Source organism: Chryseobacterium sp. KCF3-3 (assembly GCF_045865955.1).
Classification (GTDB): domain Bacteria; phylum Bacteroidota; class Bacteroidia; order Flavobacteriales; family Weeksellaceae; genus Chryseobacterium.
In genome coordinates this window covers 5,244,678-5,360,020 of sequence record NZ_AP035792.1, presented here as the reverse complement: position 1 = coordinate 5,360,020, position 115,343 = coordinate 5,244,678, and the positions used below count along the sequence as shown (strand labels likewise).

The 115,343-nt window shown below is 35.9% G+C and carries 113 protein-coding genes and 1 pseudogene (2 of these 114 cut by a window edge); 92 read left to right on the top strand and 22 right to left on the bottom strand.

The features are described 5' to 3' along the window. The 8 genes from ACKTTZ_RS23895 to ACKTTZ_RS23860 form a co-directional block, all read left to right on the top strand. On the top strand, window positions 1–312 hold the 3' portion of the coding sequence (locus tag ACKTTZ_RS23895; protein WP_253318081.1) for an SRPBCC domain-containing protein. The gene continues 114 nt to the left of window position 1, outside the view; the window shows 312 of its 426 coding nt (coding positions 115–426); its start codon lies beyond the left edge, outside the window; the stop codon is at window positions 310–312. Between the two features lie 3 nt (window positions 313–315). Further along, window positions 316–822, top strand: a complete 507-nt coding sequence (locus tag ACKTTZ_RS23890) for a GNAT family N-acetyltransferase (protein ID WP_034699641.1) — start codon at window positions 316–318, stop codon at window positions 820–822. Then, a complete protein-coding gene (locus ACKTTZ_RS23885; protein ID WP_034699642.1) occupies window positions 819–1,202 on the top strand; it encodes a VOC family protein in 384 nt (127 codons plus the stop codon). Before ACKTTZ_RS23890 ends, ACKTTZ_RS23885 begins: the two co-directional genes overlap by 4 nt. 35 nt (window positions 1,203–1,237) lie before the next feature. Next, entirely contained in the window at window positions 1,238–2,260 is a 1,023-nt protein-coding gene (locus tag ACKTTZ_RS23880; protein WP_034699643.1) for a glutaminyl-peptide cyclotransferase, read from the top strand. A gap of 102 nt (window positions 2,261–2,362) precedes the next feature. Beyond that, entirely contained in the window at window positions 2,363–3,388 is a 1,026-nt protein-coding gene (locus tag ACKTTZ_RS23875; RefSeq protein WP_407846789.1) for a glutaminyl-peptide cyclotransferase, read from the top strand. A 143-nt stretch (window positions 3,389–3,531) separates the two neighbouring features. Further along, window positions 3,532–4,494 (top strand): hypothetical protein, encoded by a 963-nt coding sequence (locus ACKTTZ_RS23870; RefSeq protein ID WP_034699644.1) that lies wholly within the window; start codon window positions 3,532–3,534, stop codon window positions 4,492–4,494. Between the two features lie 26 nt (window positions 4,495–4,520). Next, window positions 4,521–5,135, top strand: a complete 615-nt coding sequence (locus tag ACKTTZ_RS23865; RefSeq protein ID WP_002977952.1) for a deoxynucleoside kinase — start codon at window positions 4,521–4,523, stop codon at window positions 5,133–5,135. Between the two features lie 92 nt (window positions 5,136–5,227). After that, a complete protein-coding gene (locus ACKTTZ_RS23860; protein WP_034699646.1) occupies window positions 5,228–5,578 on the top strand; it encodes an ArsC/Spx/MgsR family protein in 351 nt (116 codons plus the stop codon). A 52-nt stretch (window positions 5,579–5,630) separates the two neighbouring features. On the opposite strand, the gene ACKTTZ_RS23855 is transcribed toward ACKTTZ_RS23860, so the two are convergent. The 3 genes from ACKTTZ_RS23855 to ACKTTZ_RS23845 form a co-directional block, all read right to left on the bottom strand. Continuing rightward, entirely contained in the window at window positions 5,631–6,104 is a 474-nt protein-coding gene (locus ACKTTZ_RS23855) for a hypothetical protein (RefSeq protein WP_407846788.1), read from the bottom strand. Window positions 6,105–6,167: 63 nt separating this feature from the next. Continuing rightward, window positions 6,168–6,473, bottom strand: a complete 306-nt coding sequence (locus ACKTTZ_RS23850) for a DUF493 family protein (protein WP_034699649.1) — start codon at window positions 6,471–6,473, stop codon at window positions 6,168–6,170. A gap of 40 nt (window positions 6,474–6,513) precedes the next feature. Continuing rightward, a complete protein-coding gene (locus ACKTTZ_RS23845; RefSeq protein WP_034699651.1) occupies window positions 6,514–7,185 on the bottom strand; it encodes a DUF4197 family protein in 672 nt (223 codons plus the stop codon). 365 nt (window positions 7,186–7,550) lie between these two features. Here ACKTTZ_RS23845 and ACKTTZ_RS23840 point away from each other — a divergent pair, with 365 nt between their 5' ends. From ACKTTZ_RS23840 to ACKTTZ_RS23690, 31 genes and pseudogenes are all read left to right on the top strand, one after another. Then, a complete protein-coding gene (locus tag ACKTTZ_RS23840) occupies window positions 7,551–10,373 on the top strand; it encodes a SusC/RagA family TonB-linked outer membrane protein (protein ID WP_034699654.1) in 2,823 nt (940 codons plus the stop codon). Window positions 10,374–10,384: 11 nt separating this feature from the next. Further along, on the top strand, window positions 10,385–11,809 hold the full coding sequence (locus tag ACKTTZ_RS23835) for a RagB/SusD family nutrient uptake outer membrane protein (RefSeq protein WP_034699657.1): 1,425 nt from the start codon (window positions 10,385–10,387) through the stop codon (window positions 11,807–11,809). Between the two features lie 75 nt (window positions 11,810–11,884). Further along, window positions 11,885–13,276, top strand: a complete 1,392-nt coding sequence (locus ACKTTZ_RS23830; protein ID WP_034699659.1) for a glucoamylase family protein — start codon at window positions 11,885–11,887, stop codon at window positions 13,274–13,276. Between the two features lie 87 nt (window positions 13,277–13,363). After that, a complete protein-coding gene (locus ACKTTZ_RS23825) occupies window positions 13,364–14,071 on the top strand; it encodes a prolyl oligopeptidase family serine peptidase (RefSeq protein WP_407846787.1) in 708 nt (235 codons plus the stop codon). An 82-nt stretch (window positions 14,072–14,153) separates the two neighbouring features. Beyond that, window positions 14,154–16,481 (top strand): beta-glucosidase BglX, encoded by a 2,328-nt coding sequence (gene bglX, locus ACKTTZ_RS23820; RefSeq protein ID WP_407846786.1) that lies wholly within the window; start codon window positions 14,154–14,156, stop codon window positions 16,479–16,481. Window positions 16,482–16,573: 92 nt separating this feature from the next. After that, a complete protein-coding gene (locus tag ACKTTZ_RS23815; RefSeq protein ID WP_034699664.1) occupies window positions 16,574–16,972 on the top strand; it encodes a hypothetical protein in 399 nt (132 codons plus the stop codon). A gap of 119 nt (window positions 16,973–17,091) precedes the next feature. Then, window positions 17,092–17,502 carry a hypothetical protein gene (locus tag ACKTTZ_RS23810; protein WP_253318193.1) on the top strand — a complete coding sequence of 137 codons (411 nt, stop codon included), beginning with the start codon at window positions 17,092–17,094 and terminating at the stop codon, window positions 17,500–17,502. Window positions 17,503–17,772: 270 nt separating this feature from the next. After that, window positions 17,773–19,413, top strand: coding sequence for a T9SS type A sorting domain-containing protein (locus tag ACKTTZ_RS23805; RefSeq protein ID WP_407846785.1), 1,641 nt, complete (start codon window positions 17,773–17,775; stop codon window positions 19,411–19,413). Window positions 19,414–19,424: 11 nt separating this feature from the next. Next, complete coding sequence (locus ACKTTZ_RS23800) at window positions 19,425–22,514, top strand: hypothetical protein (RefSeq protein ID WP_407846784.1); 3,090 nt, start codon at window positions 19,425–19,427, stop codon at window positions 22,512–22,514. 10 nt (window positions 22,515–22,524) lie between these two features. Further along, complete coding sequence (locus tag ACKTTZ_RS23795) at window positions 22,525–23,490, top strand: hypothetical protein (protein ID WP_407846783.1); 966 nt, start codon at window positions 22,525–22,527, stop codon at window positions 23,488–23,490. 11 nt (window positions 23,491–23,501) lie between these two features. Continuing rightward, window positions 23,502–26,972 (top strand): DUF6443 domain-containing protein, encoded by a 3,471-nt coding sequence (locus tag ACKTTZ_RS23790; protein ID WP_407846782.1) that lies wholly within the window; start codon window positions 23,502–23,504, stop codon window positions 26,970–26,972. Beyond that, a complete protein-coding gene (locus ACKTTZ_RS23785) occupies window positions 26,950–27,552 on the top strand; it encodes a hypothetical protein (RefSeq protein ID WP_407846781.1) in 603 nt (200 codons plus the stop codon). The genes ACKTTZ_RS23790 and ACKTTZ_RS23785 overlap by 23 nt, the downstream gene beginning before the upstream one ends. Before the next feature lie 57 nt (window positions 27,553–27,609). Then, window positions 27,610–27,828 carry a hypothetical protein gene (locus ACKTTZ_RS23780; protein ID WP_407846780.1) on the top strand — a complete coding sequence of 73 codons (219 nt, stop codon included), beginning with the start codon at window positions 27,610–27,612 and terminating at the stop codon, window positions 27,826–27,828. Window positions 27,829–27,831: 3 nt separating this feature from the next. Continuing rightward, complete coding sequence (locus ACKTTZ_RS23775; protein ID WP_407846779.1) at window positions 27,832–28,317, top strand: hypothetical protein; 486 nt, start codon at window positions 27,832–27,834, stop codon at window positions 28,315–28,317. Window positions 28,318–28,480: 163 nt separating this feature from the next. Further along, window positions 28,481–28,963, top strand: a pseudogene (locus tag ACKTTZ_RS23770) (RHS repeat-associated core domain-containing protein); the annotation flags it as partial. Window positions 28,964–29,675: 712 nt separating this feature from the next. Then, window positions 29,676–30,461, top strand: coding sequence for an ankyrin repeat domain-containing protein (locus ACKTTZ_RS23765; RefSeq protein WP_407846778.1), 786 nt, complete (start codon window positions 29,676–29,678; stop codon window positions 30,459–30,461). Window positions 30,462–30,733: 272 nt separating this feature from the next. Then, the gene (locus ACKTTZ_RS23760; protein ID WP_407846777.1) at window positions 30,734–31,858 is read left to right on the top strand and encodes an RHS repeat domain-containing protein; all 1,125 of its coding nucleotides are present in this window, start codon (window positions 30,734–30,736) and stop codon (window positions 31,856–31,858) included. After that, the gene (locus tag ACKTTZ_RS23755) at window positions 31,846–32,202 is read left to right on the top strand and encodes a hypothetical protein (protein WP_407846776.1); all 357 of its coding nucleotides are present in this window, start codon (window positions 31,846–31,848) and stop codon (window positions 32,200–32,202) included. The genes ACKTTZ_RS23760 and ACKTTZ_RS23755 overlap by 13 nt, the downstream gene beginning before the upstream one ends. Before the next feature lie 36 nt (window positions 32,203–32,238). Then, the gene (locus ACKTTZ_RS23750) at window positions 32,239–32,865 is read left to right on the top strand and encodes a hypothetical protein (RefSeq protein ID WP_407846775.1); all 627 of its coding nucleotides are present in this window, start codon (window positions 32,239–32,241) and stop codon (window positions 32,863–32,865) included. Between the two features lie 2 nt (window positions 32,866–32,867). Next, entirely contained in the window at window positions 32,868–33,752 is an 885-nt protein-coding gene (locus tag ACKTTZ_RS23745) for a hypothetical protein (protein ID WP_407846774.1), read from the top strand. A gap of 259 nt (window positions 33,753–34,011) precedes the next feature. Next, a complete protein-coding gene (locus ACKTTZ_RS23740; protein ID WP_407846773.1) occupies window positions 34,012–35,283 on the top strand; it encodes an RHS repeat domain-containing protein in 1,272 nt (423 codons plus the stop codon). Window positions 35,284–35,359: 76 nt separating this feature from the next. Then, window positions 35,360–35,587 (top strand): hypothetical protein, encoded by a 228-nt coding sequence (locus ACKTTZ_RS23735; RefSeq protein ID WP_156106603.1) that lies wholly within the window; start codon window positions 35,360–35,362, stop codon window positions 35,585–35,587. A gap of 345 nt (window positions 35,588–35,932) precedes the next feature. After that, window positions 35,933–36,016 carry a bacteriocin-like protein gene (locus ACKTTZ_RS23730; protein ID WP_407849204.1) on the top strand — a complete coding sequence of 28 codons (84 nt, stop codon included), beginning with the start codon at window positions 35,933–35,935 and terminating at the stop codon, window positions 36,014–36,016. Between the two features lie 422 nt (window positions 36,017–36,438). Then, window positions 36,439–37,866, top strand: coding sequence for an adenylosuccinate lyase (purB, locus tag ACKTTZ_RS23725; RefSeq protein WP_034699682.1), 1,428 nt, complete (start codon window positions 36,439–36,441; stop codon window positions 37,864–37,866). A 52-nt stretch (window positions 37,867–37,918) separates the two neighbouring features. Then, the gene (locus ACKTTZ_RS23720; RefSeq protein WP_407846772.1) at window positions 37,919–38,890 is read left to right on the top strand and encodes a WG repeat-containing protein; all 972 of its coding nucleotides are present in this window, start codon (window positions 37,919–37,921) and stop codon (window positions 38,888–38,890) included. 225 nt (window positions 38,891–39,115) lie between these two features. Then, window positions 39,116–40,117, top strand: a complete 1,002-nt coding sequence (locus tag ACKTTZ_RS23715; protein WP_253317932.1) for a YhcG family protein — start codon at window positions 39,116–39,118, stop codon at window positions 40,115–40,117. 26 nt (window positions 40,118–40,143) lie between these two features. Further along, window positions 40,144–43,839, top strand: coding sequence for a phosphoribosylformylglycinamidine synthase (locus ACKTTZ_RS23710; protein WP_407846771.1), 3,696 nt, complete (start codon window positions 40,144–40,146; stop codon window positions 43,837–43,839). Then, window positions 43,820–44,233 carry a ribonuclease inhibitor gene (locus ACKTTZ_RS23705; RefSeq protein ID WP_051934634.1) on the top strand — a complete coding sequence of 138 codons (414 nt, stop codon included), beginning with the start codon at window positions 43,820–43,822 and terminating at the stop codon, window positions 44,231–44,233. Before ACKTTZ_RS23710 ends, ACKTTZ_RS23705 begins: the two co-directional genes overlap by 20 nt. Window positions 44,234–44,908: 675 nt before the next feature. After that, entirely contained in the window at window positions 44,909–45,538 is a 630-nt protein-coding gene (locus tag ACKTTZ_RS23700) for a GDSL-type esterase/lipase family protein (RefSeq protein WP_081906527.1), read from the top strand. After that, the gene (locus tag ACKTTZ_RS23695; protein ID WP_407846770.1) at window positions 45,538–45,870 is read left to right on the top strand and encodes a gamma-glutamylcyclotransferase family protein; all 333 of its coding nucleotides are present in this window, start codon (window positions 45,538–45,540) and stop codon (window positions 45,868–45,870) included. The genes ACKTTZ_RS23700 and ACKTTZ_RS23695 overlap by 1 nt, the downstream gene beginning before the upstream one ends. Window positions 45,871–46,311: 441 nt before the next feature. After that, the gene (locus ACKTTZ_RS23690; protein WP_407846769.1) at window positions 46,312–46,770 is read left to right on the top strand and encodes a GyrI-like domain-containing protein; all 459 of its coding nucleotides are present in this window, start codon (window positions 46,312–46,314) and stop codon (window positions 46,768–46,770) included. A gap of 144 nt (window positions 46,771–46,914) precedes the next feature. On the opposite strand, the gene ACKTTZ_RS23685 is transcribed toward ACKTTZ_RS23690, so the two are convergent. Further along, window positions 46,915–47,271, bottom strand: coding sequence for a diacylglycerol kinase family protein (locus ACKTTZ_RS23685; protein WP_253318051.1), 357 nt, complete (start codon window positions 47,269–47,271; stop codon window positions 46,915–46,917). Window positions 47,272–47,455: 184 nt separating this feature from the next. Here ACKTTZ_RS23685 and dnaN point away from each other — a divergent pair, with 184 nt between their 5' ends. The 5 genes from dnaN to ACKTTZ_RS23660 all read left to right on the top strand — a co-directional run bounded on the left by dnaN (window position 47,456) and on the right by ACKTTZ_RS23660 (window position 54,227). Continuing rightward, window positions 47,456–48,586: a DNA polymerase III subunit beta gene (gene dnaN, locus ACKTTZ_RS23680; protein WP_034699704.1), complete on the top strand. Its 1,131-nt coding sequence runs from the start codon at window positions 47,456–47,458 to the stop codon at window positions 48,584–48,586. A 354-nt stretch (window positions 48,587–48,940) separates the two neighbouring features. After that, entirely contained in the window at window positions 48,941–49,771 is an 831-nt protein-coding gene (locus ACKTTZ_RS23675) for a helix-turn-helix domain-containing protein (protein ID WP_407846768.1), read from the top strand. A 63-nt stretch (window positions 49,772–49,834) separates the two neighbouring features. Further along, window positions 49,835–50,452: a DUF417 family protein gene (locus ACKTTZ_RS23670; protein ID WP_407846767.1), complete on the top strand. Its 618-nt coding sequence runs from the start codon at window positions 49,835–49,837 to the stop codon at window positions 50,450–50,452. Between the two features lie 206 nt (window positions 50,453–50,658). Continuing rightward, complete coding sequence (gene pheT, locus ACKTTZ_RS23665) at window positions 50,659–53,061, top strand: phenylalanine--tRNA ligase subunit beta (RefSeq protein WP_407846766.1); 2,403 nt, start codon at window positions 50,659–50,661, stop codon at window positions 53,059–53,061. Window positions 53,062–53,816: 755 nt separating this feature from the next. After that, on the top strand, window positions 53,817–54,227 hold the full coding sequence (locus ACKTTZ_RS23660; RefSeq protein WP_034699714.1) for an META domain-containing protein: 411 nt from the start codon (window positions 53,817–53,819) through the stop codon (window positions 54,225–54,227). Window positions 54,228–54,276: 49 nt separating this feature from the next. Here the strand turns inward: ACKTTZ_RS23660 and ACKTTZ_RS23655 are convergent, their stop codons facing one another. The 6 genes from ACKTTZ_RS23655 to ACKTTZ_RS23630 form a co-directional block, all read right to left on the bottom strand. After that, window positions 54,277–54,516, bottom strand: a complete 240-nt coding sequence (locus tag ACKTTZ_RS23655; RefSeq protein ID WP_002977986.1) for a hypothetical protein — start codon at window positions 54,514–54,516, stop codon at window positions 54,277–54,279. 51 nt (window positions 54,517–54,567) lie between these two features. Next, window positions 54,568–55,458 carry a 3-hydroxybutyryl-CoA dehydrogenase gene (locus ACKTTZ_RS23650; protein ID WP_185103758.1) on the bottom strand — a complete coding sequence of 297 codons (891 nt, stop codon included), beginning with the start codon at window positions 55,456–55,458 and terminating at the stop codon, window positions 54,568–54,570. Window positions 55,459–55,468: 10 nt separating this feature from the next. Continuing rightward, window positions 55,469–55,879, bottom strand: a complete 411-nt coding sequence (locus ACKTTZ_RS23645; RefSeq protein WP_034699720.1) for a hypothetical protein — start codon at window positions 55,877–55,879, stop codon at window positions 55,469–55,471. A gap of 31 nt (window positions 55,880–55,910) precedes the next feature. Further along, window positions 55,911–56,789 carry a CGA/CIA family class A beta-lactamase gene (gene bla-A, locus ACKTTZ_RS23640; RefSeq protein ID WP_407846765.1) on the bottom strand — a complete coding sequence of 293 codons (879 nt, stop codon included), beginning with the start codon at window positions 56,787–56,789 and terminating at the stop codon, window positions 55,911–55,913. A 66-nt stretch (window positions 56,790–56,855) separates the two neighbouring features. Beyond that, entirely contained in the window at window positions 56,856–58,586 is a 1,731-nt protein-coding gene (locus ACKTTZ_RS23635) for a cellulase family glycosylhydrolase (protein WP_407846764.1), read from the bottom strand. Between the two features lie 459 nt (window positions 58,587–59,045). Further along, window positions 59,046–60,008: a Gfo/Idh/MocA family protein gene (locus tag ACKTTZ_RS23630; RefSeq protein WP_034699728.1), complete on the bottom strand. Its 963-nt coding sequence runs from the start codon at window positions 60,006–60,008 to the stop codon at window positions 59,046–59,048. A 134-nt stretch (window positions 60,009–60,142) separates the two neighbouring features. Between ACKTTZ_RS23630 and ACKTTZ_RS23625 the strand changes: the two genes are divergently transcribed. From ACKTTZ_RS23625 to ACKTTZ_RS23610, 4 genes are all read left to right on the top strand, one after another. Beyond that, window positions 60,143–60,790 carry a hypothetical protein gene (locus tag ACKTTZ_RS23625; protein WP_407846763.1) on the top strand — a complete coding sequence of 216 codons (648 nt, stop codon included), beginning with the start codon at window positions 60,143–60,145 and terminating at the stop codon, window positions 60,788–60,790. 101 nt (window positions 60,791–60,891) lie between these two features. After that, the gene (locus ACKTTZ_RS23620; RefSeq protein WP_253318045.1) at window positions 60,892–61,542 is read left to right on the top strand and encodes a protein-L-isoaspartate(D-aspartate) O-methyltransferase; all 651 of its coding nucleotides are present in this window, start codon (window positions 60,892–60,894) and stop codon (window positions 61,540–61,542) included. 318 nt (window positions 61,543–61,860) lie between these two features. Continuing rightward, window positions 61,861–62,847, top strand: coding sequence for a D-glycerate dehydrogenase (locus ACKTTZ_RS23615; protein ID WP_253318044.1), 987 nt, complete (start codon window positions 61,861–61,863; stop codon window positions 62,845–62,847). Between the two features lie 49 nt (window positions 62,848–62,896). Beyond that, a complete protein-coding gene (locus tag ACKTTZ_RS23610; protein ID WP_034699741.1) occupies window positions 62,897–63,190 on the top strand; it encodes a hypothetical protein in 294 nt (97 codons plus the stop codon). A 114-nt stretch (window positions 63,191–63,304) separates the two neighbouring features. On the opposite strand, the gene ACKTTZ_RS23605 is transcribed toward ACKTTZ_RS23610, so the two are convergent. Beyond that, entirely contained in the window at window positions 63,305–63,742 is a 438-nt protein-coding gene (locus tag ACKTTZ_RS23605) for an endonuclease domain-containing protein (protein WP_253318043.1), read from the bottom strand. A 294-nt stretch (window positions 63,743–64,036) separates the two neighbouring features. On the opposite strand from ACKTTZ_RS23605, the gene ACKTTZ_RS23600 reads away from it, so the two are divergent. From ACKTTZ_RS23600 to ACKTTZ_RS23585, 4 genes are all read left to right on the top strand, one after another. Continuing rightward, on the top strand, window positions 64,037–66,022 hold the full coding sequence (locus ACKTTZ_RS23600; RefSeq protein ID WP_253318042.1) for a urocanate hydratase: 1,986 nt from the start codon (window positions 64,037–64,039) through the stop codon (window positions 66,020–66,022). A 14-nt stretch (window positions 66,023–66,036) separates the two neighbouring features. Continuing rightward, a complete protein-coding gene (locus tag ACKTTZ_RS23595) occupies window positions 66,037–66,579 on the top strand; it encodes a Crp/Fnr family transcriptional regulator (RefSeq protein ID WP_034699745.1) in 543 nt (180 codons plus the stop codon). A gap of 224 nt (window positions 66,580–66,803) precedes the next feature. Continuing rightward, window positions 66,804–67,565 carry an MBL fold metallo-hydrolase gene (locus ACKTTZ_RS23590; RefSeq protein WP_253318041.1) on the top strand — a complete coding sequence of 254 codons (762 nt, stop codon included), beginning with the start codon at window positions 66,804–66,806 and terminating at the stop codon, window positions 67,563–67,565. A 522-nt stretch (window positions 67,566–68,087) separates the two neighbouring features. Then, on the top strand, window positions 68,088–68,816 hold the full coding sequence (locus tag ACKTTZ_RS23585; RefSeq protein ID WP_407846762.1) for a hypothetical protein: 729 nt from the start codon (window positions 68,088–68,090) through the stop codon (window positions 68,814–68,816). A gap of 1,039 nt (window positions 68,817–69,855) precedes the next feature. Here the strand turns inward: ACKTTZ_RS23585 and tpx (ACKTTZ_RS23580) are convergent. Continuing rightward, window positions 69,856–70,425, bottom strand: coding sequence for a thiol peroxidase (gene tpx / locus ACKTTZ_RS23580; RefSeq protein WP_081906490.1), 570 nt, complete (start codon window positions 70,423–70,425; stop codon window positions 69,856–69,858). Between the two features lie 287 nt (window positions 70,426–70,712). Between tpx (ACKTTZ_RS23580) and ACKTTZ_RS23575 the strand changes: the two genes are divergently transcribed. The 6 genes from ACKTTZ_RS23575 to ACKTTZ_RS23550 all read left to right on the top strand — a co-directional run bounded on the left by ACKTTZ_RS23575 (window position 70,713) and on the right by ACKTTZ_RS23550 (window position 75,636). Continuing rightward, a complete protein-coding gene (locus ACKTTZ_RS23575) occupies window positions 70,713–72,341 on the top strand; it encodes an NADP-dependent glyceraldehyde-3-phosphate dehydrogenase (protein ID WP_034697269.1) in 1,629 nt (542 codons plus the stop codon). Window positions 72,342–72,496: 155 nt separating this feature from the next. Beyond that, window positions 72,497–73,006: an RNA polymerase sigma factor gene (locus ACKTTZ_RS23570; protein ID WP_034697271.1), complete on the top strand. Its 510-nt coding sequence runs from the start codon at window positions 72,497–72,499 to the stop codon at window positions 73,004–73,006. A gap of 10 nt (window positions 73,007–73,016) precedes the next feature. Continuing rightward, window positions 73,017–73,832, top strand: coding sequence for a hypothetical protein (locus tag ACKTTZ_RS23565; RefSeq protein WP_407846761.1), 816 nt, complete (start codon window positions 73,017–73,019; stop codon window positions 73,830–73,832). A gap of 62 nt (window positions 73,833–73,894) precedes the next feature. Beyond that, entirely contained in the window at window positions 73,895–74,254 is a 360-nt protein-coding gene (locus tag ACKTTZ_RS23560) for a hypothetical protein (RefSeq protein ID WP_253316822.1), read from the top strand. 268 nt (window positions 74,255–74,522) lie between these two features. Continuing rightward, window positions 74,523–75,032 carry a sigma-70 family RNA polymerase sigma factor gene (locus ACKTTZ_RS23555; RefSeq protein ID WP_034697325.1) on the top strand — a complete coding sequence of 170 codons (510 nt, stop codon included), beginning with the start codon at window positions 74,523–74,525 and terminating at the stop codon, window positions 75,030–75,032. Between the two features lie 13 nt (window positions 75,033–75,045). Beyond that, on the top strand, window positions 75,046–75,636 hold the full coding sequence (locus ACKTTZ_RS23550; protein WP_034697274.1) for a hypothetical protein: 591 nt from the start codon (window positions 75,046–75,048) through the stop codon (window positions 75,634–75,636). A 42-nt stretch (window positions 75,637–75,678) separates the two neighbouring features. Here ACKTTZ_RS23550 and ACKTTZ_RS23545 read toward each other — a convergent pair whose 3' ends face one another. Then, the gene (locus ACKTTZ_RS23545) at window positions 75,679–77,073 is read right to left on the bottom strand and encodes a S41 family peptidase (protein WP_407846760.1); all 1,395 of its coding nucleotides are present in this window, start codon (window positions 77,071–77,073) and stop codon (window positions 75,679–75,681) included. A 316-nt stretch (window positions 77,074–77,389) separates the two neighbouring features. Between ACKTTZ_RS23545 and ACKTTZ_RS23540 the strand changes: the two genes are divergently transcribed. Then, entirely contained in the window at window positions 77,390–78,487 is a 1,098-nt protein-coding gene (locus ACKTTZ_RS23540) for an MBL fold metallo-hydrolase (RefSeq protein WP_034697277.1), read from the top strand. On the opposite strand, the gene ACKTTZ_RS23535 is transcribed toward ACKTTZ_RS23540, so the two are convergent. Then, window positions 78,488–78,775, bottom strand: coding sequence for a GNAT family N-acetyltransferase (locus ACKTTZ_RS23535; RefSeq protein WP_034697278.1), 288 nt, complete (start codon window positions 78,773–78,775; stop codon window positions 78,488–78,490). Window positions 78,776–79,298: 523 nt separating this feature from the next. On the opposite strand from ACKTTZ_RS23535, the gene ACKTTZ_RS23530 reads away from it, so the two are divergent. The 4 genes from ACKTTZ_RS23530 (at window position 79,299) to ACKTTZ_RS23515 (ending at window position 82,944) form a co-directional block, all read left to right on the top strand. Next, window positions 79,299–79,757: a hypothetical protein gene (locus ACKTTZ_RS23530; protein ID WP_253316817.1), complete on the top strand. Its 459-nt coding sequence runs from the start codon at window positions 79,299–79,301 to the stop codon at window positions 79,755–79,757. 114 nt (window positions 79,758–79,871) lie between these two features. Next, the gene (locus ACKTTZ_RS23525) at window positions 79,872–80,777 is read left to right on the top strand and encodes an AraC family transcriptional regulator (protein ID WP_034697281.1); all 906 of its coding nucleotides are present in this window, start codon (window positions 79,872–79,874) and stop codon (window positions 80,775–80,777) included. An 86-nt stretch (window positions 80,778–80,863) separates the two neighbouring features. Further along, complete coding sequence (locus ACKTTZ_RS23520) at window positions 80,864–81,865, top strand: aldo/keto reductase (RefSeq protein ID WP_034697282.1); 1,002 nt, start codon at window positions 80,864–80,866, stop codon at window positions 81,863–81,865. 86 nt (window positions 81,866–81,951) lie between these two features. Next, complete coding sequence (locus tag ACKTTZ_RS23515; RefSeq protein ID WP_253316815.1) at window positions 81,952–82,944, top strand: MBL fold metallo-hydrolase; 993 nt, start codon at window positions 81,952–81,954, stop codon at window positions 82,942–82,944. Between the two features lie 277 nt (window positions 82,945–83,221). Here the strand turns inward: ACKTTZ_RS23515 and ACKTTZ_RS23510 are convergent, their stop codons facing one another. The 7 genes from ACKTTZ_RS23510 to ACKTTZ_RS23480 form a co-directional block, all read right to left on the bottom strand. Beyond that, on the bottom strand, window positions 83,222–83,614 hold the full coding sequence (locus ACKTTZ_RS23510) for a DoxX family protein (protein WP_407846759.1): 393 nt from the start codon (window positions 83,612–83,614) through the stop codon (window positions 83,222–83,224). Window positions 83,615–83,652: 38 nt separating this feature from the next. Beyond that, on the bottom strand, window positions 83,653–84,429 hold the full coding sequence (locus ACKTTZ_RS23505; protein ID WP_407846758.1) for a DUF1223 domain-containing protein: 777 nt from the start codon (window positions 84,427–84,429) through the stop codon (window positions 83,653–83,655). 337 nt (window positions 84,430–84,766) lie between these two features. After that, window positions 84,767–85,525 (bottom strand): LytTR family DNA-binding domain-containing protein, encoded by a 759-nt coding sequence (locus tag ACKTTZ_RS23500; protein WP_034697286.1) that lies wholly within the window; start codon window positions 85,523–85,525, stop codon window positions 84,767–84,769. Further along, a complete protein-coding gene (locus ACKTTZ_RS23495) occupies window positions 85,506–86,519 on the bottom strand; it encodes a sensor histidine kinase (RefSeq protein ID WP_253316812.1) in 1,014 nt (337 codons plus the stop codon). The genes ACKTTZ_RS23500 and ACKTTZ_RS23495 overlap by 20 nt, the downstream gene beginning before the upstream one ends. An 80-nt stretch (window positions 86,520–86,599) precedes the next feature. Further along, window positions 86,600–87,043: a hypothetical protein gene (locus ACKTTZ_RS23490; protein WP_407846757.1), complete on the bottom strand. Its 444-nt coding sequence runs from the start codon at window positions 87,041–87,043 to the stop codon at window positions 86,600–86,602. Continuing rightward, on the bottom strand, window positions 87,040–88,023 hold the full coding sequence (locus tag ACKTTZ_RS23485; protein WP_407846756.1) for a heme-binding domain-containing protein: 984 nt from the start codon (window positions 88,021–88,023) through the stop codon (window positions 87,040–87,042). Before ACKTTZ_RS23485 ends, ACKTTZ_RS23490 begins: the two co-directional genes overlap by 4 nt. A 172-nt stretch (window positions 88,024–88,195) precedes the next feature. After that, window positions 88,196–88,942, bottom strand: a complete 747-nt coding sequence (locus tag ACKTTZ_RS23480; RefSeq protein ID WP_407846755.1) for an SDR family oxidoreductase — start codon at window positions 88,940–88,942, stop codon at window positions 88,196–88,198. A 101-nt stretch (window positions 88,943–89,043) separates the two neighbouring features. On the opposite strand from ACKTTZ_RS23480, the gene ACKTTZ_RS23475 reads away from it, so the two are divergent. Next, window positions 89,044–89,379: a helix-turn-helix domain-containing protein gene (locus tag ACKTTZ_RS23475; RefSeq protein WP_034697290.1), complete on the top strand. Its 336-nt coding sequence runs from the start codon at window positions 89,044–89,046 to the stop codon at window positions 89,377–89,379. A 197-nt stretch (window positions 89,380–89,576) separates the two neighbouring features. Here the strand turns inward: ACKTTZ_RS23475 and ACKTTZ_RS23470 are convergent, their stop codons facing one another. Then, complete coding sequence (locus ACKTTZ_RS23470; protein ID WP_253316808.1) at window positions 89,577–91,796, bottom strand: NADP-dependent isocitrate dehydrogenase; 2,220 nt, start codon at window positions 91,794–91,796, stop codon at window positions 89,577–89,579. 358 nt (window positions 91,797–92,154) lie between these two features. Between ACKTTZ_RS23470 and tpx (ACKTTZ_RS23465) the strand changes: the two genes are divergently transcribed. The 28 genes from tpx (ACKTTZ_RS23465) to gcvP all read left to right on the top strand — a co-directional run. Beyond that, window positions 92,155–92,655 (top strand): thiol peroxidase, encoded by a 501-nt coding sequence (gene tpx / locus ACKTTZ_RS23465; RefSeq protein WP_034697294.1) that lies wholly within the window; start codon window positions 92,155–92,157, stop codon window positions 92,653–92,655. An 84-nt stretch (window positions 92,656–92,739) separates the two neighbouring features. Beyond that, window positions 92,740–93,315: a Crp/Fnr family transcriptional regulator gene (locus ACKTTZ_RS23460; RefSeq protein ID WP_407846754.1), complete on the top strand. Its 576-nt coding sequence runs from the start codon at window positions 92,740–92,742 to the stop codon at window positions 93,313–93,315. A 77-nt stretch (window positions 93,316–93,392) separates the two neighbouring features. Beyond that, the gene (locus ACKTTZ_RS23455) at window positions 93,393–94,082 is read left to right on the top strand and encodes an alpha/beta hydrolase (protein WP_079242162.1); all 690 of its coding nucleotides are present in this window, start codon (window positions 93,393–93,395) and stop codon (window positions 94,080–94,082) included. A gap of 85 nt (window positions 94,083–94,167) precedes the next feature. Further along, window positions 94,168–94,515: a VOC family protein gene (locus ACKTTZ_RS23450; protein ID WP_253316804.1), complete on the top strand. Its 348-nt coding sequence runs from the start codon at window positions 94,168–94,170 to the stop codon at window positions 94,513–94,515. 12 nt (window positions 94,516–94,527) lie between these two features. Beyond that, window positions 94,528–94,932 (top strand): glyoxalase superfamily protein, encoded by a 405-nt coding sequence (locus tag ACKTTZ_RS23445; protein WP_034697298.1) that lies wholly within the window; start codon window positions 94,528–94,530, stop codon window positions 94,930–94,932. Window positions 94,933–94,939: 7 nt separating this feature from the next. After that, on the top strand, window positions 94,940–95,773 hold the full coding sequence (locus ACKTTZ_RS23440; RefSeq protein WP_407846753.1) for a helix-turn-helix domain-containing protein: 834 nt from the start codon (window positions 94,940–94,942) through the stop codon (window positions 95,771–95,773). A gap of 17 nt (window positions 95,774–95,790) precedes the next feature. Beyond that, window positions 95,791–96,951 carry an FAD-dependent oxidoreductase gene (locus tag ACKTTZ_RS23435; protein WP_407849202.1) on the top strand — a complete coding sequence of 387 codons (1,161 nt, stop codon included), beginning with the start codon at window positions 95,791–95,793 and terminating at the stop codon, window positions 96,949–96,951. Window positions 96,952–97,014: 63 nt separating this feature from the next. Further along, window positions 97,015–98,226: a DUF763 domain-containing protein gene (locus ACKTTZ_RS23430; RefSeq protein WP_407846752.1), complete on the top strand. Its 1,212-nt coding sequence runs from the start codon at window positions 97,015–97,017 to the stop codon at window positions 98,224–98,226. A gap of 275 nt (window positions 98,227–98,501) precedes the next feature. After that, window positions 98,502–99,092: a Crp/Fnr family transcriptional regulator gene (locus ACKTTZ_RS23425; RefSeq protein WP_051934448.1), complete on the top strand. Its 591-nt coding sequence runs from the start codon at window positions 98,502–98,504 to the stop codon at window positions 99,090–99,092. A 77-nt stretch (window positions 99,093–99,169) separates the two neighbouring features. After that, the gene (locus ACKTTZ_RS23420) at window positions 99,170–99,577 is read left to right on the top strand and encodes a VOC family protein (protein ID WP_034697303.1); all 408 of its coding nucleotides are present in this window, start codon (window positions 99,170–99,172) and stop codon (window positions 99,575–99,577) included. Window positions 99,578–99,674: 97 nt separating this feature from the next. Continuing rightward, window positions 99,675–100,085 carry a VOC family protein gene (locus tag ACKTTZ_RS23415; protein WP_047433547.1) on the top strand — a complete coding sequence of 137 codons (411 nt, stop codon included), beginning with the start codon at window positions 99,675–99,677 and terminating at the stop codon, window positions 100,083–100,085. A 29-nt stretch (window positions 100,086–100,114) separates the two neighbouring features. Next, window positions 100,115–100,576, top strand: a complete 462-nt coding sequence (locus tag ACKTTZ_RS23410; protein ID WP_034697305.1) for a hypothetical protein — start codon at window positions 100,115–100,117, stop codon at window positions 100,574–100,576. Between the two features lie 195 nt (window positions 100,577–100,771). After that, complete coding sequence (locus ACKTTZ_RS23405; protein WP_253316801.1) at window positions 100,772–101,296, top strand: DinB family protein; 525 nt, start codon at window positions 100,772–100,774, stop codon at window positions 101,294–101,296. A gap of 2 nt (window positions 101,297–101,298) precedes the next feature. Continuing rightward, entirely contained in the window at window positions 101,299–102,075 is a 777-nt protein-coding gene (locus ACKTTZ_RS23400; protein WP_407846751.1) for an alpha/beta fold hydrolase, read from the top strand. Between the two features lie 89 nt (window positions 102,076–102,164). Continuing rightward, window positions 102,165–102,596, top strand: coding sequence for a VOC family protein (locus ACKTTZ_RS23395; RefSeq protein WP_034697309.1), 432 nt, complete (start codon window positions 102,165–102,167; stop codon window positions 102,594–102,596). 75 nt (window positions 102,597–102,671) lie between these two features. Further along, the gene (locus ACKTTZ_RS23390) at window positions 102,672–103,085 is read left to right on the top strand and encodes an SRPBCC family protein (RefSeq protein ID WP_034697311.1); all 414 of its coding nucleotides are present in this window, start codon (window positions 102,672–102,674) and stop codon (window positions 103,083–103,085) included. 35 nt (window positions 103,086–103,120) lie between these two features. Further along, window positions 103,121–103,360: a hypothetical protein gene (locus ACKTTZ_RS23385; protein ID WP_253316800.1), complete on the top strand. Its 240-nt coding sequence runs from the start codon at window positions 103,121–103,123 to the stop codon at window positions 103,358–103,360. A 141-nt stretch (window positions 103,361–103,501) separates the two neighbouring features. Continuing rightward, window positions 103,502–104,368: a VOC family protein gene (locus ACKTTZ_RS23380; RefSeq protein WP_034697312.1), complete on the top strand. Its 867-nt coding sequence runs from the start codon at window positions 103,502–103,504 to the stop codon at window positions 104,366–104,368. A gap of 45 nt (window positions 104,369–104,413) precedes the next feature. Continuing rightward, window positions 104,414–105,235 (top strand): SDR family oxidoreductase, encoded by an 822-nt coding sequence (locus tag ACKTTZ_RS23375; protein WP_407846750.1) that lies wholly within the window; start codon window positions 104,414–104,416, stop codon window positions 105,233–105,235. A 120-nt stretch (window positions 105,236–105,355) separates the two neighbouring features. Beyond that, on the top strand, window positions 105,356–105,784 hold the full coding sequence (locus ACKTTZ_RS23370) for an ATPase (RefSeq protein WP_034697315.1): 429 nt from the start codon (window positions 105,356–105,358) through the stop codon (window positions 105,782–105,784). 88 nt (window positions 105,785–105,872) lie between these two features. Beyond that, on the top strand, window positions 105,873–106,331 hold the full coding sequence (locus tag ACKTTZ_RS23365; RefSeq protein WP_407846749.1) for an SRPBCC family protein: 459 nt from the start codon (window positions 105,873–105,875) through the stop codon (window positions 106,329–106,331). A gap of 112 nt (window positions 106,332–106,443) precedes the next feature. Beyond that, window positions 106,444–106,902 carry a DoxX family protein gene (locus tag ACKTTZ_RS23360; RefSeq protein WP_407846748.1) on the top strand — a complete coding sequence of 153 codons (459 nt, stop codon included), beginning with the start codon at window positions 106,444–106,446 and terminating at the stop codon, window positions 106,900–106,902. A gap of 165 nt (window positions 106,903–107,067) precedes the next feature. Further along, window positions 107,068–109,071 carry a S9 family peptidase gene (locus ACKTTZ_RS23355; protein ID WP_407846747.1) on the top strand — a complete coding sequence of 668 codons (2,004 nt, stop codon included), beginning with the start codon at window positions 107,068–107,070 and terminating at the stop codon, window positions 109,069–109,071. A gap of 677 nt (window positions 109,072–109,748) precedes the next feature. Then, window positions 109,749–110,303, top strand: a complete 555-nt coding sequence (locus ACKTTZ_RS23350) for an RNA polymerase sigma factor (protein WP_228406519.1) — start codon at window positions 109,749–109,751, stop codon at window positions 110,301–110,303. A gap of 11 nt (window positions 110,304–110,314) precedes the next feature. Then, a complete protein-coding gene (locus ACKTTZ_RS23345; protein WP_034697054.1) occupies window positions 110,315–110,647 on the top strand; it encodes a hypothetical protein in 333 nt (110 codons plus the stop codon). Window positions 110,648–110,738: 91 nt separating this feature from the next. Further along, window positions 110,739–110,996 carry a hypothetical protein gene (locus ACKTTZ_RS23340; RefSeq protein WP_034697056.1) on the top strand — a complete coding sequence of 86 codons (258 nt, stop codon included), beginning with the start codon at window positions 110,739–110,741 and terminating at the stop codon, window positions 110,994–110,996. A 1,236-nt stretch (window positions 110,997–112,232) separates the two neighbouring features. After that, window positions 112,233–112,880, top strand: coding sequence for a J domain-containing protein (locus tag ACKTTZ_RS23335; RefSeq protein WP_034697058.1), 648 nt, complete (start codon window positions 112,233–112,235; stop codon window positions 112,878–112,880). 636 nt (window positions 112,881–113,516) lie between these two features. Continuing rightward, window positions 113,517–115,343: the 5' portion of an aminomethyl-transferring glycine dehydrogenase gene (gcvP, locus tag ACKTTZ_RS23330; protein ID WP_034697059.1), read on the top strand. 1,032 nt of this gene lie beyond the right edge of the window; 1,827 of the gene's 2,859 nt are visible here — the first part of the coding sequence; the start codon lies at window positions 113,517–113,519; its stop codon lies beyond the right edge, outside the window.

The following is a 115,343-nucleotide window of genomic DNA, read 5'->3' as shown; positions in this document are numbered from 1 at the left end:
GTATTGGAAGCAGGACAAGAATTTAATTTCTATGAACCCGGAGGAGCCAATAAATACCATCATCATGGTGAGATTTTAGAAATTATACCCAATCAAAAATTAAAACATACCTGGTCTTATCCTGATTTTTCAGCACTGAAAACCATTGTAACCTGGGAATTGTTGCCTGAAAACGGACATACTGTGGTAAAACTAACCCATGAAGACATTGAAAACTTCCAAGAGTTGGGAGAAGGCTTTTCAAGAGAAAACTTTACAGAAGGGTGGAACACGATTTTGGGACAGAGTTTAAAAGAATATTTAGAAAAATAAAAAATGATCACATTACACCTTTTTACGATAGATGACGCTCCACAACTGATTTCAAAGATAAAAGATGAAAGGATGCTTCTTCAGTTTGCCGGACCCGTATACCGTTTCCCTCTTACAGAAGAACAGCTGGAAAAAGATTTGTCTGATGAAAACAGAACTCTTTTTAAAATTACAGATCAGACCGGAAGTACCATCGGGCATGCTCAGATTTTTTTAAAAGAAAAAACATTCCTGCTGGGAAGAATTCTGATCTGGGATGAAAATAACAGAGGAAAAGGCTATGGAAAGAAGGTTATGCAGGAGCTTTTGAAATATGGGTTCAATCATTTTGATAAAGAAACAGCAGAACTGAACGTGTACGACTGGAATACCGGAGCTATAGAATGTTACAAGAAAGTAGGTTTTGCTTTTGATCCATACGTTAAAAGCGAAGCCAAGATAGATCAGGAAACATGGGTTTCTCTGAATATGAAAATCAATAAAAATACCTTTGAATTACAGGAATCATGACAGAGTTTACAGGACTTCGCCCTATTTTCTGGACAGAAAATCTTGATGAAACCATCGCATTTTATATGAATGTTCTCGGATTTACGCTGATGGGCAGAAATGACGACTGGCAATGGGCTTCTCTTCGAAAAGATGAGGTGTACATTATGCTTTCTCAGCCTAATGAACATGAAAGCAATGCTTCCATCGGGTTTTCAGGATCATTTTATTTCAATGTAAATCAGGTGGATGATCTTTGGGAAGACCTTAAAACAAAAGCCAAAGTCTGCTATGAAATTGAAACTTTTGAATGGGGAATGAGAGAATTTGCTATATATGACAACAATGGATACATATTACAATTTGGTGAACCCGTAGATAATATTGGCAATACGGAATAAAATTTGCTATTTTTGGAGAAATATTTAGAAATTCAATGAAAAAAAGTATAATAGCGGGTTTCGCAGCGATTTTATTATTGGCGTCTTGTAATAAGGATAAAGAAATTCTTAATACATTAAACACTTATAATACTTCAATGGAGGCGAAGGGATACCATTTCGGAGATAAGCTTGAGCTTCCGAAAGAGGTAACGGAAAATGCAGAAAGCGTAACGATCAGCTTTGGAGATAAAGAAACAAAAGATTTAACAATTGATCCTAAATTTTTCACATTGGGAGACAATGCTGTTACATTCAATATTAAAACAAAAGGAGGTGAAGTCCTTAATCAGGATGCTACCATCAACGTATTTGCAAAAAATCCTGAAAAAAGTATTTCTTATCAGATTGTAGCCGAATATCCTCACGATCCTAAAAACTTTGTACAGGGTTTCCAGATTGAAGGAAATACTATTTATGAAAGTGACGGACAGAACGGATCTTCACAGATTTTAAAATACACGCTGGGAACAACCACTCCGTTGGCTTCTACAAAACAGGCTCAGGAAGACTTTTCTGAAGGAAGCACCATCGTAGGAGACAAAGTATATCAATTGACATGGCAGAGTAAAAAAGGATATATCTACGATAAAAGTTCTTTGAAACTGCTTTCAGAATTTGCTTATCCTAATGTATTGGGTGAAGGCTGGGGATTAACGTATGACGGGAAAAGCCTGATTGCTTCTGATGGAAGTAAGCTTTTATATTTCCTTGATGTAAACGATCCTTCAAAACTGATTAAATATATTGCTGTTGCCGGAAGTTCTCAGGCTTATGATCAGTTGAACGAGCTGGAATACCACAACGGATTTATCTATGCCAACGTATGGCAGAAGCCGATTATTTTAAAGATCAATCCAGCCAATGGAGAAGTAGTGGGAACTTTTGATTTTACAGAAATCGCAAAACAGAATACCAAAGGAAGTGATGATGTACTGAACGGAATCGCTTTCAAAGGAGAGAATATGCTGGTAACAGGAAAGAACTGGCCAAAGATTTACGAAGTTCAGATCAAATAATTTGATTGTATTGATAAAAAACAGAAATAGCGTTCCCTTGGGAGCGTTATTTTCGTTTTGAGGATTAAATTTTAGTACTTTTGGCAAATGATTAATACCTTCATGAAGCGAAATGTCTATATTGGTTTGGTTGCGGCTTTATTCCTTGTCTCTTGCAGTAATAAGGAAAAAATGCTGGATTCTCTTGCAGATTATAATAACTCAAAAGAAGAAAAAGGCTATCATTTCGGTGATAAGCTTGATCTTCCAAAAGAAGTGACAGAAAATGCAGAAAGTATTACCATCAGCTTTGGGGATAAAGAAACAAAAGACTTAAGAATTAATCCTCAGTTTTTCACATTGGGAGATAATAAAGTAGTCTTTGTGATTAAGACCAATCGTGGTGAAGTTTTAAACCAGGATGCTACCATCAATGTATTTACAAAAACTCCTGAGCAGAACATACTCTATAAAATAGTTGCCGATTATTCTCATGATCCCAAAAACTTTATTGAAGGTTTTGTGGTAGAAGGCAATACGGTGTATGAAAGTGACGGAATGAAGGGATCTTCCCAACTTATAAAATATACTTTAGGATCTTCAGCTCCCAAAATTCTGGCTAAGCAGCCCGCAGATATTTTCTCTGAAGGTTGTACGATTGTAGGGGATAAGGTGTATCAACTAACCTACCAGAATAAAATTGGTTTTATTTACGATAAAAATACTTTGAAAAAAATCTCTGAATTTCCATTGCCTGGTGTAATTGGAGAAGGTTGGGGACTGACCTATGATGGGAAAAACCTGATCGCGACAGATGGTTCAAAGAATCTTTATTTTCTGGATGTTGAGAATCCTTCAAAAGTGGTGAAAACGATTGCCGTTGGCGGGAATTCTACCATTTATAATCAACTCAATGAACTGGAGTACCACAATGGATTTATCTATGCGAATGTCTGGCATCAACCTGTCATTCTAAAAATTAATCCTGTAAACGGAGAAGTTGTTGGAAAATTTGATTTCACACCATTGACCAAAGAAAATGATAAGGGAGACAGCGAACATGTTTTAAACGGAATTGCTTTTAAAGGGGATAATATGCTCGTGACAGGAAAAAACTGGGAGGAAATTTATGAAGTCGCTTTTCAATAAACTTATTATATCTTTTGTAGAACAGTCCTTTTCAGCAATAAGATGGTCTCAATTTTGATTCACTTCAAAGAAGATTCTATTGGATTTAATCATCTTTTGAGTAAAGTTATTTTTCAGTAAATTGACCCCATTAAAAAAACAGAGTGAAGTTTTTAAACATACTATTTTTTTTCTTTTTCTGTACGGCTTCAGCGCAGAATATTCTTCCTTTAGATACATTGAAACTAAAGGAAGCTAAAGATATGCTTGCCGATGACTACGGAAATCTGTATATCTACAAAAACAAAGATTTCAGTTTTACCAAATATGATTCTTTAGGAAAGCAGATCGGAAAAATGATGCTTACTGTTCCATACAAAGTTCAGACGGTACAAAATCCTCTGAATGTCCCTTTGTTTTCTGAAAATGCTCAGGAAATGAAATTTGTAGACCAGAATATGAATGAAATTCAAAAGCTTGATTTTAAACAGAAATTTGGTTTTATAAGAATGACCTATGCTGAAGACCTGCAACAGATGTGGCTCCTGGATGACAGTACAAAACGTCTGATACAGTACAATTTCAGAAACGATACAACCATCAACTCATATCCTTTTGATATCAGTTTTGAAGATTTAATGGATATGCTGGTCTATGAAAATAAGGTCTATATCTTAACAAGAAAACATATCAGGATTTACAGCCTGAAATTTGAAAAACTTTTCGAAGCTCCTTTGGAAAATGGAAAACGTTTTCGAAGAGAGAACGATACGATCCTGGTGGTGGCCAGTAATTTCATTTCACAATATGTCCCTGAAAAAGGGATGACAACCATTTTTGAAGATCAGGAAGCGCAAATTGTGGATAAAAACATCCTCTCTTATTTTGCAATCAAAGGGAACAAACTCTATCTTTACAGCCTTGAAAAAGTAAAGAAAGCCAAACAGCAAAAACAGCTCGAAGCTCAGCCGGAATCTCTCCAACAATCTACAGAAAAACCCGTAGAAAAAACGGAAGAGAAACCTGATGAGAATACAGCAGAGAAACCTTCAGACAATACCTTAGAGAAATTGATTGAAGACACTTCTAAAGTTCAGACTGAAGCCATCGAAAAACTTATCAACTAATCAGTAATACAAGGAAAAAGAATATTATGCATATTGCAGTTACAGGAAACATCGGAGCCGGAAAAACAACTTTGACAACGATGCTTTCCAAGCATTACGGATGGGATGCACAATTTGAAGATGTAGATCATAACCCTTATCTGGAGGATTTTTATTCCGACATGAGCAAATGGAGTTTTGCGTTGCAGGTTTATTTCCTGGGAAGCAGATTCCGCCAGGTGAAAGAGATTAGAGAAAGCGGGAAAAACATTATTCAGGATCGTACGATTTATGAAGATGCCCATATTTTTGCAGAAAACCTGAATGATATGAATCTTCTTTCAGACAGAGATTTTAATAACTATTCATCAGTTTTTGATTTGATGAAGTCTTTTGTATCAGCTCCGGACCTTTTAATCTATTTAAAATCAGATGTTCCTAACCTGGTTAAAAAAATCTACAAAAGAGGCCGTGAATATGAAGCATCCATCAGTATTGAATATCTTTCAAAACTGAATCAGAAATATGAAAAATGGATCTCCAATTATACGGAAGGAAAACTTCTGATTGTAGAAGTAGATGATCTTGATTTCGTGGAAAAACCTGAAGATTTCGGATTTATTCTGGAGAAAATTGAAGCCGAACTTCACGGATTGTTTTAACATATTTTTATCAGAACATTAAGACATACTCAGGGTAATTCTTTTTAAATTTGTTTAGATCAAGTTTAATTTTTTGAATAATTAATTATATCATGGTAGTTAAAGTTTTACATAACGGGAACTGTTCAAAGTCAAATGCTGTATTGGAGTATCTTGACGAAAACGGAGTGTCTTTTGAGATCATTAATATTGTTGATGATCCGTTAAGCCCACTTGAAATAAGAACAGTATTGAAAAAGCTGAACCAAAGTGTTTTTCATATCATTCGTAAGACAGATAAACTGTATATTGATAACTATGCAGATAAAAACTATTCAGAAGAAGAGTGGATTAAAATTCTTTCTGAAAATCCCTCTTTGATACAGAGACCGATTCTGGTAAAAGGATCAGTAGCAATGCTGGGAAGACCTATTGAAAATGTAAAGTTCTTTATTGAAAAATAGATCAACTTAATAAATAAAAAAATCCGTTCTTTTAAAGAGCGGATTTTTTATGTTATTGGGTTTCAGTTTTCTTGGGGCTGTTTATTACCTTATATAAAGCTTCCAGTTCTTTTGGAGGTCGTCCGGAATCAAAATCTGAAGAAGTATATTCCTTTCCGTTAGAGGTAATGATAATAGATGCTATCATTGCCCGGTCAGAATGCCTGCCCTCTGTAGGAGCTTTAAGATCTGATATCTTGGATAAGTCAATGGTTTGAGCCAGTCTGGAAACCGTCTGCCATTCTGCAGGAGATATTTTAGTATTAGTAATTTCTTCGTTAATATTGGATTCTTTTGAAGAAGGAGTGAAGACTATGTTTCTGCTGAATCCTCTTGTTCTTTCTATCAATTGGATCTGTTCAATCTTTTGTTGTTGAACTGCAGAGGAGATATTAGGGGTATTATTCTCGTTGTTATTTTTGTGCATACAGCTTGTAGCTGAGGTGGCCAAAATAATATTAAATAGGAGCAGTTGGATGTTCATCATGTTCTGTTTTATGTTTTAAAATAATAAAAAACCGCTTCATAATGATGAAACGGCCTTTGTTTTTTACAATAGAATAACGCCTTCTATTTTTGCTACTTCTTTATAAATATTCACTACCTGATTGGCATCCAAAACAAATGCATTGATATTGCAGGCTGTGTATTTTCCATTTTTGCTTTCGCGGTTTCCCAGTGTAAATTTAATACCATCAAAAACTCTGTAAATTTCAGTAAGTTTTGCCTGGTCTGTAGGAATAATAAATTTAAATAAATAATCCTCCGGAAAATCATGATGATCTTCCAGTTTCTCCTTCAAAGACTGATAAAAATCTTCAGGACTTGCGTGTTGATTTCCTTGTAATATATCCATCTGCAATTGTTAATATAATATAAATATAACGAAAAATTTCCTATTTTCCAAATGGTCCCAGCAGAGACTTGGAGTTCTGGTGTTCATAATCTTCTATGATATTGAATAACCCATTTACCAGCTGCTCGGAAGCCAGTTTACTCAATCCTCCGGAATTAACAGTATTGTTATTTCCCCCTAAAAGACTGCCCAGAAAATTACTTCCTGACAGGGCTGTATTGATGGTTTTTACAATTCCGTATTCATTCAGTTTTTCATCTACTTTAGGAGCAATGGCTGCAATCAGCTGTTGAGATGTTTTTTCCTTCAGAATCTGGGTTGCGGTCGTTCCCTGCATAATTCTGGTTACATCCTGAGCATTCAGGCTGTTTACTGCATCCTGCAAAATAGGCTTTGAGGTATTCACCGTATAAGCTGCTGCCTGTGCGATATAATCTCTTTCTTTGGCCACCAGCGAAGGAGCAATTTTCTCCAGCGTAGAATTGATATCTCTCAACTCTTTAGGAAGCGCTTTGTCTACCATATTATTCTGCAGAAACGCTTCTTTGTTTCCGTAGATCCCCATTCCTTTATCAATACCATTGAGCAGAATCCTTTTTATAATGGAAAGGCCCATATCAGATGTGGCCAATGATGTGCAGGATTGTACACTGGTGGTAATAACAGCACCTGTTCCGATGATAAGAGTGGCTGCAATGATATACTTTTTCATTGATCTTTTTATTATTTGCTTTATAAATGCTTTTCTCAAAAACTGCACCAAAGGTAATTACTATTCTGTATTTAACAAAATATTAAATTGAGCGTTTGATTTGGTGAATTTTTTGGACAAAAATGTTAATTTAACATTAATGAAATAGTGGTAAATTGATAATTATTTTGAATATAAAGTTGTAAAAATTTAATAGATGTTAATTATATTATAATAAAATGAGATAGTGGTTAAATTTTTAAGATAATTTAACGTTGTTCGATATTTTTTATATTTTTGAATAATGTCTTTTTTTGAGATTTTAAATAACTCCACTATTTAGAGACAGAAATGAATTTGATTTATTTGAATAAAATTGAAACTATATGAAACAAAGTAATTTAAAGTATTCATGTCTCATTGCTGTTCTGTACTTCGGTATGAACGTCGATGCTCAGACTACTCCAAAAGATACTGCTGTTAAAGAGCAGAAGATCGAGGAAGTAGTTTTGATCGGATATGGATCTCAGAAAAAAGAAAACGTTACGGGAAGTATTGGAATGGTTTCTGCAAAGGATCTTGCTGATAAACCGAATTCAAACCCTATGAGTTCAGTTCAGGGAAAAATTGCAGGTGTAAATATTACAAATGCAGGAGCTCCTGGAAGCTCACCGAGGGTTGATATTCGAGGTATTGGATCATTAACAGGACAAACGGTATTTATTGTTGACGGAACAATTACGGATGATATATCTTTCCTTAATCCTCAGGATATTGAATCAATGAGTGTTTTGAAAGATCCTTCCAGTTTAGCAATTTTTGGTGCGAGAGCATCTAATGGAGCTGTAATTATCAAGACAAAAACGGGAAGAGGTAAGAAACCTGTTTTTAGCCTTAATTCCTATTTAGGAATTAAAACAGTTACCAATGTTCCGGAAATGGCAAATGCTGACCAGTACATTGAACTATATAATGAAAAACTAAGAAATGAAGGAAATACTGATCCTACAAAATTTTTAAGCAGAGCCAATTATCCTGCAGATACAAAATGGTTCGACGAGATTTTTAGAACCAGTATCATTAATGCAAACGATTTCTCAGCTTCAGGAAGTATTGGGAAATTAAATTATTATGGAAGTATTGGAAACCTACAGGATGAAGGAAATCTAGCTGCCGGAAGAGGAATAAACTCCGGAAGTGGTTTTAACAGAATGAATACCAAGTTAAATTTATCATATAAAATAACGGATAATCTTACCATTGGTAATAATTTTACCTTCTCAAAAATTCGTAGTGATGTAGCTCAGAATCCTTTATTGGATGCTTATTCAGCTCCTCCTATCTTTTCTGTGATGAATCCTTCAACTGGTGATTATCAGTTTTTTAATGGATACTCAATACCAAACCCAAGAGCGAAACTGGATATGTTCCGTTCTCAGATAAGGGAAGAAAGACTTTTGAATAATGTTTTTGCAGAATATAAATTTTTAAAAGATTTTACTGTAAGAGTTAGTTATACAACAGACAATACCAATAGAAATAAATACGAATATACACCAAGGCTTAACTATGTTCCGGTATCAGACCAAAAAGATCCGGTTTTAGTAACAAGGGATTCCAGAAACAGAAATTATGTTTGGGATAATACCTTGACTTGGAAGAAAAATTTCGGAAATCATAATCTTGAAATTTTAGGAGGTTTCTCAAGAACGAGAAATTCTTACTCTGAAACATATGCTTCTGCTCAGAAAGTCTATTATGACGGGACAAATGAATCTTTAAATATACAGAATGGTACTGATGTGGTAATTTACACTGATGACAGACCTAAGCTGGATCTTAATCAGGACCAATATCGTATAGAATCACTTTTTGCGAGATTAAATTACGATTATAAAGGGAAATATCTTTTGAATGCTTCTGTTCGTAGAGATGGATCTTCTCAGATTTCTACTGATAGATTTAAAATATTCCCGGCAGTAAGTGCAGGTTGGGTAATTACAAAAGAGGATTTTATGAGTGGGCAGAACTTGTTTAATCTTTTAAAACTTAGAGCAAGTTATGGTAAGCTGGGAAATCCTAATGTAAAAAGAAAGTTTACCCTTAACAGAACTATCATTGATGGAGGAGCATATTATGGAAATAATGGCTATCCGGCAGCAACAATCGACCAGATTATTGATCCATCTATCGGATGGGAAACAACCTCGGGAGGAGATGTAGGATTGGAAATGGCATTATTTAACAACAAATTAAAAATTGATGCTAACTATTTCAATAAAGACTCAAAAGATGTTGTTTATGGAATATTCCAGGGTACTGTTTCCGGAGCAAGTAACTGGAGAGACTATGTAACCAATGCTTACTCTTTTAATAATAAAGGATTTGAAGTTGCTGTAAATTATAATACAAAGATTAATGACAATATTACTTTAGGAATTTATGGTAACTATACAGGGTTAAAAAATAAAATTACTTCAGTATATGGTGGATCTTATTTGGAAGCAGGAGCTAGTTTATTCGGAAATTCTGTTATCAGATTACAGGAAGGGCAGGCTGTTGGGTCTTATTATGGATACCAGGTTGTAGGAGTATTTCAGACTGCTGATGAAGTGGCAGCTTCAGCTACACAGAATGGAGCAAAACCAGGAGCATTTAAATTTGCCGATTTAGATGGAAATGGTATCATTGATACGAGAGATAAAACATTTCTGGGAAGTCCTATTCCAAAAGGATCTTACGGGTTTGGAGTTAATATGAATATTTATGATTTTGATTTTGCTATTGATTTCCAGGGAGTATTCGGTAATAAGATTTATAACTATAACCGTGAACAGCGTTATGGAAATGAAAACTGGGATTTAGATTTCTACAATAACAGATGGCATGGTGCAGGTACATCAAATTCTTACTCTATGGTTACAAATGACCAGGCGGTTATTTTGCCAAGCAGTTTTTATGTAGAGGATGGAAGCTATATCAGAATTAGAAATATCCAGGTTGGATATAATTTACCAAAAACATTTGCAAAATCTTTGTCTATTACTAAATTAAGATTATACGTAAGTGCTCAGAATCCATGGACAAGCTTTAAATATAATGGCTTCTCTCCTGAGATCTTAAATTCGGATAGAGTACAAATGGGAGTAGATCAGAACATTTACCCTATTTCTGCAATCTACACATTTGGTATGAATTTAACGTTTTAATTAGAAAAGTAATGAAAAAAATATTTTTATCAATTGCAATGGTTTCTCTTTTTACCAGTTGCAATAATTATCTAGATATTAAAGAGGAAGGAGAAGTAGAAGCTACATCATTTTTCCAGACTCAGGATGATGCCATGCAGGCAACTAATGCTGTTTATAACTTTTTAAGAAGCTGGGAAAATTCAGCATTTCCTTACCAGTTTATTTATGGTGTTCCGGCAGATGATGTTGTAAAAGGATCCAACCCGGGAGATGCATCTTTTATCAATGTGTATGATAACTTTACATTTACGATAAGTGATGATGGAGTAAGAAGTTATTGGATTGGCCAGTGGCAGGCTATAAACAGAGCGAATCAGGTTATTACTAACGTTCCAAAGATCAATATGGACTCCACGCTGAAAAACAGACTTGTTGCAGAAGCAAAAATGTTGAGAGCCTATTTTTATTTTAATTTAGTAAGAATTTATGGAGGTGTCCCAATATTTGATGGAGTACAGACCAATTACAATATCCCAAGGAATTCTGTAAACGAGGTTTACAATTTTATTATATCTGATCTTACCAGTGCCGCAGAAATTTTACCTCAAACTTATCCTGCTACAGATTTGGGAAGAGTTACTAAAGGTGCTGCGTTAGGATTATTGTCTAAAGTTTATCTTTACAAGAAAGACTGGCAAAAGGCTTATGATACTTCAAACCAACTAATAGGAATGGGGTATGATTTAGAGTCAGACTTCAATCGTGTATTCAGAATCGCTGGAGAATTTGGAAAAGAATCCGTATTTGAAGTGAATTGTGATTGTGCGCCTCAGCTTAATCCGAATGCAGGGAGTCAGTATGCAGAAGTTCAGGGGGTAAGAAACCAATTCGGATGGGGATTCTTCACACCTTCTCAGGCATTGGAAAATGCATTTGAACCAGGAGACATCAGAAAAGAGCTTACTATTCTTAGAAATGGCGAGACTACTCCGGAAGGGGATCTGATTGCAATGGGAGATCCAAATTCTGTTACAACATATAACCAAAAAGTATATCTTCCAAAAGCTTTAAACAATAGCGCTTGTGCTTACGGATCAAAACAGAATATCAGAATTTTAAGATTTGCTGAAATTCTTTTAATCAATGCAGAAGCAGCTAACGAACTAGGCAATACAGCTACAGCGACTACAAACCTTAATAAAGTAAGAACCAGGGCTCAATTGGCAGGAACTACAGCTACAACGCAGACTGGATTGAGAGCAGCAATCTGGCATGAAAGAAGAGTAGAGCTTGCTTTGGAAGGAGATCGTTTCGTAGATCTTGTAAGAACTGGGGAGGCTGCTACCGTACTGGCTCCTTACGGATTCAAAGCCGGGAAGAATGAATTATTCCCGATTCCTTTGGATGCAATGAACCAAAGTAATGGTGCCTTTGTTCAAAACCCAGGCTATTAAAATAAACCATAAACATTAGAGGAGAATGAAAGTTCTCCTCTTCTTTTAGTAATAAACCCTATAAAAAGAGATCTCATGAAAAGGAACGTATTATCAATGGCTATCACCTCTTTATTCTTTGTGTATTCCTGTAAAAATGCTCCCGTTGCCAAATTGGAAGCTGGAAAAACTGAAGCGGTAAAAAATAATATCACAGATGAACAACTGATGGACAGAGTACAGAAAGATGCTTTAAAGTACTTCTGGGATTACGCAGAACCCAACTCCATGCTGGGAAGAGAACGTTACCATGAAGATAATATCTATCCGGATAACGATAAACACGTGATCACTACAGGAGGCTCAGGATTTGGGTTGGCAACTATTCTGGTAGGCGTAGAAAGAGGATTTGTTCCAAGGAAAGAAGCAGTGAAAAGACTTACTCATATCATGGATTTTCTGGCAAAAGCAGACCGTCACAAAGGAGCATGGTCACATTGGATCAACGGGGAAACCGGAAAAACGGTTCCTTTTGGAAAAAAAGATAATGGCGGAGATCTTGTAGAAACAGCATTCCTTACTTCAGGAATATTGATGATCCGGGAGTATTTTAAAAACGGAAATGCAGAAGAAAAAGCCCTTGCAGCAAAATGTGATGAGCTATGGAAAGGAATCCAATGGAACTGGTATACAAAAGGAGGTCAGAAAGTACTTTACTGGCACTGGTCACCAGATTATCAATGGGAAATGAATTTTCCTCTGGAAGGATATAACGAATGTCTGATCACTTATATTTTAGCCGCATCTTCACCTACTTATTCCATTGATGCCGAAACCTATTATAAAGGCTGGACCAGAAATGGAACTTACCTTACAGACAAAACAAAATACGGATTACCTCTGTATGTAAAACACAACTATGCCGAAGAATATGGCGGACCGCTATTCTGGGCACAATATTCATATATCGGGCTTGATCCGACAGGATTATCCGATAAACTTGTCAAAAATTATTTTGACATTAATAAAAATCAAACCCTCATCGATTACAAATACTGTGTTGAAAATCCAAAACAATGGAAAGGTTACGGGCCAAACTATTGGGGACTTACAGCAGGTTATACCAGAAATGAGGATGGAAGCACAGGCTATACCGCTCATATGCCAGGCAACGATAATGGAGTCATCACTCCTACAGCTGCATTGAGTAGCTTCCCATACACCCCTAAAGAATCAATGGCTTTTCTGAGATTCATGTATACTCAAAAACCTGAATTTATAGGATCTGCGGGGCCTTACGATGCCACTTCTATTAATTATAACAATTGGTTTACCCCAAGATATCTGGCCATAGATCAGGGAACTATAGCACCCATGATTGAAAACTACAGATCAGGATTTCTTTGGAAGCTGTTTATGAATGCTCCTGAAATTCAGCAGGGATTAAAAAAACTAAGTTTCCAGTCAGCCAAATATGGAATAAAATAATTCAATAGAAACGGATTATTATCCTGAGCATAGTCGAAGGGAGTCCGTTTAAATAAAAAATATTTTAGCCAAAACCTCAATAACAATATGAAACTAAAACTGAAACATATCCCTCTTTTACTACTGCCACTTTCATTACCAATGAATGCGCAGGAGATAAAAGCGGAACTCAATAAAGAAATTAAAAGACAGGAAAAAATATCCTATATTCTGGATTATCCTAAGAATACGAAAGGGAATGTTCCTTTGATTATTTTTTTACATGGCTCCGGAGAGCGTGGGACTAATCTTGATTTAGTAAAAGCTCACAGTCCGTTTACCTATAAAAATCTGATCAAAGAACCTGTAGCGATTCTTGCACCACAATGCCCGGAAGGAACATGGTGGGATACTGTTACCGTCTATAATCTGATCAAAGAAATTCAGAAGAAATATAAAATTGATGCTTCCCGCATTTATCTTACAGGACTTTCCATGGGAGGCTGGGGAACCTTGAAACTAGCCATGGAACATCCGGAAATGTTTGCTGCAGTGGCTTCAGTGTGTGCACCGACAGATCAGGTAATGACCGCCAATATTGATCAGTTTAAAGATCTGAATATGAAAATATTTCATGGTGGGATGGACGATATTGTATTGCCAGCCAATGCTTTTAATTTTTATCAAAAGCTGCACCCTGTAAATCCAACGGCAGAATTGGTTATCTTCCCGAATGATAATCATAATTCATGGGATTCTACCTATTCAAACCCTGCTTTGTATGAATGGATGCTGTCTAAAAAGAAAGAAAAATAACCCCAAAATACACAATGATTGAAAGATAAACTCATCGAATTAAAGTAAAAAAATATAAACAATAATTTAAGAAGATAGATTTATGAAAAAGTTAATTGTAATCGCCACGTTAGCATTAGCTCCTGTATTTTCCGCTCAGGAAATGATAACGAAGCCTGTTCAGTCTTATCAGACGGCTCAGTATCAGGCTAAAAAGAAAGCTTTTGTAGATAATCTTTTGTCTAAAATGACATTGGATGAAAAGATTGGGCAGATGAACCTTCCGACTTCCGGAGATTTTACTACCGGACAGGCACAGAGTTCTGATATCGGAAAGAAAGTAGAACAGGGGTTAGTAGGAGGATTATTCAATATAAAAGGAGCAGATAAGATCAAAGCTGTTCAGAAAGTAGCTGTAGAAAAAAGCCGTCTGAAAATTCCAATGATTTTTGGGATGGATGTGATCCACGGGTATGAAACTACTTTCCCGATTCCTTTAGGGTTGGCTGCTTCATGGGATATGAACCTTATCCAGCAGTCAGCAAAAGTAGCTGCCAGAGAAGCTGCTTCTGACGGGATCAACTGGACATTCTCTCCAATGGTAGATATTTCCCGTGAGCCAAGATGGGGTAGAGTATCAGAAGGTTCTGGCGAAGATCCTTATTTGGGAAGTGAAATTTCTAAAAATATGGTGTATGGTTATCAGGGGAAAGACCTTGCGAATGGAACCAATATCTTAGCATGCGTAAAGCATTTCGCATTATATGGAGCAGGTGAATCCGGAAGAGATTACAATACCGTTGACATGAGCCATGTAAGAATGTTTAATGAATACTTTCCTCCTTACAAAGCCGCAGTAGATGCTGGTGTAGCTTCGGTAATGGCTTCTTTCAATGAAGTGGATGGTGTGCCTGCAACAGGAAACAGATGGCTTCAGACTGAAGTTTTAAGAAACCAATGGAAGTTTAAAGGATTTGTAGTAACAGACTATACCGGGATCAATGAAATGGTAGATCATGGTATGGGAGATCTTCAGCAGGTTTCTGCTTTGGCTTTAAAAGCTGGAGTTGATATGGATATGGTGGGAGAAGGTTTTTTAACAACTTTAAAAAAATCTCTGGCAGAAGGAAAAGTGACACAGGCTGAAATTGATATGGCAGCAAGAAGAATTCTTGAAGCAAAATATGATCTTGGTTTATTTGATAATCCGTACAAGCACGGAGATGCAAAATTGGCAGCAAAAGAAGTCTATAATATGGAAAACCGTAATATAGCAAGGAATACGGCTGCTCAATCCATGGTGTTATTGAAAAATGACAATCAGGTATTGCCTTTAAAAAAATCAGGAACAGTGGCTGTCATTGGACCATTGGTGAATAACTCAATGAATATGGCCGGAACATGGAGTGTTGCTACAAAACACGCAGCTTCAGTTTCTTTGATGCAAGGGTTACAGTCAAACTACGGAAAAGAAGTTAAGTTTTTATCAGCAAAAGGAGCCAATATAGACTATGATGCTAAATTAGAAGAAATTTATGCAGCTCACGGTAAAAAAACAGACAGAGACAACCGTTCCAAAGAAGAATTGTTAAAAGAAGCGGTAGATGTTGCCAGCAAAGCAGATGTGATTGTTCTGGCTATCGGAGAATCTGCTGAAATGAGTGGAGAATCTTCTTCGAGAACAGAAATTACTATTCCTCAGTCTCAGGTTGACTTACTGAACGAATTAAAGAAAACCGGAAAGCCAATCGCTATGGTTCTTTTCACAGGGCGTCCGTTAGCTTTAACCAATGTAAAAGATACTCCGGATTCTATCTTGAACGCCTGGTTTGCAGGATCTGAAGCTGGTAATGCCATTGCCGATGTTCTGTTCGGAAAAGTAAACCCGTCCGGAAAACTTCCGATGACTTTCCCAAGAAGCCTTGGACAAGTACCCATCTATTATAATGCTAAAAATACAGGCCGCCCGCTAAGCCAGGAAAAAGTAGACAAATGTACTTATGAAAGATTCCGTTCAAACTATATGGACGAGTGTAATACACCTTTATATGCTTTCGGATACGGATTAAGCTACACGAAATTCAATTATTCGGATATGACAGTTTCCAATACTACAGCGAAAGGTAATCAAACAGTTCAGGCAAGTGTTACAGTAACCAATGCAGGAAACTATGACGGCGCTGAGGTTGTTCAGTTGTATATCAGAGACATGGTGGGAAGTATCACAAGACCAGTAAAAGAATTGAAAGGCTTCCAGAAAGTATTTTTGAAAAAAGGAGAATCTAAAAAAATAACTTTCAATATCACTCCTGAAAATCTGAAATTCTATAACGGAGATTTGAAATATGACTGGGAATCAGGTGAATTTGATATTATGATCGGAACCAGCTCTGATAATGTTCAGCATTCAAAGATTAACTGGACTAAGTAATATCTGCAAAAGTAACTCACCGGAGTGTGTTATGATGTTTTTTTGGCACGGTTTTTAATAATAACTCGGGTAATTATTATATACGAATCGACATGAAAAAAACAATTTTATTAAGCACAATGTTCCTGGGTTCTTTAGTATTTGCACAAAAAGAAGCAATAAAAGGTGGAGACAGAGATGCACACGGATGTATTGGTTCAGCAGGATATACTTATTCTCAAATTAAGAAAGACTGTGTAAGAACTTTCGAACAGAAAATTAAGTTAACAGAAGTAGCTCCGAAAGACAGCTATACTTCAATAGCTGCAGTTATTTTCAGTAAAGACATGAAAAAAGCTGAGGTTTTCATTAAAGATGCTGATACAGGAAGTATTATCCTTACCAGAGCGGGACGAAGAGCCAAAGCATGGAAAAAGGATGGTTATGTGTTGGTTCCTTACAAAAAGAATGGATATCAGCTTAAAAAAGATAATATCGTGATCTATCAGTAAAATCCGATTTAAAAAAAGAAACCACTCGTGAGAGTGGTTTTTTTTGTACCTTAGAGAAATTAATTAATATCACATTTTTGGGATATTTTTTAATCCATCAGAAAACAAAAATTTTACATATGAAAAAAATAATTTTACTCAGTGCCATGTTCCTTGGTTCATTCGTTTTTGCACAAAAAAGTACTCCTGTTCTCGGAGGCGACAGAGATGTTCACGGTTGTATTGGTTCCGCAGGATATACTTATTCACAATTAAGAAATAATTGTATACAAACTTTCAATCAGAAAATAAAGCTCAAAGAAGTAAACTCAGATAAAAGCTATACTTCAATGACGGCAGTTATCTTTACTAAAAATCTGAAAAAGGCTGAAATTTTCATTCCGGACGGAAATGCCAAAAGTATCATTCTGGATAAAGAAGGAAAAGAGAAAGTCTGGAAAAGCGGATCTCATATTAAAGACAGCTATGTTCTGACTCCTTACAAAAAAAGCTACCAGATCAAGAAAAATGATGTTGTCATCTATCAATAAGATCAAACTTTAAAAATATATAGCCACTCGGAAGAGTGGTTTTTTTGTGTGTGAAATCAATGAATTCAATTTGATTTTAATACGACAGGTTTTGTCTTCATACAGAGATAATTTTCATCAGAATAAGATGAATTGCAATGTGTTATAAAGGGAATTTAATTATTAATAGTATGATTTATAGTATATTGAATTAAAGCAGTTTTCGTGTTTTAAAAAGAATTAAATTCGTATAGTTTTTATAATTAATTACTACTCAAAAACAATACAAAGATGAAAAAAATATCTCTCGGTGCATTCACTTTATGCACGGTCCTGGGTATCTCTGCCCAGGAAGTGGTATGGCAGAAAGACATCCAATCCTCTACCCAGGATTTTCTAAGCCAGATCACCACAACTATTGATCAGCAGTATTTGATCACAGGAAGTTCTATTCAAAGCAATAAGCAACAGGCTGCAGGCAGTAAGCAAAATAACGGTTACGATTTTCATTTTATTAAACTTGACCAGCAAGGGAATGAGATCTTTGAGAAATATTTCTCAGGACAGAACCATGATTATCTGTCGGCTACTGTTACTACACAGGATGGAGGTTTTTTACTAGCGGGAACCTCTTATTCAGGAAAAGGATTAGACAAAAAAGAGGATTCCAAAGGAGGTTCAGATATTTGGCTGATCAGAATCAATGAATTTGGTGATGAATTATGGCAGAAAACATTAGGAAGTTCTTCTGATGAAGAAGCCAGAGCTGTTATTCAAACTACTGATCTAGGATTTTTTGTAGCCGGAAACGTACAGAATTCAGCAAAAGGTTATGGATCTAAAGATGTTTGGATTACCAGACTCGATAAAAACGGAAAAGAACTTTCTCAATTAATCTTAGGAGGAAAAGGCTTAGACGAAGTGGAAAAGATGATTCCAACGAGAGATGGAGGTGCACTACTTGGGATTTATTCGAGAAGTTCCGAGGTTCGGGTTTCTGGTTCTGAACAAGATTCCGGGATGCGAGGCGCAGGTTCTGCATCAAACGTTCAAAACCCGAACCCCGTATCCCGAATCGCAAAATCAACAGATAATTTCGGTGAAGGAGATTATTGGATTGTAAAACTCGACAAGAACGGAAAAGTAGAATGGGAGAAGAACTTTGGTGGAAAAGGAGATGATCATTTGAGAACCCTTGCTTTAACGTCAACTGGCTTTATCATTGGTGGAGAATCCAGGTCAGAGAGATCAGGAAACAAAACCGTAGGCATTGAAGAAGGAACAGACCTTTGGCTGATTGCTCTCAATGAAAGAGGAGAAGATCTGTGGCAGAAGTCCTATAGCTTTAAGAATCGTGATATTCTGATGGGAATGAATGTGGTAAGCGGGAGGCTGGAAGATGGAAGTGAGAAGTCTAAAGGCATTCTGTTAGGAGGTTACACTCAGGCTGAAGGAAGAGTCCAAGCTGATGATGAAACCTTCTGGATGCTGTATCTGGATCAAAATGGAAATGAACAGTGGAGAAAACATGTGAAAGGAGAATCCAGACAAAGAGAAGAAAGACTTTCCGATTTAAAGCTGAACAGAGATGGTTCTATTATTCTGGCCGGAACCAGTGCAGAAGAATTAGGCAAAGAAAACTGGAAGATTGTGAAACTTGGCGACAAACAGGTTGATCAGTTGATTGAAAAATACGATATCAAAATCTATCCAAATCCTGTCTCAGATTATGCTTATGTAGAAATAGGATTCAACGACTTCAAAGAAGCTGATATTCTTTTGTATGATATGAGCGGAAGACAGCTTCAGAGCTTAAAAACAAAGAACAGAGTGACTAAGATTAATACCCAGGCTTTGGTACAGGGAGCTTATCTGGTGACGATAAAAACTGATACTAATAAAATGGCGAATGCTAAACTTATTAAAAAATAAACAGAAATAAAATGAGAAAAATATATTTACTATTAACAACAGCAATAATTTGTTTAGTAAAGTCGCAAACATTAATAGATAGAGTGCAGATTAAATCTCCACAAACCTATGCATTTGAAAAATATGGAAATGTACCTGTAAATCTATACACCGGAATGCTCGATCTAAAAATACCTATATATTCTTTATCTGTTAATCCCGATAATGATATCAATATCTTTTTAAGCTATGATTCATCAGGATTTATACCTCATAAAAAATCAGATTTGGCCGGAATGAATTGGTCTTTAATCGCAGGAGGTAGAATTACAAGAACCATGCATGGAGTACCAGATGAGTATATTGGGAATCCTTGTCAAACTAACCAATCTAATCCATTTGGAGCTAATTTGGCAGGATTTCTTGCTGGGGTAAGAAAATCCCCTTACACGAATACACAGGTTTATGATTTAAATAGTGGAGCAGGAAATCCAACAGGTTGTTCAACTATGGGTTGGAAATTAGGGCCTAATAATAGTTTAGCTTATGAAGGAGAACCTGATCTATTCAATTTTACTGTACAAAATCTCCATGGAAAGTTTATGATAGGGAATGACGGAAACGTTATAGTAGAATCTAATGATCCAGGGTTAAAGGTAGACCTTTCACAAATGGTAGTATATAATCTTAATAATTCTTGTCGCCCTCCTTCCACAACAATTAAACTTATTGACAGTAAAGGAAACAAATATTATTTTGGTGGGAGTTTCCCCACTTATGAGATTTCTTATCCAAGCAATAATGCTAATATGTATTCTGAATTTCTTACTAGTACACCATATATCAGCTCTTTTGCTCTTTCTATGATTGAATTTTCAGATGGGAAAAATGTAAGTTTTAATTATATGAATGATACATTGGATGATGATTTTTGTATTAATAGTAATCCATCCCTCAGCGATCATAAATTTCTAAGTTATGAAAGTTTTTTACAACAGGGAAGTTCTTCTGTTGAATGGATAACATGTTCGGTTTTCCCAAGTTGTTTTACAGAACTCTCCTCATCCTCAACAGGTACAGGTCTCACTCCGGGCTTTATTTTACTGAAAAAATCTCTTTTAGAGTCAATAGTATTTGATAATAACTATAAAATTTCGTTTAATTATAAAGATATAGGATACCAAATATCTTACTGGAATACTTTAGGTAGTATGGCTCCTAATGAGTATTTATTAGACAATATTCAGGTTTATTCAAAAAATAATTTAATACAGAATACATTATTTATCTATTCGAATTTTGGAGGGACAAACAAAAGACCTTTTCTAACGAATTTAAAAGAATTTTTTTCAAATAAAGAATATTCTCTGGAATATTACGACACAGAAGATTTACCAACTTATTATACCAGAGGAATAGATCATTGGGGTTTTTGGAATGGAAAAGTAGGAAATACAAACTTAATTGCCTTTGATACATATGACCAAACTACGGGTAATTATACATTAAATAATACAACCAGAGACCCTAATGCTGGGCTATGTAAAAAAACATTATTAAAAAAAATAATTTATCCTACCAAGGGGTATTCTATTTTTGATTATGAACCACATTATTATAAGCAAAGACTTGAAAGAAATTCTTCTAGTTCCTTTCTTCCCGTACTAACTAATAATAATGGTATGGCAGGGGGAGCAAGAATAAAAAATCAATATGATTTCTCTGAAAACGGAGGAATGACGAATCAAAAAAACTATCAATATACTACATCTCTGAATGGTGCTTTATCTTCAGGGATTTTAATGAATTGGCCACGTTACATGTATTATTTTGAAACTTCAGGAGGAGGACAAACTCAAAAAAAAATGCTGGGGTCCGGTTCTAATGTTCAGCAAAATAGCTTGGATAGTTATAATGTTGGCTATTCCAAAGTGTTTGAAATCGATACAAATAAGGGGTATATAGAGCATAATTATACCAATTATAATGATTATCCAGACATAATTAATCCTGATGCATCAAACTTGAAGAATTGGTTTCAGGCTTCCGGAGGAAATATGGGTTCTGTAGTTCCTGAAAACCTATATAAAAACTTTAAAAACTTATATGGAACGGACAGAAGTATTTTACGGGGAAAACCGAAAAAAGATTTGTTTTTTAAAGAAGGAGGTTTGACTCCCCTAAAAAAAATAGAATATCTCTATACAGATAATATAGATTTTAATTCTAATACTTTAAAAGATAATGCTAATTATGTTACGATACAGCATATGAGTGGATTTTGGGTACAGGCTTATAAAAAATACTTTAATCCCTCAAATGTGAAAAAAGAAATCACCACCATTTATGTTGGTAATGATTCTCTTATAACAACGAAAGCAAATTTATTTGAGGCTCCGAATCATTTAAATATTTCATCCCAGAAAACTTCAGAATCTGATAATATAATAAATGAAACCATTTATAACTATGCTCATGAGAAAGGCAACCAATTAATGATTTCAAAAAACATGGTTGGAATTCCTTTAGAAACAATAACAAACAAAATTGAAGGGGTAACAAACAAGACATTGTCAAAAACAGAAACATTATACCCACTTAGCCAGTCAGAAGCAAATTTGAAAACCTCAGGATTAATATTACCTTTTACTGTACTTTCTACGGATTTACAAAATGTTGTTTCTACCGAAGTTACTTATGATAAATATGACTCTAAGGGTAATATTCAGCAGTACACCACAAAAAATGGTCTTTCAACCGTAATTGTGTGGGGTTACAACCAGACCCAGCCTATTGCTAAGATAGAAGGAGCGAAATTAACAGATATTTCACAGTCATTAATAAATTCCATTGTTACACCTTCCAATACAGATGCCTCAGCAGCAGCTAATAATGATGAAACATCCCTTTTATCAGTATTCAATACCTTCAGAAATAGCTTGCCAAACTTTCAGATCACCACATATACTTATGATCCATTAATTGGGGTAAGAAGTATTACTCCGCCATCAGGGATTAGAGAAGTATATATATATGATTCCGCCAACAGGCTTAAAGAAATCAGAGAAAATAGTCAGACAGGTAACTTATTAAAAGAATTTAAATACAACTATAAACAATAAAAAAACTTAAATGATGAAAAAAATACTATTCATAGCAGGAATTTTAGCAGCCCAATTATCATTTGCTCAACAAGGAGCATTTTCAGCAGTAACCATTCAAAATCCTTCTCCTATCTTATATTTAAAAAGAAGTACCAATGATGGAGGATTTATCCGTGGGATTCAAACCCAATATCTTAACGGTACTAATGGTTGGTTTTTTGGTGATTTGCATGGCAGCCAGTGGATTGTTTCCAAAGGAGATTATACCAACCCCAAACTTGTTATTAATGACAGTAACGGAAATGTAGGAATAGGAGTTGCAAGTCCAGATGCTAAATTGCATATAGCTCAGGATAATATTAATGACCAAAATTTAGTTTTAGGAAAGTTTTCATCTTTCGGACCAACCGGGGGCAGTGCTATAGTTCGTTTAGTGTATAATAGTACTACGGCTAATCTGGAAGTAAATTCTACATACTCAGGCAATAACTTCAGATATGGAACTTACGGTGACTTTAATATTGAAAATGAGATTTCATCCCCAAATTTTGGAGCGATTAACTTTATTACAAACAAAAAAGTACAGATGGCTATTAAGCCTAATGGAAATGCCTTGCTGCAAGGCAAGCTGGAAGCCAAAGAATTCAAAGTAACGCTGACTCCAACTGCTGACTTCGTATTTGAGGAAAATTATAACCTTCCCAATCTGGAAGAAGTAGCAAAACATATTAAAGAGAAAAAGCACCTTCCAGAAATTGCTTCCGCAAAGATGATGGAAAAAGAAGGCGTAAACGTGGGTGAATTTCAGATTAAATTATTACAGAAAATTGAAGAACTTACCCTCTATGCCATTAAGCAGGAGAGACAATTGAAAGACCAGCAGGAAAAAATACAGAAATTAGAAGGAGAAAACTCAGAGCTGAAAAACGTAGTTTCAGAAATTAAGCAGTTGAAAGAGCAGTTTCTTATAATGAAATCCAATACAACCCGCTAATAATAAAATCAATGTATAAAAAAATATATATAAGCATTGGGTTGCTATGGAGTCTTCATCATTTTGGGCAGATTGTTTTAAACTCACCTCCTGTTCCTAATACTGAAGTGGCAGACCCACATAGTATACGTATGCTTCCTGGGTTCCAGTTCAGTTCTGCCAATGGAACTTTTCGGGCTTATATTGGAGGATCATCATCTGGCAATGGAGAAACTTATACTCCCATCACAGTCAATTATTCGTCCAGTCTTCCAACGACGGAAAATTATGTCTATACCAGACAATATCTGGTGCCTACTGCAGTTTCAGACGGATCCCTTCAGCAGATACAAAGCATTCAGTTTTTTGATGGATTAGGAAGACCAAAACAATCAGTAAGTATTAAATCTACTCCCACAGGAAAAGATCTGGTAACCCATATTCCTTATGATAATTTTGGAAGACAGGTTGATAGCTGGCTTCCTGTTCCCATGAACTCATTGAGCGGAAATATCCAGACCGGAGTAGAAGCTAGTGCCAATAGCTACTATCAATCCAATGGCATCAATGATTCTTTTCCTTTTAGCCACAAAACCCTTGAAAATTCTCCACTAGACAGAGTTTTAAATCAGAAAAATCCAGGAACTGACTGGCAGAACAAACCTGTTGTTTTTGGATATGAAACCAACACGACAGGTGAGGTTAAAAAATTTACCACTGTTACCTCATGGGTTGCCGGAGCAACTTCTTCAGATCTTGTATTGTCCGGGACCTATGGAAATGCCCAGCTGTATAAAAATACAGTAACAGATGAGGACAATAATAAAACTATAGAATTTAAAAACGGCAGAGGCCAGACTTTACTGGTAAGAAAAGTGATCAGTGCTTCAGAAAATGCAGATACTTATTACGTTTATAATGAATATGACCAGCTGGCATTTGTTATTCCGCCTTTAGCTTCTGTCGGGGCAACTGTTTCAGCTTCCGCACTGGAACATCTTTGCTATCAGTATAAATATGATGGTAAAAACAGGCTGGTAGAAAAGAAACTTCCTGGGAAAGGTTGGGAGCAAATGGTTTACAATAAAAAAGATCAGATTATTCTATCCAGAGATACAGCCCTCAAAAATGGGATTGCGAATTTTTCGGCTGATCAGTCATGGATGTTTACCAAATATGACCGTTTCGGAAGAGTAGTGTATACCGGGATTACCAGAGATACCAATCCAAGAAATACCATACAGAATACCATTGATAACCAATCTGCTGACACTTATGAAGCCCGTGGAGGAAGCTTTACCCTGAATGGCACCAGTATTGAATATGGAAACCTGTCTTATCCTACAACAGTTGATAAACTCCTGACTGTCAATTATTATGATACGTATCCTCAGGGAGCGCCAGCAGTAAGTGCGGTTCTAGGGCAGGATGTATTACCTCAGACAACACAGAATTCAGAAGTCAGCACTAAAAGCCTTCCAACGGCTTCTTATACTAAAAATATTGAAAATGACGGCTGGACAAAAGTTTACACCTATTATGACAAGAAAGGGAGGTCTATCGCAAGGCATTCTTTGAACCATCTTGGAGGATACACGAAGACCGAAAGCTTCCTGAAATTTTCAGGAGTACCGGAGTATAGCCTTATTGAGCATAAAAGATCAGCCAATGACACGAAGATCAATATCAAGGAAACGTTTGAATATGATCATCAGGAAAGACTCGTAAGACATTGGAATCAGGTGAACGGAGGTGCTCAGGAATTGTTGGCAGAAAATCTGTATAATAATCTTGGGCAATTGCGGACTAAAAATGTAGGAAATACGACAGGCAGCCCACTACAGAGTGTCAAATATGCCTACAATATCAGAGGCTGGATGACAAAAGTGAATGATCCTGCCAATTTGCAGAATAAACTTTTTGCCTACGAATTGCGTTACAGCAATCCTAACAATCAGTTTTCAGGTTCTGCAAGATATAATGGAAATATCTCACAGATGTCCTGGATTACCCAAAATGACGCTGTACTCAGAAATTACTCCTATGAATATGATGCTCTTAACCGGCTTAAAGAAGGACGTTTCTGGGATGCCATGAATTTAGAGAGAGGAGAGTACCACGAACAGCTTACCTATGATCTGAACGGAAATATTAAAAGCCTTTTAAGAAGAGGAAAACAGCTTCCGGGATATACCGCCCCTGAAGTAATGGACAATCTGGAATACCATTATGAAAATGGAGAACAAAGCAATAAGTTATCTTATCTTAGAGAAATCGGCACGGGAAATGCCATCAGTGGATATCCGTTAGCGTCAGGAAGCACCGGAAGTACCATTACTTATGATGTCAATGGAAGCATGACCACCCAGTTGGATAAAGGAATTTCCTCCATTCAATATAATTATCTGAATTTACCAGGAAAGATTACCCAAAATTCCAAGATAACTGATTATATTTACAGAGCAGACGGAGTGAAAGTAAAAAAGGTTTTCGGAACAGAAACAACCGATTATCTGGACGGCTTCCAGTATACTAATTCTGTTTTGAAATTCTTCCCAACGGCAGAAGGATATTTTAATGTTGAAACTGGAAAATATGTGTATAACTATACTGACCATCTGGGAAATACAAGATTAAGCTATGCTAAAAATGGAGCAGGAACAGAGATCATTGAAGAGAGTAATTATTACCCGTTTGGATTGAAGCATGAGGGGTATAATGTATTGGCAGGAAATCCGGCATATAAATATAAGTATCAAGGGCAAGAGTTGCAAGAGACAGGTTTTTACTCGTTTAAGTGGAGAAATTACGACCCAAGTATTGGAAGATTTTTATCAATCGACCCTTTAAGTGAAAAGTTTCCGTACAACTCTACTTATGCTTTCCAAGAAAATAAATTAGGAATGGGAAGGGAATTTGAAGGACTTGAATTAGTTCCTTTTGAATTCCTTATGATGTCTAACTCTGCTATTGAACCTGCAATTCCTTTTGCAGAGGCTGGTATAAGAGAAATCCCAATTGAGCCTATTACTATAACAGCTTCCAGGGCTACACCGCCTTCTGCCCCAGGTTTTTGGGAAAAAATCGGAAATTGGTTTGACTCCGTATTTGATGGCAGTAGCGAATCGACAGCTCCAAGGTCTATGGATAAAACCGTAGAAAACCTAAAACCTGAGAGTACAGCTGAAACTGCTACTGAAACAGGAAAGATTTATAGAGTTCCAGGAGAACAAACAGAAAGTGGTAAACCATATATAGGTAGAACCAAGAGGGCTAGCCCGGCGGAAAGAGGAAGAGGAGCTAATGATGGTAGAGACAGGGGCGGAGAAACGGAAGTAATAGACAAATATGACCCTAAAAATCCCGGAGAAGGTGCCTATAAAGAACAAAAGGCAATAGATAAAGCAGGGGGTGTTGAAAAATTAGACAATAAAAGGAATGAAGTTAGACCTGACCGAATGAAAGATTTAGAAAATACATATGGAAAACCTAAGCATCAATAAGATATCAGATTTTTGGAATTGGTTTGAATCTCTTCAATCAGAACTATCTTCAGATAGAATTACTGATACTTTAATCAATAAGCTTAATGATAAAATACTATCTCTGGCTGATTTAAATTGGGAAATCAGAGAAGGTGTAGAAAAGCCGAATATGTTAATAATTTCGGCTGGTGGAGATAACGAATTAGTCCCTGTAGCTAAAGAAATTATAAAAGTTGCACCAAATCTTAAAGATTGGGAATATAGTTATTATAAGCCTCCCAAAAAATGGAATTATGACCTATCTCTTAAAAGCCACATTGGTTTTGATAAAGAAATCAATGTTGAGAGTTGGGAGTATGTTTTGTTAAAATTTAAGGATGGTACATTTGGAATTATCATTAAGGCAAACAATATAAATACTCTCAAAGAAGATGATAAGTATACAGTTGCAGATATAGTATTAGAAAATATTTTAGGAGACGATTTGAGTTACAGCTTAATTAAAAATGTTGAGATTGTAGATGAGTTTGAGAGTAGTCGAATCAAAAATAAGAACAGTATAAAATACCTTTTTAATCATCTGTTAGAACAGATTTAGAACTCCTGCTGGCGCGAGCGTCTCGCTCGTGTCCAAAAATAAAACAAAACCCCTGCTTTGGATGCGACAGGAAAAGTACATGGTGATTTACCAAAAGTTAAGGATCTTGTAAATTATTCGAAAGAAGATTTAAAGATATTACTCAAAGAACTAAAGCAAGGTGTTCAAAAGAGAATAGAGGTAACCTCCCAACTTGGTAGAGATAGACCTCATGGTCAAAGACAAGGAGCAGAACAAGATTTAATAAAATCGATAGAGAAACATTTAGGGAAATAAGGAATGAAATCATTAGCAGAATTACAAGATTTGTTGTTAGATGAAATTCAAAATAATTTGAATAAAGAAGTGGTTTCTGAAAATCACGATTACTATAACGAGTACACAGGATATATTTCAGTTTTATTGGCTTCAATTCTTGAAAAAAGATTATTAAAAGATACTGATTGGAATTCTAATAGATGGATAGATGATTCTTTATTAACAAAACTAAAATTGTCTGATGGAAAACTATCTGTTTGGGGGATAATGATTTGGGGAATTAAAAACTCAAATAAACAATGGACAGACCCATTCTATTTTGAAATTAAATTCAAAATAGAAAATGAAAAATTTAATCATTATACTTTTCTTTTTGGTGATTTAGATAATCATGAAATTTCTTATGAAGATTTTGCAAATAATCGTAATTATTGGGATATGGATTATTATAAAACAGACGATTGGAATCCTTCTGATAGAAATTGGAAATATATAATTGCAGAATAATATAACTCCTCCTGCTGGCGCGAGCGTCTCGCTCGTGTCCAATGGTAAATAATAAAAGCCATTGCAGTGAGAATTGCAATGGCTTTTTATGTCTAAATAAGCTCTAATAATTATATGTCTCCATTCAATATAATTATCTAAATTCACATATAACTCCAAAGTAACTAATTATATTTACCGGGCAGACGGAGTGAAAGTAAGAAAGGTTTTTGGAACAGAAACAACCGATTATCTGGATGGCTTCCAGTATACGAATTCTGTATTGAAATTCTTCCCTACAGCAGAAGGATATTTTAATGTTGAGACCGGAAAGTATGTGTATAACTATACTGACCATCTGGGAAATACAAGATTAAGTTATGCTAAGAATGGAGCAGGGACAGAGATCATTGAAGAGAGCAATTATTATCCATTTGGATTGAAGCATGAGGGGTATAATGTATTGGCAGGAAATCCGGCATATAAATATAAATACAACGGAAAGGAGCTGCAGGAAAGTGGTATGTATGATTATGGCGCTAGATTTTATATGCCTGATATTGGAAGATGGGGTGTTGTAGATCCATTAGCAGAAAAGATGACAAGACATAGTCCATATAATTATGCGTTTAATAATCCATTAAGCTTTATAGACCCGGACGGAAGAGAAGCCTATAAACCAACTCCTAAAGAAGCTGCTGCAATGGCTGCCCATGTTTATGGCGATAAAAAAGATAATATTCTGATTGGCGGATGGAGAGTTTCTCAAAGAGATTTTGGAACGAATGTTAATTTAAATGACCAAGGTTCAGGCTTTAAATCACAGGTATATGAAAGGGTTGTTGATGGAAAGGTTACCGAATATGCCTATGCAACAGCAGGAACAGAAGACTTGGCTAAAGATGGGGTTGCGGATGTAGCTCAGCCGGTAGGTGCATCAAGTCAATATGAAATATCAGCAAGAAATGCTACGGAAATTTCCAAACAACTAGGTGATACAGAGCTTACCTATACCGGTCATTCTCTAGGCGGTGGTTTGGCAGCACTTAATTCCAACCTTACCAGAAGAGAAGCCATCACTTTTAATGCTGCGGGAGTAGGAGCAGCAACAAAGTTTCTAAATGGAAAGAACAACTCTGATATGAGCGGTTGGTTTGGTGGTTTTACAGCCACATTTAGGACGGAAGGACTCATCAATGCTTATATAATGAAAACAGACCCTCTTAATATAGCTCAGGATAAAAGCTTGCTAATGCCTGATGTAAACGGGAAAAGGCATACTGTTTGGCCAACCAGCTCAAGTTCGATTTATAATGGTCATAGTATGGATAATATGTTGAAAGAATTTGGAATTAACCCTAAAAAATATGCCCGATAATATGAGAAAGATTGTACTATTATTTTCATTGTTATTTTTAGCAATTTCCTGCGATAAAATAGACAGAGATAAAAAGGTTGACAAGGATAAGCTTTTAGGAGCTGATTACAGGTTGTTCCAGGATACTTCCGCTTGGGAACTGGCAAAAGCTGTGCAAGATGATGATGTTGATAAAATAGATAAAGAAATACAAAACAATCCTAAAATTGTCAATTATCAAGAAAGTAAGTATGGAAATACTCTATTGCATTTAAGTATTTTTAATGATAATTACAAGGGATTTAAAGAATTGTTAAAATTAGGAGCCAATCCCAATATTGCGGATTCATTTCATTGTAGTACTCCATTAATAGAAGCTTGTGAAATCTTTGATGATAGAACAAAATATGTAAAAGAATTAATTAATTATAAAGCTAATGTTAATTATGTAGAATGTAACGAAGGTAAAGACCCGCAAAAAATGAAGAGAACTCCATTGATTACGGCTTCAGGAATGGGTTATTTAGAAATTGTAAAACTACTAATTAGTAATGGAGCAAAAATTAATTACAATGATGGAAGTCAAGCTGGCTCAGCTTTAGGTTCAGCAGCTTTAGCAAATAATTATGATGTTACTTTATATCTGTTACAACAGGGAGCAGATTGTAGCAAGCTTTTGTATAAAAAAGGCGGAGCAGTTAATCCTCAGGATATTTATATGAAGAATTGGATAGAAGATGAAGCGGACCATTCGGCGAAAGAATACTCTGAGATAAAAGGGCTTCTAAAGAAAAAAGGATGTTTATAACTAACAAATCCCGCCGAATGGCGGGATTTGTTGTTTTATAGCGCCGCTACATTTTTATTAAAGAAGTCTTTAAATTTTTTCTTTGTGAGCATTGTTTCTACAATTTAAAAAAACAGTCCCCCCGCTGCCGCACGAATCCTTTCGTGTGGTGAAATAAGTTTATAAACAGGTTCTGGTAATTATATTCCTCCATTCAATATAATTATCTGAATTTACCAGGAAAGGTTACCCAAAATTCCAAGATAACTGATTATATTTACAGAGCAGACGGAGTGAAAGTAAGAAAGGTTTTCGGAACAGAAACAACCGATTACCTGGACGGCTTCCAGTATACGAATGCTGTATTGAAATTCTTCCCAACGGCAGAAGGATATTTTAATGTTGAAACTGGAAAGTATGTGTATAATTATACTGACCACCTGGGAAATACAAGATTAAGCTATGCTAAGAATGGGGTAGGATTAGAGATCATTGAAGAGAGTAATTATTACCCATTTGGATTGAAGCATGAAGGGTATAATGGATTGACGGGAAATCCGGCGTATAGGTACAAGTACAACGGGAAAGAACTGCAAGAGACAGGGATGTATGATTATGGAGCAAGGATGTATATGGCGGATATTGGGAGATGGGGAGTTGTGGATCCGTTGGCAGAAAAGATGACAAGACATAGTCCATATAATTATGCGTTTAATAACCCTATACGATTTATTGATCCGGACGGTAGAGAAAATAAAGATTGGTTGCAACGTGGAAATCAAATATTTTTTGATTCGGAAATAAAAAGTCAAGAACAGGCTACGGCTAAATATGGAGAAAATGCACAGCATCTTTCAGAAGGTAGCTCAATTACAACAAAGGAGAATGGAGAAATAATTTCTCAATATACTTTCCACGACGATGGAACAATAACAAATGCTGATGGCTCTCAAAAAAGTAGTAAAGAAACATTTGAAACAAAAGACGGAACTACTATCATAGGCACAGAAAGTAAAGGTACTAGCATATCCTTTAGTGTAAATGGAGTTTTAGGAGGTGGATTTGGATTTGATGTTGGTTTAGTTAAAGATTCAGGAAATAATTGGGGACTGTCCTTTAATAGAAATATAAATTTTGGTTTAGGCTTTGAGGGTGGCATCGGAATAGGGCGAATCTCCTCAAGTCATTCCGGACCATTTTTATTAGAAGACTACTCTGGTGAAGCAAAATCTTTTATATCCCCTATTGGGGTTACTTATGGAGGAACTTTTGATCCCAAATCTACACCTCTGGAAATGATGAATCCTTTAAATGTGGGAGCAGGGAAAAGAGGAGTTACTGAAATAAGTGCAGGATTAAAAGGAATTGGAATAGGGGGCTTTTATAAACGATCTAAAACATCTGTATGGGATTTTTAAAAAAAAATATTAACAAAATTATTTTATTATTTTTTGGAAGTATGTTTTGTGGGATAATTATAAAAAAAATATTTGATCCTGACTTATCTAAATATAAATACTTTAATCAGCATTGTAATGGGCGAGTTATTTCAAACTCATATGATCTTATGACTCATTTCAATATTGTCAAATCATCAGATGGTAATAAAATTTATTTGGAAGATTTAAAAATAATTTCATTAATTAAAATAGGAGATTCTATAGTAAAGAATAAAGACGTTACCTATTTTACCGTTTATAAAAAAGACAATGCTAAAGTAATTTATGATATGTACAATAAAAATTTGAAAATAATAAAATAAAATATTTTATATTAAAATTCTCCGCTGGCGGAGAAAATGCGTCGTCATAGTCCGTATAATTATACATTCAATAATCCTATACGATTTACTGATCCGGATGGAAGACAAGCAGATGATTGGCGAAACAAAAATGGACAGTTAGTTTATGACCCTAAAGCTAACGATGGAAAAGGAGCGTATACAAAGTTTGCTACTGATAAAGACAAAGCATATGGAGATGGTTTGAAAAATTCAGGTAATACAGGTGCCAAACAATTTGATCAATTAGTAACTTCAAAGTTACCCACTACTGTAGAATATAGTAAAGAAAACCACCCTTTTTCAATGGGAGAAACGCATCCAATTGAGAAAGATGGTAAACTTGTAGGTTTTGAGATTACAATATATGAGGGATCTAGTGAAGATGCCTTTAAAAATCCAGACAAAGTTTTAAATTCTGACGAGGCAGATAATGTGAAGAAGGGAAATTTAAGTGCTTTTGATATATCAACTTCAACTTTTGGTCATGAGATTGGTCATGCAAATGAAAAAAATCACCAATTACATAAAAAACAAGAAGAAACTGGTATTGCTGACCCTAAAAGTAACAGCGAAACAATGCCAACAGCTATAGGAGAACAGATTCTTAAAGAATTGAGAGATAATAAAATTAAAAATAAATAATTATGAATAAGTACTTTATTATTGCCTTACTCTTTTTAGCTACTTGTTGTAAATCTCAAAATATTACCACGTTTTCTCAATTAGAAAACAATATTAGAGAAATACTTTTTCAAAAAGGTTATATATCACAAAATGCGTATTCTCAAAAAAAAGGTTTTACTATTTATGGAACTTATCAAAGAAAAGTTGATGAAAAAAAATTACGAAATGGTATATATGATCTTTATTTAGGAAATCATAGTCCTCAATTCAAATTTATTTATGAGCGAAATAAAATTATTTTTTTAGATATTTATTCTTTCAAGAATTTTTTAGAATCAATGAGAGCACAAATGATTTATTTATTTGAACAAAGATATTGTAGAGAAATTGTTGTTGATTATGTAAAAAGATTGATTAGAGCACATTACAGCTTTAATAGAAATCCAAGAGATCTGATTAATAAAAATTGTGAATTTCCAGAAAAAAGAATATCAAGTACATTTTATTTAAATGAAATTAAGAGTAAGATTGTTACCGAAATTGCGCAGAAAGAGGATTTAAAAGAAGGAAATTTGCAACCTGAAAAAATTGAAAACATTGCAGTTAGTGAGTTAAGTGTATATTTTGGTATTAATGAGAAAGAAAAATTGGAAGAAGGAATTTATAGTTATGTTAATATAAATTCTAGTGTTTCTAATAATAGTTATTTTATCCTAAATGGAAATGATATTAAGTTTTTGAAAATGGATTCAGATGAATCATTCATTAAATCAATTCAAGAAATAATTTTATTTGGAGAAGATAAAAATATATGTTCTGAAAAAACTATTTGGTATATCGAACAATTATTTTCAAATTATATGGACGACTCTTGTCTTTCTAAAGTTACGAAAGATTTGCCGTAACCCACGCTCTCCTGCTGGCGCGAGCGTCTCGCTCGTGTCCAATGGTAAATAATAAAAGCCATTGCAGTGAGAATTGCAATGGCTTTTTATGTCTAAATAAGTTCTAATAATTATATGTCTCCATTCAATATAATTATCTAAATTCACATATAACTCCCAGCTGCGCAAAGTCTCCAGACTTTGAGCTTATTAAATAACTTACCCTTTGGTTTTGTTTCCAAGGTAGAATAAATAACAACCCTTGCAAATATGGCAAGGGTTGTTTTATAAACAAGGTTCTATTAATCATATTTCCATTCAATATAATTATCTGAATTTACCAGGAAAGATTACCCAAAATTCCAAGATAACTGATTATATTTACAGAGCAGACGGAGTGAAAGTAAGAAAGGTTTTCGGAACAGAAACAACCGATTATCTGGATGGCTTCCAGTATACCAATTCTATATTGAAATTCTTCCCAACGGCGGAAGGATATTTTAATATGGAGACCGGAAAGTATGTATATAATTATACTGACCATCTGGGAAATACCAGATTAAGCTATGCCAAAAATGGAGCAGGATTAGAGATCATTGAAGAAAGTAATTATTATCCTTTTGGATTGAAGCATGAAGGGTATAATGTATTGGCAGGAAATTCTTTGTATAAATACAAATACAACGGCAAAGAACTTCAGGAGACAGGAATGTATGATTATGGCTGGCGTCAATATATGCCTGACTTGGGTCGATGGATACAGTCAGGTCCACTGATAAAGGATTTAGATTTTACTTTTGACCCTAATAATATTGATGATGACGATGATGACGATGATGACGAAGTAGCAAGTGCAATTGAAACTACTTTGGGTAATGGCGGTGGAATTTTCAATCCTGATAACCTAAGCCCATACTCTTATGGATATAACAACCCCATAAAATTTGATGACCCAGATGAAAGATGTCCAACTTGTATCGTTGGAGCTGCTACAGAATATGGATTACAGGTCGCAGCAAACTATCTTGATCCTGAAGTTAAAAATAAGTGGACAGACAACATCTCTCTTTCATCAATTGCTTTATCTGCTTTAGAAGGGGGATTAACACAAGGCAGTAGTGCACTTAGAAAAGCAGCTGTAAAGACAACCGTAATGATAGCAAAAAATACGGTGGAAGTAAATACAACGAAAGGAGCTAAAATGGAGACTAATTTTCGGAATGTTGCAAAAAATACTCTTATAGATGCGGCTGCTGGAGGTGTTACTAAAAAAATTTGGGGATTAGCTAAAACGGCAAAATTAGAAAAGATAGATAAATTGGCTACTAAAGTTAATTTAAACAGTAATGCTAAAGCTAAGAATTTTGTAAAAAAGATAACTGGATTTAGTTCTAGAAGATCAAGTAATGTTTCAAAAAAGCTTGATGTAAAGGCGGTTTCAAAGCAGGTAAGTAATGGGGTTAAAAACTTTACCAATAAAACTGTTGAAAATTCTACTAATGAAGTTACTAAAAATAAAGTGGATAAAGTAAAAGATAAGACAAATGACTAAGAAAAGTTTTTTTTTAATTTTAATATTACTAGTTATGATTTTTCTTAATAGAAATGTTATGATATACAGACCTCTAATGAAAATCATTCCTCTAAAACAGACTCAAGGATTGATTATAGATGAAAAAGAGCCCCAAAGAAGGGGCTTTATAACAGGAGCATTTAATTACTATTATGAATTTTCTGTAAAAGATAAGAAATATTCAAATCCTAGTTATGATGATAGTTATAAGATAGGGGATACAGTTTGGGTAGAGTATAATGAAAGTTTTCCTTTTATAAATAGAATAAAAAGTCAGAAATAGAATACCTTCTCCCCTCGCTCCCGCACGATTATATCGTGTGGGAGATAATAAGAAGGAGGTTGTCTCACTTTTGAGAAAGTCTCTTCTTATCTTCTCCCGCTTGCGCGAGCGTCTCGCTCGTGTCCAAAAATAAAACAAAACCTCTGCAACAGCGGAGGTTTTTTATTTCTTGTGTTAAGAAAAGATATTGATAATCATCAAAAGTTAATAAACAATTGTCTTTGTAAATTATATAAAATGAATAAGTTATATTTTTGTATCCGAAAAATCTGTATATTGGATCTACCAAATTAAAGCGTAATCCGAAAAGCATATAGAGTAGGAGAAAAATCAAAAAATGTTACTATGAAAAACTTAAGAAAACTTTCAAAAAGAGAATTGAAAACGGTTCAGGGAGGTATCCCAATGTGTCTGCCAGGATACTTCTGATGTTCATTTGTAAAAAAATGTATTCCTGTAGGATCACAATGCGGACTTATTATCGATTAACTAATTAAAAAATAGGAAAAACAGGCTGTCTCAGAAATGGGATAGCTTTTTTTGTATGCTTTCCACAAATCACTTAGGAATCAGGAGCGTAAATAAAATTTCAATGTAATCCGTTAAAAAATTTTCACTGTCTGAGCATGGGATTTGTCCAGAACCGAAGCAAAACCAAATGATCCATGCGAGTTTGGAAATTTTAGGAGTACATTCAAATTTTTAGCGGATAATTCCGGTCTTGAACTTTTGCATACTTTTGTTTCAAGACAAAAGTATAAGTATAAATTATGAATGAAAATCATCAAATCTGGATTTTCATCTCTCACTGAAAAACCGTATTTTTGTACATCTAAAAAGTAAAAGAACGAATGAATTCCTACAAAAATCCATTGGAAGAGCGCTACTCCAGTGAAGAAATGTTATTTAACTTCTCACACAATAACAAATTCCAGAATTGGAGAAAGCTTTGGATAGCTCTTGCTGAAATCGAAAAAGACCTTGGACTTGAAATTACAGACGAGCAGATCGCTGAGTTAAAAGCTAATGCTGAAAACATCGATTACGTAAAAGCTGCAGAGTACGAAAAAAAATTCCGTCATGATGTAATGGCTCACGTTCACGCCTATGGTGATGTGGCACCTTCAGCAAAAGGAATTATCCACCTGGGAGCAACTTCAGCTTTTGTAGGAGACAATACAGACTTAATTCAGATCCGTGACGGACTTTTAATCTTAAAGAAAAAGTTGGTGAATGTGATGAAAAATCTTTCGGATTTTGCCATTCAGTATAAAGACCTTCCGACTTTAGGATTCACACACTTCCAGCCGGCTCAGTTGACGACAGTTGGGAAAAGAGCTACACTTTGGTTACAGAGTTTGGTTCTTGACATCGAAGAATTGGATTTCTTCCTTGAAACACTTCGTTTCAGAGGAGTAAAAGGAACTACAGGAACTGCTGCCAGCTTCCTTGAATTGTTCAACGGTGATTATTCTAAAGTAAAACACTTAGATAAAGAACTTTCAAAAAGATTCGGTTTCGAAAAAGTTTTCGGAGTTTCCGGACAGACTTACGATAGAAAAATTGATGCGAAAGTAGTTGCTTTATTAGGAAATATTGCACAATCTGCACATAAATTCACAAACGATTTACGTTTACTTCAAAACCTTAAGGAAATTGAAGAACCATTCGAGAAAAACCAGATCGGTTCTTCGGCAATGGCCTACAAGCGTAACCCAATGAGAAGTGAAAGAATCGGAGCATTGGCAAAATATGTAATGTCCCTCACAACAAGTTCTGCAATGGTAGCTTCTACACAATGGTTTGAAAGAACATTGGATGACTCTGCGAATAAGAGATTAACAATTCCTCAGGCATTTTTAGCTGTTGATGCAATTCTATTAATCTGGAACAACATCATGAACGGAATCGTTGTTTATCCAAACAGAATCAACAAGCACATTATGGAAGAACTTCCTTTCATGGCGACAGAATATATCATCATGGAAGAAGTAAAAGCCGGTGGTGACCGTCAGGAAATCCACGAGGTGATCAGAGTTCACTCTATGGAAGCTTCCAAGAAAGTGAAAGAAGAAGGAAAAGAAAACGATCTTATCGAAAGAATCTTAAACGATGATTCTTTAAAACTAGACAAATCAAAACTGAAAGAAGTTTTAGACCCTAAGAACTTTATTGGTTTCGCGCCGATCCAGACGGAGGAATTCATCAAAAATGAAGTGCAGCCGATTATAGACCAAAACAAAGATTTAATAGGATTGGAAGCTGATCTTAAAGTATAAAACAATATGCAGTCTTTTGGGCTGCATATTTTATTTCCCACTCCAAATTACTATGAAAAAACTACTATTAACCATTCTATTAACACCAATCATTTCTTTTTCTCAGAGTAAAGAGGATTTACATTACTTTAAATCCAAAGATTCTCTGGTGGGAGTAAAAGATAAAGCAGGAAAAATAATTGTTCCTGCACAGTTCAAAATCTTTTCATTTTTAAAAGATGGAGATCCTGTAGAAGGAGAAACTATTCTTTTTGATGGCAGTAAAGAAGGTGAAAAATCAGAGAAAAATGCATGGGGATATGTGTACGACAGAAAAGGTAAATTTCTGTATCAACCATTCCTTTATGACAATGGAGCAGATTATTTCTCTGAAGGACTGAGAAGATTGGTTAAAAATGGTAAAGTAGGATTTGCAGACCGAAACGGAAAGACAATTATTGATGCTGAGCATGATTTTGTATCACCTTTCAATTATGGATACGCTACCTTTTGTGACGGCTGCGATTGGGAAAAGACCAATGATGAGCACAGAGCAATTGTAGGAGGGAAATGGGGTGTGATGAATGTCAAAGGACAAACGGTTCAATCATTGGCAAAACCAACAAAACAGGATGTTGAAATAGACGGGAAATACTACCCGAATCCGTTTCAATACAATGAAAAAGAGAAGAATATCCTTCAGTTCTTTGAAAAACAAAAGGAAAAGCTTTCAGCCCTTTATTATGTAAATTTTTACAATAAACTGTCTGAAAAAGAAAAGAATCTGTTTTTTGAAATTGTAGAAAGACCAAAAGAAAACTTTCCGTATTATCAGGTGAATACCTATAATCACAAGAAAAAAGATTTGGATATGCTTTACCGTTTCAAATTCCTGGTCTCAGAAGATGGTAAAACATTTTATGCCATTGAGGATTTTAATGAAAAGAAAGTTCCTTTTGAAAACTGGCTGAAAGAAGAAATCAAAAATGCAGAAGACTTTCAGAAAGAACATAAGGACAATCCGAATAAATTTATAAAAAAATAAAATAAATTTGGAAATTCCATAGGTCAAATTTAAAGAAAATACGACTTATTCCTTTAAATTTGTACGGAATAATGGTTAGAGAGAAATCTTTCCCAAAATTTTCAATACAGATGAATTTAAAGATGGAAACTTTAAATCCAGAAAAAGTAAAAAAAATAAATCTAATATTAAAAATCTGATATCTAATTTTTAATAATGCTACAGAATCAAAATCATCAACAATTAATGACCGATCTTAAGGAGCTGGTAGACAAGACAAGAAGTCAGGTTGCAGCTCAGGTAAACTCGGCAATGGTGGTTTTGTACTGGGAGATAGGAAAAAGAATAAATGAAGATGTTTTAGATAATAAGAGAGCAGAGTATGGTAAAGAAGTTATTGTACAAATCTCTCAACAACTTACGTTAGAATTTGGAAATTCATTTTCTGAAAAAAATATCCGAAAAATGATGCAGTTTGCGTCTGTTTTCAGTGATTTTAATATTGTCGCATCAGCGATGCGACAATTATCGTGGACTCACTTTCTGCTTCTTATTCCTATTTCTCAAGATACTAAAAGAAACTTTTATCTTGAAGTTTGTAAAATTGAAAATTGGAGTGTTAGAGTCTTGAGAGAAAAAATCAATTCTCTGCTTTTTGAACGAACAGCAATAAGCAAAAAGCCTGAGGAAATAATAGATAAAGAACTGAAAAACTGGTCTGAAAATAATATTTTAAATCCTGACTTAGTTTTTAAGGATCCCTATTTTCTTGATTTTTTAGAATTGAAAGATACCTTTTCTGAAAAAGATTTAGAAGAAGCCATTATTGTGGAACTTCAAAAATTCATTTCTGAGTTGGGAAGTGATTTTGCATTTCTTTCAAGACAAAAAAGAATCACAATAGATAGCAGAGATTACTACCTGGATTTACTTTTCTATCACAGGAAACTAAAATCTTTAGTCGTTATCGAGCTAAAATTGGGTGAATTTGAAGCCAGCCATAAAGGTCAGATGGAGCTCTATCTCTCATATCTGAATAAATATGAAAAAGTAGAGGGTGAAAACCCACCCATCGGTTTAATCCTTTGTTCTGGGAAAAATTCCGAACATATAGAACTCATGAATCTGGAAGGAGATAATATAAAAGTAGCAGAATATTTACTTATCTTACCTTCAGAAAAAGTTTTGCTTGAAAAATTGCATCGTTCAATAGAGATAGCAAGAAATAAATTTGAAAATAAAAAATAAATCTAATATTAAAAATCTGACATCTAATGTCTAATAACAAAAGAATTTTCGTAGAAAAAAGAGGAATTTTCGATGTTGAAAGTCCAAAAATTTTTGATGAAGTAAAAGCGGTTGTCCCGGCAATTCAAAGTGTGAAAGTATACAATGTGTATGATATTTTCAACTTGAATGACGGAGAATTTGAAAAAGTGGTGAACAACACTTTCGTAGACCCTGTTACTGATATTTTACATACAGAAAACCCTGCAAAAGCTATTCACTTCGGAATGGAATTTTTGCCTGGTCAGTATGATCAGAGGGCAGATTCTGCACAACAGTGTATCGCTTTACTGACTGAAAATGAAAAATCAAAAGTAAGAAGTGGAAAATTAATCGAATTTGAAGGAGTTTCTGAAGCGGATTTGGTTAAAATCAAAGACCTTTTGATCAACAAAGTAGAATCTCAGGAAAAAGACTTATCAATTCTGGATATTCCTGCAGATGAAATCCCATCAAAAGTAATCATCCACGAAAACTTCATCAATTTCAATGATGCGGAACTGGAGAACTTCTATAACAACCACGGTTTTGCATTAGGATTAGACGACTTGAAATTCATTCAGGATTACTTCAAAACTGAAGAAAGAAATCCTACGGAAACAGAATTAAAAGTATTAGACACGTATTGGAGCGACCACTGCCGTCACACCACTTTCGAAACACAGTTGTCAGACATTCAGTTTGAAGGTCAGTTCAAACACACATTGGAAACTATTTTCAATGATTATATCGAAAAAAGAAAATTTTTAGGCCGTGAGCTGAAGCCAATTTCATTAATGGATCTGGCAACAGTATGTGGTAAATATTTCCATAAAACAGGAAACCTGGATAATCTTGTTATCTCAGACGAGATCAATGCATGTACGATCCAGATTGAAGCAGAATACGACGGTAAAAAAGAACCTTGGTATTTATTATTCAAAAACGAAACGCATAATCACCCAACAGAAATTGAACCTTTCGGAGGTGCTTCTACTTGTTTGGGAGGTGCTATCAGAGATCCATTATCCGGAAGATCTTTTGTTTTCCAGGCGATGAGATTAACAGGTGCTGCAGACGTTTTAGAATCTGTTGACAAAACATTACCAGGGAAATTACCTCAGAAAACCATTACAAAACAGGCTGCCAACGGATATTCGTCTTATGGTAACCAAATTGGTCTTGCCACTACAATGGTTTCTGAAATCTATGACGAAGGGTACAAAGCCAAGAGAATGGAAGTAGGTTTCGTTACCGGAGCTGTTCCCGTAGATTGGGTAAGACGTGAGAAGCCTGAAAATGGTGACTCTATCATTATTTTAGGAGGAGCAACAGGTCGTGACGGAGTAGGAGGAGCAAGCGGAAGTTCAAAAGAACAGGACGAAACTTCTATACACACGATGAGTTCTGAAGTTCAGAAAGGAAATGCTGTAGAAGAGCGTAAAATCCAGAGATTATTCAGAAATCCTGAAGTTACAAAGCTGATTAAAAAATCAAACGACTTCGGAGCAGGAGGTGTTTCTGTAGCGATTGGTGAAATTGCAGACTCTTTAGAAGTAAACCTTGATGTATTACCTTTAAAATATGAAGGATTAAACGGAACGGAGCTGGCTATTTCTGAGTCTCAGGAAAGAATGGCTGTGGTAGTAGATCCTCAGGATAAAGAAAAATTCATCAAATTCTGTGAAGCTGAAAACATTGTTGCAGTAGAAGTAGCAAAAGTGACAGATTCCGGAAGAATGCAGATGTTCTGGAAAGGAGACAAAATTGTAGACCTTTCAAGAGCTTTCTTAGATACCAACGGGTGTTCAAAATCTCAGGAAGTGAAAATCACTCACCTTGAAGAAGTAAAAGAAGAAACAAAAGCTTTCACAGCAGAAAACTTCCTGAACATCTTAAAAGATAAAAACGTAGCTTCCCAAAAAGGACTATTGGAAATGTTCGACTCTTCAGTAGGAGGAACTACCGTAGCAATGCCTTTAGGAGGGAAATACCAGCAGACGCTAATGGAAGGAAGTGTGCAGACACTACCGATCTTAGGAGCAAAAGATATTAAAACCGTTTCTTTGGCAAGCTGGGGATTCGATGCTGAAATTTCAAAACAAAACTCACTGTTAGGATCATCTTATGCTGTAGTAGAGAGTGTAGCGAAAATTGTGGCGATGGGAGGTGATTATAAAAATATCAGACTAAGCTTCCAGGAATACTTTGAAAAATTAGGACAGAACCCTGAAAAATGGGGTAAACCTTTAGCTTCACTTTTAGGAGCTTACGATGCACAGATCAATTTAGGTCTTGCAGCCATCGGAGGAAAAGATTCCATGAGTGGAACGTACCAGGATCTGAATGTTCCCCCAACCTTGATTTCTTTTGCATGTGCTAACGGAGATAAAGAAAATATCATCTCTCCTGAATTGAAAAATGCAGGAAATAAACTATATTTCTTCAATCATATTGCTCAGGAAAGCGGACTTCCAAACTATACTGCTTTAAAAGAAGTTTTTGAATTCATTTTTGAAAACATCAAAACAGGAAAAATTGTTTCTGTGAAAACAGTGAAAGAAGGAGGTTTGGCAGTAGCTTTAGCAAAAATGAGCTTCGGAAACAGATTAGGTGCTGAAATCAATGCTGATGAAAACGCTTTATTAGCTAAAAATATCGGTAGCTTGATCATTGAAGCCAAAGAAGAATTAAGCTCAGCTGCTCTTCAGCTGATCGGAGAAGTGAAAGATTCAGGTATTGTAAAAATCAATGGTCTTGAATCAAATATCACAGATCTTGTAGCAGCCAATACCAATACATTCGAGAACCTTTTCCCAACAGTAGAAAAAGAAAAGATTACGGTTGAAATTGATGAAAAGTCAAACTCAATCCATCCAAGAAATATTATCATTAAAAAACACGGAATTGCACAGCCGAAAGTTTTTGCTCCGGTATTCCCGGGAACAAACTGTGAATATGACACACTGAATGCATTCCAGAAAGAAGGCGCTGTAGTAAGCAGCTTGCCTTTGATCAATATCAATCATCAGTTACTGGATGAAAGCATTGATGCATGGGTAGAAGAGATCAGAACTTCTCAGATTCTGGCATTCTCAGGAGGTTTCTCCGCAGGTGATGAGCCGGATGGTTCTGCAAAATTCATCGTGAACGTTCTGAAAAACGAGAAGATGAAAAATGCAGTTCACGAATTGCTAGACAGAGACGGGATGATTATCGGGATCTGTAACGGATTCCAGGCGCTAGTGAAGTCAGGATTGTTACCTTACGGAAGAATCAAAGATCTGGATGAAAACTCTCCAACATTAGCTCACAATGCGATCAGAAGACATATCTCTCAGATGGTAACTGTACAAGTAGTGAATGACGAAAGCCCTTGGTTAAAAGGAATGAAAGGACAAACTTTCACAATTCCGATTTCCCACGGAGAAGGACGTTTCATGGCTTCAGAAGAAGAGATCAAGAAATTGTATGAAAACGGACAGATCGCAACTCAATACATTGACCTTGATGGAAACATTGCTCACGGAATGCCATTCAACCCTAATAATTCATTATTCGGAATTGAAGGAGTTACCAGTCCATGTGGAAAGATCTACGGAAGGATGGGACACCCGGAACGTTTTGCTGAAGGTCTCATGAAGAATATACCAACCGCGAATTATCACAATATATTCAAAAACGGTGTTGAATACTTCAAATAATAATACAAGAAAAATGATCGTCATTCATGGCGGTCATTTTTCGTCTTTAGCAGGTTTCTACGAAGAAGCTTCCAGTGTTCTGATGAAAGATACAGACTGGAAAGTAGGAACATTAGACGGATTTGATGATATTCTTTACGGAGGTTTCGGAATATTCGAAAACAAAGAAGAAATTGAAATAATCTGGAAAGAATCGCAGAAGTCAAAAGAAGACTTAGGTTTTAAGGCTACCTGTGAATTTTATGAAAATAAAATCAGACAAGGAAAACCATTCAATATAGAATTAATTCAGCAGAAATTAGACGAATTAACCGAAGGAAAAGGGCAAACACTTTTTGAAATCCTGATTGAAATTATAGAATCACATACGAATATTACGCTGAGCCAGGAATGATGAGTAATGAGTAATGAGTAATGAGGGGGAATTTTGAAACCTTGATACTTTTCAGCTAGCTTCATAACATCAACTTGTTGATTCCTTCTTTGCTTCCTTGGATAAACATACTCACAATAAAAATCTTTGCGTCAAAAAACAAAATACATTATTTAACCATTAAGAAGAATAAAGATTATAAGGAAAGTTAAGGTTCATCGCTGATGAATAAAGCATTCTGCTTCATAATAGCTTTAGCTGTTGTCTTAATGATTCTTCATCCCTTCAAGAATCTTAATGGTTAAAATCATTTCGTTCAGCTGGAACATCAGTTTGTCTATTGCTAAGTGAAATCTTTGCGTCAAAAAACAAAATACATTATTTAACCATTAAGAATAATAGAGATTGTAAGAAAAGTTAAGATTTATCGCTGATGAATAAGGCATTCTGCTTCATAATAGCTTTAGCTGTTACCTTAATAATTCTTCACCTCTTCAAAAATCTTAATGGTTTAAATCATTTCTTTCAGCTAGAGCATCAGTTCGTCTATTGCTGAGTGAAACGCCTTTGCGAACAAAAACATAAAATTAATATAAACCCTTAGCGTCTTTTGCTTTAAAAACTATGCGAATTGAAAGATACTAATAGTTTTTCTTACTATTTTTACTTCAACAAAACAGGAAACAATAAAGTTGAATGAAGAAAATTATTTACGGGCTGTTCTTCGGTGACAGCATTACCTATGGGGAATATGACGGAGTTTTTGGTGGTTGGGTAGATATTCTGAAAAGATATGCCCTGCAGAAATTTCATGAAGGAAATGGAGATGAACTGATTCTCTTCAATCTTGGAATAGGAGGAGAAACCACAGAGGGATTACTGAAAAGAATACCACACGAATTAAATGCAAGAAATTCCGCTGATGGAAATATTGTTTTTCTAAGTTACGGAGCCAATGATCTTGCAGTCAAAGATGGAGTACAGATCGTAGATCCTGAAAAATTTAAAAATAATATTAAAGAAGCTGTCACACATGCCAGACAGTTTTCCGATACAATTTATCTTGTAAGCATTCTTCCCTTCTCTCAAAAAATAGATGGAGTAGTGGTAAGCTCCGGAAAGAAAAGAATCAATGAGGATGTAGTTGTTTACAATCAAATATTAAAAGATATTGCAGCTGAGGAATCACTGACCTACATTGATTTCTATTCTGCTTTCCTGGATGACAAAGAAATCCTGCTTTCTGCAGACGGTGTACATCCCAATGAAAAAGGCTATGGAATGATGGCTGAAATCGCAATCCCAATCATTGAAAAATATTTATAGTGCCCAATTTATTTTCTTACGGAACGCTGCAAAAAGAGCAGGTTCAAATGGAAACCTTCGGAAGACTTTTGCAGGGTGAAAAAGATATTTTATCAGGATATAAATTAAATATGCTTGAAATTACAGATCCTGAAGTCCTTCGAAAAAGCGGTCAGAAATACCATCCCGTACTTGAATTTTCAGGAAATGATGATGATCAGGTAGAAGGAGTACTTTTTGAGGTGACAGAAGAAGAAATTCTTCAGGCAGACGAATACGAAGTAGATGATTACAAAAGAATCGAAACCGTTTTTAAATCCGGAAAAAAAGGGTTTATCTATGTCGGGAAATAGTCATTGCGAGCAAAGCGAAGCATCTCACTATCTCCTATAAAATTCCAACAGAACCTTTGTCATTCCGAGCAAAGCAAGGAATCTAAACTTGAATGTTCTCTCGCAGATTTCGCAAATGGAGCAGATTATTAATTTAGATTCCTGGTGGAATGGACAAAGACACTGCAAATAGCTTTGATAACAGGTATTAATGCAAAAAAATTGTCGTTTAAACCCAAATAACACAAATGATTTCAATAATGCCACCAATGAATATTCAATAGGAACGGGATATAATCCTGAGCCTAGTCGAAGGGAGCCCGTTTATCTAAAATGTCAACATTCAAATGGCTTCAGCCAAAACTTAAAAAACAATATCCTTTCCAATCAATTTTAAAAAGCTCCTGACAGACCCTTGTCACGCCCTGTCCTTATCTTTGCTCTATAACAAAGAATTAATATATGAAGAACGTAAAAATAGAACCTTTTAAGGTAATCGGTATTTCAGTAAGAACAACCAATGAAAATGGACAGGCAGGAAAAGATATTCCGGTATTATGGGAAAAAATGATCAGTGAAGATATTCTCAATTCGATTCCGAATAAGATTGACAATACCATCTATTCCATCTACACAGATTACGAAAAAGACCACACAAAGCCTTATACAACAGTTCTCGGATGTCAAGTGGAAAATCTTGACAATATTCCTGAAGGAATGGTAGGGTATTCTTTTGATGGCGGAGATTATCTGAAATTTACCACAAAAGGAGATCTTTCAAAAGGCTTAGTAATCAATGAATGGTTGAAAATATGGGATATGGATTTAGGAAGAGTATTTTCTGCCGATTTTGAAGTGTATGGAGAAAAAGCGCAGAATCCATCAGATGCAGAAGTTGATATCTTCATCGCTGTGAAATAAAAGATGAAAAAATAAAATATTTTAGCTTTCACAAACTTTTGAACTGAAGAAGTGATATTCCCCTCCTCTGGAGGGGTGTCAAAAATTCAAAGAATTTTTGACGGGGTGGTTTAAACTTCCATCTCCCAGCTTCTCTTTTCCATCTCAGATGAAAATATATTTCCCATACACCAGAATCCCAACAATCACCGCTGCAATGGCTGTCAGCATTACAGCTCCCGCAGCAATATCTTTAATAAAGCCGATTCTTTTGTCAAAATCAGGTTGAATGATATCGCAGATCTTTTCAATAGCAGTATTGAAAATTTCAGCACTTAAAACAGCAAATGAGGCGATAATAACCAAAGCGGTGTCTGTGCTGTTCAGTTTGAAATAAAAAATAAGAAAGAGATTGACAAAAAATGCGATGAGCTCAATCTGGAAATTTCTTTCCGTTTTTACCATCATAAAAATACCTCTGAAAGCATGAAGAAAACTTTTATGAATAGGAGGTTTTTGCATGATTTTCAAACTTTTTTCACAAATATAGGTTTTGTATTTGATAAAAAAATGAATATCCGCTGAAATCTAAGCATAATATCAAGGCTCAAAACAAATTAAGGATCTTTGTTAAAAACTCCTCCATATTATTCTTTTCTTTGTTGGATGTATTTATTATATTTGTAGAAACTTATTTTATAAATCTATGAAATTTATTATTTCAAGTGGTGAACTGCAGAAGGCGTTGCAAACTGTAAGTGGCGTAATATCAAGCTCTCAATCGAGACCGATTTTAGAAAACTATCTTTTTGAATTAGACGGAAATAATGTTACCATTACAGCATCTGACGGCGAGACAACTCTTGTTACTTCTCTGGAAGTAAAGTCTGATGATACAGGTAAATTTGCTGTTCCTGCTAAAATTTTTCAGGATTTTATCAAGACATATGGTGAACAGCCTCTGACATTTGTTGTAAAAGACAATGCCGAAGGTACTGGAAGCCAGCTTGAGATTTTAGATGAAAAAGATAATTTCGCAGTAGCATTAGACAATGCTGATGACTATCCTGAATTACCGGAATTCGATGCTTCCCAAAGTGTAACGATGCCGGCAGGAGTTTTGTCTGAAGCTTTGACAAACACACTATTCGCTACAAGTAACGACTCCCTTCGTCCGGTAATGACAGGAGTGCTTTTCCAGTTTGGAGAAAACGAAACCAATTTCGTTTCTACAGACTCCCACAGATTGGTGGTGTACAAAAGAGCAGACCTGATGAATGCTGAACCGATGGAGTTTATCATGCCTAAGAAACCTCTGAACATTTTTAAAAATATCCTGGCAAGTTCCAATGAAGACGTTACGATTGACTTCAATGAGAATATGGCTAAATTTACTTTTGGTAAGCACATCTGGATCTGTAGACTGATTGACGGAAAATATCCGAACTATACAGCGGTAATTCCAAAGGAAAATCCAAATGTATTGACAATCAACAGAAACCTTTTGTTAGGAGCAATCAAAAGAGCATCTATCATGTCTAATAAATCTACCAACCAGGTAAGATTCAAGCTTTCCGGAAATATTCTTCACCTTCATGCAGAAGATACTGAATATGCTAACAAAGCAGACATGCAGATTCCTTGCGACTATAACGGAGAAGATATCAATATCGGATTCAGCTCAAAATTCTTAACTGAAATGCTGACAATTTTAGGATCTGACGATATCACCATGAAAATGTCTCAGCCTAACAGACCAGGAATCATTGAACCTCTTGATGGTCTTGAAGAAAACGAAAATATCTTAATGTTATCAATGCCGGTTATCGGATTGTAATATTTAATATATACAAATATAAAAAGCCGGAGTTTTCCGGCTTTTTTGTAATCTTGATATCTGACTCGTAGTTGTAAATAGGGTCCAATCGACTTAGGAATTAGGAGCGTGAAGAAAATTTTAATGTAATCCGTTAAAAAATTTCCATTGTCTGAGCATGGACGAAATTTAGAACCGAAGCAGGATCAGATAATCCATGCGAGTTTGGAAATTTTAGGAGTACATTCAAATTTTTAGCGGATGATTCCAGTCTTGAACTTTTGTATACTTTTGCTTCAAGGTAAAAGTATATAAGAAAGAAATGTTGATACGATTGTGAATCATTAGCGTCATTAGTGTTTAAATTAACTCATCATGGAAATAAAAATACAGTCTTACCAAACGTCAGATTTTCCCACAGAGTTCACTACTGAAAATTACAGTGTGATTCTATGGAAAGGTTCTGGCATTTTTTCTGTAGACGCTATTAACTATTCTTACAGCGGATATAATATTCTGTTTCTTTCTCCTTACCAGAAGATGAAAATGGCTTCGGAATCGGAGGGAGATATTCATGTACTTTTCTTTCATGGCGATTATTATTGCATAGAGTATCATAAAGAGGAAGTGGCTTGTAATGGACTTCTCTTCAATAATATTTATCTGAATCCGGGCGTTGAACTGTCGGAAGAGAGTTATCATTATATTCTTGAGCTTTATAACCATATTAAAAAAGAAGAATCTGAGAAACATCCGTTTTCGGAATCCATTATCAAAACCTATATTCAGCTTATTCTTGCCATTGGAAGCAAACAGAAAAGCAGTATTGAAAACAATGTGGTTTCTCATGAAAAGCGTCCCAATAAAAATGCAGTAGAATTTCAAAAACTATTGGAATCCCATTTTAAAGCGGAAAAAGAACTGTCATTTTACAGTGATAAACTGAATATCACCAATAATACATTAAGCAAAGCAGTAAAGAAAGAATTTGCAAAAACACCTACTCAGCTTATCAACGAGAGAATTATTCTGGAATCTAAAAAACTGCTGCATTTAACCTACAGATCTGTGAAGGAAATTGCTTCTGAGCTGGGATTTGAAGACGAATTTTATTTCAGCAGGTATTTCAAAAAATCAGTAGGATGTTCCCCTAAAAATTACAGAGAAAAAGTAGGAATATCCGTAGTGGCGAAAATGTCCATGTAATGTCCTGAAATGTCTATGTTGCTACTTTAGGCATGTGAATACCTTTGATAAAAAATAAATCACATGAAAAATAGCAGACTTTATCACCAATTATTACAATGGGATACTTACTTTTTCAATTTTCTCAGAATTTCAATTTTCATCGTTATGGCCTGGATTGGAGGCTTGAAAGCCTTTCATTATGAAGCGGATGGAATTGTACCTTTCGTAGCCAACAGCCCTTTGATGAGCTTCTTCTACAAAAATGCAGACCATAAAGTTCTTAATGATGATAAAAAGCTCGTTAAAGAATATACTTTGTATAAAAATCCGGAAGGAAAAGTAGTTCAGAAAAATATCAACTGGCATAAGGAAAACAGAACATATGCCTTTTCCTATGGTCTTGGAACAATGATCGTTGTGATCGGATTCTTGGTTCTCTTAGGAATCTGGTTCCCTAAAATAGGAACTATTGGCGGTGCTTTAACGTTTTTAATGTCTCTTGTCACGCTGTCATTTCTGATTACCACTCCCGAAGTATATGTCCCCAATCTGGGTGGAGATTATGCAACTCCTCAGTATGGTTTTCCCTATCTGTCGGGAGCAGGACGTCTTGTATTGAAGGATATTATCATGATGGCCGGAGGGTTGGTATTATTTTCTGATAGCCTGAAGAAGCTGGTGAGACCGTTGGACCAATAGTTTCCCGAATCAGTAGCAGAAGGATTAACGAAAATTTATTATCTTAAAATCGCTTGTAAATTTCTCTATTTCTCAAAAAAACACGACATTTGTAGCTCGAAAAATCATACCGGAAAAGGTGTGGGATTTCAAATAAAAGTTTCAAAATAGAGCAGATAAAACCTTAGGGTACATCTGACGAATTAAATAAGTAGATAGATTAACAAATGAAAATATCAAACAACTGGCTGAAGGACTTTGTAAAAACGGAATCAAAAACTGAAAGAATCGGTGAATTCCTTACAGATATTGGTCTTGAGGTTGAAGGGATAGATAAATTTGAAAGTGTAAGAGGCAGCCTGGAAGGAATTGTTGTAGGTAAAGTACTTACTTGCGAAAAACATCCTAATGCTGACAAACTGAAGAAGACAACAGTAGATGTAGGAAACGGAAAAGTGTTGAACATTGTTTGTGGAGCTCCGAATGTTGAAGCTGGACAAACTGTTCCTGTGGCCGTTGTCGGAACAAAAATCTACGATAAAACAGGAAACTTTTTTGAAATTAAAGAAGCAAAAATCAGAGGAGAGGTTTCTCAGGGAATGATCTGTGCAGAAGACGAACTAGGTCTTAGCGAAGATCATGGAGGAATCATGGTGTTGGATGAAACCAAATATGAAGTAGGGAAAAACTTTGCAGACTATTTTGAGCTTACCAATGATGAGGTATTTGAAATCGGATTAACACCGAACAGAACAGATGCCATGTCTCACTATGGTGTTGCAAGAGATTTACATGCTTATCTTTCTACGAACCAATTGAAGTCGCAATTTAATAAAGTAGCTTCTGAAGTTTTGAATAACGAAGGAACTCATGATTTCAAACTGGAAATTGAAGATGCAGAATTGTGTCCAAGATATATCGGAGCAGTTATTGAAGATGTAAAAGTTGCAGAATCACCATCCTGGTTGAAAGACAGACTGAAAGCGATCGGATTAAGCCCGATTAACAACGTTGTAGATATTACCAACTATATTCTTCACGGGTACGGACAGCCGCTTCACGCTTTTGATGCAGATAAAATTGCAGATAAGAAAGTGAAAGTAGGAGTGGTAAAACCGGGAACAAAATTTACTACTTTAGATGGTGTTGAAAGAACATTGAATGGTTCTGAAATCATGATCAAAGACGGTAAAGATAAACCAATGTGTATTGCCGGAGTATTCGGTGGTGAGAACTCAGGAGTATCTGAAACTACAAAAACAATATTCCTTGAAAGTGCTTACTTCAACCCGATTGCCGTAAGAAAAGGAGCTAAAGCACATAGCTTGAATACAGATGCTTCTTTCAGATTTGAAAGAGGAGTAGACCCGAATCTTACAAGAACAGCCATCACTCACGCTATTAAAATGATTCAGGAAATTGCTGAAGGAAAATTAGTAGGAGAGTTACTGGAAGAATATCCTAAGAAAATAGAAGACAACTATGTGATCCTGAGATTCTCTAAAATTGAACAGATTTTAGGAACAAAAATTCACAGAGAAAAAGTAAAAGAGATCTTAAAAGCGTTGGAAATTCAGGTTTTAAATGAAATTCCTAATGGTTTCGAAATCTCAGTTCCTGCATACAGAGCAGATGTAACGAGAGAAATTGATGTGATTGAGGAGATTTTAAGAATCTACGGATATAATAAAATTGACGCTCCACAGAAGATTTCGTTTACTCCTGTTAAACTAAGTGCAAACGATCAGGACGAACTGGAAAATAGCTGGGCTAGAACTTTACAAGGTCTTGGTTTCAATGAAGTAATGAACAACTCATTGACTTCTGTAAAAGACGAAACAGATGCTGTAAAACTATTGAATCCTTTAAGCGGTGATTTGGCATTCATGAGAAAGTCTTTATTAGAAGGACTTCTTCAGAATACAGTATATAATATCAACAGAAAGAATCAGGATATCAAATTCTTCGAATTAGGAAAAATTTATCATAAGAAAGATAAATACGAAGAAAGAAAACAACTGGCATTATTGGTTTCTGGAAGAGATGTTGCAGAAAACTGGCTTCAGCCAAAATCTGCGGTAAGTTTCTATAACCTTAAAGCTTACGTAAAAGTTTTATTGGAAAGACTTGCTGTAGATTACAAAGAAGTTGCTCTTTCTGACGAAAGATTCTCTGATGCATTGGCATACGAGGCAGAAGGTAAAACTTTGGTAAGAATCGGAAAAGTAGCACCTGCTTTATTGAAAGACTTTGACATTGATCAGGAATGCTTCTACGCTGAAATTGAACTGGAATACGCTCAGGAATTACGTTCTAAAAATGAATTGAAATTCAAAGATATTCCGAAGTTCAACAAAATCAGAAGAGACTTAGCTTTATTGATTGATAAAACGGTAAACTACCAGGATTTATATCAGACGGCTAAGAAAAACAAATCTCCATTCATTAAGAATATTAACCTATTCGATGTGTATGAAGGTAAAAATCTTCCTGAAGGTAAGAAGTCTTATGCCATGAGCTTTGAGCTGTTAAACGAAGAAAAAACACTGGAAGAAAAAGAGATTACAGAAGTAATGGATTCTTTAATCAAAGCTTTCCAGAAAGAATTCAACGCTGAGCTGAGATCTTAATAATTGAAAATATATTTCATTAATAATAGGAACGGACTTTTTTAAGTCCGTTTTTTTGTTTTTAAAAGTTTAATAAAAATATATTAATATGTTTCGGCTAAAGCCAAATGGATTTTTGTTGATAGAAAAACGGGCTAAAGCCCGTTCCTATTGAATGGTATCTCTCTGGGATATTCTCTTTTAGCTTTGTCAATTCCAACTTTGTCACTCCGATCTTAATAATTGAAAATGCATTTCATTAATAATAGAAACGGGCTTAAAAAAGTCCGTTTTTTTGTTTTTAAAAGTTTAATAAAAATATATTAATATGTTTCGGCTAAAGCCAAATGGATTTTTGTTGATAGAAAAACGGGCTAAAGCCCGTTCCTATTGAATCACATTAGTGACATTAGTGAAAATATTAGTGTCATTAGTGTTTAAAATGGAAATCTTGTATAAAAACAATCTATCCACAGTCTTTGTCACTCCGTAGGACTCCCAATATATTTTATACACCAATTGTAGTATAGATTCTTTGCTTTGCTCGGAATGACAAAGACACCGAAAAATTTTATCGGAGATAAAATCTTTGCGTCTTAAACCTACTGTATATTAAGAAATTTGCGCTTTTGTGTTTTCCAACTTATGACCGTATAATAAGATCTTTTGCACGGAAAAATATTCAAAATATCAAGTGTTAAAGAATAATAAAATTCACGCCAACCCGTTTAAATAATATAATTTCCGTAAATTTGGGTTAATTCAAAAAGAAAAAAATGAAAAATCTTTTTTTAAGTATATGTACAGCGGCAGTATTGGCTTCATGTGGATCCATGACAAGCCCGTCTGCATCTAAAGTAGGAAAAGCTCAGCCTGCTCTTGCCAGCACAAAATGGACTTTGGCTGAAACGGTAAAAGGGAAAATTCCAACATTGAATATTGAAGGAGAAAAGATCACTGGAAATGCAGGATGTAATAACTATTTCGGAACAGCTACAATAGATCCGTCTACAGGTAGTTTTACAGCTGGACAGATGGGATCTACGAAAATGATGTGTAGCAACATCGGAGTAGAGCAGAACTTTATGGATATGATGGGAAAAGCTAACAAATATGTGGTTTCCGGAAATACTTTAGAATTGTACAAAGACAATCTTTTACTATTGAAATTCACAAAATCAGAATAAAAAAACAAAAGGAACTCAATTGAGTTCCTTTTTTATGTTTAGAGTATTATTAATCTTCCTCTTCTTCGTCGTACTTAGCCAACTCTTCGTCGCACCATTTGAACGCTGCTTCTACTACTTTAGTAGCCTCGTCTGCCATCGTTTCTTCATCATCACCTTCAAGATCATCTAACCACTCAACTTCTTCTTCCTCAACGTTTAGGATAAATCTTGGATATTCTGTATGAACTACGAATAGATCCTCTGGAAACTCCGAATTATCTGCTAATAAAAACTTTGGTAATTTCATTTTTTTAATGTTTTAACTTTCTCAAAGATAAATAAAATTATTGATTTAAGATTACTTCAAAAACATTTTTGAAACTTTTTCAGCTTTTTTGCTTTCAGAATAATCGTAGAACCCTTCTCCTGATTTTACACCCAGTTTTCCGGCTGTCACCATATTCACAAGCAATGGGTTTGGAGCGTACTTAGGATTTTTGAAACCATCATACATTACGTTCAGAATGGCAAGGCATACATCAAGACCAATAAAGTCTGCCAGCTGAAGTGGACCCATAGGATGAGCCATTCCCAATTTCATTACCGTATCAATTTCTTCTACACCTGCCACACCGTTATAAAGGGTCTCGATAGACTCATTAATCATTGGCATTAGAATTCTGTTCGCTACAAAACCTGGATAGTCATTCACCTCTACAGGAACTTTACCCAAAGTTTTACTCATTTCATAAATTGAATCAAAAGTTTCTTTGGAAGTAGAATATCCTTTGATGATTTCTACCAGTTTCATTATAGGAACCGGGTTCATAAAGTGCATACCGATTACTTTATCAGCTCTTTTGGTAGCTGCAGCGATTTTTGTAATAGAAATAGAAGAAGTATTGGTTGCAAGGATACAGTTGGCTGGAGCCAGTTCATCCATCTGACCGAAGATCTTTAATTTAAGATCAAGGTTTTCTGTAGCTGCCTCTACAATAAGGTCTGCTGCACCTGCTGCATCATTCAATGCTGTAAAAGTAGTGATGTTACCTAAAGTTTCAGCTTTTTGCTCCTCTGTAAGGTTTCCTTTTGCAATGATTCTGTCAAGATTGGTAGTAATGGTTTTTAAACCTCTGTCCAAAGCTTCCTGGGATACATCTACAAGATTTACTTTAAAACCGCTTTGTGCGAAAGTATGTGCAATACCATTCCCCATGGTTCCCGCTCCGATAACTACAATGTTTTTGATCATTTTTCCTTTATTTTTTATAGATAGTTAAATTTTTTGCGTCTGTAAGATCCGATTGTGTGACAACAGCTGTAGAGTCAAAGGAAACATTTCCTGTACTTTGACTTTTCTTATTATTGTTCTGGTTGGAAACAGTAGCCGTTAATCCTCTTATCAATCGTTTTTTCTGATTCTTGGTAAGAAAATCTGTGCCCACGTATAATGTATATTCGCCTTCTCTTCCCATCCCTTTTTGGATCAGAACTTCCAGGCTTTTTATCTGGCTTTTGTTTTTAAATTCTTTCAGAAAACTCATCACAGGTTTATCAGATGCAGGACCACAGCATACACTTCCGTAGCTGATCTCTAAATAATTCTGATTCTTCTGTGCATAAAAGAATGTGAAAGCCAATAGAGCCGTTGTTATTATTATTTTTTTCATGTTAAATCGCTTTAAAAATAAGCTTAAAATTTTACTTATTAAAATGTTCCCAAACCTCTCTGGAAATATCTGAAATCATCCTGCAGTTGACAGCATCCGTTTCCGTTGAATTACTGACAAATACAGCTAATGCATAGTGCTTGCCATTAGGTAAAGTAATGATTCCTATTTCATTTTCTGCACCTGTTAAACCTGCTTTATTCTTCCCTGAAGCTCCCGTTTTTCTTGCCACAGGAGTGTTTTTGGGAAGTTGTTCCACCATTTTATTCAATCCTGTGGAAGTAGACCATAGTACTTTCATCAGATAGTCTGTAGATTTTTTGGAAAGTAATTTCCCATCATAGAATTTTTTAAGGACATCAACTGCTGATTTTGTAGTGCTGTAATTTTCATATTGAACATTCCAGTCTTTATGCATGTCCTCTTCATTATATTTGATCTGAAAACCTTTTACCCCTTTGGAATCCATGAATTTTTGAACAGTCTGAGTTCCTCCCAATAGCTTTAGAAGAATATCACAACCCTTGTTATCACTTTTGGCAACGGTGTATTCAATCACTTCACTTAACGGAATTTCAACATTTCCTCCAGGATATTGATCACGAAGCGGCGACCATGTATTCTCGAGTAAGTTTGATTGATCCAATTTTATTTTCTGATCCAAAGAAAGTTTTCCCTGATCTACATGGTTCAGAATAGCTGCAGCAATGTGAAACTTGAATACACTTTGCATTGGCAGTTTTTTATCTGCATTTTTATTATATGTAAAACCATTTTCAAAACCTAAGACAGAAACGCCCACCGTAGCTTTTTTGTTCTTAAGAATTGAACTTATTTTCTGTTCTAATAAAGAAGTCTGAGCAAAGGTAAATGCTGAAATCAGAAGAAAAAAGAATGCTGTTTTTTTCATAATATTATCATTAAAAAAGCCCTCTTCTGAAGACCGGAAGAGAGCTGCAATTTAAGACAATTATTACTATTTTAATTCAAAATAATTCAGATTGATACCATCATTTTCAAAGACAATTCTGATTTTATTTTCTCCTTTCTGAAGGCTGATGTTTTTTGCTGAAACCGTTTCCCAGTTTTCATTTCCACCCGTAGATGCCAATGATACTGTAGCTAAAACTTTTCCGGAAGCTGTTTCAATTCTTATTTTAGAATCGTTGGCAGCAGAATATCTGATGTCAAATGTATAATTTTTATCTCCTTTGGACTGAACCGTGTACTGAAGCCATTCTCCGGTTTCTGTTTTTCCTACATAATACTGATTGGTAACCTTATCATTACATTTATAGGTATCTACACCGTCATTTCTCATCTGCTGTCCGGAGTTCCATTCTGATCTTTTTGCCGGATCACTTACCCAAAGATTGATGAAGTCCTTATCCAGATAGGCAGCACCCATTCTTCCCAAATCATATTCTGAAGCGAATATTCTTCCCGGAGCCTGATGATTTCTGAATGGTTTTGTAGAAGCATCTGTAATCTGTCTGAACATCGCATCAATCACGTCTCTTTTAATTTCCGTATTGTTCAGTTTATAATGATCGGCAATCTGTAGTAAAGCTTTTTTGGCGTACTCTTTAGATGGTTTTTCACCTCCGTTTTTCCAGTAGTCCAATAGCTTTTCATACTCAGGTGTAATTTTTACATTGGTAATTCCTGCAATATTATCAATCTTTTTCATTGGCCAGAAGGCATAACCTATATTATGCTTGCCCAAAAGCTGAATCAACTCAGTAAACCATACGTTGGAGTTCTCACCCGTTTCCCCAAGCCAGATCGGCATATTATGTTTTTCTCTGAGATCAAGAGCAAATTGAAGGGTTTGATCATCATTGTAATTCCAGTATTTATGAAAGCTGAAAGCCATATTATTATCCCAGATAGCTGGAAGTCCATTATAATTATTTCCCCAGCCGTTTCCTTCAATAAAAATAATATGTTTTTTATCAACTTCTCTAATGGCTGCAGTGATGTCCTTTTGAAGCTTCCAAAGCGGAGCATTAGACATTTCATCTGTGCCATTCGGGTTTTTCCCAGTGAAATTGATGTTGGGTTCGTTAATCAGATCATATCCTCCAATCCATGGATTATCTTTATACCTCTCGGCCAGTTTTTTCCAAAGTGCAATTGTTTTTCTCTGATTTTCTTCATTCGCCCAAAGTGAAGGTTTAGACTTATCATTGTCAGAGATGTTGGCATCATTTCCCTGACCTCCCGGAGCAGCATGCAGATCGAGAATCAGGTATATTTTGTTAGCTGTACACCATTGAAGAAGATCATCAGTCATTTTAAAACCTTCCTCCAGCCACGTATCTTTTCCTTTTGCAGGCTCCTTTTCAATAGGTAGTGTATAAAGATTGTAATGCATCGGAAGTCTTATCGAATTGAATCCTGCTTTGGCTAGAAAGTCAATATCCTGTTTAGTGATTCCGTTTTTCAGGTAAGCCTTGTAGAATTCATTCATTCCGTCTTCACCAATTAATTCTGCAATTTTCTCCTTAATCTTATACTGAGGACCTGCAAAATCGGCAGTTTTCAGCATATATCCTTCCTGAAGCATCCAACCACCAAGACCAAGGCCTTTCAATTGAATATTTTCACCTTTATCATTAACGATTTTCTGTCCTGAAGTCTTCAGTAATTGCGATGTCCCAAATTGAGACAATAAAAGTGCGGATAATAGAATGGCTCTTTTCATAGTAGTTTTAATGATTTAAATAATAGGGAAATATTAGAAATTATAATGAATGATGACAGGATAAGATGATTCTGTATTCAGATCATTCAGTGTGTCGGATATCCATATATGTAATACAAAATTTTTCAATACTTTATTGAATTATTCTTCAAATATATTGTTTTTTTGTTTTGAAATGGATTTTTTATTGATAAATAAGTAATTATTAATGGAAAGTTTTTATTTCATTTTAAGTTGTAAAGGATTCAGGCAGAAATTAACAGAATAAAAAATATCGCTTTATCAAATCGATTTTTAATCGATTCAACCTTTGCTCACTCAATATCATGCATAGTTGAAAATGAAAGCTTTGCGTTTAAATTATATACATCAGAAACTAAAAATGCTATCTCATAACCCATTATTCTGATTATAAGATAGCACTATATCTACTGCTGTTCATGAAAACAGCGTATTTTTTTAACTAATCAGTTTCATAATCTCTAAAGCCACCTTTAATGCTTCTGTTCCGTCTTCAAGAGAAACTTCTACATTTTTGTCGCCCGTAATCGCATCGGCGAAAGAGTTTAATTCATCCAAAATAGCATTGTTAGGCTGGATATTCGGATATTCAAACAGAATCTGGTTCTTTTCTCCCTCTGCATTTTCAATAATCATATCAAATGGAGTAGGGTTTTCAGGAGCATCCTTCATTCTGATCACTTCAGCCTTTTTCTCAAGGAAATCAACGGAAATATAAGCATCTTTCTGGAAGAATCTGCTTTTTCTCATCGCTTTCATAGAAATTCTGGAAGTCGTAAGGTTGGCCACACATCCGTTTTCAAATTCTATTCTTGCGTTGGCAATATCCGGAGTTTTGCTTACTACACAAACGCCGCTTGCGTGGATGTTTTTCACTTTAGATTTCGCAATACTTAATAAAATATCCAGATCGTGAATCATAAGATCCAATACAACAGAAACATCTGTACCACGTGGGTTAAATTCTGCCAGTCTGTGGATTTCAATAAACATCGGAGTGCTGATGTATTCCTTAGTAGCAATAAATGCAGGGTTGTATCGCTCAACGTGTCCTACCTGTGCTTTAATTCCTTTTTCCTGGCACAAACGAAGAATTTCTTCTGCCTGTTCAAGAGTCTGGGTTACCGGTTTTTCAATAAAGAAATGAAGACCTTTTTCAATAGCTTTTAAAGCATAATCATAATGATAAACTGTAGGAGTGACAATGTCAAGCATGTCAATCTGTTCAAGCAATTCATCAAAATTTTCAAAATATTTATATCCGAATTCGGCTTCTAATTTCTTTCCGTTTTCAATATCTTTATCATGGAAACCTACAAATTCATATCTATCTGACTGATTAAGAAGTTTTAAATGTATTTTTCCCAAGTGTCCGGCACCTACCAAACCTGCTTTTAACATAGCTGTATTAAATTTTTGTAAATATAGTGAATGTACATTTATAAAATACATGACTTTTCACTTGGAGATATTCAAGGTGGAACACACGTATTCATTAAAGAAATTACAGTAAATTCACGGTCTGAAAAATAACTATGAAAAGAATAATTTCGATTTTACTCATCCTGGGATTATGTACTGCAGGATGTATTGGAGATAGTCCATATGACCCGCAGGCTCAATGTGGAACTCCAACAAATCTGATATTTGAAAAAGGAAATAACAAGCTTTCCTGGAGCTTTATAAGTCAGGGCGAAGGATATTTTGAAGTACAGTATGGGGAGCCGGGTTTTTCTTTGGGAAAAGGAACTACAGTGGTCACCAACAAGTATTTTTATAACCTTCCTCTCTATAAAGATCATAAATACGACCTTTATGTGAGAAAAAATTGTGGAATAGCTAATGGACGGAGCCATTGGGCGGGACCTATTACTGTTTTGGCTACTAATACAACAACCTGCGTAAAGCCGGAGTATGCAACCTATTCAAAAACAACCTCTTCTGCGAATTCTTCTGTTTTTGATGCTACAGTGTCCTGGGAAAATGATGGTGTCTCTGCATATGAAACGGTTTTGACAACAAGTACTGCTCCTCCTGCAAGTGGAGATTTGGTGTTTGCAGGTCAAAAAGCTATTTATGTAGGATTAAGTAAAACAGTGAATTATAACTTTTTTGTGAGAAAAAAATGTGCTGATAATACCTTCAGCGATTTTTACGGACCTTATCCGATAAAGTGGAATTAAGAAATAAAGACAAAGCAATCATTTTTTGATTGCTTTATTTTTGTGGATAATTCTTTGCTCCAATTTCGGAAATCTAATTTCTAATTTCTTACTTTTGTCAAATGCAGGATTCGTTTGTACATAAAGGAAAAAGAAAGATTTTAGTAGATTACCTTCGAAACAGAATTGGTATTTCAGACGAAAATGTACTTTCGGCAATGAGTGAAGTTCCAAGACACCTTTTTATCGAAAGTATTTTTGAAGATTTTGCCTATGAAGACAGAGCGTTTCCTATTCTGGCCCATCAGACCATTTCACATCCTTCCACGGTAGCGGAACAGTCTGAACTACTGAAGGTAAAGCCAGGTGAAAAAGTGTTGGAAATTGGAACAGGATGTGGATACCAGACTGCAGTGTTAATGGCGATGAAAGCTCATGTATATACGGTAGAAAGGCAGAAAGATCTGTTTGATTTTTCTAAAAAGAAACTCAGAGAACTTCATCTGTTTCCCAAATTTCAAAGCTTTGGAGATGGTTTTGCAGGACTTCCTACTTTTGCTCCTTTCGATAAAATTATCGTAACCTGTGGGGCTTCCACATTACCTACAGAACTTTTAAAACAACTGAACGTCGGAGGAATAATGGTGATTCCATTGGGACCAACAAATGAGCAGGTTTTATACCGATTTACAAAAGTAGGTCCTACAGAATTTGAAAAAGAAGAATTTGGAGCCTATAAATTTGTTCCGATGCTTGGGAATACAAATCAATAGAACGGAATTGGTAGACGAGCTGGTCTCAAACACCAGTTCTTTGTGAGAAGCAATCTTATCAATAGAAACTGACTTTTGTCCGTTTTTTTAAAATAAAATTCATTTGGATTTAATCAAAATTTAAAATCTTTTAACTCCGTTTCGGAATGAAAATTGATGGAATTAAAACCCTCAGTATACAATCACCATCACAGAAAATAAATAGATCTTGAATCAAACATTCAGATGAAAAGAAATAATTTTTTTAATATTAAAGTTCAATAACCTTACTTTTTGCGAGTGAGGTTTTTTTATTTAAAATCATTAAACAACAGTACAATGAAAGTTTTTATCAATAAAAGAATTCCCGAAACAGGAATTGAAATGCTGGAAGAAGCAGGGCTGGAACTTATATTTCCGGAAAAGGAAAACCTTTCTTATGAAGAATGGATTCATTACTGTAAACATACAGATGCCATCCTGAATGTAGGCGGAGATTTCAAATATGATAAGAATTTTTTTGATACCTGCCCGAATGTCAAAGCCATTGCTTTATACTCTGTAGGGTTTGATCATGTTGACATTAAAGAAGCTACTCAAAGAAATATTCCGGTAGGGAATACTCCGGATGTTTTGAGCAGGGCTACTTCGGATGTTGCTTTTTTATTGATGCAGTCTGTTGCCAGAAGAGCGAGCTATAATTTTCAGAAAGTAAAAGATGACAATTGGGGAGCATTTGATCCTTTACATGCTTTGGGACAGGAGCTGTACGGAAAAACACTGGGGATTTTCGGATTAGGTCGTATCGGTTATGAAATGGCTGAAAAATCAAAAAAGGCTTTTGGAATGAATATCATTTACCACAACCGTCGTCAAAATGAAGAAGCAGAAAACGAGTTGGGAGCAACTTATGTTTCTTTCGAAGAACTGATTCAGAGATCAGATGTATTGAGTGTACATGCTAATTTCACTCCGGAGCAGAAAGAGTTATTCAATGAGTCCATATTTGAGCAGATGAAACCGAATGCTATTTTCATTAATACAGCAAGAGGAGGTTTTCACAACCAAAAAGATCTGTATCAGGCACTCGTTGACAAGAAAATCTGGGGAGCAGGTCTGGATGTTACCAATCCTGAACCGATGTCTGCAGATGATCCTATTCTGGGACTTTCAAGTGTCTGTATTCTGCCACATATAGGTTCTGCGACTGTAGAAGCCCGAAATGGAATGGCCCGACTGGCCGCAGGAAATATTATCGCTTTTTCAAAAAATGAGAAAATGCCCAATTGTGCAAATCCTGACGTTTATTCTCATCAATCATCATAACTTGGAATTATTTTTGTTCTGATTACATAAACCTAAAATCTTAAATACTATGGCACCAGAGAAAAATATTAATGAGCAAAACAAGAGGTTAGAACAGATGGATTATAACCCCAACGAAGACATATTTAAGAGAGAAAGACATATTTCGCTTGATGGAGACGGAAATCCTATTCTGGATGAAGATTTTGACGATGATAAAATTGATAAAGGCTTAGATATTCCAGGCGCTGAGGACGATGATGAAATGGAAGAAATAGGAGAGGAAGATGAAGAAAACAACTACTGGAGTCTCAGCGATAATGAAGATGACCATGAAGAAGAAAACGATGATGTTTTAACCTAAACTTTAACGATACAAAAACCAGCCTTATTGAATTTCAGTAAGGTTTTTTTATGTTAAATAACAACTAATATGGGTAAGGGCAATTCCCCTCCCTTGGAGGGGTGGATTCAAAAATCAAAGAATTTTTGAAGACGGGGTGGTTCCATAATGCAGCACAATAAAATCCTCCAATTCCTTCATCACCCAACTCAAATTATTCCTCACATCAAAATCACTGATTCTAAAAACCAGCAACCCCAAAGATTCAAGATATTCCTCTCTTATCCCATCATAAATCTGTTTTTCGTCATGGCTCGAACCATCTATTTCTATAATAAGTCCAAGAGTTTTCACATAGAAATCAACGATATAATTTCCGATAATCCTTTGTCTGTCAAAATCAAGGGTATAGAATTTCTTTGCACGGACTTTCTTCCAGAATATCACTTCACCCAAAATCCGGGCTTTGCGCTTTTCTTTTAATAATACTTTTAAATAGGGATTATAGGGTAGGTTCTCAACGAAATTCCTGCGGATCGGAATTCCGTTGATGATGGCGAGGATTTCTTTCATGACTGTGTTTTTAACCACCCCGTCTTTCAAAGTTATTAACTTTAAAATCCACCCCTCCGAGGGAGGGGAATTGAGGTGCATTCATTCAAATATAGTATTTAATATCAAATGGTGGCCGGTTTACAACTTTTATAACTTTGCTTAAACCTTAAACCTTAAACCTTAAACCTTAAACCTTAAACCTTAAACCTTAAACCTTAAACTTTAAACCATTCTTCCCTTGCCTATATTTCCTATTTTGAATATCTTTAAAACTTCAAACATTGTTTAAAACATAGACCTTTAAATAGCAATATGACATTCCAAGAACAGATACAGCAGGGGATTCCTAATCAACTGCCGCAACCAAAACCATACGAGATCAATATCAACCATGCTCCGAAGCGTAAAGAAATTTTAGGAGAAGAAGAGAAAAAACTGGCATTAAAGAATGCTTTACGTTATTTTGACCCTCAGTTCCATGCAGAACTGATTCCTGAATTTAAGCAGGAACTGGAAGATTACGGAAGAATTTACATGTATCGTTTCCGTCCGGATTATGAAATGAAGGCGAGACCTATCACAGACTATCCCGGAAAATCTGAGCAGGCGAAAGCGATCATGCTGATGATTCAGAATAACCTGGATTATGCGGTGGCGCAGCACCCTCATGAATTGATTACTTATGGTGGAAACGGAGCCGTATTCTCCAACTGGGCACAGTATCTGTTGACGATGAAGTATCTGTCAGAAATGAATAATGATCAGACATTGGTGATGTATTCAGGGCATCCGATGGGATTGTTCCCGTCTCATAAAGATGCACCAAGAGTGGTTGTAACAAATGGGATGATGATTCCAAATTATTCAAAACCGGATGATTGGGAGAAATTCAATGCATTAGGTGTTACTCAGTATGGGCAAATGACGGCAGGAAGTTATATGTATATTGGCCCTCAGGGGATTGTTCATGGAACAACGATTACTGTGTTAAATGCTTTCAGAAAAATCAAAAAAGAACCGAAAGGAGGACTTTTCGTTACTTCAGGATTAGGAGGAATGAGTGGAGCTCAGCCAAAAGCAGGTAACATTGCTGGTTGCGTTACCGTATGTGCAGAAGTGAATCCGAAGATCACAAAAATCCGTCACGATCAGAAATGGGTGAATGAAATTCATGAAGATCTTGATGCATTGGTAAAAAGAGTAAGAGAAGCACAGGCTAACAAAGAAACCGTGTCTTTGGCTTATCTTGGAAATATTGTGGAAGTTTGGGAGAAATTTGATCAGGAAGGTGTAAGAATTGATATCGGATCAGATCAGACTTCCCTTCACAATCCTTGGGCGGGTGGTTACTATCCTGCAGGACAAAGCTTTGAAGAGTCTAATACCATGATGGCTGAAAACCCTGAGTTATTCAAAGAAAAAGTTCAGGAAACGTTGAGAAGACACGCAGCAGCCATCAATAAGCATACCGCAAAAGGAACGTATTTCTTCGATTATGGAAATGCCTTTTTATTGGAAGCTTCCAGAGCGGGAGCTGATGTAATGGCAGAAAATCCAACATTGGGAAGAGAATTCAAATATCCGAGCTATGTACAGGATATTATGGGACCTATGTGTTTTGATTATGGTTTCGGACCGTTCCGTTGGGTGTGTTCCAGTGGAAATCCGGAAGATCTGCAGAAAACGGATGATATTGCATGTGCAGTATTGGAGGAAATGGTTAAAAACTCTCCGGAAGAAATCCAGCAGCAAATGAAAGACAATATCCAATGGATCAAAGGAGCACAGGAAAATAAACTGGTAGTTGGTTCTCAGGCGAGAATCCTTTATGCAGATGCAGAAGGAAGAATGAAAATTGCTGAAGCCTTCAACAAAGCCATTAAAAATGGGGAAATAGGACCCGTTGTATTGGGTAGAGACCATCACGATGTTTCAGGAACAGATTCTCCTTACAGAGAGACTTCCAATATTTATGACGGATCAAGATTTACAGCCGATATGGCTATTCACAATGTGATTGGAGACAGTTTCCGTGGAGCTACATGGGTTTCTATTCACAATGGTGGTGGAGTAGGCTGGGGAGAAGTAATCAACGGAGGTTTCGGAATGCTTCTTGACGGAAGCGATGATGCCGACAGAAGGCTGAAATCTATGCTTTTCTGGGATGTAAACAACGGAATCTCAAGAAGAAGCTGGGCAAGAAATGAAGGCGCTATTTTCGCCATTAAAAGAGCGATGGAAGTAGAACCAAACTTAAAAGTAACACTTCCGAACCTTGTAGACGAAAACTTATTGTAATATAAAATTCAGCATTGGCAACGATCAACAAAAAACTGTTTTCACATCTGAACGTAGAGGATAGTGATCCTGTATGGGAGAAGTTTGCTGAGGTTGAATTTTCAAAGAAAAACATATTTACTGACAACAAAGCCTATCTTGTAGAAGATGGGCTTGTCCGTAAATACTACATCAACAACACCTCAGATATTGATACCGAAATCTGTGCAGAATTCTACTTTCCCGGCGATATTTTCACTGTTGAAGGAAAAAGCTCAGACACTGTTTACGAGTCTATCAATAAAGGACTGGCATGGGAAATCACTCTGGATGAGGTGAAAAACCTGTTTGCTGTAAATCCACACTGTCGTTTCGTACAGAACTACTATCTGAGCAGAAAGCTCAATGCTGCAATGAAAAGAGAAATGCTCCTGCTGAAAAATACTCCACAGGATCTCTATGAATATCTCCTGAAGAACAAACCTCATTACATTCAGAATATTCCTCTGAAATACCTTGCTTCCTATATTGGCATTACGCCTATTTCCTTGAGCAGGATCAGGAAGAGAATTTTGTAAGCTAGAAGCTGGATGAGGGGAGCTGGAAGTTGCTCTCAGTCTTCAGATTTTCTGTAGGTTTTAATAATTAATTGGGAAAATTATTGCAAATAAAAAAGAGGAATAGTTGTTCTATCACCTCAATAACTTCCATCCCCCAGCTCCCAATCTCAAAACATCCTCATTTATTATCTTTTGTTTATTGTCTCGCCTTCCGTAAGTCTCTTCCTTTGTTAAAAAAGAATATGGAAATACAAAAATTAAACTGGGCAGGCATTCGCATCAATTCTCACAACAAAACCATCTTAATAGACGCTGTAGAAGATTTCTCTTATTACAAACCTGTTTTGGGTGATGCAGTAGAGAATCTGATAGAATTTTCAGATCGTGTACAGGCAGATTATATTCTGTTTACTCATATGCATCTCGATCATTTTGATAAAGGAGTCATCCGAAAATGTTTAAAGAAAGACGGAAAACTGATTGTCTACGCAGGACTAGAAGCTGCGGTGAGAAAACTGATAAATAATGTAGAAATGATCGTCCTGAATCTTAATGAAACCTTTACAGAAAACAATATAACCTTCAAACCGGTATTTGCGATGGATGGAGTGGGAGAAATACAGTCTTCATGGATTGTAGATGATGGAACTACCAAGATATTTCATGGAGGAGATACCATCTGGCACAACCAATTCTGGAAGCTTGGAAAAGAAAATCCAAATATAGATTATGCCTTCTTACCGGTAAATGGAGTAGTGGTCAACTTTGAAATCATTGGATTAGAATACAGTCCCGTTCCAGCTTCCCTCAATCTGAAAGAAGCCTTTGCGGCGGCCCATCTTCTGCATGCCAAAAAGCTGGTGCCGATCCATTACGGATTGTTTGCGCATGAGAAATGCTACATCCCTCAGGTGTTTGATGATCAGGATTTGAAAAACATTTCAGAGGAAGTAGGACAGGAGTTTATGATTTTGAAAGATGGTGCGATACTGGTAGAATCTTAACTGGTATTCATAAGGAAAACTGTCATTCTGAGTGAAATGCAATGGAGTGAAGAATCTCAACATCAATAGGAACGGGCTTTAGCCCGTTTTTCTTTTGAGTATAATGCAATTGGATTTAGGTGAAATTTAAAATTAAGTTTTGGCTAAAGCCTTTTGTATTTTTATTTTTATATCGGGCTAAAGCCCGATGCTATTGATGCTCTCTCTCAATTTATTAAAATGAACTTCAATTGTTATTTCATAATAATGTGAGCGTCACTGGAAGATTCTAGATTCCACGCTCCACTTCTGAACTTTGTTCGCACACCTTCGACCTGTGCTCTGAATGACAAATGTTGTGCATATTTAATTCTTACAATTAGCGTAGAACTCTTCGCTCTTTTTGTCATTCCGCAAGAATCTCAACAATGATTAAATGGTTTTCCGGCAAAACAATTACAACATAATTATTTTAACCAAAAAAAATTAATAGTAATTCCAACCTTTTCTTGTATCACTGCATCTTTATAATAAAAGAACCCTATGAAAATAACCATACCCAAACCCTGTTATGAAAACTGGAACGCTATGACACCAGATGAGAAGGGAAGATTTTGCGCAGTCTGTTCCAAAACGGTGAGAGATTTCAGAAGAGCTCCGGATGATGAGATTATAGAGGTTTTTGCAAAAGCATCGGATGAGATTTGCGGTAGTTTTCTTACTTCACAACTCAACAGAGATTTGCATTACTCTTATATTAATGCTCTTTTTGTGAAATTTGCGGTAGGCTTTATGCTGACAACAGGAGGTATTGTAAGTGTGAATGCACAGCAAAAGACAGCCAGTGATACTTTAAAAACTGAAGACATTAAGGAAATTACCCTTACTGAATTTGGAACTTATAAAGACAGAAAATTACTCGGATCAGTTTCTGTAGTACCTGCTGATGCTATAGCCTGCAAAGAGAAGAAAAGTAAAACATCTGTCCCCAATTTAGCACAATTATTGACTACGCAGGTATCATCCAATGTTGTTCAAAGTATAAGTGCAGTACGCATTGGTGGGGTACCTTCAAGCAAAGCGAGACCTTATAATCCGCTGTATATTGTAGATGGAAAGATCAGTGATTATGAAAAAGTAAAAGCTCTGGATCCTAATCTGATAAAAACGATGAATGTTCTGAAAAGAACTTCTGCTGTAGTAAAGTATGGCGAAAAAGTAAAAGGCGGAGTAATAGTAATTACTACAAAAAAGCAAAGTAAAAAAGAATAAAATTTAAACATAAATTAAGACTTTTTATTTTCCCACAACTTTCACAGATTTCACAGATCTATCCACAAACATCTGCTTGATTTGCCCAATCTGCGAGAGAACATTGAGATTGCTTCACCTTCGGTTCGCAATGACAGTGGTAGTGCGAAATTTTATCGGAGATAAAATCTTTGCGCCTTAAAATAGAAAGTTTTTACTATCATTTTGCGTCTTTGCGTTTCCCAATAACAATAAAAAACTCAGCATGTAGCTGAGTTTTATTTTTTGAACCATTAAGAGTATTGAAGTTGCTAAGGTAAGTTAAGGGAAACATCAAAGATGTTTTTAAGTTAAGCGCATAACTTTAATATTCTTAATTATTTTCCCGCAGATTTCACATATTTCGCAGATCTTTTTCCTATTTATCTGCTTAATCTGCGAGAGAACATTGAGATTGCTTCACCTTCGGTTCGCAATGACAGTGGTAGTGCGAAATTTTATCGGAGATAAAATCTTTGCGCCTTAAAATAGAAAGTTTTTACTATCATTTTGCGCCGTTGCGTTTCCCAACAACAATAAAAAACTCAGCATGTAGCTGAGTTTTATTTTTTGAACCATTAAGAGTATTGAAGTTGTCAAGGTAAGTTAAAGGAAACATCAAAGATGTTTTTAAGTTAAGCGCATAACTTTAATATTCTTAATTATTTTCCCGCAGATTTCACAGATTTCGCAGATCTTTTTCCTATTTATCTGCTTAATCTGCGAGAGAACATTGAGATTGCTTCACCTTCGGTTCGCAATGACAGTGGTAGTGCGAAATTTTATCGGAGATAAAATCTTTGCGCCTTAAAATAGAAAGTTTTTACTATCATTTTGCGTCTTTGCGTTTCCCAACAACAATAAAAAACTCAGCATGTAGCTGAGTTTTATTTTTTGAACCATTAAGAGTATTGAAGTTGCTAAGGTAAGTTAAGGGAAACATCGAAGATGTTTTTAAGCTGCGCATTTCATCTTAATATTCTTAACTATTTAATTTTTCTTAATGGTTTAATGTAATTTATTATTTCACAGCCGCAATAGCTGCTTCATAATTCGGTTCTTGAGCGATATCAGGTACCTGTTCCTCATAGATGATCTTTCCTGAAGGATCTATCACCACAACGGCTCTGCTCAGGAGACCTTTCATGGCAGAATCTACCAATTCTACACCATAGTTCCATCCGAAATCGGAACGGAAATCGGAAAGCATCACTACATTTTTAATTCCTTCCGCTCCACAGAATCTTTTCTGAGCAAAAGGCAGATCTTTGGAAATACAAAGTACTACCGTATTGGGAAGATTTCCTGCTTCTTCATTGAAATGATGTACAGAAGCAGAACAAACACCAGTGTCTACACTCGGGAAGATATTCAGAATAACGTATCTTCCTTTGAAAGAATCCAACGTCTGGTCATTCATATTGACATCTGTAAGGGTAAACTTAGGAGCTGGTTTATTCAGTGCTGGTAATTTGGCATAAGTATGAACTTCTTTCCCGCCCATTAAAACCGTATTTGTAGCTTTAGATTTTTGAGCAAAGCCCACCACAGAGAAGAATAGCAGTGCGCCGCAAACTAATTTTGAAAACATGAAATTTATTTTTAAGCTAAATTATTCTTTTTTTAGGAGCTAAGATTAATTTTAATTCAAATAGATCGAATCTATTATCAGATTATTTTTTTCAACACATTTTACCTCTACCTTTATGTTATAAAAATGTAATAGTTTCAAAGGTGTCATTCTGAATGAAATAAAATGTAATGAAGAATCTCATATAAAAATCAATAAAGATTTTTCCTTCGTCAGAATGACAAAAGTCAAATAATTTAAATTTTGAGACAATCTCAATCTTATCACATAAAAAAATAGAAAGATTTATGAGTTCAGAAAATATCGCATCATTCCATCACATTTTTAAAGGAGAAAACGAAATTCCGGAAGAATATAAAGTTCCGGTCATCCATCAGAGAACTTATCTTTTGAATGGAGAACTGGTAGAGTGGAATGGTGATGTCACCGAAATTTATTCCCCGGTATGCATCCCCACAGAAAACGGATTGGAAAGAAAACTTCTGGGAAGTATTCCGAATATTGGTCCGAACGAGGCTATGGAAGTTCTCGAAGCCTGTGTAAAAGCCTATGATAATGGGCTGGGTGAGTGGCCGACAATGTCTGTGGAAGGACGAATCAAATGCATGCAGAAATTCGTGTACCTGATGATCCAGCAAAGAGATCTGATCATTAAATTACTGATGTGGGAAATCGGAAAAACACTGGCAGATTCTACCAAAGAATTTGACCGTACTGTGGATTATATCAATCAGACCATTGATGCTTTGAAAGATCTTGACAGAGAATCTTCCCGCTTTCAACAGGCAGAAGGAACAATAGCACAGATCAGAAGAGCACCACTTGGAGTCGTTTTAAGTATGGGACCTTTCAATTATCCGCTGAATGAAATTTTTACCACATTGATCCCTGCTCTGATCATGGGAAATACCATCCTTTTTAAACTGCCGAAACATGGTGTCCTTGCCCATTATCCTTTATTAAACGCTTTCAAAGAAGCCTTCCCGAAAGGAACAGTGAATACATTATATGGAAAAGGATCAGAAATTATCACTCCCATTATGGAAAGCGGAAAAGTGAATGTGCTTGCTTTTATCGGTTCCAGTAAAGTGGCGAACGGACTGAAAAAACTACACCCGAAAGTAAACCGTTTAAGAGCCATCCTAAGTCTGGATGCTAAAAACGCAGCCATTGTTACCAAAAATGCAAATCTTGATGTGGCAGTGAGTGAATGTATTTTGGGTGCGCTTTCTTTCAATGGACAACGATGTACGGCATTGAAGCTGATATTCGTTCAGAAAGAAGTGGCATTGGAGTTTACAGAGAAATTAAGTGCAGCAGTTTCTGCTTTGAAGGCTGGACTGCCATGGGAAAAAGATGTGAAAGTAACTCCACTTCCGGAGGTCAATAAACCCGCTTATCTGAAAGAATGTATTGATGACGCTTTACAGAAAGGAGCTGCAGTACTGAATAAAGATGGAGGCTATACAGATGAATCTTTTGTTTTCCCGGCAGTAGTATATCCTGTAAACAGTGATATGAAGCTTTATCATGAAGAACAGTTTGGTCCTGTGATTCCTGTTGTTCCGTTCGAAGATATAGAGGAACCTATAGAGTATCAGGTAAATGCTTCACATGGGATGCAGGTAAGTATTTTCAGTGAAGATCCTCATGAAGTAGCGAGACTGATTGATCCGTTTGTAAACCTTGTAAGCCGTGTCAATATCAACTGTCAGGCACAGCGAGGTCCTGATGTTTTTCCATTTACCGGAAGAAAAGACAGTGCAGAAGGAACACTTTCCGTTTTTGATGCGCTCCGCTCATTCTCCATCCGGTCTCTGGTGGCTGCAAAACTGACAGATTCCAACAAAGAACTACTGAATACTATTGTCAGAGAACATGATTCTAACTTTTTAAGCACAGATTATATTTTCTGATTCTGCCTGATATTGCATTTAACATAAAATAAAAATCCTCAATAAACACCTTAGTTTGTTGAGGATTTTTTTAACTTAATGCCGGAAATTATAGTTTTGTGTTATAATAAGATGGTGTTTTTTAGAAATATCATCTAAGGATCAGTGTGTAAATCATGTCTTCACCCGAAAAAGAATTTTTAGAGAAAATTGAAAAACACAAAGGTGTTGTTTTCAAGATCTCTAAAATGTATATGGATAATAAGGACGATCAGAATGACCTCTATCAGGAGATCATTTATCAGGCCTGGAAATCATATGGTGATTTTCAAAAGAGGAGTGATTTCTCAACATGGCTGTACAGAACTGCGCTCAACACAGCAATTGTTTTTTTGCGAAGTGAAAAAAAACGTAGTTTTATACAGAATCAGAATGTAGATGGGCTGAGTGCCCGCCAGGAACCTTATAATGATACGGATGATATGAATATGAAGCGGATGTATGAAGCTATCCATCAGCTAAGTCCCATTGATAAAGCCCTTATATTCTTCTTTTTAGAGGGTTTTTCCGGAAAAGAGATTGCCGTACAGCTGGGAATTACAGAAGTGAATACACGGGTAAAGCTGAAGAGGGCAAAAGAAAAGCTGAAAGAGATCATCATCAGGCAGGGTACAGGTTCCTATTAAAAATAACACTATGGACTTAGAAAATTTTAAAGAAATTTGGAATAAAGATACAGGACAGGAATCTCCTGAAATTTCTCTGGAAAAACAGAAGGAAATACATTCTCCACTACAGATGCTGAAAGTGAATATGGAAACTGAATTCTGGCTGATGATTGTTACATTGCCTTTGCTTTTAACAGGTTTTCCTTTTGCTTCTACTGATTCTAATATTAAAACGATATCAGCATTTGTCACCATCCTGACCGTTGCGATTATTGTTTATTTTTATTCCCGCTTCCTGAAAGTGTATAAACTGCTCAGAAAAAACAGTATCAATACAAATTATGATTTGTTTAATCTCAAAACGCAGCTTCTCATATCGAAACAAATTTATATTTCCTACTATATTGCTTATATCCCGCTTGGATTTCTTTTATCTCTGATTCAGATTAATTTTCATTTTGACAGGGAATATAACCTGGCTATTTTCGGGATCAGTCTTTTGATTACCCTTTTGTTGATTGCTTTTATTATCAAATACTGGATCTACTATATGTACGGAAGATACATTGATGATGTAGTACGTTTGGTAGACGAACTTAATGAAATTGAAGTAAGCTCAAGAAATGAAAAGAGAACAACATGGTTTGAACGTTCACAGAGATTTTTAATGAATAAAATGGGTATTAAAGGCAATATCCTGAATACTGTTATTTGGTTTGTATCCATGTACTTTATTATTATTTTATTTTTAACAGTTGTCCTTCTGATCATTATTATTGTAGGAGCAAAACTTGATTTTCTGGATATCGGATCATTGCAGAGGGCTTTAAATAAACTGAATTAGAAATTACGCTATCTTCTGTAAAATTTCTATCTTTAGAAAATTGAGTTGTAAAAAAATATCACATGGATGATTTTAAAAATCAGGTGTATTCTATAGAAGAATTTCTGGAACTGGTAAAGACTAAACAGGATAGGAAAGTATCCTTTGACCCGGAATATAATTATGCAGTCTATTCTTCAACAGATGAGTTTAAACCCGAAATGAAAGTTTTTATCGGAGATCCTCTGGATATTGGTGAGCATGATAATGAAATCTTGCCAGATTTTGTTTTTCATAACAAGCTTCATTATATGTGTTCAGATGAAAATATTCAGGATGTGGTGGATCTTGCTTTCAGACAGCGTGCTGATATTAGCTCTTCTCAGCTTATTACTGCTCTGAACCATTATCTTGAAAAAGATGATTTCTTAGATTTTAAATAATAAAAGAATTAAATACTTAAATAAATAACCTGATGTGAAAAAATATCAGGTTATTGTTTTTTTTGGATGTAACATTTTTACTTTTTTTCTACTAACTAGTCAGGTCAAAAAAAATTATTTCGACTCGTACTATTCTGAGGAAATAGTAAAAAGCTTAAAAAACACACAATGAGACCTGACAGTATTTTTCTGTCAGGTTTTTTATTTCTTTTGTAAAAATCTGTAACAATTTTTTTAAACGAAAACTAACTCTATAGAGTAAATGCCCATGACCTCATTAGAACAAGAGTTTATAAGTCAAATTGAACAGCATAAAGGAATTCTATTTAAGATTTCTAAAATGTACATGACTGAAAAAGATGACCGTGATGATCTTTTTCAGGAGATCACCTATCAGCTCTGGAAAGCATTTCCTGGTTTCAGAGGCGAAAGTGAATTTTCTACATGGCTATACAGAATTGCTTTGAATACGTCCATTATTTTCCTGAAATCAGAAAAGAGAAGAAGTTTTATTGGCCATGAAGATTTTTCTAATCAGATTATTATCCAGGAAGATTATGATGATCGTAAAGAAGAACGTCTGGCTGAAATGTATAAAGCTATCCATCAGCTTAATCCTATTGACAAGGCCTTTATATTCTATTATCTGGAAGATTTTTCTGGAAAGCAGATTGCCGAACAGATGGGAATCTCAGAAGGCAATGCAAGAGTGAAAATGAACCGGGCCAAAAATAAACTTAAAGATATCTTAAGCCAAATAAAAACCAACCAACATTAAAATCAGTAATCCAATGAATATCGATGAATTGAAAAATACCTGGAACGAAGATATTGTGGAGGAAACTCCCGAAATAAGCATAGAACAGAGAAATAAACTGAATCTTCCCCTTGAAAAAATACGCAAAAATATGCGTGTGGAATTCTGGTGGATGATAGGAATCTTTGTCTTCGCTTTTCTGGTGTGCGCTGTATGCAGACCATTCAAACTTCAATTGTACATCACGGTATTAATTGCTTCCATGCTTTTGGTTACCGTTTTCTTTTTCAGTAAGTTCTTTAAACTGTATAATGAAATCAGTAACCCTGTACCCAAGACTTATGATTCTCTGAAAGATCTTGTGATGCAGCTCAATCTTAATAAACAGTATTATCTCTCATATTATATCAGTTTTGCCCCGTTTCTTGTATGTGAGATCCTTATTGTCCTGGAGTTTATCCCGTGGCCAAAACCTCTTAGTGAATTGAAGATTGCGGTGATCTTAATTAGTACAGTAACCGTAGGATTATTTTTGCTTTATATTATGGGAAGATTTTGGTATCAACGCTACTATGGAAGATATATCCAATATATTGAAGATCTTTTGGAAGAATTAAAAAGATAAAAAAGAGTTCGGCGGGCTGAAAGCCCGCCGAACCTATATTCATTATTGTCCTTTATGTTCTTTTTCTTTGGCAATTTCGTTTTTTATCCAATCCAGCTGTGGATCTTTTTTGTCAATAATATCCTGCATATTTTCAGTAACAGTCACATCAGGAACAACCCCTTTCCGTGAGTCTGAAAAACTGATATTAGGCTGTACCAAAAGTAGTCCTATGGGAAATCTGATTTCAGAATTAGGAAGCTTTTGGTAGGAATAAAAACCGGCAACAGTTCCATCATTGGCACCACCTGTTTCTTCTCCCACAAGCGTTGCTCTTTTATCATTTTTAAGTTTGGCGGTAATAATAGAAGATGCCGAGAAACTTCCTCCGTTAATCAGTACAAAAACTTTTCCGTGGAAAGCATCCTTTTTAGGCTTTGTAGGTTTGTCAGCCTTCATTTTGTAGAATACCTTTCCGTCTTTTTTATAGGTACTGAAAGTCTGTGCAAAAAAATAACTCGGATAGGCGATACTTTTAAGAGCATATTCTAAAGGAGTACTTTTTCTGAAATAATTGGTGCGTAAAGGAGCATTCCTTGAAGTTAGCTGAGACGGTTTTATCAGGGTAAACGGAGTATCCGCTAAATACGAATACAGATTATTGATTTCATACAGTGAACCGCCGTAGTTATTTCTGACATCGATGATAAGATAGGGAGACTTTGCATCATTGATCTTGGCAAAAGTCTTCTTATAAAACTCATCCGAATAATCTCTGGAAAAGCTTTTCACCTTAATATAAGCTATAGTACTGTCTTTGTCCAGAAACTTGAAGCTTCTGTTATATGAATTACTGGAAGCCACATAATCGTTCAGTTTCTTTTCCGGAGTCTTTTTCTGCATTTCCTTATCCTTTTCAAGATCAGTATCAGATTTTGTTTCTCGGGTTAAGGTATATGTCTTTTTTTCTCCTTTATAGAGGGTTTCAAGAGTCGCTTTGCTGCCAAATCCATTTTCGGCAGTGTAAAAATTAAAGAACAGATCTTTTAAAAAATATGGGTGGAAAGTGGTATTATCCCCATCACTGCTGATCAGGCTTCTGTATTTCTTGATATAATCGGAAACAGGAACATGATTGATGGATAAAATTTCAGTTCCGGGTTGTATGTGTTCAATAGAATCCCTGTTCTGAATAATATACATCTGATCTCCCGAAATATAATATTCAAAACGACTGAACATTCCTTTCTGATGTTCCAGTCTTTTTATTTCACTTTTAGTAAATTTCTTTCTGGGAATTCTCAATGAAAGATGCCCTTCTCTAATTCCTGCAATAACAGGTTGAAGCTTGAAATAAAACTGAAGAGGAGTAAGAGGTTCGGTGATGGTCTGTTTAAGGCTGTCAAATTTACGTTCCAGCTCCTTCTTGGGAATGTACCAGTATAATTGTGGATGCATTTGCTGTAATTTTGAATACGCAAAATCCACATCTTCTTTCAGTTGCTCCGGTGGAATACATGAGGCCCGCTGTTCGTTGTGTTTTTTTATAGAGGCACAAGACGAAAAAATAGCGAGAAGAAATATTACCGAATAATTTTTCAATGTATCTGAGTTTTTTTAGGGTGCTAAAATAGAAAGTTTAAAATTAATCCTGATGTAAATGAATAATAAATTTTTAAAAATACATGATAAATTTAGTTAAAAAATGTAGTAAAATGGAATATATTTTCATTTAAAAACAAAAGTCAATACATTTGATATTTATTTTGTGCAGATGATTTACTGGATTATTACGAGCGTGGCTGTTTTGACGGTTACTTTTTTTATAGTGATCAATATGAAGGCGTTTGGTGGAGTGCCAAAAGGGAAGAGGCTGAAGCGTATCAGACAGTCGAAACTTTATAAAAAGAAACAGTTCCGGAATATCAGTCACACTCCTTCCATTACAGAAGGCTACAAGATGTGGAAAGTAACCTACGATTTCCTTTTAGGGAAAAAAGACCCGTTGCTGAAACCTTTAAACGAAATACCTTCTATTCGTACCAATTTGAAAAATATAGGTAAGAATGAGGATGTATTTATCTGGCTGGGGCATTCATCTTATTACTTGCAGACAGATGGAGTTTCCTTTTTAATAGATCCTGTTCTGAGCCTGTATGGATCACCTTTCAAATACTTTAATAAAGCTTTCAAAGGTTCAGATATTTTTAAACCTGAAGATATTCCATGTATAGATTATTTGGTCATCACCCATGATCATTTCGACCACCTGGATTATCCAACTGTAAAATCTATCGAAGAAAGAACAGGAATGGCCATTATTCCTTTGGGAGTAGGTGCGCATCTGGAAAGATGGGGCTATCCTGAGACTAAACTTATTGAAGAAGAATGGGGAACAGAAGTCGTTCTGAAAAATGATATAAAAGTTGCTTTCACTCCTGCCAGACATTTTTCCGGCAGAAGGGTAAGGCAGAATGATACTCTTTGGAGTTCCTATGTTCTGATAACACCTACAAAAAGAATTTTCTTAGGTGGAGATAGCGGCTATGATTCCCATTTTAAAATAATAGGAGAGCAATATGGTCCTTTCGATTATGCTGTTCTTGAAAACGGTCAGTATGGAGAAGCATGGAGATATATTCATACATTGCCGGAAGATGTTATTCAGGCTGGTATTGATCTGAAAGCAGAGCATATTCTTCCTGTTCATGCTGCAAAATTTGCATTAGCACTTCATCCATGGAATGAACCTTTGCAAAAGATAACGGCTCTGGGAAAAGAAAAAAATAGGAGCATCCTCACTCCGATAATCGGCGAGGTAGTACATCTGAATCAGTCAGAACAGCAATTTACAGCCTGGTGGGAAAGCTGATCAGGCATGCCAGATTTCTTTATATCTTGCGGGGTGATTTTCAAACTGTTGTCTTACAAAATCACATTCCGGGTCTACAAGCAAATCTTTTTCTTCTGCGTAGCGTACCAGTTCATCCAGCAATAGTTTGGCATATCCTTTTCCCTCACGCTCTTCGTCAAGTTTCGTATAATATACAATAAGCAGTCTTCCGTCAACCTCTATGGACATATAACCTGCCTTTTTCCCATCGATAAGTAGCTGCAATTCATCCTGATATTGAGATACCTGAAACTTTATATTTTCCATGACAATGTAAGATTTGGTTGATTAAAAATAATTTGAGAAGATTTCTTTAAAAACATTCTCTCCATTAAAATTACGAAATTAAATCATATGAAATAATAGTTTTCAGGAATCTTAACGAATTTTATAACATAAATGGTAAAAAGATAAAAGATAAAAGATAAAAGATAAAAGATAAAAGATGTTGTTGTAAAATTCAATAGAGGTGGGTTTTAACCCGCCTAACAATAAAATATCGATCCATTGGCTTTAGCCAAAACTTAAAAAATAAATTTTAAGCCTCCAGATCTAAACCTTCAATCCATTGATTATGAATGTTGTTTTCACTTTCATTTTCTAATAAAAACTCATCACTTTTTAACTCTATTTTAAACTCATCAACATTCAATAATTTGATGAAAGAAGAGAAAATATTTCAAAGATAATCAGTTGTTTGTAGTTTTTCTTAACAAATATTAGTATTTATAATTAAGAATTGGCACTTTAATTGACTATCACTTGATAATTATTTTTAAAGTGGAATGAAATGAAAAAGTTAATATTAACAGCATTATTGGTTGGGACATTCAGTTTGAGTTATGCCCAGTCAGATTATTATAATGACTACAGAAGGAGTATTTCAGATATCAACTGGCAAAGGGTAATTACTGATCTTGTGCTTTCAACAACGCAGGCCAATCAAATCTATGTATTGAATGACAGATACCATGATTATGATACATGGAACAGAGTGTATGTAGTAGAACCGGGAAGATGGAGAAACGACCGTTATTCAGAGCTGGAAAGAATTCTGGGGAGAGAAAAGTATATCATCTTTAAAAAGAAATACTACAGAGGACAAAACCCTGTAATGGTTTACGGAAGAAACAAAAACGATTATAAAAAATACCGTAAACAACAGGAAAAGTATTATAAAAATCAGGAGAAATACTACAAAAAACAAAATAAACATCATGGTCACGGACATGATGATGATTGGGACTAAAATATTATCAACTCAATATTCACTTTTAAATGGCTGGCAGCATTGTCAGCCATTTAATTTTTTAATCCCGTAATTATTATGATTTAATTTGTTTGATTTTTATAACTTTGATCTATGGAATCACACGAATCACTGAATGGCTTTTATGAAAGGAATGCTCCTAATCTGGCATCTCAATGTATTGGAGTGAATAAAATGGGGCACTTCAATGTCTTTTCACGGGAATATTGCTCTCCGCATACTCCTTACAGCAGGAGAGATTATTATAAGATTTCACTCATCATTGGAAAAGGGAAACTTCATTATGCTGATAAATGGATCAAAGTAGATCGTCCCGCCTTATTGTTTTCCAATCCCATTATTCCTTATTCCTGGGAAGCGGATGATGAGGATCAGAAAGGCTGGTTCTGCCTCTTTACAGATCAGTTTCTGCACAATGGAAGCCGTATAGGAAATCTTCAGGATTCTCCGCTGTTCAAAATTGGTGGAACTCCTGTTTTCTTTGTCGATGAAGAACAGCAGAAGATACTTTCTGAGATGTATACCAAAATGATGACGGAGATTCAGTCGGATTATATTCACAAGTATGATATGTTGAGAGCATACCTTCATCTGATGATTCATGAAACAATGAGAATGCAGCCGGCAGAAAGCTTTGAACCTTATCAGAATGCTTCCCAAAGAGTGGCTTCCTTGTTTATGGAACTTCTTGAAAGACAGTTTCCTATTGACAGTCCGGAAGCTTTTTTGAAATTAAAAACTCCCAACGATTATGCTCAGAGTCTTTCTATTCATGTGAATTCTTTAAACCGTTCGGTAAAAGAGATTACAGGGAAAACAACCAGCCAGCAGATTACCGGAAGAATTATTCAGGAAGCCAATGCCTTATTGAAACATACAGACTGGAATATCTCTGAGATTGCTTATGGATTGGGCTTTGAAGAACCTGCTTATTTTACCAATTACTTTAAAAAACAAACCGGAATTACTCCTAATGCCTTAAGAATGGATGTTGTTTGAATTTTATAATTTTTAGTTTGAATTCTATATCGTGGCGGGTTTCCGGATGCTCTAATTTTGTCATATAAAATTAAATCATACCTATCATGAAATTTAAAAAATTAGGAAACACAGAAGAACAGTTATCAGCAATCGGTTTAGGATGTATGGGAATGAGCTTTGCTTATGGTCCTACAGACGAGCAGGAAAGTATCAATACCCTGCACAGAGCATTGGACTTAGGGGTTAACTTTTGGGATACAGCAGATATGTATGCCAATGGAGAAAATGAAAAACTGATTTCCAAAGTTTTAGTCCCAAACAGAGATAAGATTTTTATTGCAACCAAATTTGGATTCAGGTTTAAAGATGGTAAAGCAAGTCACAGTGGAGCTCCCGGAACGTATTTCGACGGTTCTCCGGAATGGATCAGAAAGGCCGTAGATCTAAGTCTTCAAAGATTAAAAATAGATACTATTGATTTGTATTATGCCCACAGAGTAGATCCAAATGTGCCCGTAGAAGAAACAGTAGGAGCAATGGCTGAGTTGGTAAAAGCCGGGAAAGTGAAGTATATTGGATTATCTGAAGCTTCAGCAGAATCTATCAGAAAAGCCAACAAAATCCACCCTATTGCAGCATTACAGTCAGAATATTCTATCCTTACCAAAGATGTTGAAAAAGAGATTTTACCAACCATCAGAGAGCTTGGGATTTCCTTAGTGCCTTATTCACCATTGGCAAGAGGACTTTTTACCAATATTTATGAAGTGCAGAATCTTGGAGATGATGACTTTAGAAAATCATTACCACGCTACCAGCAGGAATATCTTGAAAATAATACCAAACTGGCTAATGAGATCAATGAGTTGGCAGCTTCCAAAGGAGTAAAGGGAACTCAGTTGGCATTAGCATGGGTATTGAATCAGGGAGACGATATTATCCCGATTCCTGGAACAAAAAGAATTAAATATCTTGAAGAAAATATTGCAGCTGTCAATATTGAGCTCTCCCAGTCGGATCTGGATACCATTGATGCAATCCTGAAAAAATACCCGAACGTAGGGGAAAGATATACAGAAGGTTCCATGAAATTGGTGAACAACTAAAAACTATTCATATAAAAACTGAGTTCCTGATAATGAAGGAGCTCAGTTTTTTTTGTTTTAAATTTTAAAATGAAAAGCACTCAGCTATGAACAGAAGAGAATTATTAAAGAACGGATTGTTAGCAGGAACATTGAGCATGATTCCTTTTTCCGGCTTAATGGCACAGTCTAAAACAACTGTTGAAAAAACTGGAAATGATCTTTCCGGTTTTAAAAAATTAAAGCTTGGAGAACTGGACCTCTTTGTACTTACAGACGGATATATTCATGAAGAAAATCTGAACTCATTCGCTCCCAGAGGAACTGTTTCAGAATTAAAGTCAATCCTTAAAAACAATTTCAGACCGGAGAATTATATCGATATGGCGATGAATATTCTATTGGTTAAAACGAAAAATAAACTCATTTTATTCGATACCGGAATGGGAATTTTTGCTGATGAAAGAACCGGATTTCTATTAAAAAGTCTCCAAAAAGCAGGATTTTCTGCGAAAGATATCACTGATGTTTTTATCTCTCATGCCCATCCCGACCATATCGGAGGAGTTGTAGATAAACAGAATCAGTTTGTTTTCCCCAATGCCGATATTTTTATTTCTAAGATAGAACATGATTTCTGGATGAAAGCTTCTATCAAAGATTTCAGTAACAGTGCTCTGAAAACACAACCTGAATTTCTTAATCAGGTTATCCCGGCAGTCCGGAATATTCTGAAAACCATTCAGCCAAAGCTGAAGTTTTATGACCTTAATCATCCACTGTATGAGTATTTTAGTTTCCAGTTAGCACCTGGCCATACACCAGGTTTAACCGTTACAACCATCTCTTCAGGAAATGAAAAACTGATCTATATCGCAGATTTGATTCATTCTGATGTAGTCCTTTTTCCCCATCCTGAATGGGGCTATTTTGGTGACACTGATCTGGATATCGCAACGGCATCAAGAAAAAAACTCCTTCAGCAATTGGCAGATACCAAAATCAGAGCATTTGCTTATCATTTACCATGGCCAGGTCTTGGGTTTACCAAAACAAAATCTTCAGCATTTGAATGGTTCCCGGAAAGTTTTATGAATTAGGTAGCAGGTCATAGATTGCAGGTGAGAGGTAAAGAGGATAAGGGATACATTGACCTTGATTAATAAATAGGTGCTCAGCATTCCCCTCCTCCGGAGGGGTGGCAAAAATTCAAAGAATTTTTGACGGGGTGGTTAATCAATAGCAGCGGACTTTAGTCCGCTTTCACAAACAACGCTCATTCATCGGGCTTTAGCCCAAACTTATAAAATAACAGATCCTCCTAGTCAACGGAAGGATCTGTTTCAAACATAAGAAAAAATTAGCTTTGTATGCATATCAAGCCTCTCCAAATACCATTTCAGGAGAATACAGCTTTCTGAACATTATATACGTTACTGTTAGCACTGAAAAAGCGACCATCGCATCTACTGTAGACGGAAAACCAAGTACTGCTATTTTGGAGAAAAAAGCAAAGAGGATGTCAAAAAACATTCCTGCAAATACCCATTCTTTCAATCTTAATAATCTATTGGGAAGCAGAAGAACCAGAACTCCTGCAATTTTAAAAACGCCCAATATATAAATGAAATGCGGCGGATAGCCAAGCTGTTGAGTAATATCCCACACCACAGTATTTTTTGTCAGTTCAAAGAAACCGCTGGCCCCAAACCATAACGACATAAAAATAACTCCTGCCCAATAGATGATTTTTGTTGTTTTTGTTTTCATTGTTGTAATTTTTAGTATTGATTAAATTGTATCTTATTTTATTTAAAAGTTGTCTTTGCTGATCCTGAAATTTCTCCGGTTTTCATATTCTGAATAAAAGCGATGACTTCCCAGTTTTCAGGAGAGAAACCTTCCGGAAGTTTGAATGCTGTGTTCCCTTCCTGCTGTTTATTCAATGAGATGGTGTTTTGTTTGTGAACAATTTGCCAATGATGAAGATGGCGTCCTTCATTTTCACCTTTTCCTACCTGAGTAGAAGAATGTTTTTCCACCAGATTAACGAGAAGCATATTCTGAGGATCTTTGGAGGGTGCTTTGTAATGGACATTAACTGCATTCTGAGAAACGGTTGCAGATAATTCTACATTTGTTTTTTTAGTATCAAACAAGGCTTGCTGAATAGCATTTTTGATATTGTTTTCATCAGAACCTACAAATTCTGTTTTTCCGTTCACTACCAGCTGTGGAGTATAAACCTGTGAATTCAATATACGGCTATACTGCTGTTGTCGTTGAGAGTTTTCAGAACTGCTGAATCGGTCTTTCCATCCAAGACGGTTCCAGTAATCCACATGGTAGGAGAGTAGATACACAGGTTCGTCCTTATATTCTTTTTCAATTTTTCCCATCAGCTCATCTGCCGGAGGGCAACTGGAGCAGCCTTCTGAAGTGAACAATTCCAACACTGCGAAACCATTGTTTTCATCAGCTGAATACTGTACAGTTTTTTGATCTTTATTTTGATGAATAAATGCTGAGGTAGCAAATAATAATGCTGTGAAAGCGCTTACTGTGATTAAGTTTTTTAGTATCATGTCTTTTAATTTGATTCAAAAGTAGATATTCTGGAGAGGCAAAAGAATGCAAAAAAGGCTCAACCGGACAAATTAAAGGGTGAACCCGGAAATTGTGAGGGGAAGTATTTTAAGGCTGGATGCTGGAAGAGGGAGGAAGGAAGTTTTTGGAGTGCAAAAAGGAATCGATGTCTATATTTTTTGATAGTAAAAATATGAGCAATGAAGCTTAAAAAATTAAAGCAAAAGAAAACCCTGATCATCTTAATCAGGGCTATAATGTATTTAAAAAAGACATTCATAAATCGCATTGGTTACAAAGTACTTCCAGCACCCAACCTCCAGCTTCCTTTCTCCTTTACCTATCCTCCAGCCATGTGAAAAAACTATGGGTCTTTTCTTTGTTAATCAAAAGTTTCTCAGGGGTTTCAATGGTAAGCTTTACCAGTATTTTGCGTTGAAAATAATGTTCCATTTCTTTAATCGCTTTAAAGTTAACAAGATACTGTCTGTTGACTCTGAAAAACTGTTTATCAGAAACCTGTTCTGCTACCTGGCCCAAAGGTTGGGTAAGGGAAAACTGCTCTTTGGCAAATGTAACCAGATGGGTGATCTCATTGTGGATATAAAAATACGCAATGTCTTCTGTAGGAATCGTAGTATATTTCTGATTTTTGAAAACCAGGAAATTGCTTTTACCCGCAGGCTGATTCATTTTCTGTATGATGGATTCCAGGTCCGGAAGATCATTTTTCTGGAAGAATTTTTTCAGTTCGTCAACCTTTCTCAGGGCTTCGGCAATATCTTCTTTTGAAAATGGTTTTAAGACATAGTCAACACCCTTACTTTTAAAAGCATCCAGCATATACTGATCAAAAGCAGTACAGAAAACCACAGGGCAGGTAATATCAACCGATTTGAAAATTTCAAAGGAAAGTCCGTCTGAAAGATGGATATCCATAAAAATAAGATCGGGTTTGATTTCCTTTAAGCCTTCAATACTTGTTTCAATACTGTCATAAACACCCAGTATTTTTGAGTCCGGTTTTAAGTCTGATATTAAATTCTGCAGGGATTTAGCTGCCCTGAATTCATCTTCAATAATGATTATATTCATGGATTAATGGTAGTTTTATCTGAAACGTTTTTTCGTCTGAATTAATAATAATATTCTTTTCCAGCAAGTGTTTGTAGCGCATTTTAATGTTGTCCAGCCCAACTCCCAAAGAATCTTCGGGGGTTACTTTTCGCTGGATAGGATTTTCGATCACAATATGATTATCAGCAGTATAAATTTTAATATGTAAAGGTTTGCTCTGCGAAACAATATTATGTTTGATACAGTTCTCCACCAAAAGCTGAAGCGTAAAAGGAGGAATAAGAGTTTGAGCGGTTTCCTTTCCAAGCTCGTTGGTAAACTTAATTCCTTCTCCGAAACGGGCTTTCTGAAGAAACAGATAAGAATCTACTATTCTCATTTCTTCCTGAACGCTGATTAAATCCAGTTTTCTGCTTTCAAGAGTAAATCTGTAAAAATCAGACAGTTTTACAATAAAATCAACGGTTTCTTCATCACGCGTTTCGGCCATCAGTTTTAACGTATTCAGACTGTTGAAAAGAAAATGTGGATTGATCTGCTGCTTTAATAATTCATATTGAGCTCCTAAATTGTCACTTTTTACCTTTTCCAGTTCAAGCTGCACCTGTTGTCCTGTATAATTATTCTGAAGTAGATTCAGGAACATATAACACACCAGATTGATCAGAATTCCTCTTACCTCAATCATCAGCATTACGGGACCAAAATTAATATGGGAGAGAATCAGCTGCTGAATCCATGCCAGACCAAACATAATCACCATCCCAAAAGCAAGTACCACCATCAATCTTGAATAAGAGATCTGTTGTCTTCGTTTTTTTGTGCGGTTCAGCATATAAATATTGATGTACCACATGATTACTGAAAATGCTGCTGTAATAGCTGAGTTTACCACGGCTTCTTTCCAGTTGAATTGATGGGATGCCAGCTGAGGTACGGATGATAAAATACCCAGGAAAATGGAGCTTATCCAGATAATTGCTTGTGAGATTTTTATTTTTTGCTGTTGCATGAAATCTGCTGATTTGAAAAGGTTAAATTAATGTTTTTTATTGAAAATATTATGATAAATAGTGAAACAGGAGTTTTTTATTAAGGTCTGCTTACAGGGCGGTAACTCATAAAATATTGTATTCTTTCTTCTTTATTGGGAGAACTGTTTTGTGAAAGATCATTTTTAAGATCATAAGAAACGTTTCCGGCATTGTCAGCCTGAACAGTTTCAATACTTACCAATTCTCCGGTGATGGTTCCGCCGATGTATTGAGGATTATCATGATATTTCCAGGTTACCAGTTTCATGACAGCACCTGCTTCAGGGGTCTGGCTTTCCTTTGATAAAGATTCCAAAGCTTTTTCATTTCCATATAAAGCTGACATAGTTTCGTTCTTAGGGTTTAAAGAGTTGGAGACGAATTTTAGCTGGCCAGGATCAAAAACAATCCTTGAAAGACCATTATTTGTATCATTGTTTTCTTTGCTGCAAGCGGTAAGAGCAATAAGACTTACCAATAAGATGAAGATCGTATTTTTCATTTTTTCTGTAAATTTTGGATTAATCTTTGGGTATTGACTTTCATCGGAACGTCAAACAGATAACCTGTTTTTTCTGCTAATTGTCTGTGACAGGCGATGCAGGATTCTTTGGCGAAGGAAGCTGTTTTTCCTGTTGGATGGAGATCTTCTCCGGAGAATTTCGCAAATCCCCAACCCTCAGTATCTTGATATTGCTTGGAATCTTTTACCATAAATTGCGCATTGATAAATTTCCCAGGTCTGACTTCTCCGTTAGGAAATTCCTGTTGCTTCCATACCGATTTTACGACTATACTTCCATCTGGCCATGGATGAAAATTTTCGGTTTCCACGGCTTTCACAGCAATATCATTTCCATAAATTACACGGATAGAATTATCAAAAAGCGTACTCATGCTGATGACCTTCCAGTTTTTGAAATCGGGAGTGTATTGAACTCCGTTGGGAGAAACCGGAAATTGAGCTGGAGTTGGGTCAGTTTTAGCTGCAGAAGGTAAATTGGGTTCAGTTTTATTGTGTACAGAAGATTGTGCTGAAGATAATGAAAGAGTGTATTTTTTAATGATTTCAATATCTTTTGCTGTAATCTTAGCTGAAGGATGCAGCAGCGTGTATTCATGAAGAGGCATTTTGCCACTTTGCATCATGTTCAGAATAGCATACATTTTTCCCTGATGATCAGCCGGTGAGTATTTTTCCCATTCAGAAAAATTCAGAACTTCTCTGGCTCTTTGGATGTCTTTATTGACCGCCCAGGAAACAGGAGCGATTTTATCATACCAGCTTAGATTCTGCTGGTTAGAATGACAGCTGAAACATGAGTTTTCCAGAATACTGATCACTTCCCTTGGAGCTTCTATTTTTCCTGTAACCGGTTTCCCTTCCAAAGGTCTGCTGAATAGCTGCAACCCTCCGAAAACTCCTAATATGGCCAGAAATACTATGGCAATGGGATTTCTTTTTTTCTTTACGGTATCCATAATGAGTATTGTTTTATTTTTCTGGATCAAAAGTAGGCCGGTAACAGATGCTGTGAAACGGAAAACAGGCTGATCCGGACAAATCAAAAGGTGAATCCGGAATTTTTAACCCCGAAAATACACATGAAAAATCCCGGTAGTACATCTACCGGGATTTAATAAAAACTATTGTTTATAGAGTAAGACCTCCGTCTATAATAATTTCGGTTCCCGTGACATATCCGGAAGATTCATTATCTGATAAATAAGTAACCAGTTTCGCAACTTCTTCAGCGGTTCCCATTTTCTTCAATGGAATCTGGTCAATAAGATGGCTGGTAAGATTTTTTAAAGTTTCTTCATCCAATCCAGCTTTGTTCATAATTTCAGTTTGTATAGGACCAGGGCTTATCATATTGACTCTGATTTTTCTTGGAGCTAATTCTGCTGCTGCCGTTTTGGCGATAGAATTCAACGCGGCTTTGCTTGCCTGATAAGCCGAACTGTTGGGTTTATAGGTAGAAGCGACAATAGAAGATAAAAAGATAACAGAAGCTCCATCGTTCAATAAAGGAATGAATTTGCTTAACGTAAAATAAGCTCCTCTGAAATTAATATTCATCACCTGATCAAAATTTTCAACATCCATATTTTCAATAGGTGTCAGAGTTCCTGTAATACCTGCATTGATAAACAGAATATCTACTTTACCGAACTGTTTCTCTACTTCTTTCTTCAATAGATCGATATCATCAAGATGAGCCTGGTCTGCAATGAATGGGATTGCTCCAAGCTCCTGAGCCGCTTTTTCTACAGCTTCTTTTCGTCTTCCGGTGATGATCACGGTTGCTCCTTCTGAAATAAGTTCTTTGGCTGCATCGAATCCTATTCCACTGTTTCCTCCTGTTACGATAGCCAGTTTATGGGTTAATTTTTTCATTGTAAAATTTTTTGACAAAGTTATTTCAAAATGGTATACTTTTGTAACCAGTATCACAGAGTATACCAGTATCATTCGTGATATCACTTAACTTTGCAACTATGGAAAGAGATCAGACAGAAGAACTTAGAGCCTTGCAGGATACCCTTTATTTTATCGGAGGGAAATGGCGGATTCCTGTGATCAATTCACTGTGTAACGGAAACAGACGCTTCAGAGAGATTGAACGAAGTATTCCCGGAATCACCACCAGAATGCTTTCAAAAGAACTGAAAGATATGGAGCTGAATAAACTGCTAAAACGCACTGTTTACCCGGAAACTCCTGTTTTAATAGAATACGAGCCCACAGAATATTGCCGAACCTTTGGAAACATCATTATGGAAATGATCAACTGGGGGAGAGAACATAGGAGAGTGATTGTAGAGGATAGATAGGTGAGAGGTGGCGGGTGTTAGGTTTCAGGGATTAGGGATGCGCCGACATTAATGAGTAAATAGGTACTTAAAATTCCCCTCCTCTGGAGGGGTGGCAAAAATTCAAAGAATTTTTGACGGGGTGGCTTACTGCGCAGATTATATCCACAAAAAAAGCCCCTTAAAAAAGGAGCTTTCATTTATATCAAAACGAACAATTAAATTCCGTCAATAATTTCATTTAACACAGTGCTAGGTCTCATTGCTGCATATGTTTTATACGTATCAGTTTTGTAGTATCCTTCAATGTTCTGAGGTTTACCTTGAGCACCAATTAATTCAGCATTGATTACTTCTTCGTTTTCCTGCATTGCCTGAGCAACAGGAGCAAACTGAGCTGCCAATTCAGCATCAGCAGTCTGGTTAGCTAACGCTTCCGCCCAGTACATTGCTAAATAGAAGTGAGAACCTCTGTTATCAATCTGACCTACTTTTCTTGCAGGAGATTTGTCTGTAGCTAAGAATTTAGCATTAGCCTCATCCAATGCGTCAGCTAGAACCTGAGATTTCGTGTTCCCCTGAGTTTGTGCAAGGTGCTCTAAAGAAGCCTGAAGTGCTAAGAATTCACCAAGAGAATCCCATCTTAAATATCCTTCTTCTAAGAACTGCTCAACGTGTTTTGGAGCAGAACCTCCGGCACCTGTTTCAAATAAACCACCTCCGTTCATCAATGGAACAATAGAAAGCATTTTTGCAGAAGTACCAAGCTCAAGGATTGGGAAAAGGTCTGTTAAATAATCTCTCAATACGTTTCCGGAAACAGAGATCGTATCTTTACCTTCTCTGGCTCTCTTCAACGTTTCTGTCATAGCATCTTTTACATCAAGAATTCTGATGTCAAGACCTGTTGTATCATGATCAGCAAGATATTTTTCTACTTTTTTGATGATTTCTCTGTCGTGAGCTCTTCCTTTGTCTAACCAGAAGATAGCAGGAGTATCAGATAATCTTGATCTGTTTACCGCCAATTTTACCCAGTCCTGGATAGGAGCATCTTTAGTCTGACACATTCTGAAAATGTCATCTTTTTCTACTTTCTGAGAAAGAAGAACGTTTCCAGCTTCGTCCTGAACTTCTACAGTTCCATCAGCAGTTAATTGGAAAGTTTTATCGTGAGATCCGTATTCTTCAGCTTTTTGAGCCATTAAACCTACGTTTGGAACAGATCCCATAGTGGTAGGGTCTAATTTTCCGTGTGCTTTCATATCGTCAATTACCGACTGATAGAAACCTGCGTAAGAACGGTCTGGAATGATACAAACTGTATCTTCTTCGTTTCCTTCTTTGTTCCACATTTTACCTCCACCTCTTACAAGAGCAGCCATAGATGCATCAACAATAATGTCAGAAGGTACGTGGAAGTTAGTAATTCCTTTATCAGAATTTACCATTGCCACTCTAGGTCCTTCAGCAAGAGCTTTTTCAATATCAGCTTTGATATCAGCCTCCTGAGCATTTCCTTTGATTTTGTCGAAAAGATCTGCAAGACCATTATTTGGATTGATGTCTAAAGACTTGAAAGTCTCAGCATATTTAGTAAATACTTCTTTGAAGAAAGTCTCAACGATAGCCCCGAAAATGATTGGGTCAGAGATTTTCATCATCGTTGCTTTAAGGTGAGCAGAAAGAAGTACGTTTCTTTTCTTAGCTTCCTCGATAGCTTCCTGAACGAATGCTCTTAACGCATTCAGGTTCATTACAGAAGAATCAATTACTTCACCAGCCTGAAGACCTGCGAAGTCTTTTAATACAGATTCAGAACCGTCGTTTCCTTTGAATACGATTCTGTATTTGGTAGCATTTTCTAATGTTGTAGAAGTTTCCGTTCCGTAGAAATCACCATTGTTCATGTGAGCTACGTCAGTTTTGCTGTCAGATGCCCAGTTACCCATTCTGTGTGGGTTTGCTTTTGCATAATTTTTAACAGCTTTTGGAGCACGTCTGTCAGAGTTTCCTTCTCTTAATACAGGGTTTACAGCACTTCCTAATACTTTCGCATATTTAGCTTTGATTGCTTTTTCTTCATCATTTTTAGGCTCTGCAGGATAGTTTGGAACTGCGAAACCTTTACCTTGTAATTCAGCAATAGCTGCATCCAATTGAGGTACAGAAGCAGAAATGTTAGGTAACTTAATGATGTTCGCATCAGGTTGTGTTGCCAATGTGCCTAGTTCTGCCAAAGCATCACCGATTTTTTGATCGTCTTTTAAAAACTCAGGGAAGTTGGCTAAAATTCTTCCTGCCAGAGAAATATCCGGAACTGCAATTTCGATATCTGCTGATTTTGTAAAAGCTTTTACGATTGGTAAAAATGAATGAGTAGCCAGCATTGGAGCTTCATCAGTAAGTGTGTAATAGATTTTTGATTTTTCTGACATTATACTGTAATTTTTTATTTGAAATTTTAAGTCCCACAAATTTAGTAAATATCATTGTTTTATTTAAGATATTTCCATAAAAAAAACACGCTTTTGACTCTTTAATTTTATATCTGTATAATTTATGCTTCACTTCCTTTCATAATTATTTTAAAAACAATTTTACAATTTTCATAAGCTGAACTTTTTGCCCATAAAATCTTCATTTTTTAGAGTATGGAAATTGTGAATTTTTTGTTTGGAGACTTGATTATCAAACGGATGAATTTTATTTTCACTTTAAGATTAATTTAACCATAATAAAACGGATAAAATTTTCTTTTTTGATTAAATTTGAAAAACTTTAAAAATAAATATTATGTCCACGACAATCACTTTAAAAGGAAACGAAGTACACACAATAGGAACATTGCCATCAGTAGGAACCACTGTAAAAGATTTTACATTGGTAGATTCAGGATTAGCGGTAAAAACTCTTGAAACTTTTGCAGGAAAGAAAAAAGTATTCAATATTTTCCCAAGTATTGATACGCCTACTTGTGCTGCTTCTTCCAGAAAATTCAATGAAGAGGCTTCAAAACTTGATAATACAGTTGTGATCAATGTTTCTAAAGATCTTCCATTCGCATTAGGAAGATTCTGTGCAGCTGAAGGATTGAATAATGTGGAAACGCTATCAGACTTCAGAAGTAGCTTCGGAGATGATTATGAAGTGACTATCGCAGACTCTCCTTTGAAAGGTTTATTGAGCCGTGCGGTAATTGTAACTGACGAAAACAATAAAGTAGTTTATACAGAACAGGTTCCGGAAATTGCTAATGAACCTAATTATGATGCCGCTCTTGCAGCATTGAAATAATAAAATAATTTTTGTAGAAAAGCCTTGTGAATATCATTTTTGCAAGGCTTTTTTTGAATATAACACCAAATCAAATCACACCAAATGACGTCAAATAATTATCAGAGATATGGAGAACTTTTTCAGGTAGACTCCGATCATTTTGAAGAATTCTATGCCTTACTTCAGGACACAAAGCTCTTAAAATCCGATTTTTTCCTCAAACAGGGGGAAAAATGCAAATATCTGGGATTTATTAAAAAAGGAACCATCAGATCTTTTTACATCAACGATCAGGGACGCGAAATTAATTTCGGATTCTATTTCGAAAATGAATTTTTTACTGATTACGAAAGTATTCTTTGTGATACCGTATCCAATATGAATATTCAGGCTCTCGAAAACTGTGAAATTCTACTGCTAAGCAAAGACCATTTACAGGATTTATATAAAAAAGAAGCATACTGGCAGCAGTTCGGAAGAGTAATGAGTGAAAAGATTTATCTGGATGCCAAAAAACGGATCGATGATCTTTTGTGCTTTTCCCCTGAAAACAGATACCTTAATCTTGTTAAAAAACAGCCTGCACTCTTTCAGAAAATTGCCCAGAAACACATTGCTAGTTACCTTGGCGTAACAGAACAATCACTCAGCCGTATCAGAAGCCGTATTGTTAATTAACTTAAGTTAACGTCCACCCATGTTTTAAACCGTAGCTTTATCATCATCAAACATCATCAAATTTTAACACAATCATTATGGAACAAAAAGATTTAACCATTATTTTGGTACACGGAGCATGGGGAGACGGATCACACTGGCAGTACATTATCCCTTCACTGACAAAAGCAGGGTATAAAGTAAGAAGTGTTCAGAATCCATTAACATCGTTGCAGGACGATATTAACAAGACAAAAGATCTTATTGATGCCCAGGAAGGAAAAGTACTTCTGGTAGGACACTCTTATGGCGGTGCCGTTATTTCAGGAGCAGGGCATCATGATAAAGTTGCAGGACTGGTATATATTGCAGCTTTCGCACCAGATGCAGGAGACAGTCTGGGATCTCTGTTAGGAAGAAGAGAATCTCCAGGTGGAGCAAGTATTTATCCTGATAACAAAGGTTTCTTATGGATTAAATATGATGAATTCAAATCTGCTTTCTGTCAGGACTTAGACGATGAAAAAGCTCTGGTAATGTCACTATCGCAAAAACCTATTCACGGACAGTGTTTTGGTGATGTAGCAGGTGAACCGGCATGGAAAATGCGCCCAAGTTGGTATCAGATTTCGTTGCAGGACCGTATGATTCCCGCAGAAACAGAAAAAGAGATGGCAGAACGCCTTGAACCAAAGAAAATAATCTCTTTAGATGCAGGACATGCTTCATTGGCATCACATCCGGAAGAAGTTACCCAATTAATTTTAGAGGCAGCTGCTTCCGTTTAATACAAAATACAGTACAATAATTGATTAAGCCTTGTGAATTTTACGTAATTTCACAAGGCTTTTTTAATGAAAAAATACTTTAGAAATGGTAACAAGAATCGTAGCCAATATTAAAACCAATGATCTTTCCAGAGCCCATCAATTTTATCAGGATATTTTAGAACTCGATGTATTGATGGATCATGGCTGGATTAAAACGCTGGGTAACGAAGAAGAAGCTAAAATTCAGATCAGCTTTGCCGAACAGGGAGGAAATGATACGGAAGTTCCCGATCTTTCTGTTGAAGTGGACAATCTGGATGAAGTGTATGACAAAATGAAAAATGCCGGTTTTGAAATCACTTACGAACTCACTAATGAGGACTGGGGAGTTCGAAGATTTTTCGTTAAAGATCCTTTTCAGAAGTTGATCAATATACTGTCTCACCAATAAATACATTGTACAATGAAAGCAGATAGAATTATTCCTGTATTAAGAATCTTCGATTATCAGAAAACAAAAGAATTTTATGTAGACTGGCTGGGATTTGAGATCGTCTGGGAACATTATTTTGATGAAAATACACCCGTTTATATGGAAGTGAAAAGAGAAAATATCATTTTCCATTTAAGTGAACATCACGGGGATGGAACACCTGGAACAAGGGTTGCTGTCTGGGGTGAAGGCGTTCCCGAATATCACAAAGAACTGATTGATAAACAATACAAATACAACCGTCCCGGACTTGAAAAAACATTTTACGGAGCAGTATCTTTTACCGTAATTGATCCTTTTGGAAATAAAATTACCTTTGAAGAAGAATACAATGAAGTAAAGCACAAAGATCTGGAACTGTACTCACACGATTGATAAAGCTATGTTTTCCAGTGTACATCAGGAGTTTGAAGCTCCGGAAGAATTAAAGGATACCATCAAATGCTTTTGGTATAACAGAAGAGATTATGGAGAAAAACTGTCCGAATTCACAGTACTTCCGGATGGTTATGCAGAAATTATTTTTCATTTTGGAAGCGGATGCAGTATTTCTCATCAGGGAATTCTACAGGTTTTACCTTCTCCGTTTATCATGGGACTGCTCAATCAGCCAGCTCTTTTTCATGCTCAAAATCAACTGGAAATTATCGGAATCAGATGTTTCCCATGGGCTGTTTTTGATTTGCTGGAGCTTTCATCAGAAAAAACGGAAAACGGAGTTCATACATTCGAACATCCTGTTGCACAGCTTCAAACTATATTGACTGATCTCATTGCTCAAGGAAAAATAAAAGAAGCTATTGCCCAGGTAGAACAATATTTTCTGAAATTGCATGAAAATATTACAGCAGACAGTCTCCTCTCTAAAGCTGGGGCTGCCATGAGAAAAAATAAAGGAGCCATTTCTGTAAATCAAGTGGCTGACTCAGCCCATACAACGGTTCGGACGTTAGAAAGAAAATTTAAACAATCTTCCGGTCATACGGTAAAAGATGTGTCCGGGATTATGCGTTTTGAGCAGATAAGAAATCGTCTGTGGAATGCTCCTGAGACTCCCATTGTTGAACTTGCACAGGATTTTGGATATACAGACCAATCTCATTTAAGCAGAGAGTTTAAACGTTATAGTGGCACAACACCTGCTGTTTTCGCTAGAGAAGCCAAAAAGAGAAAGCAGACCTTGAGCAATGATTTTGTCGCATTTGTACAAGCATGATACAACTGCATTTCTGAATTTTGTACCTAATAAATACATTAAAAATTATGGTACTGAATCATAAAAAAGTGGCTATCATTGGTGCCGGGCCTGTTGGTTTAACAATGGCTGTCCTGTTACAGCAAAAAGGCGTTGAAGTAAATGTTTATGAAAGAGATCTGAATGCACAGACAAGAGTCTGGGGCGGAACCTTGGATCTTCATAAAGAATCAGGACAGAAAGCGATGAAAAAAGCGGGTCTGTTGGATCAATATTACGCTGCAGCCTTACCCATGGGAATCAAAATTGCCGATGAACAGGGAAATATTCTGTTTACAAAAGAAATTACTCCCGAAAATCAATATGACAATCCAGAAATTAATAGAAATCATCTGAGAGAAATGCTGCTTGGTAGTCTGGCAGATGATACCGTAATCTGGGATATGAATTTCACAGGAATGGAAGAGAATAATGGACAATGGCTGCTTCACTTTAAAGACAAACCCGATGTAACTGCTGATCTGGTGATTGGAGCTAATGGTGGAATGTCCAAAGTAAGAAAATACGTCACGGAAGCAGAAGTAGAAGAAACGGGAACGTTTATCATTCAGGGAGATGTTCCTCAGCCTGAAAAAGCTTGTCCCGAATTTTTCAACTGGTGTGATGGGAAAAGACCGATGGCAGCTTTTGAAGGCAATTTATTGGTAGCCAATCCTTATAATAATGGTGCTTTGACGTATGGAGTTATATTCAAAAAACCTGAAGAATGGAAAGATGGATGTACTTTAGATTTTCAAAATACTGAACAGGTCCGTCAGTTTCTTTCTGAAAGATTCTCTTCATGGAGTGAGCTTTATCAGCAATTATTCCAATCAACTTCATTTTTTGTAGGGTTGCCAACAAGAAGAATTCCATTAGAAAAATCCTGGAAAAATAACCGTTTGTTGCCTGTAACATTAATTGGTGATGCCGCTCATCTGATGCCACCTTTTGCAGGACAAGGGGTGAATACCGGTTTGTTGGATGCTTTAATCTTATCAGAAAATCTGACAGAAGGAAAATATCCAACCATCTCCGAAGCCATTAATGCTTATGAAAAAGAAATGTTTCTTTATGCAAAAGAAGCACAGTTTGAATCCAATAAAAACGAACTGGAAATGCGTGATGTCAACTTCTCTTTTACAAGCTTTATCCAATAATTAATGATTCGGATCATTAAAAAATAAGAGGAATAAAACTTACCTTTACATTTTAAAAACAGAATGAAACGTTCAGGAACAGCAGATTTACCTCTTCACTATGGCAAAGTACCGCCATGGCTGTATGAGCGTATGTCTGTTCTGGGACTGTCCATTATTGAAGTCATTCTGATGGATTACGGTAAAGATGAAGTTTTGCGTCGACTGGCAGATCCGTTCTGGTTTCAGAGTTTTGGTGCAGTGATGGGAATGGACTGGCATTCTTCAGGAATTACCACTTCCGTTATGGGCGCTTTGAAACGTTCTATTAACCCTAATTCACAATCTTTGGGACTTTACATCTGTGGTGGAAAAGGGAAATTATCCAGAGAAACTCCTTCAGAACTCATCAGGATTGCAGATAAAACCGGATTGAACGGAACAGATCTGGTAAGAGCCAGCAAACTTTCTGCAAAAGTAGATAATACAGCCATTCAGGATGGTTATCAATTGTATTTGCACAATTTCATTCTTTCAGATAATGGGAACTGGAGCGTTATTCAACAGGGAATGCATGAATCTGATGGAACAGCAAGAAGATATCACTGGCATTCCGAAAATATCACTTCATTTGTAGAAAAACCTCACACAGGAATCAATGGAATTTCAAGAGGTCAAATTCTTAACCTTACCGATACTGAAGCTTCGGAAAACAGAAAAGGAATTCTGGATATTTCCCATACCGATTCGGCTGAGGTGATGAAGGATTTTGCAAGACTGATTCTTCCTGCCCATCATGATGTTCAGGCTTCTGATGTTGATTTGAAACGTCTCGGAGCACTTCTGTATGTGACCAGAGAACAGCAGCCTCAGAATTTTGAAGATTTATTGATGCTGGAAGGGGTAGGACCCAGAACCATGCAGTCATTGGCTTTGGTAAGTGAAGTGATTCACGGAGCGCCTTCAAGATTTGCTGATCCGGCAAGGTTTTCCTTTGCTCATGGTGGTAAAGACGGACATCCTTTCCCTGTCCCGATTAATACGTATGACGAAAGTATCAGCATTCTCAGAAAAGGAATTGAAAAATCCAAGCTGGGAAATTCTGATAAGCTGAATTCTTTAAACAAGCTTCACCAGATTGTCACTGAAGCAGAAAAAGACTTTACACCGGATTTTGATATCCAGCAGGTGATTGAAGAAGAAAGACAAAATTCATGGCGTTTCGGCGGAAAAACCGTATTTGGAGATGCCCCGAAACCCAATCCTCCAAAAGCGATCCAGCTTTCTCTGTTTTAGGTTTTACTATTTCTTTTAAAAGTTTACGATTGTTATCATCGGCCAATAGTCATTCCCATCCTCCGGAGGGGTGGCGAAAATTCAAAGAATTTTTGACGGGGTGGTCAGAAATGATATGTCTTAAATAACTGTTTAAAAACTATCGGCTTTAGAAATGTCTTTTATTTCAGTGTGGTATCTTGTTTTTTATAAAAGTATTATATTCTTTGTTTAATGTTTTTTACTTTTAATTCAATTAAAAATTTTACTTTTAAAGACTTAAAAAAATGACACCAATGACCAATAAAGCTTTAGAAATTTGTTATGATTTCCCTTTCTTTTTCCCGGAAGAGCTTGCTGAAATATTTCAGGCTCATGAAAAAACATCTTTCCAGAAAGGTGATTTCATTCTTGAAGAAGGAAAAACGGCCAATGAATATTATATTCTTGAAAGTGGATTGGCGCGTTCCTATGTGAATGATTTCAACGGAAATGAAGTAACTACTCATTTTTTTGTAGAGAATGAAGTGATTATTGAGGTTTTGTCAATGTTTCAGAGAGTTCCCTCTCAGGAAAATATCGTTTGTATTACAGACTGTGAATGCTGGAGGCTGGATTATGATACCTTTCAGGAATTGTTCCATAAAATCCCAAACCTCAGAGAATGGGGAAGATCGTGGATGTCTCAGGAACTTTTTGCCTACAAACAAAGATCTGTAGAAATGTTTACCCTTTCTGCCACCAGAAGATATCTTAATTTGCTTGAGCAGAAATCTAAAGTCATCCAATTTGCACCCTTGAAACAAATTGCTTCCTATCTGGGAGTTACAGACACTTCTTTAAGCCGTATCCGTAAGGAAATCGTCTCCCATCCTAAGAAAATTTAAATCTTGCCCTATGACAAGTAGATTTTCATTGTACCTCGGTAATTTTGGATTACAGTTTAACACTAAAATTACGAAAAATGAAAGTCAACCAAATTTATGTGAACCTTCCGGTAAAAGATGTACAGAAAACAAAAGAATTCTGGACTAAGGTAGGTTTTTCTATCAATGAACAATTCTCTGATGATAAAGCAACCTGTGTTGTTTTGAATGATACCATCTATGCTATGTTTCTGCAGGAAGATTATTTTATGACCTTCACCAATAAACCTGTTGCCAAAGAAAATACCAGTCAGGTTCTTGTAGCAGTAGGCTTAGACAGTCGTGAAGAAGTGGATACAATAGTAAATACCGCTGTAGAGAACGGAGCGTGGCAACATGAAGAGCCTCAGGACTACGGATGGATGTATCAGAATTCTTTCTGGGATCTGGACGGGCATGGCTGGAATATTACTTTTGCTGATCTGTCTCAAATGCCGACTGAATAATTTAAATCCAAATTAAAATCAAATCTTGTCCTATGGCAAGCACATTCTCACCATATCCTGGTAATTTTGGATAACAATCACCACTAAAATTTACAAAATGAACATTACCGATATTTACGTCAATTTACCCGTAAAAGACGTTCAAAAAACCAGAGAATTCTGGACGAAGCTTGGCTTTTCTATTAATGAACAGTTTTCAGATGATAAAGCAATATGTGTAGTGATGAAAGAAAATCATATCTACACAATGTTTCTTAAAGAAGAATTTTTCCAAACTTTTACCAACAGACCTTTTGCGAAAGGAGATACTACTCAGGTACTTCTTGCCATCGGGGTAAACAGTCGGGATGAAGTAGATGGTATGGTAAAAACAGCCATTGAAAACGGAGGCTCAAAATACAGTGAACCTGTAGATTACGGATGGATGTATCAAAGCAGTTTTGCAGATATCAATGGCCATCAGTGGGAAGTAATGCATGGAGATGTTTCTCAGATTCCTGCCGAATAGTCTGCTCATATCACAAAAATATACATCCAATGGAAACACAGTCAAACGATATAGAAATCATCAAAAATCAGGTAGCCAGTAACTACTATGTAATTACGATGAATATTGACGGTATTACCCACGAAGAATCAATGATTTTTCCTAATGGTGAAGCCAATTGTATGAACTGGATTCTTGGGCATTTGATCCAAATCAGAAATCCTTTACTGAATATTTTAGGAGAAGAATCTGTCTGGGACAGTGAAAAATTTTCTTGTTACAACAGAGGAGAAATGCCTTTGGATCGAAAAGATGAATTGGTCAACTTTGAAGATTTAAAATCCTATCTGAAACAATCTCAGGATAAGCTGGAAGCAAAACTCAGCACTCTTGAAAGCTTTCAGGCTGAAATGATTAAAGATATATCCACTCTCAGCCTTCATGAAATCTATCACAGCGGACAGCTAGGCTATCTCCGCAGAATTTTAGGAAAACCGGGTGCTATAAAATAGCATGCTATTTTTAGATTCCTTGCTTTGCTCGGAATGACAAGTACATCGCTGAAATATTAGTATTACATTTTTAAAGGAATACAATTTTATCGAAGATAAAATCCTCGCGCCTTAAAAACGCATAGTTTGTAAAACTATTAGCGCCCTCGCGTTTCTCCAACCTACTAAACTCTAATTTCTAACTTCTAATTAAAAATGGACACACCAAAATCAAAAAAAATGGAAGTCATTATTCCGGCTTACAGAATGCATTCCCAAAGCTTTATGAATGTTTTGGACGGCATTTCGGAAGAAGACGCTTTGAAAAGAATTGAGAATAAAACCAATCATATCGTATGGATGGCAGGAAACTTTATCAACATGCGCTATGGCTTAGGCTGGGTACTTGGACTTCGTGACGAAGATCCCTACAGCGATTTATTTTTCCAGGGAAAAGCACTGGATACAAGTTTTAAGTATCCAACGCTTGCTGAATTAAAAGAAAACTTTCATGCTATTTCTGCCAAAGTATTTCAAAAACTTCATGAAGTAACCGATGAAGAGCTGGATGAAATATTTGAAATAGGAATGAATATCCCTTTCATTAAAGAAACAAAACTCAATTTTGTCGGAATGTCTATCGGTCGTGAAGACTATTTATGCGGACAGATAGGCTTAATGCGAAGAATTTTAGATTATCCGGGCATGAAGTATGACGTGGACGAAAATCTTAAGTATTAATAATGAATCCAGTAGAAAAAGGCTATAAAAAAGTCAACGGAATCCAAGTGTATTATGAAATCTATGGATCAGGAAAGCCTTTGGTATTGATTCATGGCGGTGGTTCTTCCATGCTCTATGATTTTAAAGAAGTCATTACAAGACTGGAAGATCAATTTCAGTTGATAGGAATCGATTTACAAAATCACGGAAGAAGTGAACATCGGGATATTCCTGAAAGATTTGAACAGGATGCTGATGATGTAGCCGGACTTTTAGCAGAACTTACTATCGGGAAAGCTTCATTCTGGGGATTCAGTAATGGAGGAAGTACCGTAATGCAGATTGGCCATCGTCATCCGGGAATAGTTGAAAAATTGGTCGTTGCTTCAGCTTTTTATAAAAGAAACGGGATGATAGACGGCTTTTTTGAAGGCATGCAGGAAGCCACTTTCGAATCAATGCCGGAACCTTTTAAAATTAATTTTTTAAATCTCAATCCGGATTTTTCAAAACTGGAAAACCTTTTTGAGAAAGACTGCACAAGGATGCAAACGTTCGAAGATTGGGATGATGAGGTGCTGACGTCTATAAAGTCACCCACATTATTTATCAGTGGAGATCAGGATGTGATGAAGCCGGAACATACAGCAGCAATGTGGAGGCTGGTAAAAGATTCACGATTAATGATCCTTCCTGCCACTCATGGCACTTATATGATGCCGGACTTTGACGGAAGTATAGATACCCATCTAATAGACTTTACCGTCAGAGAAGTGGTGAAATTTTTAAACCATTAAGCATTTTTTATTCATAGTAAATTAATTAATTCTTAATGGACCAACAGTAGAAACTATATCTTATAATAATAACTTTAAAATTAAAAATCATGGCTAAATTAAATCCATACCTAAATTTTGATGGAACAGCAGAAGAAGCGTTCAATTTTTACAAAACTGTTTTCGGTGGTGAATTCGTTGGAGGAATTCATAAAATGGGAAATGCTCCCGGAACAGAAAATCTTTCTGAAGAAGAAAAAAACAGAGTAATGCACATTGCTCTGCCTATCGGAGGCGATTTATTAATGGCATCTGATATTGTACCGGGGTTTGGGCAGACTCTTACGGTAGGAAACAACAATTATGTTTCTATTTTCCCTGATTCCAAAAGTGAAGCAGACAGGATTTTTAAAGAACTTTCTGACGGCGGAAATGTAGAAATGCCAATTGAAGATCAGTTTTGGGGAGACTATTTTGGGTGTTTCCAGGATAAGTACGGTGTTCATTGGATGGTGAACTATAATGACGAATACGCAAAATAATCTTATATTTAACTAATTATATGAAGAGTTGCCCAAAAATGGGCATCTCTTTATTCAAACTTAAAAAATAGAACTATGGATCCAATTAAAATAGACATTACAATTTTAGCACCGGTGGAAAAGGTTTGGAGTTATTTCAATGAACCCAAACACATCACGAAATGGAATTTCGCTCATGAAAGCTGGCAGTGTCCTAGTTCTGAAAATAACCTTACGGTAGGGGGCAAATTCAAAAACAGAATGGAAGCGAAAGACAAAAGTTTCGGATTCGATTTTGAAGGAGTATATGATGAAATAGTTCCTCATGAGGTCATTAAATACCACATGGAGGACGGACGAAAAGTAGAAGTTGTTTTCAATAAAATAGATGAGAATACAACGAAAGTCATTGAAATTTTCGATCCGGAAAAACAAAATTCTGTGGAAATGCAGCGAGATGGCTGGTATGCTATTCTCAACAACTTCCACAAGTATGTTGAGAATCATTAACAATATTTTTTGTAGCCATGATCAATCTAGTTATCATGTCAAAGAGTTTAAACTCTATTTATGCTTTTAATTATGACTCTGCAGAGCAATTCCTTCACGGAGTTATTGCAATACCTGCAAGAAGAGCCTTAGAAAAAGAAAAAATAAATTCTTTGGAAAAACTTTCAGATTATTCCGAAAAAGAAATCATGCAGCTACATGGTTTCGGTAAAAATGCGATGATGAAGCTGAAGAATTACATGAAAGAAAATCAGGTCTGCTTTAAAGAAGCATAATAAATATACAAGTAGAAAATTTGCAGTGTCTTACAGTAAAACGTAATAGTGTCGTTTCAATGTAAAGGCATAAGATCCGTTTTGCTTTTGTATAGAGAATTTAAAAGTATAAATACATTTTTCTTGTTAAAATTTAAAATTATGAATAACGATATTTTCCCATGTCTCTGGTATGATGGAGACGCCAAGCAGTCTGCAGAATTTTATTGTAAAGTTTTTGGAGGCGAAATCACAGCAGATACTCCTGTTGTGATGAACATTGATTTGTTTGGACAAAGAATCATGCTTCTGAATGGAGGCCCGCAATTCAAAAAAAATGCTTCTATATCTTTTATGGTAATCTGTGAAACAGAAGACGAAGTTCAAAAATACTGGGATCAGTTACTGGATGGCGGAATAGCTTTGATGGAACTGGGATCTTACTCATGGAGTCCGAAATACGGATGGGTTCAGGATAAATATGGAGTAACATGGCAGTTGTTTTTAGGAGAAAAAGCAAGTGACCAGAAAATAATTCCTACATTGATGTTTATCCATCAGAATAATGGAAAAGCTAAAGAAGCAATGGAGCTTTATACCAGAACTTTTCCCAATTCAAGTATCGGGAATATATTAACCTATGGAGCAGGCAGTGAAGGCCATGATATACCAGAACCAGCAGAAAATGTTCAGCATGCTCATTTTACGATCGATAATTACAGCTTATTCTGTATGGATAATTCCTATGACCATCAGTTTGACTTTAATGAAGGAATATCATTGGTGGTAATGACAGATGACCAGGATCAAACTGACAAATACTGGAATACTTTTACGGCAGACGGAGGAAGAGAAAGCATGTGTGGCTGGCTGAAAGATAAATATGGATTAAGCTGGCAGATTGTTCCTAAAAGACTTATCCAGTTAATGAATGATGCTGATCGTGAAAAAGCTTATAAAGTAGTTCAGGCAATGATGAAAATGCAGAAAATTATCATCCAGGATCTGGAAGATGCTTATAATTCTTAAACTTTCGGCGTATTGTTTGATGTAATTTAGAGAAAAGATTTGCTTATGAAAACACAGAACAAATCAAAATCTAAGTCAAAAGTCCCTAAAGAAGGGTTATTTCCGGAAATTATCAGGAACGATTATCAGGGAAGCCGGAAGCTGAAGGGTAAGAAAGCGGTTATTTCCGGAGGAGACAGCGGCATAGGACAGGCTGTAGCGGTTCATTTCGCCAGAGAAGGAGCAGATGTCGCCATTATCTATAAAGAAAGTGACGATGATGCCAGAGAAACCAAAAAACTGGTTGAAAAAGAAGGGCAGAAGTGTCTTCTGGTTAAAGGAGATCTCACCCGGAAAGCGTTCAGAGCCAAATGTGCAGACAAAATTAAAGAAGAGTGGAAGAACCTGGATATTCTTGTTAATAATGCAGGAATTCATACTTCAAGAAGCACTCTGGAAAAAATTTCTGATGAACAGATTCAGCAAACATTTGATACCAATATCATGTCGATGATTTCATTCACCAGAAATTTTCTCCCGTTGATACAAAAAGGAGGAAGAATAATCTGTACCACTTCTGTCACAGCTTATCGTGGAAGCGACCACTTAATAGATTATGCCGCAACAAAAGGTTTTATCCGTTCTTTGGCAGATAACCTTGCAGAAAAGAAAATTCTGGTAAACGGGATTGCTCCCGGACCAATATGGACACCTTTGGTGAAAGAAGCTTTTGATGATCTTTCCTCATTTGGAAAAGATACTCCGCTGAAACGAGCGGGACAACCTTCTGAAGTAGCACCAGCCTATGTTTTTCTTGCTTCCAAAGATGCAAGTTATATCACAGGAGAAATAATTCACATTAACGGAGGTGATTTTGTCGGAGGATAAGAAGTTAGAGGTTAGAAATTAGAATTTAGAATTCTCTCACCCTAAAACCCTCTGACTCTCAAGCCCTCAAACCCAATCACCTGCAACCTATTATCTACAACCTAATACCTTAAAAAATATATGGAAAAATTATCATACGAAATAGAAATCAATGCAGAAGCTGAAAAAGTATGGAGTGTACTTTGGGGAGACATTACCTACAGACAATGGACAACAGCTTTTACTGATGGTTCTTTTTATGAGGGAACGCTGGAAGAAAATAATATTGTCAAATTTCTTGATCCTAAGAACAATGGGATGTACAGCAGAGTAGAAAAAGTGATTCCCAACGAAGAAATAAAATTTCTGCATCTGGGTGAAATTTATGACGGTATTGAAGTGCCTAAGGATTGGGGAGAAGCCACAGAAGCTTACTTTCTTGAAGAGAACGAAGAAGGAACTTTACTGAAAACAGAAATTCAGACGCCGGCAGAATTTAAAGAATTTTTTGAAGAGAAATTTCCAAAGGCAATGTCAATCGTGAAACATCTCTCAGAAAATCAGTTGTAAACAATTCGGTTTGAACTAAAAGAAAAATCATTTGAGCTTTGAGATTGCTTCACTTTGCTCACAATGACCACTTAAAAAAATGAAACAAATGGAAACCTTATCATACGAAACAGTAATTGATGCTCCTTTGCAAAAAGTATGGGACATCCTCTGGAATCCTGAAACGTACAGCGAATGGACCAAGTATTTCGGTGCAGGATCTATTATGAAATCCGACTGGAAGGTAGGCGGAAAAACCTATTTCCTTAATGCTCATGGGGAAGGAATGGTTTCAACCATAGACAGCCTGGATGAACCTAACCAGATTGTATTTAAACATCTGGGAATGATGGATAAAGAGGGAAACGAAGATACCCAGAGTAAGGAAGTTATGGAATGGAACGGAAGTTTTGAAAAATACTTTCTGATAGACTTTGGCGGAAAAACAAAACTTCATGCTGAAGTTCAGGTAGAAAAACAATGGCAGGATCATATGAACACAGGCTTCACAAAAGGATTAATGGTTGTGAAAAGCCTTGCAGAAGGAGTGAGTTTGGGTTCAGTTTGATGAAGTTCAAAGTTCAAAGTTTAATGTTTAATGTTTAGAGTTGCTATTTTACCCTGAATACTAATATCTGCTACCTGTCACCTAATATCTACAACATCTCTACCACCTAAAAATGAAATTACTCGTAATACTTTTCGCAACTTTTATTCTGGCTTTGCTGGGAACTTTTTTGTTTCAGGGGAAGCCGGATTTTATATTCTCTGGAAACCTGGGAATGGCTGTTTTTATTATATTTACAGGCTTTTCCCATTTTAAATTCCAGAAAGGAATGGCGATGATGATCCCCCATTTTATCCCTGCCAGAATGTTTTGGGTCTATTGTACAGGAGTTCTGGAAATTGCAGCAGGAATAGGGCTTATGATTCCGGCTATCCGCGAAATAACAGCTATTTTACTGATTATTTTCTATGTATTGGTTTTTATAGCCAATATCAATTCTTCCAGGAAAAAGATTAATATTTTTAAAGCCGATTACACAGGTCCGGGCATGAAATACCTTTACACTCAAAGGATTCCCATGCAGATTATTCTGATCGTCTGGACATGGTATTTCGGAATTTATTTACATTAGATAAAAAGACAGTCATTAAGGCTGTCTTTTCTTATAATTGAAATTTTTTTAATCAAATCGTGTAACATTTTGTGGTAGTAATGTGTCTTATTGTATAAATGAATTTGTTTTTATTACCTTAAAAATTAAATGCTTAAGTAACTTTAACCTTTAAAAACATAAGTTATGAATTTAAATCACAAAATTTTCGGTACAGCCCTTATTGTACTATCTACTATGATGATTAACGCACAAAGCTCTACTGCCAAACTGCCGGGAGATCCTACTTTGCCATCTTCCAAGGCTAATCTTGAGAAACTTATTTCTTATGATAAAGGAAACTTTAAATACAAAGTGGAAGACTACTTTGCAAGACCAAAAGCTTCAGGATTTAAAATCTCTCCTGACGGGAAATACCTTTCCTATAAAGAAAAAGACGAGGAGAAAAAAAATCATGTTTATGTAAAAGACCTGAGCACAGGAAAAATTACCAAAGCCATCGTAGAAAAAGATGATCTGATCAGAGGCTATGGCTGGCTGAACAAAAAGCGTCTTTACTACACTCAGGATAGAGGAGGAAATGAAAATATTCATTTGTATGCTGCAGATGCAGATGGTGGAAATCAGAAGGATTTAACACCATTTGACGGAGTAAAAGTACAATCTATTATTCCTATAAAAGATACTGATTTTGTAGTGGTAACGATGAATAAGAATAATAAACAAATCTTTGAACCGTTTAAAATCAATTTCGTTACAGGGGAAATGACCCAACTGTATGAAAATAAAGATGTCAACAGCCCTATTGACGATTACCTTTTTGATAAAGATGGAAATCTGAGAGGTTATAGTGTTCTTGAAAACGGATTAACCACCAAAACCTATTATAAAGATCTGCAGACCGGAAAATTCAATCTGATTAAATCTGCAGACTGGTCTGATACCTTCAGTATTATAGCATTTAATGATAACTCTAAAAATAAAGACGAAGCGTATGTGGTAACCAATCTGGATAGCGATAAAGCGAGAATAGTACTGTATGATCTGAAGAAAAATGCTGTGATTAAAGAAATTTATTCTAATCCGGTATATGACGTAAGTTCAATAAGCACTGCAGGTAAAAACAGAAATTATGAACTTGATTTTATAAGTTATGAAGGTACTAAGGGGGAAACTGTTCCGGTAAGTAAATTTTATAAAGAAATACATGATCAATTAAAATCTCAGTTTGGAGATAAGGAATTTGGAATTGCTTCTTCTGATGATAATAATGATAAACTTCTGGTTGTTGTAGGAAGCGATAAGCTGTATGGAACCTATTATGAATACGATACTAAAACCAAGCAGACCAAACTTCTTTACAACCTGATGCCTCAGTTGAAGGAAGAAGATATGGCTGAAATGAGACCTATCGAATTTAAAAGCAGAGACGGATTGACTATTCATGGATATATTACATTGCCTAAAGCGGCACTGGAAGGTAAAAAAGTTCCTTTGATTGTTAACCCTCACGGTGGACCACAGGGAATCAGAGACAGCTGGGGATTCAATCCGGAAACACAATTATTTGCAAGCCGTGGATATGCTACGCTTCAGGTGAACTTCAGGATTTCCGGTGGATATGGGAAGTCATTCCAGAAAGCGGGTTACAAGCAGATCGGAAGAAAAGCAATGGATGATGTGGAAGATGGTGTAAAATACGCCATTGAGCAAGGTTGGGTAGACAAGGATAAAGTTGCGATCTACGGAGGAAGTCATGGTGGATATGCAACATTAATGGGATTGATCAAAACTCCTGATTTATATGCATGTGGAGTAGATTATGTAGGAGTATCCAACATCTTTACTTTCTTTGATTCTTTCCCGGAATACTGGAAGCCATACAAAGAAATGGTAAAACAGATCTGGTATGATCTTGATAACCCTGAGGAAGCAAAAATTGCTAAAGAAGTTTCTCCGGTGTTCCAGATCGATAAGATCAAGAAACCTCTATTTGTGGTACAGGGAGCTAATGACCCAAGAGTAAATATCAATGAATCTGATCAGATTGTAAAAGCGATGCGTGCCAAAGGTTTCGAAGTTCCTTATCTGGTAAAATATGATGAAGGTCACGGATTTGGAAAAGAACCGAACAGAATTGAACTTTACAAATCGATGTTAGGATTCTTTGCAGAAAATTTTAATAAATAAACTATTAATTAAATAGCATTTGAACGGAAGACTTAGGTCTTCCGTTTTTTTATGGATAATGTCATTGCGAGCAAAGCGAAGCAATCTCATTATGTTTATACTTTGATTACTTTGATGATTGGAAAAACGCTAAGTCTTTTTATAACAAGCTGTATATTTTTAAGGCGCAAAGATTTTATCTCCGATAAAATTGAACACTGCATATTTTTAAATCCTCTCGTTGATTTTGAAAATAAAGCAGATGATCATGGAAAAAATCTGTGTAATCTGCATGATCTGCGAGAAAAATAATAGATTGCTTGCTGAAAATCATATATTTAGCGAAGCTGAAATATTCTTGAGTCTTACCATTCTGCACAAGGATTATAAAGCCTTTGCACCCTTGCGTTATCATTCATCATTGATATCCCTAGCCCCGATAGCAGCGGTTACCCCGGAACATGAGTGGGAGAGTCGGAGGGAAAGAATGTGGGATAGTTGGGCGTGAGGAGTATGAGCGGATAGCGGGAAAAAGCTTCTGAAAAATAATTTATGCGTAAGTTGTTGAAAATTTATGAGATAAAAAACATTGATGAATAAAAGAAAAATTGAATTTTAAGAAAAATATTTTAAATTTATTAAAGTAAAACCAAAAGTTCAGCCGTCATAACCATATGGAGGTTGTCGAAAAAATAACAATGCCACAAAAGGAGAAAGAAAGCATCATCTCACAGACCGTTTCCAACTACGGAGGGAAGCTGATGTCTTATATCCGTCCGAAAGTGAAAAACACAGAGGATGCGGAAGATATTCTGCAGGAAGTGTGGTATCAGTTCAGTAGCCTTACGAATCTCTCGGAGATCGTAAACGTTGGGGGCTGGCTGTACAGGGTGACGGCAAATAAAATTACAGACCGTTACCGAAAAAAGAAAACAGAAAATCTTGAAGATTTCGTATATGAAGATGAAGACGGCAGTTTTTCTATCAAGGATATCCTTTTGATGGATGAAAGTGCGGGTCCTGAAGTGAAGATGTTTCAGGATGAGATCTGGAAAAAACTGTTTGAAGCGCTTGATGAACTTCCCGAAAAACAAAGGCTGGTCTACGTAGAAAACGAACTGAACGACAAAACCCTCCAGGAGATCGCCGATGAACAGGGAGAAAACATCAAAACCATCATCAGTAGAAAAAACTATGCTGTGAAGCACTTGAGAAACAGATTGAGAAAGTTATACGAAGATTTAAAAAGTTAGAAAAAGAAATTATGAATCATAAACACAAAAAGGGTTGGTTTTTTTTATTGCTATGCCCGCCATTAATTTTAGTTGCCGTTACATGGATTGTAATGATGCTTTGGAACTGCCTTCTTCCGGAGATTTTAGGAGCTAAAACCATTACTTTCTGGCAGGCCATGGGAATACTGATCCTAAGCAAAATTCTTTTCGGTGGTTTCCATTTCGGGAAAGGAATGAGAGATTTGAAGGAAAGAAAAATGAGAGAGAAAATGGAAGGTTTATCCCCGGAGGAAAGAGAGAAATTCAAGGAGGTTTGGAGAAATAAATGCTCGGGAGGATTCTTCAACAGAAATAACGAATAATTTGAAATTTTTAAAGAAGTAGTAAAGTAAAATCAGAATTCATTCGTCTCTATAAAAAACAAGAAGTAGTAAAATTTAAAATTTTGAAAAAATGAAAAATTCAGCATTAAAAGGAGCTCTAGGAGCATTAGCCGTTGTAGGTGTAGCCTTAATTGCTAAAAAAGCAATACAAAGAAAAAGATTTATCAAAGGTATTTTTGATGAGTATGGAATTAAAGAAAAATCTCCTTTCGGACTGGCAGATAAGATCAGAGAAATGAATGAGGAAGACTATCAGGAACTGAAAGGGAAATTCAAAAAAGAATTCCATTCAAGATGCTGCAAGAAGGATAATATGTGTGAAGCATAATCCATACAGGACTAAATTGAAATTGTTTAATTCCGGCGCGGGAAGCAAAGCTTCCCGCGCCGGAATTTTTTATTTAAAACCTACCCTGTAATGAGATTCCTTGCTATGCTCGGAATGCCAAAGGGACTGTTGAACTCATTCAATTCTCAGCATTTGTTGAGAAGTGCAATTTTATCGGAGATAAAATCCTTGCGCCTTAAAAATATGCAGTTTGAAAACGAACTCGCGTCTTTGCGTTTTCCAACCTTAAAATAATAAACGATATTGAGATTGCTTCATCTTCGATTCGCAATGACTATTGATATTAAAGATTTTAAGGAAATCTCGGAATGACAAAGGTATTGTTGACCTCATTCAATTTGCAGCATTTGTTGAGAAGGACAATTTTATCGGAGATAAAATCCTTGCGCCTTAAAAATATGCAGTTTGAAAAAGAACTCGCATCTTTGCGTTTTCCAACCTTAAAATAATAAACGATATTGAGATTGCTTCATCTTCGATTCGCAATGACTATTGATATTAAAGATTTTAAGGAAATCTCGGAATGACAAAGGTACTGTTGACCTCATTCAATTTGCAGCATTTGTTGAGAAGGACAATTTTATCGGAGATAAAATCCTTGCGCCTTAAAAATATGCAGTTTGAAAAAGAACTCGCATCTTTGCGTTTTCCAACCTTAAAATAATAAGCGATATTGAGATTGCTTCATCATCGATTCGCAATGACTATTGGTATTAAAGATTTTAAGGAAATCTCGGAATGACAAAGGTACTGTTGACCTCATTCAATTCGCAGCATTTGTTGAGAAGTGCAATTTTATCGGAGATAAAATCCTTGCGCCTTAAAAATATGCAGTTTGAAAAAGAACTCGCGTCTTTGCGTTTTCCAACCTTAAAATAATAAGCGATATTGAGATTGCTTCATCTTCGATTCGCAATGACTATTGATATTAAAGATTTTAAGGAAATCTCGGAATGACAAAGGTACTGTTGACCTCATTCAATTTGCAGCATTTGTTGAGAAGTGCAATTTTATCGGAGATAAAATCCTTGCGCCTTAAAAATATGCAGTTTGAAAACGAACTCGCGTCTTTACGTTTTCCAACCTTAAAATAATAAACGAATTGAGATTGCTTCATCTTCGGTTCGCAATGACTTTTAGATTCTTTTTTCTGTCAAAATTTTACCATAAACATCAAACACAAAGAAAAATAAATCCTTATTTTTGTATTGCTCAATGAAAGATTACTACTATTTTCTCGGTATATCGCAGGATGCTTCGGAAGAAGACGTCAAAAAAGCGTATCGAAAACTGTCTTTAAAATATCATCCTGATAAAAATGACAATGACGATTTTTTTGCTGACCGTTTCCGTGAGATCCAGGAAGCCTATGAGACTTTAAGTGATCGTGCGCTTAGACGTACTTATGATCAGAATCTGGAAAATCATCAGAAAAGTTTCAGATATAATATTCCGCCAGCTATCAAAACTTTTACAGCGAATAAAATTCATGCGAAAAAAGGAGAGGAGATTATCATCAACTGGCAGACGAGCAATGCTGATGTAGTAAAGGTATTGCCTTTCGGATTGGAAAAGCCGTATGGAGAGAGGATCTTTAAGATCACAGAATTTAAAGACGGGAAATTCCAGCTTTTGCTTCATGCAACGAATTCTCTTTTGCACAAAACGGTTGTTCAGGGAATTACCATTACAGAAGTTTTTGAGAACGATTCTGAAAAGTTCAAAAACTCGGTGGAGGAAATGTTTAAGCCACAACCCAGAACAAGAATTAACAAATCTGGTCAACCTAAAATTATGATGTTGGTCTGGGGAATTATTATTCTAGCGATTGCTATTTATATGCTGATAAAAAATTTCAGCTAGTTTATGCCATTTTCTTTCTTCCCGGGCATTTTTTACATCTTTTACCTTTCTTAAATTTTTTACAACAAGATTTCTTTTCACAGAACATCTCTTCGTTATTGAATGAGTAAGGTGCCAATGGCGGTACTTTAAATGGGACAATCATATTCATGTTGCAAATATATTAATTTAGAATAAATATAATTAATAAAATTTCATAAAATTCTTAAAACCTGATGTATAACGGGAGAAGTCTTTTGTATAAAGAAATAAAAGGGTTTGATTTGCTATCTCATTACTTCTTACATTCACCATAAATCAAGCTAAAGTTTGTTTTTTGAATAAAATTAAGATTTACAGCCTTTTTAAAAGATAAGTGTAATCAATAGAGTAAATGTTGTTGAATATTTATTTTGCTTTAATAAAGTTAAGGTGTTTAATTATATAAGAATTGATGTTTTTTGTTGTGTATTATGCATGGAATAGTGAATATTATTATCAAAACCAATCTGAACTTGTGTGATGCTTATGAAAAACCAACTGTGAGAAAAGTCACAAATATTTTTGTGAATTATCACCCTGGATATGCTCTTGTACAATCGTCCAAAAAATTGTAATTTTACCCATCTTTTTACAAACAAAATCTAATAAATAAAAATGAATACAGAACAGTTTGTGAGCCGTCACATTTCCCTTAATGAAGCCGATAAACAGGCGATGTTGGAAAAACTTGGCGTTTCTAGTATTGAAGAGTTAATTTCTCAAACCATCCCTTCTTCTATCCGTTTAGAGAAAGATCTTGAGATCTCGGAACCACTTTCTGAATACGAAATGTTGAACCACTCAAAAGAATTGGCATCTAAAAATACTGATTATACAAGTTATATCGGATTTGGATACCACAATACACTTTTACCTTCAGCAATCCAGAGAAATATTTTTGAAAACCCTAGCTGGTATACGGCATATACTCCATATCAGGCAGAAATTGCACAGGGAAGACTTGAAGCTCTTCTTAATTTCCAGACTGTAGTATGTGATCTTACTGGTTTTGCATTAGCCAATGCATCTTTATTGGATGAATCTACTGCTGCTGCTGAAGCAATGCATATGTTCTTCAACAACAGATCTAAAGACCAGAAAAAAGCAGGAGCTAATAAGTTCTTTATTTCTGACCTTGTGCTTCCTCAAACAGTTTCTGTATTAAAAACAAAAGCTGAAGGATTAGAAATCGAAATCGTAGTTGGAGATCATAAAACACACCAGTTTGATGCTTCTTATTACGGTATTTTATTACAGTATCCTGGTAAAAACGGAATCGTTTTAGACTATACAGAAGATATCGTAGAATATAAAAAACTTGATCTTCAGGTAGCAGTTGCTTGTGATCCGATGGCTTTGGTTAAGCTAAAGTCTCCTGCAGAAATGGGTGCTGACTGTGCGGTAGGAACTACACAGAGATTCGGTATTCCATTAGGATACGGAGGTCCTCACGCAGCTTTCTTTGCTTGTAGAGAAGATTATAAAAGAGATATTCCTGGAAGAATTATCGGGGTTTCTCAGGATATGTACGGAAGACGTGCATTAAGAATGGCATTACAGACAAGAGAGCAGCACATCAAAAGAGAGAAAGCCACTTCAAACATCTGTACAGCTCAGGTTCTTTTGGCAGTAATGGCTGGTATGTATGCTGTTTACCACGGTCCGAAAGGGTTAGGTTATATTGCTGATCAGATCCACTTTAAAGCAAATGCTTTGAAAAACGGTCTTAAGGCATTAGGATATCAGGTAGTAGAAGAGCCAATCTTCGATACTGTGAAAATCACAATGGCTGAAGATGAGAAAGCAAGATTGGTAAGACTGATGCTTGATCACAGATTAAACTTAAACTATTTCACAGAAGGAGTAGTAAGCATTGCGATCAACGAAAGCACAACATTAGAGAAATTAAACTACCTGATGGCTTCTTTCGCTCAGTTTAAAGACAAGCAGACTTTCAAATTAGAAATTAAAGAAGGATACAGCATTCCGGAAGAGAATTTAAGAAAAGACGAAATTCTTACAGAATCAGTATTCAACAAATACCATACGGAAACAGAATTGATGCGTTACATCAAGCGTCTTGAGAGAAAAGACTTATCATTGACTCATTCAATGATTTCTTTAGGATCTTGTACCATGAAACTGAACGCAGCGACTCAAATGTTACCACTTTCATGGGAAAACTGGGGTGCAGTTCATCCATTTGTGCCTGTAAATCAAGCTGAAGGATATCAGGAAATGATCCGTGAACTGGAGAAAGACTTAGCAGAAATTACAGGTTTTGCAGGAACTTCTCTTCAGCCAAACTCAGGAGCACAAGGAGAATATGCAGGATTAATGGTAATCAGAGAATACCATATTTCAAGAGGAGACCACCACAGAAACGTAGTATTGATCCCTCAGTCTGCACACGGAACAAACCCGGCTTCTGCTGCAATGGCG

Bases quoted from the DNA above. Each gene is read 5' to 3' on its own strand.
- dnaN (WP_034699704.1), top strand. From the start codon at position 47,456: ATGAAATTTATTATTTCAAGTGGTGAACTGCAGAAGGCGTTGCAAACT.
- ACKTTZ_RS23855 (WP_407846788.1), bottom strand. From the start codon at position 6,104: ATGATGAACATCCAACTGCTCCTATTTAATATTATTTTGGCCACCTCA.
- ACKTTZ_RS23545 (WP_407846760.1), bottom strand. From the start codon at position 77,073: ATGCATCCACAATTATACTGGTACATTCCCAAGAAGGAGCTGGAACGT.
- ACKTTZ_RS23720 (WP_407846772.1), top strand. From the start codon at position 37,919: ATGAAAAAACTACTATTAACCATTCTATTAACACCAATCATTTCTTTT.
- ACKTTZ_RS23345 (WP_034697054.1), top strand. From the start codon at position 110,315: ATGAATCATAAACACAAAAAGGGTTGGTTTTTTTTATTGCTATGCCCG.
- ACKTTZ_RS23745 (WP_407846774.1), top strand. From the start codon at position 32,868: ATGAATAAGTACTTTATTATTGCCTTACTCTTTTTAGCTACTTGTTGT.
- ACKTTZ_RS23485 (WP_407846756.1), bottom strand. From the start codon at position 88,023: ATGGATACCGTAAAGAAAAAAAGAAATCCCATTGCCATAGTATTTCTG.
- ACKTTZ_RS23885 (WP_034699642.1), top strand. From the start codon at position 819: ATGACAGAGTTTACAGGACTTCGCCCTATTTTCTGGACAGAAAATCTT.
- ACKTTZ_RS23380 (WP_034697312.1), top strand. From the start codon at position 103,502: ATGAATAACGATATTTTCCCATGTCTCTGGTATGATGGAGACGCCAAG.
- ACKTTZ_RS23480 (WP_407846755.1), bottom strand. From the start codon at position 88,942: ATGAAAAAATTAACCCATAAACTGGCTATCGTAACAGGAGGAAACAGT.
- ACKTTZ_RS23450 (WP_253316804.1), top strand. From the start codon at position 94,168: ATGGTAACAAGAATCGTAGCCAATATTAAAACCAATGATCTTTCCAGA.
- ACKTTZ_RS23515 (WP_253316815.1), top strand. From the start codon at position 81,952: ATGAACAGAAGAGAATTATTAAAGAACGGATTGTTAGCAGGAACATTG.
- ACKTTZ_RS23620 (WP_253318045.1), top strand. From the start codon at position 60,892: ATGCAGGATTCGTTTGTACATAAAGGAAAAAGAAAGATTTTAGTAGAT.
- ACKTTZ_RS23610 (WP_034699741.1), top strand. From the start codon at position 62,897: ATGGCACCAGAGAAAAATATTAATGAGCAAAACAAGAGGTTAGAACAG.
- ACKTTZ_RS23600 (WP_253318042.1), top strand. From the start codon at position 64,037: ATGACATTCCAAGAACAGATACAGCAGGGGATTCCTAATCAACTGCCG.
- ACKTTZ_RS23495 (WP_253316812.1), bottom strand. From the start codon at position 86,519: ATGCAACAGCAAAAAATAAAAATCTCACAAGCAATTATCTGGATAAGC.
- ACKTTZ_RS23850 (WP_034699649.1), bottom strand. From the start codon at position 6,473: ATGGATATATTACAAGGAAATCAACACGCAAGTCCTGAAGATTTTTAT.
- ACKTTZ_RS23425 (WP_051934448.1), top strand. From the start codon at position 98,502: ATGACCAATAAAGCTTTAGAAATTTGTTATGATTTCCCTTTCTTTTTC.
- bglX (WP_407846786.1), top strand. From the start codon at position 14,154: ATGAAAAAGTTAATTGTAATCGCCACGTTAGCATTAGCTCCTGTATTT.
- ACKTTZ_RS23750 (WP_407846775.1), top strand. From the start codon at position 32,239: ATGCGTCGTCATAGTCCGTATAATTATACATTCAATAATCCTATACGA.
- ACKTTZ_RS23585 (WP_407846762.1), top strand. From the start codon at position 68,088: ATGAAAATAACCATACCCAAACCCTGTTATGAAAACTGGAACGCTATG.
- ACKTTZ_RS23865 (WP_002977952.1), top strand. From the start codon at position 4,521: ATGCATATTGCAGTTACAGGAAACATCGGAGCCGGAAAAACAACTTTG.
- ACKTTZ_RS23335 (WP_034697058.1), top strand. From the start codon at position 112,233: ATGAAAGATTACTACTATTTTCTCGGTATATCGCAGGATGCTTCGGAA.
- ACKTTZ_RS23370 (WP_034697315.1), top strand. From the start codon at position 105,356: ATGGAAAAATTATCATACGAAATAGAAATCAATGCAGAAGCTGAAAAA.
- ACKTTZ_RS23800 (WP_407846784.1), top strand. From the start codon at position 19,425: ATGAGAAAAATATATTTACTATTAACAACAGCAATAATTTGTTTAGTA.
- ACKTTZ_RS23475 (WP_034697290.1), top strand. From the start codon at position 89,044: ATGGAAAGAGATCAGACAGAAGAACTTAGAGCCTTGCAGGATACCCTT.
- ACKTTZ_RS23390 (WP_034697311.1), top strand. From the start codon at position 102,672: ATGGATCCAATTAAAATAGACATTACAATTTTAGCACCGGTGGAAAAG.
- ACKTTZ_RS23685 (WP_253318051.1), bottom strand. From the start codon at position 47,271: ATGCAAAAACCTCCTATTCATAAAAGTTTTCTTCATGCTTTCAGAGGT.
- ACKTTZ_RS23845 (WP_034699651.1), bottom strand. From the start codon at position 7,185: ATGAAAAAGTATATCATTGCAGCCACTCTTATCATCGGAACAGGTGCT.
- ACKTTZ_RS23560 (WP_253316822.1), top strand. From the start codon at position 73,895: ATGGATGATTTTAAAAATCAGGTGTATTCTATAGAAGAATTTCTGGAA.
- ACKTTZ_RS23340 (WP_034697056.1), top strand. From the start codon at position 110,739: ATGAAAAATTCAGCATTAAAAGGAGCTCTAGGAGCATTAGCCGTTGTA.
- ACKTTZ_RS23535 (WP_034697278.1), bottom strand. From the start codon at position 78,775: ATGGAAAATATAAAGTTTCAGGTATCTCAATATCAGGATGAATTGCAG.
- ACKTTZ_RS23625 (WP_407846763.1), top strand. From the start codon at position 60,143: ATGAAAAGAATAATTTCGATTTTACTCATCCTGGGATTATGTACTGCA.
- ACKTTZ_RS23785 (WP_407846781.1), top strand. From the start codon at position 26,950: ATGGAAAACCTAAGCATCAATAAGATATCAGATTTTTGGAATTGGTTT.
- ACKTTZ_RS23790 (WP_407846782.1), top strand. From the start codon at position 23,502: ATGTATAAAAAAATATATATAAGCATTGGGTTGCTATGGAGTCTTCAT.
- ACKTTZ_RS23810 (WP_253318193.1), top strand. From the start codon at position 17,092: ATGAAAAAAATAATTTTACTCAGTGCCATGTTCCTTGGTTCATTCGTT.
- ACKTTZ_RS23565 (WP_407846761.1), top strand. From the start codon at position 73,017: ATGGACTTAGAAAATTTTAAAGAAATTTGGAATAAAGATACAGGACAG.
- ACKTTZ_RS23710 (WP_407846771.1), top strand. From the start codon at position 40,144: ATGTCTAATAACAAAAGAATTTTCGTAGAAAAAAGAGGAATTTTCGAT.
- ACKTTZ_RS23405 (WP_253316801.1), top strand. From the start codon at position 100,772: ATGGACACACCAAAATCAAAAAAAATGGAAGTCATTATTCCGGCTTAC.
- ACKTTZ_RS23715 (WP_253317932.1), top strand. From the start codon at position 39,116: ATGACCGATCTTAAGGAGCTGGTAGACAAGACAAGAAGTCAGGTTGCA.
- ACKTTZ_RS23550 (WP_034697274.1), top strand. From the start codon at position 75,046: ATGAATATCGATGAATTGAAAAATACCTGGAACGAAGATATTGTGGAG.
- ACKTTZ_RS23350 (WP_228406519.1), top strand. From the start codon at position 109,749: ATGCCACAAAAGGAGAAAGAAAGCATCATCTCACAGACCGTTTCCAAC.
- ACKTTZ_RS23765 (WP_407846778.1), top strand. From the start codon at position 29,676: ATGAGAAAGATTGTACTATTATTTTCATTGTTATTTTTAGCAATTTCC.
- ACKTTZ_RS23805 (WP_407846785.1), top strand. From the start codon at position 17,773: ATGAAAAAAATATCTCTCGGTGCATTCACTTTATGCACGGTCCTGGGT.
- ACKTTZ_RS23430 (WP_407846752.1), top strand. From the start codon at position 97,015: ATGAAACGTTCAGGAACAGCAGATTTACCTCTTCACTATGGCAAAGTA.
- ACKTTZ_RS23440 (WP_407846753.1), top strand. From the start codon at position 94,940: ATGTTTTCCAGTGTACATCAGGAGTTTGAAGCTCCGGAAGAATTAAAG.
- ACKTTZ_RS23755 (WP_407846776.1), top strand. From the start codon at position 31,846: ATGGGATTTTTAAAAAAAAATATTAACAAAATTATTTTATTATTTTTT.
- ACKTTZ_RS23530 (WP_253316817.1), top strand. From the start codon at position 79,299: ATGAAAAAGTTAATATTAACAGCATTATTGGTTGGGACATTCAGTTTG.
- ACKTTZ_RS23510 (WP_407846759.1), bottom strand. From the start codon at position 83,614: ATGAAAACAAAAACAACAAAAATCATCTATTGGGCAGGAGTTATTTTT.
- ACKTTZ_RS23415 (WP_047433547.1), top strand. From the start codon at position 99,675: ATGAACATTACCGATATTTACGTCAATTTACCCGTAAAAGACGTTCAA.
- ACKTTZ_RS23555 (WP_034697325.1), top strand. From the start codon at position 74,523: ATGACCTCATTAGAACAAGAGTTTATAAGTCAAATTGAACAGCATAAA.
- ACKTTZ_RS23575 (WP_034697269.1), top strand. From the start codon at position 70,713: ATGAGTTCAGAAAATATCGCATCATTCCATCACATTTTTAAAGGAGAA.
- ACKTTZ_RS23570 (WP_034697271.1), top strand. From the start codon at position 72,497: ATGTCTTCACCCGAAAAAGAATTTTTAGAGAAAATTGAAAAACACAAA.
- ACKTTZ_RS23875 (WP_407846789.1), top strand. From the start codon at position 2,363: ATGAAGCGAAATGTCTATATTGGTTTGGTTGCGGCTTTATTCCTTGTC.
- ACKTTZ_RS23730 (WP_407849204.1), top strand. From the start codon at position 35,933: ATGAAAAACTTAAGAAAACTTTCAAAAAGAGAATTGAAAACGGTTCAG.
- ACKTTZ_RS23690 (WP_407846769.1), top strand. From the start codon at position 46,312: ATGAAGAACGTAAAAATAGAACCTTTTAAGGTAATCGGTATTTCAGTA.
- ACKTTZ_RS23615 (WP_253318044.1), top strand. From the start codon at position 61,861: ATGAAAGTTTTTATCAATAAAAGAATTCCCGAAACAGGAATTGAAATG.
- ACKTTZ_RS23835 (WP_034699657.1), top strand. From the start codon at position 10,385: ATGAAAAAAATATTTTTATCAATTGCAATGGTTTCTCTTTTTACCAGT.
- ACKTTZ_RS23590 (WP_253318041.1), top strand. From the start codon at position 66,804: ATGGAAATACAAAAATTAAACTGGGCAGGCATTCGCATCAATTCTCAC.
- ACKTTZ_RS23360 (WP_407846748.1), top strand. From the start codon at position 106,444: ATGAAATTACTCGTAATACTTTTCGCAACTTTTATTCTGGCTTTGCTG.
- ACKTTZ_RS23400 (WP_407846751.1), top strand. From the start codon at position 101,299: ATGAATCCAGTAGAAAAAGGCTATAAAAAAGTCAACGGAATCCAAGTG.
- ACKTTZ_RS23795 (WP_407846783.1), top strand. From the start codon at position 22,525: ATGATGAAAAAAATACTATTCATAGCAGGAATTTTAGCAGCCCAATTA.
- ACKTTZ_RS23890 (WP_034699641.1), top strand. From the start codon at position 316: ATGATCACATTACACCTTTTTACGATAGATGACGCTCCACAACTGATT.
- ACKTTZ_RS23700 (WP_081906527.1), top strand. From the start codon at position 44,909: ATGAAGAAAATTATTTACGGGCTGTTCTTCGGTGACAGCATTACCTAT.
- ACKTTZ_RS23355 (WP_407846747.1), top strand. From the start codon at position 107,068: ATGAATTTAAATCACAAAATTTTCGGTACAGCCCTTATTGTACTATCT.
- ACKTTZ_RS23365 (WP_407846749.1), top strand. From the start codon at position 105,873: ATGGAAACCTTATCATACGAAACAGTAATTGATGCTCCTTTGCAAAAA.
- ACKTTZ_RS23460 (WP_407846754.1), top strand. From the start codon at position 92,740: ATGACGTCAAATAATTATCAGAGATATGGAGAACTTTTTCAGGTAGAC.
- ACKTTZ_RS23675 (WP_407846768.1), top strand. From the start codon at position 48,941: ATGGAAATAAAAATACAGTCTTACCAAACGTCAGATTTTCCCACAGAG.
- ACKTTZ_RS23815 (WP_034699664.1), top strand. From the start codon at position 16,574: ATGAAAAAAACAATTTTATTAAGCACAATGTTCCTGGGTTCTTTAGTA.
- ACKTTZ_RS23385 (WP_253316800.1), top strand. From the start codon at position 103,121: ATGTCAAAGAGTTTAAACTCTATTTATGCTTTTAATTATGACTCTGCA.
- ACKTTZ_RS23520 (WP_034697282.1), top strand. From the start codon at position 80,864: ATGAAATTTAAAAAATTAGGAAACACAGAAGAACAGTTATCAGCAATC.
- ACKTTZ_RS23375 (WP_407846750.1), top strand. From the start codon at position 104,414: ATGAAAACACAGAACAAATCAAAATCTAAGTCAAAAGTCCCTAAAGAA.
- ACKTTZ_RS23860 (WP_034699646.1), top strand. From the start codon at position 5,228: ATGGTAGTTAAAGTTTTACATAACGGGAACTGTTCAAAGTCAAATGCT.
- ACKTTZ_RS23420 (WP_034697303.1), top strand. From the start codon at position 99,170: ATGAAAGTCAACCAAATTTATGTGAACCTTCCGGTAAAAGATGTACAG.
- ACKTTZ_RS23825 (WP_407846787.1), top strand. From the start codon at position 13,364: ATGAAACTAAAACTGAAACATATCCCTCTTTTACTACTGCCACTTTCA.
- tpx (WP_081906490.1), bottom strand. From the start codon at position 70,425: ATGTTTTCAAAATTAGTTTGCGGCGCACTGCTATTCTTCTCTGTGGTG.
- ACKTTZ_RS23395 (WP_034697309.1), top strand. From the start codon at position 102,165: ATGGCTAAATTAAATCCATACCTAAATTTTGATGGAACAGCAGAAGAA.
- ACKTTZ_RS23505 (WP_407846758.1), bottom strand. From the start codon at position 84,429: ATGATACTAAAAAACTTAATCACAGTAAGCGCTTTCACAGCATTATTA.
- ACKTTZ_RS23880 (WP_034699643.1), top strand. From the start codon at position 1,238: ATGAAAAAAAGTATAATAGCGGGTTTCGCAGCGATTTTATTATTGGCG.
- ACKTTZ_RS23500 (WP_034697286.1), bottom strand. From the start codon at position 85,525: ATGAATATAATCATTATTGAAGATGAATTCAGGGCAGCTAAATCCCTG.
- ACKTTZ_RS23605 (WP_253318043.1), bottom strand. From the start codon at position 63,742: ATGAAAGAAATCCTCGCCATCATCAACGGAATTCCGATCCGCAGGAAT.
- ACKTTZ_RS23525 (WP_034697281.1), top strand. From the start codon at position 79,872: ATGGAATCACACGAATCACTGAATGGCTTTTATGAAAGGAATGCTCCT.
- tpx (WP_034697294.1), top strand. From the start codon at position 92,155: ATGTCCACGACAATCACTTTAAAAGGAAACGAAGTACACACAATAGGA.
- ACKTTZ_RS23655 (WP_002977986.1), bottom strand. From the start codon at position 54,516: ATGAAATTACCAAAGTTTTTATTAGCAGATAATTCGGAGTTTCCAGAG.
- ACKTTZ_RS23455 (WP_079242162.1), top strand. From the start codon at position 93,393: ATGGAACAAAAAGATTTAACCATTATTTTGGTACACGGAGCATGGGGA.
- ACKTTZ_RS23670 (WP_407846767.1), top strand. From the start codon at position 49,835: ATGAAAAATAGCAGACTTTATCACCAATTATTACAATGGGATACTTAC.
- ACKTTZ_RS23775 (WP_407846779.1), top strand. From the start codon at position 27,832: ATGAAATCATTAGCAGAATTACAAGATTTGTTGTTAGATGAAATTCAA.
- ACKTTZ_RS23410 (WP_034697305.1), top strand. From the start codon at position 100,115: ATGGAAACACAGTCAAACGATATAGAAATCATCAAAAATCAGGTAGCC.
- ACKTTZ_RS23630 (WP_034699728.1), bottom strand. From the start codon at position 60,008: ATGTTAAAAGCAGGTTTGGTAGGTGCCGGACACTTGGGAAAAATACAT.
- pheT (WP_407846766.1), top strand. From the start codon at position 50,659: ATGAAAATATCAAACAACTGGCTGAAGGACTTTGTAAAAACGGAATCA.
- ACKTTZ_RS23540 (WP_034697277.1), top strand. From the start codon at position 77,390: ATGATTTACTGGATTATTACGAGCGTGGCTGTTTTGACGGTTACTTTT.
- ACKTTZ_RS23830 (WP_034699659.1), top strand. From the start codon at position 11,885: ATGAAAAGGAACGTATTATCAATGGCTATCACCTCTTTATTCTTTGTG.
- ACKTTZ_RS23635 (WP_407846764.1), bottom strand. From the start codon at position 58,586: ATGAAAAGAGCCATTCTATTATCCGCACTTTTATTGTCTCAATTTGGG.
- ACKTTZ_RS23490 (WP_407846757.1), bottom strand. From the start codon at position 87,043: ATGAAAAATACGATCTTCATCTTATTGGTAAGTCTTATTGCTCTTACC.
- ACKTTZ_RS23840 (WP_034699654.1), top strand. From the start codon at position 7,551: ATGAAACAAAGTAATTTAAAGTATTCATGTCTCATTGCTGTTCTGTAC.
- purB (WP_034699682.1), top strand. From the start codon at position 36,439: ATGAATTCCTACAAAAATCCATTGGAAGAGCGCTACTCCAGTGAAGAA.
- ACKTTZ_RS23645 (WP_034699720.1), bottom strand. From the start codon at position 55,879: ATGAAAAAAATAATAATAACAACGGCTCTATTGGCTTTCACATTCTTT.
- ACKTTZ_RS23445 (WP_034697298.1), top strand. From the start codon at position 94,528: ATGAAAGCAGATAGAATTATTCCTGTATTAAGAATCTTCGATTATCAG.
- bla-A (WP_407846765.1), bottom strand. From the start codon at position 56,789: ATGAAAAAAACAGCATTCTTTTTTCTTCTGATTTCAGCATTTACCTTT.
- ACKTTZ_RS23660 (WP_034699714.1), top strand. From the start codon at position 53,817: ATGAAAAATCTTTTTTTAAGTATATGTACAGCGGCAGTATTGGCTTCA.
- ACKTTZ_RS23470 (WP_253316808.1), bottom strand. From the start codon at position 91,796: ATGTCAGAAAAATCAAAAATCTATTACACACTTACTGATGAAGCTCCA.
- ACKTTZ_RS23735 (WP_156106603.1), top strand. From the start codon at position 35,360: ATGAAAATCATTCCTCTAAAACAGACTCAAGGATTGATTATAGATGAA.